The sequence below is a fragment of the Pseudomonas germanica genome (assembly GCF_019614655.1).
GTDB classification, from domain to species: Bacteria; Pseudomonadota; Gammaproteobacteria; order Pseudomonadales; family Pseudomonadaceae; genus Aquipseudomonas; species Aquipseudomonas neuropathica.
The window spans coordinates 6,546,015-6,659,477 of sequence record NZ_CP071586.1 but is presented as its reverse complement, the minus strand read 5'-3'; the positions used below and the strand labels follow the sequence as shown (position 1 = coordinate 6,659,477).

Here is a 113,463-nt window from a genome sequence, read left to right as displayed (position 1 = left end):
CGAAAATCGCTTCGAGAATCGCCAGACCCGCCGGGAAGATTGTCCGGCGATCAGGCTTGATGCCTTCGAAATCGATCTTGTCGACGTCACCGAGCTTGAACAGGCGGCGCTTGAGCCACGCCAGGCCTTCGGCATTCACTTCGCCAGTGCCGTGACCGCCGGCCTTCAGCGCCAGGCCGATGGCACGGATGGTGCCCGAGGAGCCGATGGCTTCATCCCAGGTCAGGCGATGCAGGGCGTGTTCGATGCTCATGATCTCCAGCCGCGCCGCGGTATACGCCTGGGCGTAGCGGGCCGGGGTGATCTTGCCGTCCTTGAAGTAGCGTTGAGTGAAGCTGACACAGCCCATTTGCAGGCTTTCGCGCAACAATGGCTCAAAGCGCTGGCCAATGATGAATTCGGTACTGCCGCCGCCGATATCGGCGACCAAACGTTTGCCCGGGGTGTCGGCGAGGGTGTGCGACACGCCCAGATAAATCAGGCGCGCTTCTTCACGGCCGGAAATGACTTCCACCGGATGACCTAGGATTTCTTCGGCGCGGTGGATGAATTCGAGGCGGTTGCGCGCTTCACGTAGGGCGTTGGTGCCGACGATGCGCACGGCGCCCAGCGGCATACCGTTGATCAGTTGGGCAAAACGCTTGAGGCAATCGAGGCCGCGTTGCATCGATTCTTCGTTGAGATGGCGCTCATCGTCGATGCCGGCGGCAAGTTGAACCTTCTCGCCGAGGCGTTCGAGAATGCGGATTTCACCGTTCTGGGCCTTGGCCACGACCATGTGAAAGCTGTTCGAGCCCAGGTCGATTGCGGCGATCAGGGACAGATTCTTGGCTTGGGATTGCGGCATGGTCAGGGGGTCTCGGTCGATAACCCCGTCATCGTGCCACGATCAAACGCTGGCGCCAACGCGCATGGTTCAAACCGCCGGAGCGCGCACCCCGAACCTGATCGTTCCCACGCTCTGCGTGGGAATGCCTCACCGGACGCTCTGCGTCCGCTTTTGGGACGCGGAGCGTCCCTGGCTGTATTCCCACGTGGAGCGTGGGAACGATCAGGATGAGGCAGATTCAGGCTGTCGCTTCCACCGTGCCAATAAAGTTCGCCAGCTCTGCCGTCTGCGGATGGGCAAACAACACCTTCGGATCCCCCACCTCATGGACTTTGCCATGATGCATGAACACGAGTTTGTCGCCGACCTCGCGGGCAAAGCGCATTTCATGGGTGACCATGATCAGCGTCATACCTTCCTTGGCCAGTTGTCGCACCACGCTGAGCACTTCATTGACCAGTTCCGGGTCGAGCGCCGAGGTGATTTCATCGCAAAGCAACACTTTTGGCGACATCGCCAGCGCCCGGGCAATCGCTACCCGCTGTTGCTGGCCCCCAGACAACCGATCCGGGAAGGCATCGAACTTTTCCCCGAGCCCCACGCGCTCCAGCATCTCCCTGGCCAGCTCCGCAGCGTTGGCTTTCGGCACTTTCTGTACCACCTGCGGCGCGAGCATGACGTTTTCGCCCACGGTCAGGTGCGGGAACAGGTTGAACTGCTGAAACACCATGCCGACTTTCTGCCGCAGGCTGCGCAGATCGGCGCGGGCGGCGTCGAGGTATTCGCCGTCGACTTCGATCACGCCGTCATTGATCGATTCCAGACCATTGAGGGTGCGCAGCAGGGTGGATTTGCCCGATCCGCTGCGGCCGATGATTGCCACGACCTGGCCTTCCTCGACGCTGAGGTCGATGCCTTTAAGCACATGGTGATCGCCGTAGTATTTATGCAGGGCGGAAATTCTAAGCAGAGGCATGCAGTCTCCTTTCCAGGTAGCGCGCACTGAGGGACAAGGGGTAGCAGAGCAGGAAGTAGCCGAGGGCGACGAGGCCGTAGACCATGAACGGTTCAAACGTGGCATTGGCGAGCATGCCGCCGGTCTTGGTCAGTTCGGTGAAGCCGATGATCGAGGTCACGGCGGTGCCCTTGACCACCTGCACCGAGAAACCCACGGTCGGCGCCACAGCGATGCGCAGTGCTTGCGGCAGGATCACGTAGCGCAGTTGTTCCAGCGGATTCAGCGCCAGACTCGCCGAGGCTTCCCACTGGCCATGGGCGATCGACTCGACGCAGCCGCGCCAGATCTCCGCCAGATAAGCGCTGGTAAACAAGGTCAGGGCAATCGCTGCGGCCATCCACGGCGAGATTTCGATCCCGGCCAGCGCCACGCCGAAGAACACCAGAAACAACTGCATCAACAGCGGCGTGCCCTGAAACAGCTCGATCCAGGTGCGGGCGATGCTGCTCGGCACAGAGTTTTTCGAGATACGCATGACCAGGATCAGCAGCCCGACGATCCCGCCACCAATGAACGCCACCAGCGACAGCGCCAGTGTCCATTGCAGGCCGGTGAGCAGGTTGCGCAGGATGTCCCAAAAGGTGAAATCGCTCATGCGCGGCTCCCGCTTCGACTGATATAGCGTCGGCCAATCCAGTTCAGCAACTGGCGAATCAGCAGCGCCATGCACAGGTAGATCAGCGTGGTCAGCGCATAGGTTTCAAAGGCGCGGAAGTTGCGCGACTGAATGAAGTTGGCGGCAAAACTCAGCTCTTCGGTGGCGATTTGCGAACACACCGCCGAGCCGAGCATGACGATGATGATCTGGCTGCTCAGGGCCGGCCAGACCTTGCCCAGTGCCGGCAGCAGCACCACGTGGCGGAACGCCTCGAAACGCGTCATCGCCAATGCCGCTGCGGCTTCCAGCTGTCCGCGCGGGATTGCCTGAATGCCGGCGCGAATAATTTCCGTCGAATAAGCACCGAGGTTGATCACCATCGCCAGCACCGCCGCTTGCCACTCGGAAATCTGCACGCCCAGCGACGGCAGGCCGAAGAAGATAAAGAACAACTGCACCAGAAACGGCGTGTTGCGGATCAACTCGACGTAGACGCCGAAGATTGCCGAGAACGGGCGGATGTTCCACGCCCGCACCAAAGCCCCGACAACTCCGACACCGACCCCGAGCAGCGCACCGATGGCCGTCAGCTCAAGGGTGAACAGCGCCCCGCGCAGCAACAGGTCGGTGTTTTCCACCACCGGCATGAAATCGAACTGATAAGCCATGAAGGTCTCCCGCGCAGTCGATCAGAGATCGGCCGGCAGCGGCTCTTTCAGCCAGGTCTGCGAGTTCTTTTCCAGTGCGCCGTCAGCCTTGGCGGTGGTCAGGATGTCGTTGACCTTGGCCAGCAGCGCCGCTTCGTTCTTGTTCACGCCAACGTAGACCGGCGAATCCTTGAGCTTCACTTTCAGCGCAGGGACGCGTTTCGGGTTCTTTTCGCTGATCGCGACCATCACCACGTTGCCGCTGGCGATCAGATCAACCTGGCCGGCGAGGTAGGCGGCGATGGTCGAGTTGTTATCTTCGAAGCGCTTGATGGTCACGCCTTCGGGGGCGACTTTGCTCAGTTCGATGTCTTCGATGGCGCCACGGGTGACGCTGATGGTTTTGCCCTTGAGGTCGTCGAGGCTGGCGATGGCCGCATCTGGCGGGCCGAACACGGCGAGGTAGAACGGCGCATAAGCACGGGAGAAGTCGATGACTTTTTCGCGCTCAGGGTTTTTGCCGAGGCTGGAGATCACCAGATCGACCTTGCCGGTGGTCAGGAACGGGATGCGGTTGGTGCTATTCACCGGGGTTAGTTCGAGTTTGACCTTGAGCTGGTCCGCCAGCAGTTTTGCCGTGTCGATATCGAGGCCGCGCGGTTTCATGTCCGGGCCGACCGAGCCGAATGGCGGGAAGTCCTGGGGCACGGCGACTTTCAGCGTGCCGCGTTTGACCACGTCGTCGAGACCGTCGGCGTGCGCGGGGGCCTGGCTGAGCAACAGGCTGGAAAACAGAGCGGCGAGGAGGGCGCTGTAACGCTTGGTCATGGACAATCTCCGGATCGGCGGGAAGTGATTTCTGCGATCGGACAGAGCATGGGCCGTGCCAATACACCGGTTTCGACGCGGCAGACCGCGGTTTCAGCGGCTTTGTTCGGTCTTACTGGTCTGAACAGTCAGGTTGTTTTTCGCACTGCCATGGCGCACCGGTGTGGTTCGCCGAACCCTGCTGGGGCACGACTTGCCGGACTCGGCGAATAGCTTTACAACTAGCCGCACATTGGCCTGGCGCGTCTGAAAAACCATGAACTCGATTTCCCGTGCGGTACCCGAAGTGGCGCTGCAAGCGATCCGCAAACTGATCACTGAGCAGGGTTTCGGTGCGGGCGATGCGTTGCCGTCGCAACGGGACCTGGCGCTGCAACTGGGCGTCAGCCGGGCGTCGTTGCGTGAGGCGTTATCCTCGCTGAGTGCGCTGGGTGTGGTCAGTATTCAGCCGGGCAAAGGCGTGTTCGTGCAGTCGCCCGTAGAGTTGCCGCGTGGCGCGCAGGCACCGGGCTGGCCATTTGCGGCGCAAGCGTCACCGCTGGATATCTTTCAGTTGCGCTATGCGCTGGAAGGCTTCGCCGCAGGGCTGGCGGCGGTCACGTTAAGCACGTTCGATCTGGATGCGCTCGAAGACAACGTTGCGGCCATGCGTGACCAATTGAGGGCTGGTGACTTTGAGGCAGCAGCAAAACTGGACTTCGAATTCCACCGCCGAATCCTCTTGGCCAGCGGCAATCAGGCGATGTTGAGCATCCTCACTGCCAGCGCCGAGATCTTTCTCGAGAGCCAGAAACTACCGTTCATCCGCACCGAGCGCGCCATGGAAACCTGGCAGGAACACCGCAAGATCCTCCGGGCCCTTACACGCCGCGCCTCCGGTGCTGCACAAAAAGCCATGCAGGAACACGTGCGCAACGCCGCCCTGCGTACCGGAATTGCTTTCATTGCCCCCGCCACGACGTGACTTGAGCTATACCCAAACTCATCGAGTGCCATAGCAAGACTCAATCAACTGCGGCTTCCTGAACAGGGGAAGGGCGGCTATGATGGGCCACGTTTTTTTGCTTACAACCTGGAGAATTCCATGAGCAGCGATCTTATCAAACACGTTAGCGACGCTAGCTTCGAAGCCGACGTACTCAAGGCCGAAGGCGCTGTCCTGGTCGATTACTGGGCTGAATGGTGCGGTCCTTGCAAAATGATCGCTCCGGTTCTGGACGAGATTGCCGAGACTTACAAAGGCAAGCTGACCGTTGCCAAACTGAACATCGACGAAAACCAGGAAACCCCGGCCAAGCACGGCGTGCGTGGTATCCCGACCCTGATGCTGTTCAAGAACGGCAACGTTGAAGCGACCAAAGTCGGCGCCCTGTCGAAGTCGCAACTGGCGGCTTTCCTCGACGCCAACATCTAAGCGTCGCTGTAAAGTGCCTGAAAAAAAGCCCCGCAAATTAGCGGGGCTTTTTGCGTATTCAGGGCTAGACGCTCCGAAACTCAGGTGGTACATTCGGCCCCGCACTGGTTTCTCCATTGCCCCCTGCTAGCCGTCGCCGACGCACTCCTTTTCGAATTAGTTCGCGATCCTGTCGCCTTCTCCGCGGCGCGGCCTCATTAAGCCAAAAGCTTAATTTCCCCCCCTCCATAAATGATTACGTCATTCCTATATGAATCTGACTGAACTCAAGCAAAAGCCGATTACCGAACTGCTCGAATTGGCCGAACAGATGGGCATAGAAAATATGGCCCGTTCGCGCAAGCAGGACGTGATTTTCTCCCTGCTGAAAAAGCACGCGAAAAGCGGCGAGGAAATCTCCGGTGATGGCGTGCTGGAGATTCTCCAGGACGGCTTCGGCTTCCTGCGCTCCGCTGACGCTTCCTACCTGGCCGGCCCGGACGATATCTACGTCTCGCCAAGCCAGATCCGCCGTTTCAACTTGCGCACCGGTGACACCATCGTTGGCAAGATCCGCCCTCCGAAGGAAGGCGAGCGGTATTTCGCCCTGCTCAAGGTCGACACGATCAACTTCGATCGTCCCGAGAACGCGAAAAACAAGATTCTCTTCGAGAACCTGACTCCGCTGTTCCCGACCGTGCGCATGAAGATGGAAGCCGGTAACGGCTCCACCGAAGACTTGACCGGTCGTGTCATCGACCTGTGCGCCCCGATCGGCAAAGGCCAGCGTGGTCTGATCGTTGCACCGCCGAAAGCCGGTAAAACGATCATGCTGCAGAACATCGCCGCGAACATCGCCCGTAACAACCCTGAAGTTCACCTGATCGTGCTGCTGATCGACGAACGTCCGGAAGAAGTAACCGAAATGCAGCGCACCGTGCGCGGCGAAGTGGTTGCCTCGACCTTCGACGAGCCGCCGACCCGTCACGTACAGGTAGCCGAAATGGTGATCGAGAAGGCCAAGCGCCTGGTCGAGCACAAGAAAGACGTGGTGATCCTGCTCGACTCCATCACCCGTCTGGCCCGTGCCTACAACACCGTGATCCCGAGCTCCGGCAAGGTATTGACCGGTGGTGTCGATGCCCACGCCCTCGAGAAGCCAAAGCGTTTCTTCGGTGCCGCGCGTAACATCGAAGAAGGCGGCTCGCTGACCATTATCGCCACCGCGCTGGTTGAAACCGGCTCGAAGATGGACGAAGTGATCTACGAAGAGTTCAAGGGTACCGGCAACATGGAACTGCCTCTGGATCGTAAGATCGCCGAGAAGCGTGTGTTCCCGGCCATCAACATCAACCGCTCCGGCACCCGCCGCGAAGAGTTGCTGACCGCCGACGACGAACTGCAGCGTATGTGGATCCTGCGCAAGCTGCTGCACCCGATGGACGAAGTGGCTGCCATCGAGTTCCTGGTCGACAAGCTGAAGACGACCAAGACCAACGACGAGTTCTTCTTGTCGATGAAGCGTAAGTAATACACACGCTGTAAAAAAGAACGCTCCCGAAAGGGGGCGTTTTTTTTGCGTACGCGCCGCATAACTTTCGTAACGCGCTACTGTCCTTGTCTGGAGCGGTTTGTACCTACAAGGATAAGAAAGGTTATGCACACGTTTGGCAATCGCCGTGATATCGACGGATTACGGGCGCTGGCGGTTATTCCCGTCGTCCTGTTTCATTTCGGATTCAACACATTCAGCGGCGGCTTTGTCGGCGTTGATGTGTTCTTCGTCATTTCCGGTTTTCTGATCACTTCAATCCTGTTTCGTGAAATCAGCGCGCAGCGCTTCAGCTTCCTCGACTTCTGGGGGCGTCGCGCCCGACGCATCCTGCCGGCGTTGACTGTGGTTGTGGTGGTGACGCTGGCATTAGGCTGGCTGTTGCTGACGGCCAAGGACCTTGCCGAACTGGGGCGAACGATTCGTTACCAGTCGCTGTTCATTTCCAACATCCTGTTCATGCGTGAAGACGGCTACTTTGCGCCGGCGTCGGAACTCAAGCCGTTGCTGCATACCTGGTCGCTGGCGGTAGAAGAGCAGTACTACATCTTCTTCCCGTTGATGATGGTGTTGCTGATGCGCTACCTCCGTCATTGGCGCTGGATGCTGTTCGCCGTGCTGCTGGTGTCGTTCGGCCTGAACATCATCTACATCGAACGCCGGCCGGAGTTTGCCTTTTTCTCGTTGCCGACCCGCGCGTGGGAGCTGCTCTGCGGGGCCATGCTGGCGGTAATACCCGTGCCTAAGCATGTTGCGCGGCCATGGCTGCGGCAGTCCGTTGGCCTTGTCGGGCTTGCGGCGGTGCTGGTGGCGGTGTTTACCTTCGACAAAACCACAGTGTTCCCGGGTTGGGCGGCGCTGTTGCCGGTATTGGGCACGACGGCGCTGATCTGGTCGGGTGCACAGGGCCCAACGTGGGCGGGCCGGTTGTTGAGTATCCGGGTTCTGGTGTGGATCGGCTTGCTCTCCTATTCGCTGTATCTGTGGCATTGGCCGGTTTACGTGTATGCCAATGCGATCTCCATCGACGGTATCCAGCCGCTGGAAGCGCTCGGTTGGATGGCCCTGGCATTGGCGCTGGCCTGGCTGAGCCTGCGCTATATCGAACTACCCTTCCGTGAAAAGCGTGTATTCGCCAGCCGTAACTCAGTGTTGATAGGAGGTTTGGTGTCGATCGCCGTGCTGGCGATTACCGGTTCGGCCATTCGTTCGGCAGACGGTGTTCCGCAGCGTTTGACCGGCAAGGCGCTGGAATATGCGCAATCGCGCGAGTGGAACGCCGGGCAGTCGAACTGCATGCACTTGAGCACGGACAAGGCACTGACCAAATCCTGCCTTGTGGGTGGTGATCAACATATAACGGCGACGAAAATGTTCTGGGGCGACAGTCACGCCGCCGCGTTGTTGCCAGCCATCGAAGGCAATGCCGGGCGCAACGTGCAGCCGGTGTGGCTGTACAGCTTGACCGGGTGCCCGCCGATCATCGATGACCACTTACGCCCTCAGTGCAAAGACTTCAACCAGCGCAACATGGACCGCGTCACGAGTCTGGGGATCAAGGACGTGGTGTTGGCGGCGAACTGGAGCCTGTACGTTTATGGTCGTGAAGACGGCGATGGCGATCTACAGTTCCTGCTTGATCGCAAGGACAACCCGCGCCAGGCAGAGCAGCGCATGGCTGCCGCCCTCAAGGCGCAAGTGGCCGAGTTGCGTGAAGCGGGTGTGCAAGTCTGGCTGTTCAAGGAAGTGCCACTGCAACACAAGAGCTTCATCGACCGTCTGACCAGTCTGGCGCGCATCGGCCGTTCGGCAGAAGGGCTCGGTCGCCCGCTCAACGAGCATCTGGCTCGCCAGCAGTTTTTCACTTCGTTGTTCGGCTCGATGAGCGCCGCTGATTCCGGCATTCATGTCATCGATCCGACGCCGCTGATGTGCAAGGACGGCTTGTGCGCCATCGATGTCGATGGCCACTCGCAATACAAGGATGCCGATCATCTTTCGGACGTTGGCAGCGCCAGACTGAGCCCGTTGTTTGCGCCATTGATGCTGGGTACCAGCGACAATTGATTGATGCCAGGCTCTGACGGGCTGCTGTTTGCCCGTCAGAGCAGGTAGGATGTACGCCTATTTTGAGGGTGCCATCGTCAATGAAATTCAAGGATCTTCGGGATTTCGTGCAGCAGCTTGAGCAGCGCGGAGAGTTGAAACGCATCCAGATTCCCGTCTCGCCGGTGCTGGAAATGACCGAGGTGTGCGATCGCACGCTGCGGGCCAAGGGCCCGGCGTTGCTGTTCGAGAAACCCACCGGCTACGACATCCCGGTGCTCGGCAACCTGTTCGGCACGCCTGAACGGGTGGCGATGGGCATGGGCGCCGAATCGGTCAGCGAGCTGCGCGAAATCGGCAAGCTGCTAGCGTTCCTCAAGGAGCCGGAGCCACCGAAGGGCTTGAAAGACGCATGGTCGAAACTGCCGATCTTCCGCAAGATCATCTCGATGGCGCCGAAAGTCGTCAAAGACGCGGTGTGCCAGGAAGTGGTCATCGAAGGCGACGACGTCGATCTGGCCATGCTGCCGGTGCAGACCTGCTGGCCCGGCGACGTCGGCCCGCTGATCACCTGGGGTCTGACCGTCACCAAAGGCCCGAACAAGGATCGCCAGAACCTCGGTATCTACCGTCAGCAAGTGATTGGCCGCAACAAGGTGATCATGCGCTGGCTCAGCCACCGTGGCGGCGCTCTCGACTTCCGCGAGTGGTGCGAGAAGCATCCGGGCCAGCCGTTCCCGGTGTCCGTCGCCCTGGGTGCGGATCCGGCGACCATTCTCGGCGCCGTGACGCCAGTGCCGGACAGCCTGTCCGAATACGCTTTCGCCGGGCTCTTGCGCGGTAACCGCACCGAACTGGTCAAGTGCCGTGGTAACGACCTGCAAGTGCCGGCCACCGCCGAAATCATCCTCGAAGGCGTAATCCACCCGGGCGAGATGGCTGACGAAGGTCCTTACGGCGATCACACCGGTTACTACAACGAAGTCGACAGCTTCCCGGTGTTCACCGTCGAGCGCATCACCCACCGGATCAAACCGATCTACCACAGCACCTACACCGGTCGTCCGCCAGATGAGCCGGCGATCCTCGGCGTTGCGTTGAACGAAGTGTTCGTGCCGATCCTGCAGAAGCAGTTCCCGGAGATCACCGACTTCTACCTGCCGCCGGAAGGCTGTTCGTACCGCATGGCTGTGGTGACGATGAAGAAGTCGTATCCGGGGCACGCCAAGCGCGTGATGCTCGGTGTCTGGTCGTTTTTGCGACAGTTTATGTACACCAAGTTCGTTATCGTCACTGACGACGATATCAACGCCCGTGACTGGAACGACGTGATCTGGGCCATCACTACGCGCATGGACCCCAAGCGCGACACTGTGATGATCGATAACACGCCGATCGACTACCTCGACTTCGCCTCGCCGATCTCAGGGTTAGGTTCGAAAATGGGCCTCGATGCCACCCACAAGTGGCCGGGCGAAACCACTCGCGAGTGGGGTCGTGTGATCGTCAAGGACGACGCCGTCACCCAACGGATCGATGCCATCTGGAATCAGTTAGGAATAGATTGATGCGTGTAACCCTGCAGCCCTCCGGAGCAGTGCTTGAGATACAGCCCGGTGAGCGGATTCTCGACGGCGCGCGGCGTCTGGGCTACGAATGCCCGCAAAGCTGCCGCAACGGTAATTGTCATGTGTGTGCGGCGTTGCTGGTTGAAGGCCGCGTCGCGCAGGATGGCAAAGTGCACGACCACGGCGAGTTCTACACTTGCATAGCCGAGCCGCTGGAAGACTGCATCCTGCTGTGGGATGGCGTGCTCGCGCTGGGAGAACTGCCGGTGCGCAGCCTGTCATGTCAGGTCATCGAATGCCGCGACGTGGGTGGCGACACCTGGCGTGTGCGGCTGCGCGCTCCGGCGGGCAAGCCACCGCGTTATCACGCCGGGCAGTATTTGATGATCGAGCGCGAGAACGGTGAGAAGTCAGCGTTCTCCATGGCCTCGGCACCGCACGGCGGGCGTGATCTTGAAATCCACGTGCTGGCGCGCGAAGCCAGTGCACTGAGCCTGATCGAACAGCTGCAACGCAACGCGATGGTGCGGGTCGAGTTGCCGTTCGGCGATACGCATCTGGCCGAGCTGCCCGACGGGCCGCTGGTGTTGGTTGCCGCCGGCACCGGCATGGGCCAGATTCACGCCCTGATCGAACACTGCCGCGCTAAAGGCTTCAAACACCCGGTGCATCTGTACTGGGGCGTGCGCCGTCCGGAAGATTTCTATGAGATCGAACATTGGGACGAGTGGCTGAAATTACCCAATCTGTTCCTGCATAAAGTCGTCAGCGATCAATGCGGTTGGGAAGGGCGCTGCGGCATGCTGCACGAGGCAGTCTGTGAAGATTTCCCGGATCTGAAACCGCTGCACGTCTACGCCAGCGGCTCGCCGGCCATGGTCTACGGCACTCTGGACGCACTGGTTGAAGCGGGCATGGACGCCCATCAAATGCGCGCCGACGTGTTCGCTTACGCCCCCCGCTCCTGATTCGTTATAACTCGCTATATAGCCGATCGGTATTTATGTAATCGCATAAATACCGCTAGGTTATATATCAATCAGGCAATCAATTAAGAACTGTGCCATGGCACTCAAATTGCCTTAAAACATATGTGCCTTATTGTTACAGCGGTGCGTTCTATTAAGTAATTCTTCACCCGCGGGGAGCTGAACGCTATTCGCCATGAGCGCCATTGAAAACGCTTTTCTGAATTTGAATTACCCTCCGCGGCTCGATCTTGGGCCGCAGCTGACGCACGAACAACTTCTCGCTTCCATGCAATCAACCATGGCGCGCCACAAGGGCGGGCCGGTGTGGCTGTTCGCGTATGGCTCACTGATCTGGCGGCCTGAATGCTCGGCGGTGGAGCGGGTGCGCGGACGCGTGCATGGTTACCATCGCGGTTTGTACCTGTGGTCGCACGAGCATCGCGGCACGCCGGAAATGCCCGGTCTGGTGTTTGGTCTGGATCGCGGCGGTTCGTGCAGTGGCTTCGCCTATCGCTTGCCGGAAGATAATCTCGACGCGGCGCTGTACGCCTTGTGGAAACGCGAGATGCCAGTGCCTTCCTACCGGCCACACTGGCTCAACTGCCGGCTCGAAGATGGCAGTCAGGTTCAGGCGTTGGGATTCGTTTTGGAGCGACACCTGCCCAGCTATGCCGGCAACTTGCCGGATCACGTGCTGAGCCAGGTGTTCGCAAGCGCTTGCGGGCGTTACGGCACCACTCGCGATTATGTCGAGCAGACCGCCCACGCCCTGCGCAGCCACGCCATGCCAGACCGTAATCTGGAGGCGCGGCTCAAGCGCTGTAAATCACAAAGCGATCAAGCGACTGCTTCACGGCTCTGACTGGCGACTTGCTTGTGCCATAGCGTCGGGGCCAGGAAGGCCATCGCCAGCAGGCAAGCGCCCACCAGCAGGACGAAACCGCCGTCCCAGCCAAAATGGTCAACGGTGTAGCCCATCGCCGCACTGGCCGCGACCGAACCACCCAGATAGCCGAACAGGCCGGTGAAACCCGCAGCCGTGCCGGCGGCTTTCTTCGGCGCCAGTTCCAGCGCCTGCAGACCGATCAACATCACCGGGCCGTAGATCAGGAAGCCGATCGAAAACAGCGCGATCATGTCGACGGTCGGGTTACCGGCCGGGTTCAGCCAGTAAACCAGGGTCGCCACGGTCACCAGCGCCATGAACACCATACCGGTCAGGCCACGGTTGCCACGGAAGATCTTGTCCGACATCCAGCCGCACAGCAGCGTGCCCGGAATGCCCGCCCACTCGTAGAAGAAGTAAGCCCACGAAGTTTTATCGACGGTGAAACCCTTGGCTTCTTTCAGGTAGGTCGGCGCCCAGTCCAGTACGCCGTAGCGCAGCAGGTAAACGAAGACGTTAGCCATGGCGATGTACCAGAGCATTTTGTTGCGCAGCACGTATTTGACGAAGATTTCCTTGGCACTGAATTCGTCTTCGTGGCTGGCGTCGTACCCTTCCGGGTAATCGTTCTTGTACTTCTCGATGGGCGGCAGGCCGACCGATTGCGGGGTGTCGCGCATGGTGATGAAGGCAAATACCGCCACGCCCAGCGCCACTGCTGCCGGTACGTAAAACGCCGCGTGCCAGTCGTTGAACAAGCCCATGCCGAGCAGGAACAGCGGGCCGATCAGGCCGCCGCCAACGTTATGCGCCACGTTCCACACGGATACCACGCCACCGCGTTCCTTCTGCGACCACCAGTGCACCATGGTCCGGCCACTTGGCGGCCAGCCCATGCCCTGGGCCCAGCCGTTGATGAACAGCAGGATGAACATCATGGTCACGCTGGACGTTGCCCAAGGCGCGAAACCGAAAATGAACATCACCCCAGCCGAGACCAGCAGGCCGAACGGCAGGAAGTAGCGCGGGTTGGAACGGTCGGACACCAGGCCCATGAGGAATTTCGACAGGCCGTAGGCGATGGCAATCGCCGACATCGCCAGGCCCAGATCGCCACGGCTGTAGCCTTCGTCGATCAGGTACGGCATGGCCAGCGAGAAGTTTTTGCGCAGCAGGTAGTAACCCGCGTAGCCAAAGAAGATACCGGCGAAGATCTGCCAGCGCAGGCGTCGGTACGTGCTGTCTATTTTTTCTTCAGGCAATGGAGCCTGATGTGCGGCAGGACGAAAGAAAGCAAACATTCAAGAGCTCCAGATTTCTTGTTTTGACTGCGGATGCGAATGTTACAGTTTCGTTACCGAAAATAGCACCGGTTCGCATCGAGCAAATAGCGGAAAATGTTGGAAGTCGCGCGTTCCTTTACGAACCTGTCGCTCAGCTGTAAGAACAGGGCGTTTTTGTCGCGCCTGGAATGTTGTGTCTTAGACTCGCGATCTATGGATCGACTGATTTCGCGAGATAAACGATGACCCCGAAAGTTCGCAGGCTATTGCCCAGACTGTTGATGGTCGCAGTGGTGACTGTTTCAGTGTTGGCACTGAGCTTCGCCCAAGGTTCTGCGGCGCCAGGCCTGCGCAATGTCACCGTGTTGATCGTTCGTCATGCGGAAAAGCCTGATGTAGGCCGTGAACTGAATGCCCGGGGCGAACAACGCGCTGCGGCTTATGCCGACTATTTCACGCCGTTGAAACTGGATGGCCAGGCGCTCACCCCTCAGCGTCTGATCGCTACCGCCGACAGCCCGGAAAGTATGCGGCCACGGCAGACACTGATCCCGCTGTCCCAGCGCCTGCAACTGCCCATCGAACAGCCCTGCGCCAATAACCAGGTCGACGAGCTGGTCACTCGGCTGCGCAAGCACAATCAGGCAAAAACCGTGCTGATTGCCTGGCACCATGGGCACATCAATAAGCTGATTGCCGCTTTCGGCGGCGATGGCCCGGCGCTTATCGGCCAGCCGAAATGGCCAGTGGATGTGTATGACTGGCTGATTGTTCTGCGCTTCGATGACAAGGGGCAGTTGGTCCAATCTCGTAGTCGGAAGGTTCAGGAACAGTTGATGCCCGGTGACGTTGCAGGCGCAAACGGCAGCTAAACATCCGTCGGAAAAATTACCTGCGACTATTCGCGCAGCGGATTTTCCCGGTTTCCCGAGGGGATCAGGGAAACGTCCTGCATGCAGCGGCGAAGGTGCGCCATTCAGTTAAAAGTCACTGCTCAGTAACCTTTGTGTTGTTGCCGGAGGGGGCAACTCACTAGGGAGGGGCAGGATCATGCGCTGGATTTTTGCTGGGCTTTTGTTGGTAATCGGCGGTTCTGCGCTGGCCTCAGAAGTGTTTTTGATACCGGAAAACAATCCCCAGCCGATTTACCCGCTGGAGCTGCAAAGGGCGGGTGTAACGGGCGAGGTGAAGGTTAGTTTCATTGCCAGTGCGGATGGTTCAGTCAGCGAAATCAGCATTCGAGAGAGCACTCATCCTGACTTGGCCGATGCGGTTCGAGACGCTATAGCGCAGTGGCGTTTCAAGCCTTGGACGGTTGAAGGGAATAAACCTGAACAGCAGGAAATCATCGCGCCAATGATTTTCAGGCTCGATCTGGATCTGCCCATTCACGTCAATCAGCAACTGAAAGCCTTGCGATGCCGTACGGTTAACGAGAACCTCGCCAACATTGCAGAGTACTCATGGATCGATTCGGCGGTATTTGCTCAAACCCGCGCCTATCTCTCGAACGTCTTCCATAAAACTCAGCTACCGGACGCACAACGTCTGGCGATGATTGCCAAGATGAATCGGCAGGTTGAAAAGATCGTCAGGGCTTGTCGGCAGAGTCCGACGCGTAAATTCATAAGCCTGTTACCAGCGGAGATTCGTGAGTTGCTTTGATAACACAGGCCAGAACGACCGAACCGGGCATTCTGGCCTGCATCGAAAGATTACTCAGCGCACTTGCACTACAACCTTGCCCACGGCCTTGCGCTGGCCAAGATCATTGATCGCCTGCGCCGCATTGCTCAGCGGATACACCTGCGATACCAGCGGTTTCAACTTGCCCTCGGCAAACCAGCCGAACAACTGCTGGAAGTTCGCCGCGTTGTCCTGCGGCTGGCGCTGGGCGAAGGAACCCCAGAATACGCCGAGTACCGCCGCGCCTTTGAGCAGGGCGAGGTTTACCGGCAGTTCCGGAATGCGCCCGCTGGCGAAGCCCACCACCAGCAGGCGACCATTCCAGGCGATGGCGCGGATGGCTTGGTCGAACAGATCACCGCCGACCGGGTCGTAAATCACGTCGGCGCCCTGGCCGTCGGTGAGGCGTTTGATTTCGTCCTTGAGGCTGGTTTCGCTGTAGTTGATCAGCTCATCGGCGCCGGCAGCCTTGGCCACGGCGAGCTTCTCCGCGCTGCTGGCGGCAGCAATGACGCGGGCGCCCATGGCTTTGCCGATTTCCACCGCCGCCAGGCCGACGCCGCCGGATGCACCGAGTACCAGCAGGGTTTCCCCCGCTTGCAGGTTGGCGCGTTGCTTGAGGGCGTGCATCGAGGTGCCGTAAGTCATGCTGAACGCGGCGGCGGTGTTGAAGTCCATCGACGGCGGAATCGGCAGCACGTTGTAGCCCGGCACCGCGACCTGTTCAGCGAAGCTGCCCCAACCGGTCAGGGCCATGACCCGGTCGCCGACCTTGAGGTGGCTGATCTTTTCCCCGACCTCCGTGACCACGCCAGCCGCTTCACCACCCGGCGAGAACGGGAAGGGTGGCTTGAACTGGTACTTGCCCTCGATGATCAGCGTGTCCGGGAAGTTGACCCCGGCGGCGTGCACCTCCAGGAGGATTTCGTTCTTCTTCGCGACAGGGCTGGCGACGTCTTCCAGCACCAGCGATTCGGCAGGGCCGAAGGCTTTGCACAGCACGGCTTTCATCAGGGCTATTCCTTTGGGAGTGATGGCCGATAAGTGTAGGTGTGTCAGTCAACGGGTCAACGAGCATGCCCGGCCCTGATAGTCAGCCATAAGCTTGTGCTTGCGTGGCGGGTCGTTATGCTAGGCCGCAAACCGGATAAGGAGCGAATTGTGAAAGCGTGGATCATGTTGTTGCTGGCCCTGTCTCTGCCTGTGGCAGCGCTGGCCGAAGAAGCTAAAGAAGGCGAGGCGCCGAAGGTCAACTACATCACCCTGAGCCCGCCGTTCGTGGGCAACTACGGGTTGGACGGCACGCCGAAGCTTAAGGTTTACAAGGCCGATGTGGCATTGCGCGTGACCGGTGAGGAGGCGACCAAACTGGTCAAGGCCAACGAGCCGCTGATCCGTAATCAGCTGGTGGCACTGTTCACCCAGCAGACCACCGAGGCGATGGGCAGCATCGAGGGTAAAGAGAAGCTGCGTCAGGAAGCGTTGAAGCAGACCCAGCAAGTGATGAATGACGAGACCGGCAAGCCGGTGGTTGAGGATCTGTTGTTCAATAACCTGATCATTCAGTAAGTGCGTTGGCTGCTGTTCAGGACGCCAGGCTTTTGCGAAAGCGCGCCAGCGCGATGACGAAGAACAGCAGGCCGATGGCCGTCAGCGCCAGCAAGTCCGGCCAGACCACGCTCAGCCCGGCGTCGCGAAACAGAATCGCGGCGCTGAGGCTGACAAAATGTGTGGACGGCGAGCCCTGCATGACCCACTGCAGCCATTGCGGCATGCTGTCCAATGGCGTGCTGCCACCCGACAGCAGCAACATCGGGATGATCACCGGAATCGCCAGCAAGCCGAACTGCGGTGTCGAGCGTGCGAGTGTCGCCAGAAAGATCCCCAACGCGGTACTGGCAAACAGATAAACCGCAGTCACCAGCAAAAACAGGCTCATCGAGCCGGACAGCGGCACGCCGAGTGCGCCTTTGACCACCACCTCCAGCGACAGCCAGGTGCACAGCACCACCACCAGCAGGTTGCTCCAGATTTTCGCCAGCATGATTTCCAGCGCCGTCAGCGGCAGCACCAGCAAATGGTCAAGCGTGCCGTGCTCGCGTTCGCGCAGCAGCGCCGTGCCCGTGAGGATGATTGCCAGAATGGTGATGTTGTTGACGATCTGAATCACCGCCAGAAACCAGCCACCCTCCAGGTTGGTGTTGAACAGCGCGCGGGTGGTCAGTTGAATCGGCGTTTTGCTCGCGGCATCGCCCTGGTCGCCATAGGCCTGCAGCTCGCGCTGGAAAATCCGGCTGATGTAGCCAGCGCCCATGAACGCCTGGCTCATCGCGGTGGCATCGACGTTGACCTGAATGGCCGGTTGCCGCGCCGCCAGTAGATCGGTTTGAAACCCCGCCGGAATGTTGATCACGAAAGTGTACTGGCCGCTGTCCATGACCTGGTCCAGTTGCGGGTAGGGGAGCAGCACTGGCGTCTGGAATTCCGGCGGTTGCAGGGCCTGGGCCAACTGGCGCGAGAGGGCGCTGTGGTCTTCGTCGACGATCGCCACGCTGGCGTTGTGCACGCCGATCACCGAGCCGGCGGCAGGCATGTAGATCGCCACGGTGAAGGCGTAGAACAGGAACAGCAGCAACACGCTGTCGTGGCGCAGGCTGGTCAGCTCCTTGAGCCCCAGGCGCAGGATGTGCGCGAACTTGTGCATCAGGCCTCCTGCTTTTTCAGCATGATCAGGCTCAGCCCGGTGAACCCGACAAAGAACCCGAACAGCGCCAGGCACTGCGGCCACAGCTGCCGCAGGTCCAGCGCTTTGGTGAACGTCCCCACGGCAATGTCGAGAAAGTGTCCTGCCGGAAACAGCATGCCCATCACCGCAGCCGCTCCTTCCAGTGAAGAACGCGGCACGATAAGTCCGGAGAACTGGATGGTCGGCAGGCTGGTAATGATCATGGTGCCGAGGATCGCGGCGATTTGCGTGCGGGTGAACGCCGAGATCAGCAGGCCCATGCTAGTGGTCGCTAGCACATACAGCAGGCCGCCAAACGCCAGCGTCAGCAGGCTGCCCTTGAACGGCACGCCAAACAGCCAGCGGTTCATCGCCACCAGCAGCGCGAGATTGACCAGACTGACCAGCAGGTATGGCGCCTGTTTGCCCAGCAGAAACTCCAGGCGGGTCAGGGGCGTGGCGTAGAAGTTGGTGATCGAGCCGAGTTCTTTTTCGCGCACGATGCCGAGTGCGGTGAGCATAGCCGGAATGAACGCCAGAATCAGCGCCATGACCCCGGGGCCAATAGCGTTGACGCTGACCACATCCTGGTTGTAGCGAAAGCGCGTTTCCAGGCTGGCACCCGCCTGGTGGTTGATGGCGGGGCTGCTCTGTTCGGCCAACTGTTGCAGGTTGGCCAGGTGCACTGCTTCGACATAATTGCGGCTGGTCTCGGCGCGAAACGGCATGCCGCCGTCCAGCCACGCCGCCACCGCAGGCTGGCGTCCGGCGTACAGGTCGCGGCCAAATCCGGGCGGGATTTCCAGCGCCAGTTTGATTTCCGAGCGTTGCAGGCGGCGGTGCAGCTCTTGAGCGTCGTGGATGGCTGGCCGTTCATCGAAGTAGCGCGAGCCGCGAAAGGCTTCCAGATAGGTTCGGCTCTGCGGGGTTTGATCCTGATCGTAAACGGCGAACGCGAGGTTCTCTACGTCGAGGGAAATTCCATAGCCGAAAATCACCATCATGAAAATCGCCCCCGCCAGCGCAAAAGCCATGCGCACTTTGTCGCGCAGCAGCTCCTTGCCTTCGCGACTGGCCACGGCCAGCAGGCGACCGAGGCTGAAACCGCGTTGCTGGTCTGGCGGCGCGGCGGCTGGCGCTGATGGCGCTGTCGGCGCTGTCGGCGATTCACTCGCGGGAGGCGATGGGGCAGTGCCTTGGGCCTGTTCCAGACACGTCACGAAAGCGGCTTCCAGCGTCTCTCCGGCAAACTGACGCTGCAGCGCTGCCGGGGTGTCGCAAGCGAGGACTTTGCCGGCGTGCATCAGCGAAATGCGGTCGCAGCGCTGGGCTTCGTTCATGAAGTGGGTGGAGAGAAAAATCGTCACGCCTTGCTCGCGGGACAGTTCGATCAGCAGTCGCCAGAAGTCATCACGGGCTGCCGGGTCGACGCCGGAGGTCGGCTCATCGAGGATCAGCACTTCCGGACGATGCAACACCGCGACCGCCAGCGACAGGCGTTGACGCAGCCCGAGAGGCAGGGCACCGGACGGCTGATCGGCGACGCTGAGCAGGTTGAAGCGCTGAATCAATGCGTCGATGCGTTGCGCGCTTTCGGACTTGGGCAAGTCGAACAGACGGGCGTGCAGCTCAAGGTTCTGCCGCACGCTGAGTTCGCCATACAGCGAAAAGCTCTGGGACATGAAGCCGACCCGCTTGCGCGTGGCCAGATCCTTGGCGTTCACCGGATTGCCCAGCAGTGTCGCGCTGCCTTCGCTGGCCGGCATCAGCCCGGTCAGGACTTTCATGGTCGTGGTCTTGCCGCAGCCGTTGGAGCCGAGAAAACCGAAAATCTCGCCGCGACCGATGGCGAAGCTGACGTGATCCACCGCAGTGAAGTCGCCGAAGCGCAGCGTCAGGTCGTGGGCTTCGATGGCAATGTCGGTGGTACCGCCAGTACGCGGCGGAATGACCAACGGCTGAGCGTCGTGATGACTGTCGCCCTGGAAGTGTGTGAAGGCTTCATCGAGTTTGCCGCTGGGGGTGACGGCCGCTAGCTCGCGACTAAGACCGATGGCAATCAACTGGCCGTTGTCGAGCATCAGGCAATGCTCGAACTGTTCAGCTTCTTCCATATACGCAGTGGCGACCAGCAGGGTCAATTGCGGGCGCTCGCGCCGTACATCGTCGATCAGCTCCCAGAAGCGTCGGCGTGAGAGCGGGTCGACGCCGGTGGTCGGCTCATCGAGAATCAACAGATCCGGCTCATGGATCAGCGCGCAGCACAGGCCCAGCTTCTGTTTCATGCCGCCGGACAACTTGCCTGCAGGGCGCTCGGCGAACTTCAGCAGGTCGGTGGCGAGCAGCAGATTGTGCATGCGTTGCTCGCTGTCGGCTTTCGACAGGCCGAACAGCGTGGCAAAGAACTGGATGTTTTCGCGGATCGACAACTCGGGATACAGGTTGCCGCCCAAGCCCTGGGGCATGAAGGCGATGCGCGCATACAGCGTGTCGCGGTGGCGGCGCTGCTGGATCGGCCCGCCGAGGACGTCCAGTTGCCCTTGCTGCAAGGCCTTCACGCCGGCGATCAGCCCGAGCAGGCTGGACTTGCCCGCGCCATCGGGGCCGATCAGCCCGCAACGGGTGCCGGCTGGCAGGCTGAAGGTGATAGCGCTCAGTGCTTGCTGTTTGCCGTAGCGGTGCGCGATAGCGTTCGCCTGAACCGCGAGGCTGTTCATTGCAGATTGGCCGGCCAGGCAATCGGCGCGGTGCGCACATAACCGGCGCCGGGCATGCCGGGCTTGGCTTGCGGCACGGCGCTGGGTTGGGTCAGGCGCAGCTTGACGCGGAACACCAGTTTTTGCCGCTCGTCACGGGTCTCGACCTCTTTGGGGGTGAACTGCGATTTGCCGGCGACGAAACTGATCTTCGCCGGCAAGGGTTTGTCGGGCAGGGCATCGAGCAGCACCCGGGCTTCATCGCCTACGGCCAGACGCCCGGCCACCGAGGCAGACAGGTAGAGGTTCATGTACTGATCGTTGGGATCAATCAACAGCAGGACGCGGCCACCGGCCCCCAGCACTTCGCCGGGTTCGGCCATGCGCAACTGGATCACCCCATCAATCGGCGCGCGCAGGCTGCTGTCGTCGATTTCGCTGGTCAGTTGAGCGACCTGTGCCTGCGCCGCGCCGATCGCTGCAGCGACCGCCGACACTTGGGCGCGGGCCGCCGTCACGGCAGCATTGCCGGTGCCGATACGCGACTGCAATTGATCGATAACCTGGGCGCTGACGAAACCGTGCTTGAACAGCGACTGAGAGCGCCCGAGTTCCTGCTGGGCCAGCAGCAATTCACTCTGGCGCAATTGCACATTGGCCTCGGCGGCGTTGAGGTTTTCCCGGGCGCGCAAGACTTCGGCTTCGGCTTGAGTGCGCTGGGCTTCGAGGGTGCGGGTATCCATGCGCGCGAGCAGTTGGCCCTTGTTGACCTTGTCGCCTTCATCGACCAGCACCTCGGCCAGGCGTCCAGGTGTCTTGCTGGCGATCTGCACTTCGGTGGCTTCCAGCCGCCCGTTGCCCATCGACAGCCCTTCGACCAGACGGCTGCTGATCGACATCCAGTAACCGAGCCCGCCGGCGGCGGCGAGTAACACCAGAAGCGACCCGGCGTATAAAAGTGAAGAGCGGCTGTGCGTCGACATGGGGGCATCCTGCGGCTGTGGCGTGCAGTCTGACTGTTCAAGCGTTGCAGTCGCTTGATGTCAGTCAACCGAGCGCCAAGCCTAGCCCCTTTTTCGGCTAACAACCGTGACCGGGCAGTTCTCAGCGCAAGCCGAGCACGGCGGCCCACTGTTCGGCCGTCACGGGCATGACCGACAGGCGACTGCCTTTTTGCACCAGTGGCATGTCGGCCAGCGCGGTTTGCTGCTTGAGGTAATCCAGCTTCAATACCCGGGCGAACGTCTCTACGTGGGCAACATCAATCGCGCTCCAGGCGTTTTTCTCGGGTGTAGCTTTCGCATCGAAGTAATGACTCTGCGGCTCCAGTGCGGTGGGATCCGGGTACGCCGCTTCGATAATCTTGCCAATCCCTGCAATCCCCGGCTCCGGGCAGCTGGAATGGTAGAAAAAGAACTCGTCACCCACGGCCATCGAGCGCAGGAAGTTACGCGCCTGATAGTTGCGAACTCCGTCCCAGCGCGCTGTGCCGAGCTTTTCCAGACCTTTGATAGAGAGTTCGTCGGGCTCGGACTTCATCAGCCAATAGGCCATGGTTTTTGCTCCTGAAACGGTCATTGGGCAGGTTGTCGGGCAATTTTATGACAAACCGACAGTCGGTTGACGTCAGCGTTTGCGCGCAGGTTCACGTTGTCGCAAAATGCCGGCCTTTAAAGCTTGACGCTGCTGCACGGCCTACGAACGGAAACCGCTGCTGTCATCGTGATGATGTGCCTTGAGGGGGGCAATCGATGAAACGCAAACCGGATCTACTATGGACTTTGGTAATTTTGTTTGGCTTGGGCGTCGTAACCACCGGTTATGCGCAGAGCTTGTGGTCGAACAAGGCCGACGCGCCGATTGAAGTCGCGCAACAGGTGCAACAGTCGACAGCCTTCAAACGCTGAAACGGCTTTCTCGACGCCGCTGATCTGCGCGGCGTCCTATCCCGCGAAATACCACGCCTTGTCGCTGACCGTGCCTTGTAACGGTACATCCCAGCTTGCCTGCGCCAAGCGTTCGACTTTCTGACATTCATGGGCCAGGCCCAGTAGCGTAGGCTTGCGCCAGCTTTTTCGCCGAGCCAGATACGCCAGGCTGCGATCATAGAAACCGCCGCCCATCCCCAGTCGCCCGCCGACATCGTCAAACCCTACCAACGGCAATAACACCAGATCCAGTGCCCAGACCTTGCGTTGCTGTGCCAGATTGGCTCGCGGCTCGAGAATGCGGAAGCGATTGGGTTTAAGTTTCTCGCCGGGACGAATGCGTTGGAAAACCATCTTGGTGCGTGGCCAGGCGCTGAGCACCGGCAGATAAGTCGATTTACCCCGACGTTGGGCTTCGCGCAGCAGAAGGCGCGGATCGATTTCACCATCGGTGGGCAAATACAAAGAGATATGTCTGGCCCGGCGAAAGTGCGGGTCTTGCGCCAGTTGCCGGTACAGGCCCTTGGCGGCCTGGCGTTGTTCGCTCTTGGTCAGCGCACGACGCGCCTTGCGCAGCAGGCGGCGGAGTTGCGGGCGGGGCAGCAGCGCGGGTTCGGTCATGGTTCGGCTTCGGCAGGTTGGACGAAAACGTACGCATAAAAAATCCGATGGCGGTTTTCACCGACATCGGATTCGAATCAGGCTCCCCGGATGAACCGCTGTCAACTTAGCCCTTGAACCCGAAAGTTCAAGGTGGAAGATGCAGTAGACTTTAAGGCTTTCCGTCTAGCGGACATGCACACCAGCCCAACGTGCAACTTCCAGGGTAGTGCGAATCGGCTCAGGGACATCGTCAACTGGCAAGCACCCCAGGGAGTGCCGCGAGTATACCGCAAGCGGCCAGTTGAATCAGCCCTTGCTGGTGTTCTGATCGTCGGCGAGCACCAGATCGACACGATCGAGCAAGTCACGCACCTGTTCACGGGTCGAACCGCTGGCCTGGATGTCCGGACGCTCTTCTTTGTGCAAGAGGTCATGGGTGATGTTCAGCGCGGCCATCACGGCGATACGGTCGGCACCGATGACTTTGCCGCTGCTGCGGATCTCACGCATCTTGCCATCCAGATAGCGCGCGGCACTGACCAGATTGCTGCGTTCTTCCTGCGGGCAGATGATCGAATATTCTTTATCGAGGATCTGCACGGTGACGCTATTGCTTGAACTCATGAGTCTTGCTCCAGGGCCTTGAGGCGCGAAATCATCGATTCGACCTTACGCCGGGCGATTTCGTTTTTTTCAATGAGGTGAGCGCGTTCCTCGCGCCAGGTCTTTTCCTGAGCTAGTAAGAGTGCATTTTGACTCTTTAGTTGCTCGACTCGGCCAATCAACAGTTCGAGTCTGGCCATCAGCGCTTGCAGGTCGGTGTCTTCCATTGTGTCCACGTGTTCGTCTGATGGGGGGTAGCTGGCGGACAGCCTTTAATAGTCTTGGCGAGTCTGTCGATGTAGGATACAAGGCCTTCATTCTAGACATAGCGCCGTCTGGCGCCTAGCTGCCCATGACCAATGCGAATTCCCCGTACCAAGCCTTTGCCACCCTGCTGACTTCCAGCGGCCACAACGTTTCGCCTGCCGAACTGCACGGCGTGCTGCTCGGGCGCAGTTGCGCCGGTGCCGGCTTCGATAACGAAGGCTGGTTGATCGACGCCGCCGAACTGCTCGAAGGCGATATCCAGGACAACGTCCGTAACGCCCTCATCGGCCTGCAAGAGATGGTCAAAGGCGAGCTGACCGGCGACGACGTCACTGTCGTTCTGCTGCTGCCGACCGATGACGCACCGCTGGCTGACCGCGCCGCTGCACTGGGCCAATGGTGCCAGGGCTTCCTCAGCGGTTTCGGCCTGAACTGCCGCGACAGCAGCATGCTCAGCACTGAAGCCACCGAAGTGCTGCAGGATCTGGCCGCCATTTCCCAAGTGCAGGATGCTCTCGAAGAATCCGAAGACGGCGAAACCGACTACATGGAAGTCATGGAGTACCTGCGCGTTGCGCCGTTGCTGCTGTTCTCGGAAACCAAGAAAGCCGACGTGCCGCCAGCCGCCAAGCCGTCGCTGCATTAATCGCGTGCCAGGGAAAGCCATCTGCCCATGACCCATATCCCGAAAGCGGAATACAGCCGTCGCCGCAAGGCCCTGATGGCGCAGATGGAACCCAACAGCATCGCGATCCTGCCCGCCGCCGCGGTCGCCATTCGCAACCGCGACGTCGAGCATGTCTACCGTCAGGACAGCGACTTCCAGTACCTCAGCGGATTTCCCGAGCCGCAAGCCGTCATCGTTTTGATGCCCGGCCGTGAACATGGCGAATACGTGCTGTTCTGCCGTGAGCGCAACGCCGAACGCGAATTGTGGGACGGTTTGCGCGCCGGGCAAGAGGGCGCGATCCGCGACTTCGGTGCCGACGACGCTTTCCCTATTACCGACATCGACGACATCCTCCCCGGCCTGATCGAAGGCCGCGACCGGGTGTATTCGGCGATGGGCAGCAACCCTGAATTCGACCGTCACCTGATGGACTGGATCAACGTGATCCGCTCCAAGGCGCACCTCGGCGCCCAGCCGCCGAACGAATTCGTTGCCCTGGATCATCTGCTGCACGACATGCGTCTGTATAAATCGGCGGCAGAAGTGAAGGTGATGCGCGAAGCCGCACGGATCTCGGCGCAAGCCCACATCCGCGCGATGCAGGCCAGTCGGGCCGGGCTCTACGAGTACAGCCTCGAAGCCGAACTCGACTACGAATTCCGCAAGGGCGGGGCGAAAATGCCGGCTTATGGTTCGATCGTCGCCGCCGGGCGCAATAGCTGCATCCTGCATTACCAGCAGAATGACGCGCTGCTCAAGGACGGCGACCTGGTATTGATTGATGCCGGTTGCGAGATTGACTGCTACGCCAGCGACATCACCCGCACCTGGCCGGTCAACGGCAAGTTTTCGCCCGAGCAGAAAGCGATCTATGAGTTGGTGCTGGCCTCGCAGGAAGCCGCGTTCGCCGAAATCGCCCCGAACAAGCACTGGAATCAAGCGCACGAAGCCACGGTTCGAGTGATTACCACGGGGCTGGTGAAACTGGGATTGCTGCATGGCGAGGTCGACGAGTTGATCGCCAGCGAAGCCTATAAAGCTTTTTACATGCACCGCGCCGGCCACTGGCTGGGTATGGATGTGCATGACGTTGGTGAGTACAAGGTCGGCGGCGAATGGCGAGTGCTCGAGGTCGGCATGGCGCTGACCGTAGAGCCGGGCATCTACATCGCCCCGGACAATCAGAACGTCGCGAAGAAATGGCGCGGCATTGGTGTACGTATCGAGGACGACGTGGTGGTGACCAGAACCGGTTGTGAAATCCTCACCAGCGGCGTGCCGAAAACCGTCGCTGAAATCGAAGCGCTGATGGCGCAAGCAAGGACCCACGCGGCATGAGTCGAGTCAATCTGGCAATCATCGGTGGCGGTCTGGTCGGCGCCAGTCTGGCGTTGGCCTTGCAGGCCGGGGCCAAGGCGCGTGGCTGGAAGATTGTCCTGATCGAGCCGTTCGCTCCCGGCGACAGTTGGCAGCCGAGCTACGACGCACGTTCGTCGGCGCTGTCCTTCGGCTCGCGGCAGATTTATCAACGGCTGGGCGTGTGGCAGGAAATCTCCCGTCGCGCCGAGCCGATCAAGCAGATTCACGTCTCTGATCGTGGCCGTTTCTCTACCGCGCGCTTGTCGGCGATGGAAGAGGGTGTGCCAGCGCTCGGTTATGTGGTGGAAAACGCCTGGCTCGGGCAGTGCCTGTGGCAGCACATCGATAAAGACGTGATCAGCTGGCGCTGCCCGGCGGAAGTCACGCGTATGGAACCGCTGCCCGATGGCTATCGCCTGACCCTCAATGATGAAACCACCCTTGAATGCGACCTCGCGGTGCTCGCCGATGGCGGTCGCTCCGGTCTGCGCGAGCAGTTGGGCATCAACGTGCGCAAGCGTCCGTACAACCAGAGCGCGCTGATCGCCAACATCACCCCGAGCGAAGCGCACAACGGCATGGCCTTCGAGCGTTTCACCGACGAAGGGCCGATGGCCTTGCTGCCGCTGCCGGAAAACCGCTGTGCTCTGGTCTGGACCCGTTTGGGCATGGACGCGCAGCGCCTGGCCGATTTGAGCGAGCGCGATTTCCTCAGCGAATTGCAGGGCGTGTTCGGATATCGCCTCGGCACGTTGAAACAGGTTGGCGCGCGGCATCTTTATCCGCTGACGCTGGTCGAGGCCGAAGAACAGGTGCGCTCGCATCTGGCTGTGCTCGGCAACGCGGCGCACAGCCTGCACCCGATTGCCGGTCAGGGTTTCAACTTGTCACTGCGTGATGCCGATGCCTTGGCCGCCGCATTGTTGTCCAGTGAAAAGCCGCTGGGCGACTTCGCCACATTGCAGGCTTATCGCGAGCGTCAACGTCTCGATCAGGATCTCACCGTCGGTTTTTCCGATCAGGTCACACGCCTGTTCGGCAGCACGCAGCCATTGGTTTCGTTGGGCCGTAACATCGGCCTGCTCGGCCTTGATCTGTTGCCGCCGGCCAAGCGCTGGTTTGCCCGTCAGGCCATGGGTTTGGGAACACGTCCGGATGCTTAAGTGGTTGACCGCTAAATTCGGCAAGGCGCGGTTGATGCGTTGGGTGATGACGTTCTACCCGCCGTATCTTGGCGCCGGTGTACGGGTTCGGCATATCAGCGATGATTTCCGCGACGTTCAGGTGTCGATGGGGCTGGGCTGGTACAACCGCAACTACGTCGGCACTCAGTTTGGCGGCAGTCTGTATTCGATGGTCGACCCGTTCTTCATGCTGATGCTCATGGAAAACCTCGGCTCGAAGTACATTGTCTGGGACAAGGCTGCCGACATCGATTTCATTGCACCGGGCAAAGGCCCGGTATTCGCCCGCTTCAATATCGACGAGACCTTGCTCGCCGAGATTCGCCGGCAAACCGCCAACGGCGAGAAATACCTGCCGCAGTTGCAGGTCGACATTCATGACGGCGCCGGCAATCTGGTGGCGCGGGTCGGTAAAACCCTTTACGTGCGGCTCAAGCCGCAAGCGAGACAGGCTTAAAGCATGGAAATGCGCGCAGATCTGCTGATTGTCGGAGCCGGAATGGTCGGCAGCGCCCTGGCGTTGGCGTTGCAGGACAGCGGGCTGGAAGTCCTGCTGCTCGATGGCAGCCCGCTGAGCGTCAAGCCGTTCGATGCCGACGCGGCATTTGAACCGCGTGTGAGCGCGCTGTCGGCAGCCAGCCAACGCATCCTCGAACGCCTCGGCGTGTGGGACGGCATCGCCAAGCGCCGCAGCAGCCCGTACACCGACATGCACGTCTGGGACGGCAGCGGCACCGGGCAGATCCATTTCTCGGCGAGCAGTGTGCACGCCGAGGTGCTGGGTCATATCGTCGAAAACCGTGTGGTGCAGGACGCCTTGCTCGACCGTTTGCACGATTGCGATCTGGGCATGCTCGCTAATGCGCGGCTGGAACAGATGCGCCGCTCGGGCGATGACTGGTTGCTGACGCTGGCTGACGGTCGTCAGTTGCGCGCGCCATTGGTGATTGCCGCTGACGGTGCCAACTCGGCCGTTCGCCGCCTCACCGGGATGGCCACGCGCGAGTGGGATTACATGCACCACGCCATCGTCACCAGCGTGCGCAGCAGCAAGTCGCACCAGATGACCGCGTGGCAGCGCTTTACCGATCACGGGCCATTGGCGTTTCTGCCGCTGGAGCGTGACGGGCAGCAGGATTGGTGTTCGATCGTCTGGTCGACCACGCCGAGCGAAGCCGAGCGCTTGATGGCGCTGGATGAAGCGGCGTTCTGCCGAGAGCTGGAGCGTGCCTTTGAAGGCCGCCTCGGCGCAGTCATCAGTGCCGATCCGCGACTGTGCGTGCCGCTGCGTCAGCGTCATGCCAAACGTTACGTGGCTGAAGGCCTGGCGTTGATCGGCGATGCGGCGCACACCATTCACCCGTTGGCGGGGCAGGGTGTGAACCTTGGCTTCCTCGATGCGGCGGTGTTGGCCGAAGTGCTATTGCAGGCGGCCGAGCGTGGCGAGCGTTTGGCGGATGCGAAGGTGCTGAGCCGTTACGAGCGTCGGCGCATGCCGCACAATCTGGCGCTGATGGCGGCGATGGAAGGCTTTGAGCGGTTGTTCCAGGCGGATCCGTTGCCGGTCAGGTGGTTGCGTAATGCCGGGTTGAAGCTGGTGGAGCAGATGCCGGAAGCGAAGGCGCTGTTTGTGCGTGAAGCCCTTGGGTTGACCGGGGATCTTCCGGCCCTCGCTAAACCCTGATCTCTTCGTTGATGCTGATTGCCTCATCGCGAGCAGGCTCACTCCTACAGGGGAACGCATTCCAACTGTAGGAGTGAGCCTGCTCGCAATGGCGCCCGGCCAGGCACCACAATTTTCAAACTGTGCAACATCTGGTAACTCCTTCAAAAAGAGTTCGATTGAGGTGGTAAATGTGAGTCCTTATCATTTGGCCCACATTTCCCGACCGAGAGACCACTCCCATGTTGGCACCCAAGCGTCTTCTGACCGCACTGGCCCTGACCCTGATCGGCAGCACAACGGCCCAGGCCGCTGATGAGGTGGTGGTTTACTCGTCGCGCATCGATGAGCTGATCAAACCGGTCTTCGATGCCTACACCGCCAAGACCGGGGTGAAGATCAAGTTCATCACCGACAAGGAAGCGCCGCTGATGCAGCGCATCAAGGCCGAAGGTGAGAACGCCACCGCCGACCTGCTGCTCACCGTTGACGCCGGCAACCTCTGGCAAGCCGAGCAGATGGGCATCCTCCAGCCGTTCACTTCGAAAGTCATCGATACCAACATTCCGCTGCAATATCGCTCGTCTACTCACGCCTGGACTGGCCTGAGCCTGCGCGCGCGGACCATCGCCTACTCCACTGAACGCGTGAAGCCGGGCGAGCTGACCACCTACGAAGCACTGGCCGACAAGAACTGGGAAGGGCGCCTGTGCCTGCGTACGGCGAAGAAGGTCTACAACCAGTCGCTGACCGCGACCATGATCGAAGTCCATGGCGCCGAGAAGACCGAAAAGATCCTCAAGGGCTGGGTCAACAACCTCTCCACCGACGTGTTCTCCGATGATGTCGCGGTGCTCGAAGCGATCAACGCCGGGCAATGCGATGTCGGCATCGTCAACACTTACTACTACGGCCGCCTGCACAAGCAGAAGCCGGAACTGCCGGTGAAGCTGTTCTGGCCGAATCAGGCCGATCGTGGCGTGCACGTGAACCTGTCGGGCATTGGCTTGACCAAGCATGCGCCGCACCCGGAAGCGGCCAAGGCTTTGGTTGAGTGGATGACCACACCTGAGGCGCAGAAGATCTTTGCTGACGTGAACCAGGAGTTCCCGGCCAACCCGGCGGTGGCGCCTTCGGAAGAAGTGGCGGCGTGGGGCAAGTTTGTCGCTGACACCTTGCCGGTGGAAGTGGCGGGCAAGCGTCAGGCTGAAGCGATCCGGATGATGGATCGGGCGGGTTGGAATTGAGGCTTTTTCGATAGACTTGTGATCGTTCCCACGCTCTGCGTGGGAATGCATCCATCGACGCTCTGCGTCGTGCCGCCGACAGCGTGACGCAGAGCGTCACAGGATGTGTGCCCACGCAGAGCGTGGGCACAATCATTTGAACGAGACTGTTTCCTTGGCCCACCCTGCCCAACGCCGCTGGTATCCCATCGTTTTCGCCATCGCCGCGCTGGTGCTGTTGCCCCTGAGCGTTCTGCTGCTCTCCTGGCAGACCATCGATCAACAGATCTGGTCGCACCTGTGGCAAACCCAGATGCCGCGCCTGCTGGGCAATACCCTGACGCTGGTCGTTGGCGTCGGTGTCGGTGTGACGCTGCTGGGTGTCAGCCTCGCCTGGCTCACCAGCCTCTGCGAATTTCCCGGCCGGCGCTGGCTCGACTGGGCGCTGATGCTGCCGTTCGCCATCCCCGCGTACGTACTGGCCTTCGTTTTCGTAGGCCTGCTCGACTTCGCCGGTCCCGTACAGAGCCTGCTGCGCGAATGGTTCGGCAGCGGCCTGCGGCTGCCGCGCGTGCGCTCCACCGGCGGGGTGATCATCGTGCTGGTGCTGGTCTTCTATCCCTACGTTTACTTGTTGGCGCGCACCGCGTTTCTCGCGCAGGGCAAAGGCCTGATGGAAGCCGCGCGAGTACTCGGTCAGTCGCCGTGGCTAGCTTTCTGGCGAGTGGCGTTGCCAATGGCGCGTCCTGCGATTGGCGCCGGCGTGGCACTGGCGCTGATGGAAACCCTGGCGGATTTCGGCGCAGTGTCGGTGTTCAACTTCGACACCTTCACCACCGCCATCTACAAGACATGGTACGGCTTCTTCAGCCTGTCGAGTGCGGCGCAGCTGGCCAGTCTGTTGCTGCTGGTGGTGATGCTGGTGCTCTACGGCGAACGTCGCGCGCGTGGCGCCAATCGGGCGGGCAACGAGCGGCCACGGGTGAAAGCCCTGTATCACTTGCGCGGGCTCAAGGCGTTCGCGGCGATGAGCTGGTGCGCACTGGTGTTCGCCTGCGCCTTCGTCATTCCGCTGCTGCAACTGATCGTCTGGTTCTGGCAGCGCGGCCGTTTCGATCTGGACGAGCGCTACGCGGGGCTGATCCTGCACACCTTGTATTTGGGCGGCATGGCGGCGCTGATTACCGTCAGTGTTGCGCTGTTGTTGGCGTTTGCCCGGCGGCTGGCGCCGACGCAGGCGATCAACTCTGGTGTTGGTCTGGCCAACCTGGGCTACGCCTTGCCGGGTTCGGTGTTGGCCGTGTCGATCATGCTGGCGTTCAGTTATTTGGATCGCGAGCTGGTGATTCCACTCTCCGGTTGGCTCGGCGGCGCGGGCAAACCGCTGCTGCTTGGCAGTCTGGCGGCGTTGCTGATGGCCTATCTGGTGCGTTTTATTGCGGTGGCGTACGGGCCGCTGGAAAGCAGTCTGGCGCGTATACGGCCCTCTTTGCCCGAAGCAGCACGTAGCCTGGGTGTCAGTGGGCCGCGACTGTTTTTCAAAGTGTATCTGCCGCTGTTGCTGCCCGGCGCGCTGAGCGCGGCGCTGCTGGTGTTCGTCGATGTGCTCAAGGAAATGCCCGCGACCCTGCTGATGCGCCCGTTTGGCTGGGACACGCTGGCGGTGCGGATCTTTGAAATGACCAGTGAAGGTGAATGGGCGAGGGCGTCTTTGCCAGCGCTGACCCTGGTTCTGGTCGGTCTATTGCCGGTCATCGGACTGATCCGCCGCTCGGCGCACCGAAACACTTAGTCGTCAGTCCTGAATCATGCGGCTACAATGCGCGGCATTCGGTGCGGTTCGTCTGACAGACCCGTTCGCTGAAATCGGCTGAAAGCCTTCTATTTCGCGGCTTTCACCCCGTACAGCGGCTGTCCGCACCTTCGCCACGCCCGGAAGGAGAAACCCATGGGACAGCGTACGCCTCTGTATGACCTGCATCTCGCCCTCGGCGCGAAGATGGTCGATTTTGGCGGTTGGGACATGCCACTGCATTACGGCTCGCAGGTCGAGGAGCACCACGAAGTGCGCCGCGATTGCGGGGTGTTCGATGTTTCCCACATGACCGTGATCGATGTCACCGGCACCCAGGCCAAGGCCTGGCTGCAGCATTTGCTGGCCAATGATGTCGACCGCCTGCACCGCCCCGGCCGTGCGTTGTACAGCACCATGCTCAACGAGCGTGGCGGCATCGTCGACGACATGATCGTCTACCGCCTCGACGACGCTTATCGACTGGTGTTCAACGCTTCGACCCGCGATCAGGATCTGGCCTGGATGAGCGCGCAGCGCGGCGATTACGACGTGCAGCTGCACGAGCGCTCCGAGCTGGCGATGCTCGCCATCCAAGGCCCACAGGCCCGGCACAAGATTGCCGAACTGGTGACCCAGTCGCGCGCCACGCTGATCCAGCACCTCAAACCCTTCGAAGGCTATACCGACGGTGACTGGTTCATCGCGCGTACCGGTTATACCGGTGAAGATGGCCTGGAAATCTGCCTGCCGGCCAATCAGGCGCCGGGGTTCTTCAACGATCTGGTCGGTGCCGGCATTTCCCCGATCGGCCTCGGTGCCCGCGATACCCTGCGGGTTGAAGCCGGTATGAACCTCTACGGTCAGGACATTCACCAAGACGTTTCGCCATTGGCCTCGAACATGGCCTGGAGCATTGCCTGGGAACCGGCCACCCGCCAGTTCATCGGCCGTGCTGCGCTGGAGGCGGAAAAAGCTGCCGGCATTGCGCACAAACTGGTTGGTCTGGTCCTGGAAGAACGTGGTGTTTTGCGCGCTCATCAAGTGGTTCGCATCGCCGATGTTGGCGAAGGGGAGATCACCAGTGGTAGTTTCTCTCCTACGCTGAGCAAATCGATTGCCCTGGCGCGTGTTCCGATGGCCACCGCCGACCGCGCCGAAGTGGAAATCCGTGGCAAGTGGTACCCGGTACGGGTGGTCAAACCGACCTTCGTACGCCATGGCAAAACTTTGATCTAACCTTTTTCCGGCGGGCATGACCGCTGACCCAATTCCAGAGGACACCGAAGATGAGCAATATTCCCGCTGAACTGCGTTTTGCCGAAAGTCATGAATGGGCACGTCTGGAAGCCGACGGCACCGTCACCGTGGGCATCAGCGATCACGCGCAGGAAGCGCTGGGCGATGTGGTGTTCGTTGAGCTGACCGAAGTAGGCAAGGTGTTCGCCGCTGAAGATCAGGCTGGCGTCGTTGAATCGGTGAAAGCTGCTTCCGACATCTACTCGCCGATCAGCGGTGAAGTCATCGCGATCAACGAAGAGCTGGGCGGTTCGCCAGAGCTGCTGAACTCCGATCCGTACGGCGCATGGATCTTCAAGCTCAAGCCAAGCGATAAGGCTGAGCTGGACAAGCTTCTGGATGCTGCCGCTTACAAGGCTGCTATCGGCGAGTAAGTTCTAAGCAATACCCAAAGCCCCGACTTGTCGGGGCTTTTTTATGCACGATACAAATCCCCTGTAGGAGTGAGCCTGCTCGCGATAGCGTTCTTTCAGACTCATTAATGCGATTGACACACCGCAATCGCGAGCAGGCTCACTCCTACAGGGGGACGGGGTGCACTGAAAATGGGTTGCCACATCGGCTGCTATGCTGGTTTGACCGTGTTGCATTGACGCCGAGCGCCAGCCAAGAGAGAGCCCGTCATGTCCCAGTTGCCGTCCCTGAGCCAGTTACGCGATCCCGATGCCTTCCTGCGCCGTCACCTCGGCCCCGATGCAGCCGAGCAACAGGCGATGCTCGACAGCCTTGGCCTCGGTAGTCGAATTGAACTGATCGAGCAAACGGTGCCGCCAGGCATTCGCTTCAATCGCGCGCTCGAGCTGCCACCCGCGCTGGATGAACAAGCCGCGCTGGCCAAGCTGCGCAGTTACGCCGAGCAGAATCAGGTCTGGACCAGCCTGATCGGTATGGGCTACCACGGCACCCTGACGCCAACCGTCATCCTGCGCAATGTGCTGGAAAATCCCGGCTGGTACACCGCGTACACGCCGTATCAACCGGAGATCGCTCAAGGCCGGCTCGAAGCGCTGTTGAATTTCCAGCAACTGACCATCGACCTCACCGGCCTCGAGTTGGCCAACGCTTCGCTGCTCGATGAAGCGACGGCGGCTGCCGAAGCCATGGCACTCGCCAAGCGTGTGGCGAAGTCGAAGAGCAATCTGTTTTTCGTCGATGAGAACTGCCACCCGCAAACCATTTCCGTGGTGCAGACCCGTGCCGAAGGCTTCGGTTTCGAGCTGATCATCGACGCTGTGGATAACTTGAAACAACATCAGGTGTTCGGCGCATTGCTGCAGTATCCCGACACCCACGGCGAGATTCACGATCTGCGGCCATTGATCGACCACCTGCATGCGCAACAGGCGCTGGCTTGTGTCGCGACGGATTTATTGAGTCTGCTGTTGCTGACGCCGCCGGGCGAGTTGGGTGCCGATGTAGTGTTCGGTTCCTCCCAGCGATTCGGCGTGCCGATGGGATACGGCGGGCCGCACGCAGCATTCTTTGCTAGCCGCGAGGAATACAAACGGGCGATTCCCGGGCGGATCATCGGCGTGTCGAAGGACGCTCGGGGTAACGTCGCATTGCGCATGGCGCTGCAAACCCGCGAACAACATATTCGTCGTGAGAAGGCCAATTCGAACATCTGTACCGCACAAGTCCTGCTGGCCAACATTGCCAGTTTCTACGCGGTCTATCACGGCCCGGAAGGTTTGAAGCGCATCGCCCAGCGCACGCATCGACTGACCTGCATTTTGGCGGCTGGGCTTGAGCGCAAGGGCATCAGTCGGGTCAACGCACAATTCTTCGACACGCTGACGCTGGACGTCGGCGGTGCGCAAACGGCGATCATCGAGAGTGCCCAGGCTGCGCAGATAAATCTGCGGATTCTCGGGCGCGGTCGGGTCGGGTTGAGTCTCGATGAGACCTGCGATGAACGCACCGTGGCGAATTTGTTCGATGTGCTGCTCGGTGCCGATCATGGGTTGAACGTCGAGGAACTCGACGCCGAAACCCTTTATTCCGGTATCCCCGACAATCTCCAGCGCAACACCCCTTACCTGCGTCACCCGGTGTTCAACGCCCATCACAGCGAAACCGAGATGCTGCGTTATCTCAAGCAACTGGAAAACAAGGATCTGGCGCTCAATCAGTCGATGATCCCGCTGGGCTCGTGCACCATGAAACTCAACGCCACCAGCGAAATGATCCCGATTACCTGGCCGCAATTCGCCGACCTGCATCCGTTCGTGCCGCGTGAGCAGGCGGTCGGTTATACGCTGATGATCGAGGAGCTGGAGCGCTGGCTGTGCGCAATCACCGGGTTCGATGCGATCTGCATGCAGCCCAACTCCGGCGCTCAGGGCGAGTACGCCGGGTTGCTAGCGATCCGCAAATACCACGAAAGCCGTCAGCAGGGGGCGCGGGAGATCTGCCTGATTCCGTCCTCGGCCCATGGCACCAACCCGGCCTCGGCGCAAATGGCCGGGATGCGCGTAGTGATCGTCGAGTGCGACGAGGCGGGCAACGTCGATCTGGAGGATCTGAAAGCGAAAGCCGCCGAGGCTGGGGATAAGTTGTCGTGCCTGATGGCGACCTATCCGTCGACCCACGGTGTGTACGAGGAGGGCATCAGCGAGATCTGCGAGGTTATCCACAAGTACGGCGGTCAGGTCTACATGGACGGCGCCAACCTCAATGCGCAGGTCGGGCTGGCGCGGCCGGCGGACATCGGCGCCGACGTGTCGCACATGAATTTGCACAAGACCTTCTGCATCCCTCACGGCGGTGGTGGGCCGGGCATGGGGCCGATCGGCATTCGCGCGCATCTGGCACCGTTTGTCGCCAATCACCCGGTGGTGCCAATTGAAGGGCCGCTGGCGCAGAACGGCGCGGTCAGCGCGGCGCCCTGGGGCAGCGCGAGCATTCTGCCGATCAGCTGGATGTACATCGCCATGATGGGCCCGCAATTGGCGGATGCCAGCGAGGTGGCGATTCTGGCGGCGAACTATCTGGCGCAGCATTTATCCGGTGCATTCCCGGTGTTGTACACCGGGCGCAACGGGCGGGTCGCTCACGAATGCATTCTCGACCTGCGGCCCTTAAAGGCGCTGACCGGGATCAGCGAAGAAGACGTCGCCAAGCGCCTGATGGATTACGGCTTCCATGCGCCGACCATGTCCTTCCCGGTGCCGGGCACGTTGATGGTCGAGCCGACCGAGAGCGAATCGAAGGCTGAACTGGATCGTTTTATCGGTGCGATGCTGAGCATTCGTGCAGAAATCACTGAAGTGCAAAACGGCAACTGGCCGGCCGAGGACAACCCGTTGAAACGGGCGCCGCATACCCTGGCGGATGTCACCGGGGTTTGGGAGAGACCCTACAGCATCGAGCAGGGCATCACCCCGGATGCGCACACCAAGGCGCACAAGTATTGGCCGGCGGTGAATCGGGTGGATAACGTTTACGGCGATCGCAACCTGTTCTGCGCCTGCGTACCGGTGGATGATTACCGCTGAACTCTCTGGTGGCACATCGTCCCCTGTAGGAGTGAGCCTGCTCGCGATAGCGGTGTATCAGGCAAATTCTCCGGTGACTGATTCACCGCTATCGCGAGCAGGCTCACTCCTACAAGGGATTGTGGTAAGCCTGAAATCCGGGCAAAAAAATGCCGCTCTGTTGAGCGGCATTTTTGCTTCGGCGAACGGCTTACTCGGAAGCCACGGCGTTCTTCGCCAGGATCGCATTCGCCAATTCCATATCGGTCGCCTGCAGGCCCGGATTGTCGGCGCGGACTTTCTGCATCGCCGCTTCCAGATACGGCCCACGAATGCCGCCGTCACTGGCAACGAAACTGCCGGCATCGTCCTGTGCGGCGATGATCAGCTTGTGATCCTTGAAGGTCAGGTAGGTCGAACCGGTAGTGGCACCGGACGAGATGACGTTACGCCAAAAGCTGTCCGCCATGGCCGAACCAACGGGAAGGGACAGCAAGGCCAGAGTGGCGACAGCAAGTTTGAGACGCATGATGAGATGACTCCAGGGGGTTAACTAGGGCCTTGGATCGCCATTCCCTGATCCGGTTCCGTGGCGGCTTATTTCTGCTCGCTCTGCGGCGTCACCCGCAGCACTTCTTCCACCGTCGTCAGCCCTGCTGCGACTTTCTGTGCCCCGGACAGACGCAAACTGCGCATGCCTTCCTTGAACGCCTGCCGACGAATCGCCGTGAGGTCGGCGTCCGGGGTGATGAACGCCTTGAGGCTGTCGCTCAGTTGCATGATCTCGTAGACCCCGGCGCGGCCGTGATAACCGGTGTCGCGGCATTCCACGCAACCAATGGCACGTTGTGCATTGCCCGGCAGCGGCGCCTGCCACGGGCGGGTCAGGGTTTGCCAGTCTTCCTCTGCCAGCGTCAGCGGTGCCTTGCAATGCGGGCACAAGGTCCGCACCAGGCGCTGGGCCATGACACCTAGCACGGTGGCCTTGATCAGGTAATGCGGCACGCCGAGTTCGAGCAAACGACTGATCGCGCTGGGGGCGTCGTTGGTGTGCAGGGTCGATAACACCAGGTGCCCGGTGAGCGCCGCCTGAATCGCCATTTCAGCGGTTTCAAGGTCACGGATCTCGCCGATCATGATGATGTCCGGGTCTTGCCGCATCAGCGCACGCACCCCGGCGGCGAAGCTCAGGTCGATGTTGTGCTGCACCTGCATTTGGTTGAACGCCGGCTCGACCATTTCGATCGGGTCTTCGATGGTGCAGAGGTTCACTTCCGGCGTCGCCAGTTTTTTCAGCGTGGTGTACAGCGTGGTGGTCTTGCCCGAACCGGTCGGCCCGGTGACCAGAATGATGCCGTTGGGCTGGCGGGTCATGTCTTGCCAGCGGCGCAAATCGTCGGCACTGAAACCCAGCTGGTCGAAATCCTTGAGCAGCACTTCCGGGTCGAAAATCCGCATGACCATTTTTTCGCCGAACGCGGTGGGCAGCGTCGAAAGGCGCAGCTCCACTTCACCGCCGTCCGGGGTCTTGGTCTTGACCCGGCCGTCCTGGGGTTTGCGCTTCTCGGCGACGTTCATCCGCCCGAGGCTTTTCAGGCGACTGACAATTGCCATGGTCACCTGCGGCGGGAATTGATAGACGTTGTGCAGCACGCCGTCGATGCGAAAGCGCACCGTGCCTTGTTCACGCCGAGGCTCGATGTGGATATCGCTGGCGCGCTGCTGGAAGGCGTACTGGAACAGCCAGTCGACGATGTTGACGATGTGCGCATCGTTGGCATCCGGCTCCTGATCGCTGGCGCCGAGGTTGAGCAGTTGTTCGAAGTTGCCGAGGTTACCGCTCTGCTGATCGGCATTGCTGGCGCCGCTGACCGATTTGGCCAAGCGGAAGAACTCGACGCTGAAGCGCTGGATATCCGCCGGGTTGGCCACCACCCGTTTGATCGGCAGCTTCAATACGTGGGTGAGATCGGCCTCCCAGCCGGTGACATAAGGCTGGGCACTGGCCACGGTCACCGAATCGCGGTCGACCGCCACGGCGAGAATCTTGTGCCGTTGTGCGAAGGCGTAGGACATCAACGGTGTGATCGCGGCGACGTTGATCTTCAACGGGTCAATACGCAAGTACGGCTGGCCGGCCTGTTGCGCCAGCCACAGGGTCAGGCTTTCCAGGTCGAGGTGTTTGCCTGGCCGGCTGAGGTCGTCGAGTTGCTGGCTGGCGATGAACTCCAGCGGATGCATCTGAGCATGAGCCGCGAGACGGCGGCGGGCATTCAGCGCCTGCTCCGCCGAGTCCTGGCAAATAAACCCTTGGGCGACCAGTTCACGCAGCACTTCGTTGAGTTCCAGCCAGCGGTCCTGAGTGGCAAGTTGAACGGACATGCGGGCTTCCTTTTGAGCGACAGTGCGCAAAAGGATAGTCGCGGCCCCGCAGACCGTTGGGCCACTACCCGACGAAGCCGTTGCCGAACTTGTCAGCCGGCCGCTTGCGTCCGCGCATCCCAAGCGCTGTCGGCGTTTTGCAGATTGACCGAGCAGACGCTGATCAGGTTACGAAGTTTTTCCGCGATCACTTGCGCGCGATGCCAACTGAGACCGCCCATGACCAGGTCGATCGACAGCAGATCATCCATGCGCTGCACATTGACCTGCTCCGGTGTGAGGAATTGCAGGGCGAACAGGTTGAGCACCCGCACCAGCAAGTCGGGCTCGGCTTCGGCGAGGATCTGATACTGCGCCAGGCAATGGGCGTTGTTGACGTTCCAGACATCGGCGCGGGTTGGCACGGTGGTGACGGCTTCGAGGTGCGGCATGGCGAGTCTCCAAAATCTCTGGAGGAATTTTTACATTCGACGCCGGGTATTTCTTGGCTATGATCGTCGTTATTGACGATTGATCGAAAGGATCAATTCGCGGAATTACGTAATCGAGGTTTTTCTATGCACAGTGAGCTGGACAGCTACGACCGCAAGATTCTCGCCTTGCTGCAAGAGGACGCTTCACTGTCGAGCGCGCAGATCGCCGAGCAGGTCGGCCTGTCGCAATCACCGTGCTGGCGACGGATTCAGCGGATGAAGGAGGAGGGCATCATTCGTGGCCAGGTGACCTTGCTCGATCGCAAGAAGATTGGCCTGAACACGCAGATCTTCGCCGAGATCAAACTCAACGCGCACGGGCGTTCGAACTTCACTGAGTTCACCGAAGCGATTCGTGGCTTTCCGGAAGTGCTGGAATGTTATGTGCTGATGGGGGCGGTGGATTTTTTGCTGCGGATTGTTGCGGCGGACATCGAGGCGTATGAGCGATTCTTTTTCGAGAAGCTGTCGCTGGTGCCGGGGATTCAGGAAGTGAATTCGATTGTGGCGTTGTCGGAGATCAAGTCCACCACCAGTTTGCCTGTCTGACCCTGATCGTTCCCACGCGGAGCGTGGGAACGATCATCAACGGGGGCAGCCCCCCGCCACAGGGTCATCACATACGCAGGAGCATTTTCCATGCGCGATTCTGGTAAACCGCAATCGCCTGTTGCTTGCGCGCGTCGAGCAGTTCGTCAGTGATCGTCGGCTCGTTGGCCAGTTGCGCCAACTTGTTCAGCTCGCCGTACAGACGATCCATTTCCGGGATTTCCAGCACGTTGCGCGCGTGGTGCAGCCAGACCTGAATGCGCTCGATACGCGGCAGTTGTTCAGCCAGATCTTCCGGCTGCTGCTGATAGCGCTGCAATTGCAGGGCCGTAGCTTCTTCGCCCAACAGGCGCGGCAACCAGCTATGCAACTGCGCACCGCCCTGACGATTGCCGCGAACGTTGCGGTCGGCGGTCCAGGTACGGGCCAGCAACCAGCGTGACGTGCTCAGCGAGAACAGACCCCAGCGCGGATCTTCCAGTTCTTCGAGGAACTGCTCCGGCGCAGCCTTGCGTACGTCTTCATCTTCGATGCCGGCCTGTACCAGCGGACGCCAGTCTTCCAGCAATGCATCAAGCGCGACGCGCAAATCGTGAGTCGACTGACGCGGCGCGGCCTGGCCGAGGCTGCTGAGCAGGGCGCGCATTTCCGCGAGGTTCTCGACCCAGTCGAGCAACAGGCGCCAGTGGCCGTTGAAACGGTACTGTTCGGCCAGACGCTGGCTGCTGCCGAGCAAATGCCAGCTCAGCGCGGCGAAGGCGTCGTCGAGTTGGGTTTCCGGGGTCAGCTCCGGCGCCGGCAGGCTCAACGAGTAGCTGTTGGCGTCGTATAGACGGTAGCCGCGCTCAGCCTTGCTGATGTCACACGGCATCAACGCCAGGGTTTCAGCCAGTTCGGCGGCCAGTTCCAGCAGCGCGGCAGGCTCGCCTTCGCGCAGCTCCAGTTCCAGCTCGCAGATTTCTTCTTTCTGCTTGCCTACCACAACGTGACCGAGATCCAGCGCGGCTTCGATGACCACTTTGGTCTTGCCACGGCCCCAGGCGATTTCGGCGCGCTCGCGGACGAAGTCGGTGGTGAAGATCGGCTTCAGGGTTTTCTTGTCCAGCTCGGCCAGCGACTCGGGCCAGCATTCGCCGTCGAGTTTTTTCACGTCGAGCTTGGCTTTCGGCAACTTCCAGTCGTATTCATTGCGTTCGGACAGACCAGCAACGCTTTGGCCACGGGTCTTGAGGGTTTGAATGACTTCGTCACCGTCCTTGCGCAGGCGCAGGGCGACTTTGGCCTGGGCCAGATCGCGCTCAGGGGTGTCGAAGTACTGGTTCATCAACTCACGGCGTTCCCAGCCACTTTTGTTGCGTTTTTTCAGTAACGGGTGCTCGCGCAGCGCAGCGAGGGTTTCGCGGCTGACGCGGAGTTTGATTTCGGTTTCTTTCTGCATGGCCGGAAAATCCAGGATCGGGAGCGCAGCCGGGGAATATGTGGCTGCCAAGGCCGTGCAGTGTACAGGACTGATTCGTCCTACGCCCTGCGACGGTTTATTCCTGACGCCGGATGGTTCTATGATGGACTTCAAATCGGGAGTTGGAGTCAGCGATGCCTTTGCCGTCCATGCAAGACCAGTTCGCTGCGCTGATCGCCGCGCCATCGGTCAGCTGTACCCAACCGAACCTCGACCAATCCAACCGCGCGGTGATCGATTTGCTCGCCGGCTGGCTGGGCGACCTGAGTTTCAATTGCGATATCCAGCAGGTCAGCCCAGGCAAATTCAATCTGCTCGCCAGTTTCGGCAGCGGCCCCGGCGGGCTGGTGCTGGCCGGACACAGCGACACGGTGCCGTACGACGATGCGCTGTGGCAGACCAATCCGCTGAAGCTGACTGAAGTCGATGGCCGTTGGGTCGGCTTGGGCAGTTGCGATATGAAGGGCTTCTTCGCGTTGATCATCGAAGCGGTGCAACCGCTGCTTGAGCAACCGTTCAAACAACCGCTGTTGATCCTCGCCACTTGCGATGAAGAAAGCTCGATGTCCGGTGCCCGCGCATTGGCCGAGGCCGGGCGTCCAATCGGCCGCGCAGCGGTGATCGGCGAGCCGACCGGGCTCAAACCGATCCGCATGCACAAAGGCATCATGATGGAGCGCATCGACATTCTCGGGCAGAGCGGCCATTCGTCGGATCCGCGCCTGGGCCACAGCGCCCTCGAAGCGATGCACGATGCGATCGGCGAACTGCGCGGCCTGCGCCTGCTGTGGCAGCGCGAATTCAACAATCCGCAGTTCAGCGTGCCGCAACCGACGATGAACTTCGGCTGCATCCATGGCGGCGATAATCCCAACCGTATCTGCGGCCAGTGTTCGCTGGAATTCGATCTGCGGCCATTGCCGGGCATGGACCCGAAAGTCTTGCGTGCGGAGATTCTGCGCAAACTCAACCCGGTCGCCGAACGCCACCAGGTGAAGATCGACTACAAACCTTTGTTCCCGGAAGTGCCGTCGTTCGAGCAGGATGAAGACGCTGAACTGGTGCGCATCGCCGAAAAGCTCACCGGCCACAGCGCTGAAGCGGTAGCGTTTGGCACCGAAGCGCCTTATCTTCAGCGCCTTGGTTGCGAAACCATCGTGCTTGGCCCCGGTGACATTGCCTGTGCGCATCAGCCCGGCGAGTACCTTGAAATGTCACGTTTGCAGCCTACCGTGCATCTATTACGGCAACTGATTGAACATTACTGCCTGACTGCTGACGAACGATGATCCACCTCTGTGGGAGCGAGCCTGCTCGCGAAAGCGCCATTTCAGTCACCTCGATGTCGACGGATACAGCGCTTTCGCGAGCAGGCTCGCTCCCACAGGAGGTATGTGTTTTATCCGATCAAACGCTGTAAATTGCCAGCATCCCAACCCGTATTCATGAGGAGAGCACGCGTGTCGCCAAGCCTGTTCCGACGATAACCATCAGCCCGCTGTGCGTTTTCCGTTTCGCCCCTTTTTCGGCTGCTATTTATTACAGGCCCAGGTTCATGCCCGAATACGTCAATTGGCTTCGTCACGCGTCTCCTTACATCAATGCCCACCGCGACTGCACCTTCGTCGTCATGCTGCCTGGCGACGGCGTGGAGCATCCGAATTTCGGCAACATCGTCCACGACATCGTCCTGCTGCACAGCCTCGGCGTGCGCCTGGTGCTGGTGCACGGTTCGCGCCCGCAGATTGAAACCCGCCTCGCCGCCCGTGGCCTGACCCCGCATTACCACCACGGCATGCGCATCACCGATGCCGCAACCCTGGAATGTGTGATCGATGCAGTCGGCCAATTGCGCATTGCCATCGAAGCGCGCCTGTCGATGGACATGGCTTCGTCGCCGATGCAGGGCTCGCGTCTGCGCGTGGCCAGCGGCAACCTCGTTACCGCGCGGCCGATCGGTGTGCTGGAAGGCGTCGACTATCACCACACCGGCGAAGTGCGCCGGGTCGACCGCAAGGGCATCAATCGCCTGCTCGACGAGCGTTCGATCGTGTTGCTGTCGCCTTTGGGCTACTCGCCGACCGGTGAAATCTTCAACCTCGCCTGCGAAGACGTCGCCACCCGCGCCGCTATCGACCTGGGCGCTGACAAGCTGCTGCTGTTCGGTGCTGATCTCGGTCTGATCGACGAGAACGGCAAACTGGTGCGTGAGTTGCGTCCACAGCAAGTGCCGGCGCATTTACAGCGTCTGGGCAGCAGCAACTATCAGGCAGAGCTTCTGGATGCCGCTGCCGAGGCTTGCCGTGGCGGCGTGGCGCGCAGCCATATCGTCAGTTACGCCGAAGACGGCGCGCTGCTGACCGAGCTGTTCACCCGTGACGGTGGCGGTACGCTGGTCGCGCAAGAGCAATTCGAACTGGTGCGTGAGGCGGCGATTGAAGACGTCGGCGGTTTGCTCGACTTGATCAGCCCGCTGGAAGAGCAGGGGATTCTGGTGCGTCGTTCGCGCGAAGTGCTGGAGCGTGAGATCGAGCAGTTCAGCGTGGTCGAGCGTGAAGGCATGATCATCGCCTGCGCGGCGCTGTATCAGATTGCCGATTCCGATGCCGGTGAGCTGGCGTGCCTGGCGGTGAACCCGGAGTACCGCCATGGCGGTCGCGGTGATGAACTGCTGGAGCGCATTGAAACCCGTGCGCGGGCGCAAGGTTTGAAGACGCTGTTCGTCCTCACCACACGCACCGCGCACTGGTTCCGTGAGCGTGGGTTCGAGCCAAGCAGCGTTGAACGCCTACCAGCGGCGCGGGCTTCGTTGTACAACTTCCAGCGCAATTCGAAAATCTTCGAAAAAACCCTTTAACCGAGTTGCTCCATTCGCGAGCAGGCTCGCTCCCACTCCTGTGGGAGCGACGGTGCGACGATTCGACCTGCTCGCGAAGCTTTTATTGCGCCACAAACTTCGCGCTGACATACGGCGAATAATCCGGCAGCACCGTTTCAACCTTGCCCTGCTCCTTCAAAAACTTCGCCGTCTCGCCAATCGCTTTCGCCGTGCCGCCATCCAGCAGCGCCGTGGTTTGCTGCGCCTTGGCGTCCGGGAACGCCGACCCTGCGAGCAATTCCGGCACATCAGCGGCATTGGCACCGGTCAGTTTGGCGATTTTCTGTACCGGCACCGAGTCAGCCGTCCAGCTGTCTTTATGCGCCGCGTAATCGGCAAATGAATCCAGCGTAACCTTGGCGAACTTCGCGACAACGTCAGGATGCTTCTCGGCGAAGTCCTTGCGCGCGACCCAGACCTCGAAGGTCGGCGCGCCCCATTGGCCCACTTGCGCCGCATCGGTCAGGGTCTTGCCGGTCTTGCGAATTTCCCCAAGCGCCGGCGACCAGACAAACGCACCATCGATATCCCCACGTTTCCACGCGGCAGCGATTTCTGCAGGTTGCAGGTTCACCACTTTGACTTTCGAGGCGTCCAGGCCCCAGTGCTTGAGGGCGCCGAGCAAGCTGTAGTGTGAGGTGGAAACGAAAGGTGTGGCGATGGTTTTGCCGACCAGATCCTGCGGTGTGTTAATGCCGCTGCCATTGCGCACCACCAAGGCTTCGGCGGCATTGATCTGTGCCGAAACGATGAACGCCACAATCGGCAGATTGCGCGAAGCGGCAGCGGCCAACGGGCTGGAGCCAAGGTTGCCGATCTGCACATCACCGGAAGCAATGGCTGTCACAACTTCCGGGCCACTGTTGAAGCGGCGCCAGTCGATTTTCTCGCCGATGGTCTTCTCGTAGACGCCGTCGGCTTGGGGGACTTTGCTCGGGTCGATACCAGTTTGATAACCCACGGTGAGGTTGGCGGCATGGGCCGAAAAAGAAATCAGCGCTGACACACAAACTGTAACAAATTGACTAGATAGTGCGCGTTTGGCCATCATGGCGTCGCCTTTTCGATAGGGTTTGACGAATTGCGGTTGCGCCAAAGCTAATCGATATAAAAAAAGGCCAACAAATACCATTTAGGAATGAGCTTAGTCGCCGATACGCTGTTTCCCGGCGGAGGTGGCACGATACTGGCCATATTCCGAAATGGTATGAAAAAGAATGAATAAATTCTTTTTGGGTTTATCAGGAAATCTTTACTCTGCACGGACCAAATCACTGCGATTAGACCTTGGTCGTAGACACACAAGGTTACGATTGACTTGTCAGTCACGGTCTGGCGCTAATCGCGCATCTTAGGACCCAGGGCATCAGACCCAGGGCCAGGAACACAAGAATTAGAAACGAGAGGAGCTTTACATGAACAAGTCCACCTTGGCCCTGGCTGTGGCCGTAGGGGTTATGGCGCAGCAGGCAGGCGCCGCCGGTTTCATCGAAGACAGCAAAGCTACTTTGGGGCTGCGTAACTTCTACATCAACACTGATAACCGTGATGGCGATACCAAGGCTGCCGGCGCTCAGAACAAGCAAGAAGAATGGGGCCAAGGCTTCGATCTGCGCTTCATCTCCGGCTACACCCAAGGCACCGTAGGCTTCGGTATCGACGCTATCGGTCTGTTGGGCGTGCGTCTGGATTCGGGTGGCGGCACCAACGGCGCCTCGAAGACTTCCTACGGCGGCACTGTTTTCCCAAGCGAGTCCAACGGTAAAGCGGTTAATGACTTCTCCAGCCTGGGGCTGACGGCCAAAGCCAAGATCTCCCAGACTGAACTGAAGCTCGGCACTCTGCAGCCAAAACTGCCGGTTATCGTGACCAACGACGGTCGTCTGTTGCCGCAAACCTTCCAGGGTGGCCAGATCACTTCCAACGAGATCAAGGATCTGACGCTGGTTGCTGGTCAAATCGAGCACGCCAAGGGCCGTAACTCCAGCAACAACGAAGAGTTGTCGATTGCTGGCTCCAACGCTCACACCGCCGCCGGTCGTGACAGCAACAAGTTCATCTATGGTGGTGGTGACTACAAAATCACCAAAGACCTGACTGCCCAGTACTACTACGGCAACTTGCAGGATTACTACAAGCAGCACTTCCTCGGTCTGGTGCACAACTGGGCAATCGGCCCGGGTGTGTTGAAGTCTGACTTCCGTTACTTCAACAGCCGTGACGATGGCGCCAACGGTAACGACCCTGCCTATTACACCACCGGTGACTACGGCACTGGCATCACCAAAGGTAAAGTCGACAACAACCTGTACAGCGGCTTGTTCCTGTACACCGTTGAAGGTCACACCTTCGGTGGCGGTTATCAGGTCAGCAACGGCAACAGCGACTTCCCTTGGCTGAACCAGGGTGACGGCTCGTCGGCTTACATCACTACCGACATGCAGATTGCCAAATTCGCCCGCGCTGGCGAGCGTACCTGGCAAGCTCGCTACTCGTACGACTTCGCCAAAGTTGGCGTACCTGGCCTGACCGCTGGTGTGGTTTACCTGCGTGGCGATAACATCGACACCACCGGTAAAGTCGGCGACCGCCAAGTCAGCACCAACGCGACCGGCCGTTCCGAGTGGGAACGCGACCTGACCATCGGTTACGTCGTACCAGAAGGCCCGCTGAAAAACGTTGGCGTGATGTGGAAAAACGCCATGTGGCGCAACGACATCCCAGGTCAGCGCGACCAGGATGAAAACCGCCTGATCGTCAGCTACTCGATCCCGCTGCTGTAATAGCGCGCCTCGATTCGCTGATGTAAAAAAGCCCCGTCCGGCATCGCGCCGGACGGGGCTTTTGCGTTTTCGAGTCAGGCCCACCCCCGTAAGCCATCCCCGATTTCCCTCTTTACAGCAACTCAAGGCCTTCTCGAACCTTGCGACCGATATTCGTCGGGATGCCTGCCAGCGTCCAGTGAACAGATGTTTAATATTCACTTATGATCTAGATATCTCATTATTTATTCTTTTTCATGATGGCAAATCACGGGCTACAGTTGAGGTCTCGAACAACTCATCAGGAGCAGCACCATGAGCCTCAGACTCGGCGACATCGCCCCCGATTTCGAACAGGATTCCAGCGCCGGCAAGATTCGTTTCCACGAATGGCTGGGCGATAGCTGGGGCGTGCTGTTCTCCCACCCGGCGGACTTTACTCCGGTGTGCACCACTGAGCTGGGCTTCACCGCCAAGCTCAAGGATGAGTTCAGCAAGCGCGGCGTCAAAGCCATCGCGCTGTCGGTCGACCCGGTGGATTCGCACCACAAGTGGATCGAAGACATCAACGAAACCCAGAACACCATCGTCAACTTCCCGATCCTCGCCGATGCCGATCGCAAGGTTTCGGATCTGTATGACCTGATCCATCCGAACGCAAACGACACGCTGACCGTGCGTTCGCTGTTCGTGATCGATCCGAACAAGAAGATTCGTCTGACCATCACGTATCCGGCGAGCACCGGGCGTAATTTCCACGAGATTCTGCGGGTGATCGATTCGCTGCAGCTCACCGACAACTACAAGGTGGCTACGCCGGCCAACTGGCAGGACGGTGAAGAGGTGGTGATCGTGCCGTCGCTCAAGGATGAGGACGAGATCAAGCAGCGCTTTCCGAAGGGTTATCGCGCGGTGAAACCGTACCTGCGCCTGACGCCGCAGCCGAATAAGTGATCTCACCGGGCAGATCGTTCCCACGCTCCGCGTGGGAATGCCGCCCGTGACGCTCTGCGTCACAGTGGACGCGGAGCGTCCATGGATTCATTCCCACGCAGAGCGTGGGAACGATCAGTGGTTGCTACTAAGCAGGGGATTTCAGGCCGTTTCGACGGCCTTTTTTTTCGCCCGAAACAAAGCGAATCGCATATCTCCAAAATGCATAACCAAATGAATAAATATGATTTATGGATATATAAATCAGCTGGTAAGGTCACTCCATCGAAGCGAGATTGCAACCCGCGAATCGCCTGAAACGCTTAAGGAATTGTCTCAATGCTGGTCGTCTCACTCGGTGGCAGTCCCAGCCTGCGCTCCCGTTCCGGGGTGCTGCTGGAACGCTCGCAACGCTGGTTGCAGGCGCAAGGGGTGGAAGTGGTGAGTTATCAGGTGCGGGACTTCCCGGCCGAAGATTTGCTTCACGCCCGCTTCGACAGCCCGAAGGTGCTCGACCTGCTGCAACAGATCGAAAACGCCGACGGCCTGTTGATCGCCACGCCGGTGTACAAGGCTTCGTTTTCCGGCGCGTTGAAGACGTTGCTGGATCTGCTCCCGGAGCGTGCCCTGAACCACAAGATTGTTTTGCCAATGGCCACCGGCGGCAGCATCGCCCACATGCTGGTGGTCGATTACGCGCTCAAGCCTGTGTTGTCCGCGCTGAAAGCCCAGGAAATGCTCCAAGGGATTTTCGCCGAGGACAGCCAGATCGCTTACGGCGAAGGCAGTGCCGCAGCACAACTGGCACCGGCGCTGGAGCAGCGACTGCATGAAGCGCTGGATCAGTTTGTCGGCGCCATGGCCCGCCGGCCGAAACCGCTGGAACCGGGCCTGTTGAACGAACGTTTGTTGAGTGCTCGCTGGAGCATTTAAGCCACACCCGCATTTGATGTAACTCACCTTACTTCGCCGCTAACGGTCAAGCAGGTGCAGCCAAAACCCAACAGCAAAAAGGAGAGCGCTATGCGCACTGTATTTTTGCGTCGTGGTCTGGTCGCTCTGTTTGCTGCGGCTGTCACCTTCGGCGCCATCACTCAAGCTCAAGCCGAGACCCTTCGCATCGGTTATCAGAAATACGGCACGCTGGTGCTGCTCAAAGCCAAGGGCACTTTGGAAAAACGTCTGGCCGCTCAAGGCGTCGACGTGCAATGGACTGAGTTCCCCGGTGGCCCGCAATTGCTTGAAGGCCTGAACGTCGGCTCGATCGACTTCGGTGTCACCGGCGAAACCCCGCCCGTCTTCGCTCAGGCGGCCGGCGCCGATCTGCTTTACGTTGCCTACGAACCGCCAGCGCCGAACAGCGAAGCGATCCTTGTGCCGAAAGACTCGCCGATCAAATCGGTAGCTGATCTCAAGGGCAAGAAAGTCGCCCTGAACAAAGGTTCCAACGTGCACTACCTGCTGGTGCGCGCACTGGAAGACGCCGGCCTCAAGTACACCGATATTCAAACCGTATTCCTGCCGCCAGCCGATGCCCGCGCCGCGTTCGAACGTGGCAGCGTCGACGCCTGGGTCATCTGGGATCCGTATCAGGCTGCGGCCGAGAAACAACTGCAAGCGCACACCCTGCGTGACGGCAAAGGCATCGTCGACAACCACCAGTTCTACCTCGCGACCAAGCCTTACGCACAGAAAAATCCCGAGGTGATCAAGACCCTCGTGGAAGAAGTGCGCGCCGTTGGCGAGTGGTCCAAAGCCAACCCTGAAGACGTGACCCAACAGGTTGCGCCACTGCTCGGTCTGCCGGCGGACATCACCCTGACCTCGGTCAAGCGCCAGGGCTACGGCGCGCTGTTCCTGACCCCGGAAGTGGTCGCCGCGCAGCAGAAAATCGCGGACACGTTCTTCCAGCTCAAGCTGATTCCCAAGCCACTGAGCATCAAGGATGTGATCTGGACACCACCGGCCGCTGTGGCTAAAGCGCAGTAATTCGAATTCCTAAGGAGACCACTCCATGAGCCTCAATATCTTCTGGTTCCTGCCTACCCACGGCGACGGCCATTACCTTGGCACCGCCGAAGGCGCTCGCGCCGTCGACCACGGTTATCTGCAACAGGTCGCGCAAGCGGCGGATCGTCTGGGCTTTGGCGGTGTGCTGATCCCCACCGGCCGCTCTTGCGAAGACTCGTGGCTGGTGGCAGCGTCGCTGATCCCGGTGACCCAGCGTCTGAAGTTCCTCGTGGCTCTGCGCCCCGGGATCATTTCCCCGACGGTGGCGGCGCGACAGGCAGCCACGCTGGATCGTCTGTCCGGCGGGCGTGCGCTGTTCAATCTGGTCACTGGTGGTGACCCGGAAGAATTGGCCGGCGACGGTCTGTTCCTCGGCCACGAAGAACGCTATCAGGCTTCGGTGGAATTCACCCGCATCTGGCGTCGTGTGCTGGAAGGCGAAACCGTGGATTACGACGGTCAGCACATCAGCGTGAAAGGCGCGAAGTTGCTCTATCCGCCGATCCAGCAACCGCGTCCGCCGCTGTACTTTGGTGGCTCCTCGGAAGCGGCGCAGGATCTCGCTGCCGAACAGGTTGAAATGGTTCTGACGTGGGGCGAGCCGCCCGCAGCAGTGGCAGAGAAAATCGAACAGGTACGTGCCAAAGCCGCCAAGCTCGGACGCACCGTGCGCTTCGGCATTCGTCTGCATGTGATCGTTCGCGAAACCAATGCTGAAGCCTGGCAAGCGGCGGATCGGCTGATCTCGCATCTGGACGACGACACCATTGCTCGTGCCCAGGCTTCCCTGGCGCGATTTGATTCGGTCGGCCAGCAACGCATGGCCGCATTGCACGGCGGCAGTCGCGACAACCTCGAAGTCAGCCCTAACCTGTGGGCCGGCGTCGGTCTGGTGCGCGGCGGTGCCGGTACCGCGTTGGTTGGCGATGGCCCGACCGTGGCCGCACGCGTGAAGGAATACGCCGATCTGGGTATCGATACCTTCATCTTCTCCGGTTATCCACACCTCGAAGAGTCGTATCGCGTCGCCGAACTGCTGTTCCCGCACCTCGACATCGAGCGTCCGGAACTACCGAAAAGCGCCGGTTATGTCAGCCCGTTCGGCGAGATGGTCGCCAACGACATTCTTCCCAAAGCCGCGTCGCAGAGCTGAGGCGCGCCATGAAGAAAATCATCCACAGCCTCGCGCCCTGGGCGTTGCCGGTGTTGTTGCTGGCGGTGTGGCAGTTGTCGGTGTCGGCGGGTTGGTTGTCGACACGGATCCTGCCGGCACCGGTGGCGGTGATCGAAGCCGGCGTGAGTCTGGTGCGCAGCGGTGAAATCTGGACGCACTTGGCCATCAGCGGCTGGCGCGCGGCCCTCGGTTTCACCATCGGCGGCAGCATCGGTCTTGCCTTGGGTTTCATCACCGGTCTGTCGAAGTGGGGCGAACGCCTGCTCGACAGTTCGGTGCAGATGATCCGCAACGTGCCGCACCTGGCACTGATTCCGCTGGTGATCCTCTGGTTCGGCATCGACGAGTCGGCGAAGATTTTTCTGGTGGCGCTGGGCACGTTGTTCCCGATTTACCTGAATACCTATCACGGCATCCGCAACGTCGATCCGGCGCTGGTGGAGATGGCGCACAGTTATGGCCTGAGCGGTTTCAGCCTGTTCTGGCAGGTGATTCTGCCGGGTGCGCTGCCTTCGATTCTGGTCGGCGTGCGCTTCGCCCTGGGCTTTATGTGGCTGACGCTGATCGTCGCCGAAACCATTTCGGCCAGCTCGGGCATCGGCTATCTGGCGATGAACGCTCGCGAGTTCCTGCAGACCGACGTGGTGGTGCTGGCGATCCTGCTTTACGCGGTGCTCGGCAAACTCGCTGACCTTGCGGCCCGAGGACTTGAGCGTGTGTGGTTGCGCTGGCACCCGGCGTATCAGGTTGCCAAAGGAGGTGCGGCATGACCGCTCAACAACCTCCACGCCTGCTGCGCGGGATTCCGCTGGCGGTGCGCAACCTGCAGAAAACCTTCGACGCGCGGAAGGTGTTGCGTGACATCGATCTGCATATTCCGGCTGGGCAGTTTGTCGCCGTGGTCGGGCGCAGTGGCTGTGGCAAAAGTACCTTGCTGCGTTTGCTCGCTGGGCTTGATCAGCCGACTGGCGGCGACTTGCTGGCCGGTTCTGCGCCGCTCAGCGATGCGCGGGAAGACACCCGATTGATGTTCCAGGAAGCACGTCTGCTGCCGTGGAAAAAGATCATCGACAACGTTGGTCTCGGTCTTAAAGGCAACTGGCGCCCGCAAGCGTTAGAGGCGCTGGAAGCGGTGGGTCTGGCGGATCGTGCCAATGAGTGGCCGGCAGCGTTATCTGGCGGACAGAAGCAGCGCGTTGCACTGGCGCGGGCGCTGATCCATCAACCGCGTCTGCTGCTGCTCGACGAACCGCTCGGCGCACTGGACGCACTGACCCGCATTGAAATGCAGCAACTGATCGAGCGTCTCTGGCAGCAACACGGCTTCACCGTGCTGCTGGTGACCCACGACGTCAGTGAAGCGGTGGCGATTGCCGACCGGGTGATTCTGATCGAGGACGGCGAAGTGGGCCTCGATCTGCATGTCGAACTGCCGCGGCCGCGAGTGCGTGGTTCGCACCGACTGGCGGCGCTGGAAACCGAAGTGCTTAACCGTGTTCTCTCCCTGCCCGGCGAACCGCCGGCGCCGGAACCTGTTTCACCACTGCCTACGCAACTGCGTTGGGCTCAATAACTCAAGCAAACGACAGGAATCATTGCCATGACTATCAAAGCCATCAACGTCCGTAACCAGTTCAAAGGCTCGATCAAGGAAATCGTCCTCGGTGACGTGCTGTCGGAAATCGACGTGCAGACCGCTTCCGGCATCGTCACTTCGGTGATTACCACCCGCTCGGTCAAAGAGCTGGAGCTGGTGGTCGGTAGCGAAGTGATCGCCTTTGTGAAATCCACCGAGGTGTCGATCGCCAAGCTGTAAGTCGGTGAGTAAAAAACAACCCCGGAGAGCGTGAGCCCTTCGGGGTTTTTTGTGCCTGGCGATCGTTCCCACGCAGAGCGTGGGAACGATCATGGCTCAGCGCTTGGGAAGATACGGTGGCAGATACAGGCCGATATAAGCATCAAACACGCGCATCCCTTCCTCGGCCATGCGCGGCGTGATCTGCCCGTGCTGCTGCACCGAACGCGCATAAACCCGGTCACCCAACTCCATCGCTAAAGCAAACACATCGACATCTTCCGGCAGCCTCGGCAATTCGAAGTGATGATCGAACAGCTTGTGCATCAGGTCGCCCAGTTCGATGTCGTGCTGACGGTCAGCCTGGGTGACTTCGGTCAGGCCGTGCTGCGCGAGGATCAACTGCCGTGCGGCGGCGTCTTCGTCGTAGATCTCCAGCATCCGCTGCTCGACCAACCGCGACAGATCACGCCAGTCACGCAAAGCTTCGTGATCGATCGGCGCTTGCAGGCAGGCGCGAAACGCGGCGTGGACATCTGCCGTCAGCGCTTCGAGCAATGCCGGGACGCTGGCGAAGAAGTGGTACACGGAGGAGGGCGGAATCTGCGCGCGCTCGGCGACGCTGTAGATCGACAGACTCGCCACACCCTCGGCGGCCAGCAGCGTGCGCGCGGCGTCGAGTATCGAATCGATGCGCGCCTGACTGCGGGCACGGGGTTTGCGGACGGGGGCGGGTCGCGTCATGGAAGTCTCCTGCGGGGCAGCGGGCATTGTACGAGCCGGCTTGTGTGTTGTCTTGTCGACCGCTTTCGTCGGAACGCCGCCCGGAGCAAGCTCGCTCCCACAGGGGAGCTTTGTATACACAGCATTCATGTTCACTGGAGATCAACTGTGGGAGCGAGCCTGCTCGCGAACCGCCGCAGGCGGCCATAAAAAAACGCCGTTGACTGAATCAGCCAACGGCGTTTTTCCTGAAGCTACAACCGCTTAAACGGTATGCAGATACCAGTTGTACTCAAGGTCAGAGATGGAGTGTTCGAACTCCTCCAGCTCGCTTTCCTTGCAGGCGACGAAGATATCGATGTATTTCGGATCGATGTACTTGGCCATCACCTCGCTGTCGTCCAGCTCACGCAGGGCATCGCGCAAGTTGTTCGGCAGGCTTTGTTCGTTCTGCTCGTAGCTGTTGCCTTCGACAGGCGCGCCCGGTTCGATCTTGTTGGTCAGACCGTGATGCACACCGGCCAATACAGAAGCCATTAACAGGTACGGGTTGGCGTCGGCACCGGCGACGCGGTGCTCGATACGTACGGCATCGGACGAGCCGGTCGGTACGCGAATCGCCACGGTGCGGTTGTCCAGACCCCAGCACGGCGAGTTCGGCACGTAGAACTGTGCGCCGAAACGACGGTACGAGTTGACGTTCGGGCAGAGGAAAGCCATCTGCGCGGGCAGGGTCTCGAGCACACCGCCGATCGCGTGACGCAGCGCGGCGTTCTGCTCGGGATCCTCGCTGGCAAAAATGTTTTTGCCTTCTTTATCCAGAATCGAGATGTGTACGTGCAGACCATTACCTGCCTGGCCCGGGTACGGCTTGGCCATGAAGGTGGTGTCCATTTCATGGTCGTAGGCGATGTTCTTGATCAGGCGCTTGAGCAGTACCGCGTAGTCGCAGGCCTTGATCGGGTCGGCTACGTGGTGCAGGTTCACTTCGAACTGCGCCGGGGCACTTTCCTTGACGATGGCGTCGGCCGGAATGCCTTGCTCTTTGGCGCCTTCCAGAATGTCCTGGAGGCAGTCGACGTATTCGTCGAGGTCGTCGATCAGGTAGACCTGGGTCGAGTGCGGGCGTTTGCCGGAGATCGGCGAGCGTGGCGGCTGAGGACGGCCGTTCACGTTTTCCTGGTCGATCAGGTAGAACTCGAGTTCAAATGCGGCGCAAATGGTCAGGCCCAGTTCGTCAAACTTTGCAACAACTTGACGGAGCACTTCGCGCGGATCGGCGAAGAACGGGTCGCCTTCGAGTTCGTGCATGGTCATCAACAGTTGCGCGGTCGGGCGCTTCTGCCATGGCTCGTTGCACAGGGTATCGGGGATTGGATAGCAGATGCGATCGGCGTCGCCGATGTCCAGGCCCAGGCCGGTGCTCTCCACCGTCGAACCGTTGATATCCAGAGCAAATAGAGAGGCCGGCAGGTTGATGCCTTTCTCGTAAACCTTGTGGAGGCTGGTGCGTTCAATGCGCTTGCCGCGCACCACACCATTCATATCCGCAATCAGAAGGTCAACGTACAGAACCTCAGGATGTTCCTTAAGGAACGCGTTCGCTTCGTTAAGCTGAACGGCACGCGGGGGTACCGACATGATGCAACACCTTTGTTGTTAAAAATATCAATCATTGATCTTTTCTGGTTTCAGTCAACCCGAACGGCCTGCCGAAGTCAAGCGAGGCCTTTTTTGCCCTAAAAAAGCGCTGCAAGGGCATTTATGGGGCACTTTTGGGCGGTTTTTAGTCCTTGTGACGCTTGGCACCCGCGGGCTTGAGCAGGCCGTGTTGTATTTTTTACGGGGGTGTTGTGTAAAAAAATGAACAAGGCTAAGCTCCGATCAAACCCATAACAGCAATAATACCGGGGTGCTTCATGTCTCGCCTGCCGTTAATCGGCATCACCGACTGCTCGCAACAGTCCGGTCTGCATGCTCATCACATCAGTGGCGACCAATCCGTCGGTAGCGCAGCCAGCATGGTTCGCCCGTTAGCGACGATGTTCCCGTCCATGGCCGTTCAAGTGCCAGCGTCCGATATTCTGGACGTATGGGAAAGCATCCTGTTTATGGCGTCTCCTTTCAATATAGATCGCTTTCACTTCCAAAGCCTGTGCGGCTTCCCCAGCCGTGCTCGTGATTCTGCACGCCTTGAGTGTGCACAGGAAATGCAACGCCAGCGTAAAGGGCAGGTAAGCTCCTCTTTCATTGTCTATGCGCGGTGCCAGGCGTAAGCCGGCACTGCGCGAGCAAGCCCCCCTTTAACGCGACGCTCAAAGCGTCAAACTTTGCCTGACATCCTGTCAGGAGACTCAGCCCAGAGGCATTTATGAGTAACAACCTCGACCAGCTCACCGATTGGTTGAAAGACCACAAGATCACAGAAGTCGAATGCATGATCGCCGACTTGACCGGTATCACCCGGGGCAAGATCTCGCCGACCAACAAGTTCATCGCCGAAAAAGGCATGCGCCTGCCCGAGAGCGTGCTGTTGCAGACAGTGACCGGCGACTACGTCGAAGACGACATCTATTACGAACTGCTCGACCCGGCCGACATCGACATGATCTGCCGTCCCGACCAGAACGCCGTGTACCTGGTGCCGTGGGCCATCGAGCCAACTGCTCAAGTGATCCACGACACCTACGACAAGCAAGGCAACCCGATCGAGCTGTCGCCGCGCAACGTCCTCAAGAAAGTTCTGAAGCTCTATGCCGACAAGGGCTGGCAGCCGATCGTCGCGCCGGAAATGGAGTTCTACCTGACCAAGCGCAGCGACGACCCTGATTATCCGTTGCAGCCGCCGATTGGCCGTTCGGGCCGTCCGGAAATCGGTCGTCAGTCGTTCTCCATTGAAGCGGCGAACGAATTCGATCCGCTGTTCGAAGACGTCTACGACTGGTGCGAACTGCAGGAGCTGGACCTCGACACGCTGATCCACGAAGACGGCACGGCGCAGATGGAAATCAACTTCCGTCACGGTGACGCACTGTCGCTGGCCGACCAGATCCTGGTGTTCAAGCGCACCATGCGCGAAGCCGCGCTCAAGCACGACGTGGCCGCAACCTTTATGGCCAAGCCGATGACCGGCGAGCCGGGCAGTGCGATGCACTTGCACCAGAGCATCATTGACATCGAGACCGGCAAAAACGTCTTCTCTAATGAAGACGGGACCATGAGCCAGTTGTTCCTGCACCACATCGGTGGTTTGCAGAAATTGATCCCGGAATTGCTGCCGCTGTTCGCGCCGAACGTCAACTCGTTCCGCCGCTTTCTGCCGGATACCTCGGCACCGGTGAACGTGGAGTGGGGCGAAGAGAACCGCACCGTTGGCCTGCGCGTACCGGATGCCGGCCCGCAGAACCGCCGTGTGGAAAACCGCTTGCCGGGCGCGGACGCCAACCCGTACCTGGCGATTGCCGCGAGCCTGCTCTGCGGCTACATCGGCATGGTCGAAGGCCTCAACCCGAGCGCGCCGGTGGTGGGCCGTGGTTATGAGCGCCGCAACCTGCGCCTGCCACTGACCATCGAAGACGCGCTGGAACGTATGGAAAACAGCGCGACCATCGAGAAGTACCTGGGCAAAACCTTCATCACTGGCTACGTCGCGGTAAAACGGGCCGAGCATGAAAACTTCAAGCGCGTGATCAGTTCCTGGGAGCGTGAGTACCTGCTCTTCGCCGTCTGATACGCCAGGCGCGGCTGGCAGCCGCCGCGCCTTCACCGATAACAAGGAGAATTGGCATGACCAGCAACAACCCGCAAACCCGCGAGTGGCAAGCACTCAGCAATGATCACCACCTGGCCCCGTTCAGCGACTTCAAGCAGCTGAAAGAGAAAGGCCCGCGGATCATCACCAACGCCAAGGGCGTTTACCTGTGGGACAGCGAAGGCAACAAGATTCTCGACGGCATGGCCGGTCTGTGGTGCGTGGCTATCGGTTATGGTCGCGATGAGCTGGCCGACGCGGCCGCCAAACAGATGCGCGAACTGCCGTACTACAACCTGTTCTTCCAGACCGCGCACCCGCCAGCGCTGGAACTGGCCAAGGCAATCGCCGACGTGGCGCCGGAAGGCATGAACCATGTGTTCTTCACCGGTTCCGGCTCCGAAGGCAACGACACCATGCTGCGCATGGTCCGCCACTACTGGGCGATCAAAGGCCAGCCAAACAAGAAAGTCATCATCAGCCGCAAGAACGGTTATCACGGTTCGACCGTGGCCGGCGCGAGTCTCGGTGGCATGACTTATATGCACGAACAAGGCGACTTGCCGATCCCGGGCATCGTCCATATCGCGCAGCCTTACTGGTTCGCTGAAGGGGGCGACATGTCCCCGGAAGAGTTCGGTATCTGGGCGGCCAACCAGCTGGAAGAGAAGATTCTCGAAGTCGGCGTCGACAACGTCGGTGCCTTTATTGCCGAGCCGATCCAGGGCGCCGGCGGCGTGATCATTCCGCCAGACAGCTACTGGCCGCGCATCAAGGAAATCCTCGCCAAGTACGACATCCTGTTCGTGGCAGACGAAGTGATTTGTGGTTTCGGCCGTACCGGTGAGTGGTTCGGTAGCGATTTCTACGACCTTGCGCCCGACATGATGACCATCGCCAAAGGCCTGACCTCCGGTTATATCCCGATGGGCGGCCTGATTGTCCGTGACTCCGTTGTTGCGGTGCTCAACGAAGGTGGCGATTTCAACCACGGCTTCACCTACTCCGGTCACCCGGTGGCAGCAGCAGTGGGCCTGGAAAACATCCGCATCCTGCGCGACGAAAAAATTATCGAGAACGCGCACAACGAAACGGCACCGTATTTGCAGAAACGTCTGCGGGAACTGAACGATCACCCGTTGGTGGGTGAAGTTCGCGGAGTCGGTCTGTTGGGCGCGATCGAGCTGGTGCAGGACAAGGCCACGCGCAAGCGTTATGAAGGCAAGGGCGTCGGCATGATCTGCCGCCAGTTCTGCTTCGACAACGGCCTGATCATGCGCGCTGTGGGCGACACCATGATCATCGCGCCGCCGCTGGTGATCAGCAAAGCCGAGATCGATGAGCTGGTTACAAAGGCACGCAAGTGTCTGGACCTGACCCTCAGTGCGTTGCAGGGCTAAGTGCTAGGCTTTGAGCGGGGGAGCCGTGGCGCTCGCGCTCAAAGCTGTCAGAAAGGCTGGTCTTTTCTTGAAAGACCGCCTCGGATCTTGCCAGACTAGCCGCGGTTCCAGTTGTCCGGGTTCGGCCGCTGAACAAAGTGGTTCAAAAAAGAAAAATTTGGAGCATTAACGCATGAAGGCATTAGGCAAAAAGCTCGCTGGCAAGACTCTGCTCGCCATGTCCCTGATGGGAGTCATGGCGGCTGCGGCTCAGGCGGACGACAAGGTGTTGCACGTCTACAACTGGTCCGACTACATCGCCCCGGACACTGTGGCCAACTTCGAAAAAGCCACCGGGATCAAAGTCGTCTATGACGTCTTCGACAGCAACGAAACCCTGGAAGCCAAGCTGCTGGCCGGCAAGTCCGGTTACGACATTGTGGTGCCTTCCAATAACTTCCTCGCCAAGCAGATCAAGGCCGGTGTTTACCAGGAGCTGGACAAGTCCAAGCTGCCAAACTGGAAGAACCTCGACGAAGACCTGCTCAAGGCTGTTGGCGATGCCAGCGACCAAGGCAACAAGCACGCGTTCCCGTACATGTGGGGCTCGATCGGCATCGGCTACAACCCGGCCAAGGTCAAGGCAGCGCTGGGCATCGACAAAATCGATTCCTGGGACGTGGTGTTCAAGCCTGAAAACATCGAGAAGCTCAAAAGCTGCGGCGTAAGCTTCCTCGACGCACCGACCGAAATGATTCCGGCGGCGTTGCACTATCTGGGCAAGCCGACCAACAGCAAGGACAAGGCTGACCTGAAAGCCGCCGAAGACCTGTTCCTGAAGATTCGTCCTTCGGTTGCCTACTTCCATTCCTCCAAGTACATCTCCGACCTGGCCAACGGCAACATCTGCGTCGCCGTCGGTTACTCGGGTGACCTGGAACAATCCAAGACCCGCGCCCAGGAAGCCGGAGACAAGGTCAAGCTGGCCTACACCATTCCAAAAGAAGGTGCTGGCACGTTCTACGACATGGTCGCCATTCCCAAGGATGCCGAAAACGTCGAAGCCGCCTACAAGTTCATGAACTACCTGCTTGAGCCGCAAGTGATGGCCGGCATCACCAACGCCGTGCGTTTCCCGAACGGCAACAAAGCTGCCACGCCACTGGTGGACAAGGACATCACCAGCGATCCGAGCATCTACCCGTCGGCTGAAGTGAAGAAACAGCTCTACGCGATCAGCGATCTGGACGCAGCGACCCTGCGCCTGATCACTCGCAGCTGGACCAAGATCAAATCCGGTAAATAAGCCGGTTTGACGCAACAACCGCTGGCCGTCGTCCCCGCGAGGGCGGCCAGCGGATTAATTAAATGACAGGAAGTTTTGCAGGAACGGTTTTTCGAGGGTAAGTTGCGCGCCGGTTTTGTTGCCGGGCAGCCATGGCTGTCATGCAGCGCGGGGCAACTTGGGCCCAACTAATTTAGAGGACCTCCACTTGCCTATTTTTTCTTCTTTGCGCAAAGCCCTGCTGGCCACTGCCGGCCTGACGATCGCTGTCGGAGCCCAGGCCGCCGGTACGGTGCATATTTATAACTGGTCCGATTACATCGGCGAGACCACGCTGGCCGATTTCCAGAAAGAAACCGGGATCAAACCGGTCTACGACGTCTTCGATTCCAACGAAACCCTGGAAGGCAAGCTACTGGCCGGGCGTACCGGTTACGACGTGGTCGTGCCGTCGAACCACTTCCTCGGCAAGCAGATCAAGGCGGGGGCGTTCCAGAAGCTTGACCGTGCGCAACTGCCGAACTACGCCAATCTCGACCCGGCGCTGCTCAAGCGTCTGGAGCAGAACGATCCGGGCAACCTGTACGCCGTGCCGTACCTGTGGGGCACCAACGGCATTGGTTACAACGTCGATAAAGTGAAGGCTGTACTGGGTGTCGACAAGATCGATTCGTGGGGCGTTTTGTTCGAGCCTGAGAACATCAAGAAGCTGCAAAGCTGCGGCGTGGCATTCCTCGATTCGGCGGATGAAATGATGCCGACCGTGCTCAACTATCTGGGCCTGAATGCCAACAGCACCAATCCGAAGGACTACGAAAAAGCCACCGACAAATTGCTCGCGGTGCGTCCTTACGTGACCTACTTCCACTCGTCGAAATACATCGGTGATCTGGCCAACGGCGACATCTGTGTGGCCATCGGTTTCTCCGGCGATATCTTCCAGGCGAAGAACCGCGCAGCCGAAGCCAAGAAGGGCGTGAACATCGCCTACACGGTGCCGAAAGAGGGTGGCGCATTGTGGTTCGACATGCTGGCAATCCCCAAGGATTCGTCGAACGTGAAGCAGGCCCATGCCTTCATCAACTATCTGCTGAAACCTGAGGTGATCGCTCAGGTCAGTGATTACGTCGGTTACGCCAACCCCAACCCGGGTTCGGACAAGTTGATGGAGCAATCCATCCGCACCGATGCGTCGGTGTATCCACCGCAGGCCGTTATCGACAAGGCCTACGTATCGACCGAGTTGCCACCGAACATTCAGCGTCTGATGACCCGCAGCTGGACCAAGGTCAAGTCGGGGATGTAAGGCACACACTATCCTGGGTTCGCCTTGCGGGGCGAACTGCATTGTTTTTTTCTGGGAGTTTCGTAAATGGCAGTTGCCTCCGGCGCCTATAAGAAAGCCCTCGAGGGCGACCAGACACCGAAACAGGTGTTGGTCAAAATCGACCGGGTCACGAAGAAGTTCGACGAGACGATTGCCGTGGACGATGTGTCCCTGGAAATCAAGAAGGGCGAGATCTTCGCCTTGCTCGGCGGTTCGGGATCGGGCAAATCCACTCTGCTGCGGATGCTGGCAGGGTTCGAACGGCCCACGGAGGGGCGGATTTTCCTCGACGGCGTCGACATCACCGACATGCCGCCGTACGAACGTCCGATCAACATGATGTTCCAGTCGTACGCCTTGTTCCCGCACATGACCGTGGCGCAGAACATCGCCTTCGGCCTGCAGCAGGACAAGATTCACAAGACCGAGGTCGACGACCGTGTAGCCGAGATGCTCAAGCTGGTGCAGATGAGCCAGTACGCCAAGCGCAAGCCGCATCAATTGTCGGGCGGTCAGCGTCAGCGTGTGGCGCTGGCACGTTCGCTGGCCAAGCGACCGAAGTTGCTGCTGCTCGATGAGCCGATGGGCGCACTGGACAAGAAACTGCGTTCGCAGATGCAGCTGGAACTGGTGGAAATCATCGAGCGCGTCGGCGTGACTTGCGTGATGGTGACCCACGACCAGGAAGAGGCCATGACCATGGCCGAGCGCATCGCGATCATGCACCTGGGCTGGATCGCCCAGATCGGCAGCCCGATCGACATCTACGAAACCCCGACCAGCCGTCTGGTCTGCGAATTCATCGGTAACGTCAACATCTTCGAAGGTGAAGTGATCGACGACGCCGAAGGCCACGCGACCATCACCTGTAAGGATCTCGATCGGCAGATCTACGTTGGCCATGGCATCAGCACCTCGGTGCAAGACAAGTCCGTGACCTACGCGATCCGTCCGGAGAAGCTGCTGGTCACCGCCGACCAGCCGACCTGCGAGTACAACTGGTCCAGCGGCAAGGTGCACGACATCGCCTACCTCGGCGGGCACTCGGTGTTCTACGTCGAATTGCCGAGCGGCAAACTGGTGCAGTCGTTCGTCGCCAACGCCGAACGTCGCGGCGCGCGTCCGACCTGGGGCGATCAGGTCTACGTGTGGTGGGAAGACGACAGCGGCGTGGTACTCCGCTCATGAACATGCGCAAATTCAAACGCCGCATCAACCGAATAATCCCCAATGGCCGGCAACTGGTCATCGGGGTTCCGTTCATCTGGCTTTTTCTGTTCTTCATGCTGCCGTTCTTCATCGTCCTGAAGATCAGTTTCGCCGAAGCCGACGTGGCCATTCCGCCGTACACCGAGATTTACACCTACGCCGAGCAGAAGCTGCAACTGCTGCTGAACCTGGGCAACTACGCGATGCTGGCGGGCGACGAGTTGTACATCGCCGCTTACCTCGGCTCGTTGAAGATGGCGTTCATCAGCACCGTCCTCTGTCTGCTGATCGGCTACCCGATGGCCTACGCCATCGCCACCGCCCGTAAAGAGCTGCAAACGGTGTTGGTATTGCTGATCATGATGCCGACCTGGACCGCAATCCTGATCCGCGTTTACGCGTGGATGGGCATCCTCAGCAACAACGGTCTGCTCAACGGTTTCCTGATGAGCATGGGCTTGATCGACGAGCCGCTGCAGATCCTCAACACCAACCTCGCGGTGTACATCGGCGTCGTTTATTCGTACCTGCCGTTCATGATCCTGCCGCTGTACGCCAATCTGGTGAAGCACGACAACAGTCTGCTCGAAGCGGCTTCGGACCTCGGCTCGAGTACTTTCAACAGCTTCTGGAAGATCACTATTCCGCTGTCCAAGAACGGCATCATTGCCGGCTGCATGCTGGTGTTTATCCCCGTGGTCGGTGAGTTCGTGATCCCGGAACTGCTTGGCGGTCCGGAAACCCTGATGATCGGCAAGGTGCTGTGGCAAGAGTTCTTCAACAACCGTGACTGGCCGGTGGCGTCCGCGCTGGCGGTGGTGATGCTGGCGATCCTGATTGTGCCGATCATCCTGTTCAACCGCAGTCAGGCCAAGGAAATGGAGGGTAAAGAATGAAGCGCTTCCGTTTCTCCAGCCTGATGCTGGTTCTGGGTTTGTTGTTTATCTACCTGCCGATGCTGATCCTGGTGATCTACTCGTTCAACGCCTCGAAATTGGTGACGGTGTGGGGCGGCTGGTCGATCAAGTGGTACGTCGGCCTGCTCGACAACACGCAACTGATGGGCTCGGTGCTGCGCTCGCTGGAAATCGCCTGCTACACCGCGGTCGCCGCGGTGGCGCTGGGTACGCTGGCAGCGTTCGTGCTGACCCGTATCACCCGCTTCAAGGGCCGCACGCTGTTCGGCGGTCTGGTCACAGCGCCGTTGGTGATGCCGGAAGTGATCACCGGTCTGTCGCTGTTGCTGCTGTTCGTGGCCATGGCGCAGATGATCGGCTGGCCGCAGGAACGTGGCATCGTCACCATCTGGATCGCTCACACCACGTTCTGTGCGGCGTATGTGGCGGTGGTGGTGTCGGCGCGTCTGCGTGAGCTGGACCTGTCGATCGAAGAAGCGGCCATGGACCTCGGTGCACGACCGTGGAAGGTGTTCTTCCTGATCACCATCCCGATGATCGCGCCATCGCTGGCGGCGGGCGGCATGATGTCGTTCGCGCTGTCGCTGGATGACCTGGTACTGGCGAGCTTCGTCTCGGGTCCTGGTTCGACGACCTTGCCGATGGAAGTGTTCTCGGCAGTGCGTCTGGGTGTGAAGCCTGAGATCAACGCCGTGGCGAGCCTGATTTTGCTCGCGGTATCGATCGTGACCTTCATGGTCTGGTTCTTCAGCCGCCGTGCCGAAGAAGCGCGCAAGAAAGCCATCCAGCAAGCCATCGAAGAAAGCGCAGCCGATTCGTGGAAGCAGCCGGACGTGCGTCGCGCCCCGGCGCCGGAAGCGGCGTAAGCAATATCGGGTTGGCCTCCACCTAGAGGCCAACCCAAATTCAAATGTAGGAGTGAGCGTGCTCGCGATAGCGGTGTATCGGCCAGGAAGTTTTCAGCTGACACACCGCTATCGCGAGCAGGCTCACTCCTACAATGGGATTTATGCCGTCCAGGGAGATTGGCGGATGACTTCAACAAAGTTCATCGGCTTGAACCCCGGCTGCTGATCCTTCAGGACATCAGTCTTCACATTGCCAAACGTCGTCTGCGGACGATGCCGCAAGCCATCGGCAAACGCGCAGATAATGCACTCCTTGAAACCGTCCCCACGCGGGTGCGCATGCACCACCGCTTCGCGCTGCACAGTGCTGAACGCTGCGTAATCCATCCCCAGTACATCCATTTCCACACCAGCGGTGACCAGCGCTACGGTCGGGCGCAGATGCTTCGGCACGCCCGGCGTGGTGTGCAGGGCAATCGACAGCCACACCTGTTCGATGTCGTCATCGCTCAACCCGTACGGTTTGAGAAACGCCGCGGCGGCGTTGGCGCCGTCCACCTCAAAACGCTCGTCATCACTGCGATGACCTTCGACCAGACCGAGGTCATGGAACATCGCGCCGACGTACAACAACTCCGGGTTGTAGGCCAGTTGCTGGCGCTCGCCGCTCAACGCACCGAACAGAAAGACCCGGCGGGAGTGGTGGTAGAGCAGGTCGGATTCGATGTCGCGGATGTATTCGGTGGTGGCCCGGGCGAGGGCGCTGTCAGGGATTTTGATGCCGGCGATGGTTGTGGTCATGGCAAGTTTCCTCATTGGAACGCCGTCGTGGCGCTGATGGGGGAAGTCTGTTCCTGACGCTGAAAGCGGACAATCGACGCATGGCTGCGATCCTTGCCAATCCACCTGCAAATCGTGCCAAGCTAAAAGATCGCAGCCTTGAAAGGGAATCCACAGTCATGACTAAATCCGTCGCCATCGTCGTGTTTCCCGGCGTGCAGTCGCTGGACGTCAGCGGCCCGATGGATGTGTTCGCCGAGGCCAATCGCTTCCTGGCGCCCGAGAATCACTATCGGCTCGAAGTAATCGGCGTCGAGCAAGGGCCGATGGCCTGTTCCAACGGTTTGACCCTGAATGCCCATCGGCATTTCAGTGAAGCACTCGACGCCTACGATCTGCTGCTGGTCGCCGGTGGGCCGCAATTACCCTTCATGGATTTCGGCGCGACGTTCGACGGTTGGCTGCGTGAGGCCTGTGCACGGGCGCAGCGCTTCGGTTCGATCTGCAACGGCGCGTTCATGCTGGCCCGGGCCGGTTTGCTGGACGGGCGCACCGTCACCACGCACTGGAACGACGCCGTCGCGTTGGCGCAGTTGTGTCCGACGACGCAGGTCGAAGCGGATCGCTTGTATGTCGAGGACGGCACGCTCTACACCTCGGCCGGGGTCACGGCGGGGATTGATCTGTCGCTGTACCTGCTGGCGCGGGATCATGGCGCTGAAGTGGCGCTGAGCGTGGCCAAGCGTCTGGTGGTGTTCACCCAGCGTTCCGGTGGGCAATCGCAGTTCAGCCCGTTCCTCACACCGCACGCGGAGCCGACCTCGGCGGTGGCGCTGGTGCAGTTGTATGTGCTGGCCAATCTCACGGGCGATCTGACGATTGCCGATCTGGCCAATGCGGCGAACATGAGTGCGCGCAATTTCTCGCGGGTGTTTGCCCGGGAAGCCAAGGTCACCCCGGCGGAGTTTGTCGAACGGGCGCGAGTGGATGCGGCGCGGGTGATGCTGGAAAGCACGGCGGCACCGTTGAAGACTGTGGCGTATCAGTGCGGGTTTCGCGATGCGCAGCACATGCGCAGTGTGTTCAATCGCCGGCTGGGGGTTACGCCGCAGCAGTTTCGGCTGAATTTTGCGGTGATGGTTTGACCCTCACCCTCACCCCAGCCCTCCCGAAACGTCGGACCGCCCATAGGGAGAGGGGGCCGACCGCAGTGTCTGGCGTGATACATCGACCTGAAAGACCTTAGCGATTATGGATTCGGTAAAGCAGTGTCAGGTCGCTGTAAGCCTTGAGCATCCCCCAATCAGTCCCCTCTACCTCTGGGCGGTCCGACGTTTCGGGAGGGCTAGGGTGAGGGGCTTTTAAGGTGCCCGCATCGGCAACAGCTTCAACGTACTGCGCGTATTCGCCGTCACCTCTTCGGCATTGAAATGCGCCTGCACATAAATCCCGTCGACATACGCCTCAGCCTGATCGTCATAGTGGCTGTCGAACGGCACACCGCTCTGCCCGACCGGGTTGATCGTCAGGCCGTGTGCAGGATCGGCAAAATCCACCAAGCGCCGCGTCGACGGCCCATAAGTCACCGGCCAAGGCGCAGGCCCGATCTTCGCCGACAGGTTGTTCGGCACTTCATGACTGCCCGGCGCCGCAAACGGCCCGACATTGAAAATCCGCTCCAACGGCTTCTGCTGTCCCAACGGATGGCCGTGAGTCAGCGTGTGCGCAGTGCCCCATTTCCACTCGGCAGAGTTATCGCCGAGGGTCAGCTTCAGGTGCTGCATGCTCGCCTGCCACGCCGCGCGCACGACATCGGCGCGGGTCTCCTTGTTCGGCGTGTTGCGGTTATCCCACCACGGTGAATCGGCGTTCGCCGCCAGCTTCGGCAGCGCCGCATCGATCACTCGCGTCGCCAGCAGCGTGTCGAAAAAATCATTGCCCAACTCATCACGCATCGCCGCATCGGCCAGGTCGTAGAGGAACTGGTTGAACACCGTCGCACTGACCGAATCCAGCGGATAGTCGCCCGGCCACTGCGCCAGTTGCTCGACCAGTTTCAACTGCGCCGGATCGCTGACGACTTCACGCAATACTGGCAGCAACGGAGCGAGCAAGCGCGGGCCATAACCGGTCGCCGTGCCCAATTGCAGTTTCTGATTGGCCTCGTTGGTCCACTTCACGCTCTTGTCGCTGAGCTGGCGATTGAGTTGCTGCCCGCGATCGGCAAGGTTGTAGTAACCGGGAATCTCCATGCCGGTCGGCGACAGCGGCTGGAAGTTGGCCGAGACGATGTAGCCGCGTGCCGGGTTCTCTTCCTGCGGGTTGGCGCTGAACGGGTAGAAACCGTCCTTGTCGGCCTGATTGCTGCTGCCGTCGAGAATGAATTCCGGCCGCACCCCGGCCGGACGCTTGGGCAGCAGTGCCGAGGCCCACCAGGCGATATCGCCCTTGGCGTTGGCGTAAACCAGGTTCAGCCCCGGTGCCTGCACTTTCGCGGCTGCGGTGCGGGCCTTGGCCAGGGTGTCGGCGCGGTTGAGCTGGTAGAAGCCTTCGAGGATCGGGTTCGGCGTTTCGAGGAAGGCCCACCACATGGCGATCGGCGTTTTGCCGGCAGCGGTGCCGAGGGCATCATTGACGATCGGGCCGTGGGGCGATTGGCGCAGGGTGAGGGTGACCGGCGGCTGGCCCTTTACATTGATCTGCTGTTGGGTGACGACCATGTCGGTCCACTGGCCGCGATACCAGACCTGATTCGGGTTATCCGGATTGACCTTCTCGGCGATCAGGTCCAGATCGTCGTTCTGGAACATGGTCAGGCTCCAGCCGAAATCCAGGTTGTGTCCCAGAAACGCGAACGGCACCAGCGCCTGATGATGGCCGTACAGCTCGAAGCCCGGCGCCGACAAATGCGCCTCGTACCACACCGACGGCACCGAAAAGCGAATGTGCGGATCACCCGCCAGCAGTGGCTTGCCACTCTGGCTGCGGCTGCCGGCGATGACCCAGGCGTTGCTGCCTTCGAACTGCGGCAGGCCTTGGTCGATCAGCGCCTGTTCGCTGAGGCGGGCGAGGGCGTTGAGGTCTTTCCAGTCGCCGGCGGCGAGGACCGGCGCAGGTTTGGCGTGACCGTTGGCCAGCACACCGTTGGGTTGCCAGTCGAGATCGAAGACCTTGAGGTAATCAGCGCCGAGTTGATCGCGCACATAGGTCAGCAACGGCTCGGTGCGAAACGCCGCCGCAAAGCTGTAGGCCATATAGCCGGCGACGCTGATGCTGTCTTCTGCCGTGAACGGTCGTTTGGGGATGCCCAGCACGTCAAACTCGATCGGTGCGGCGTGGGTGTCCTGATATTGGTTAATGCCATCCAGATAGGCTTGCAGGCCCTTCCACGCCGGTGACTGTTTATCGAGACTGGCGACGTAACTGGCCGCGCGTTCGCGGATGCGCAGGCTGCGGAAGAGTTTGTCGGTGTCGAGCAGTTTCGGCCCGAGCACTTCGGCCAGTTCGCCACGGGCGAGGCGGCGCATGGCTTCCATCTGGAACAGGCGATCCTGGGCATGCACATAGCCGAGGGCGCGGTAGAGGTCGGTTTCGTTCTCGGCGCGCAGGTGTGGCACGCCCCGCTCGTCATAGCGCACGATCACCGAACCTTGCAGGTTGCGCAGTTCAATCTGGCCCTGGCGTGTGGGTTGTTTGCTGTAGACATACCAGCCGACGCCGGCAAGCAGAACAACGATGAGCAAGCCAAGTACGGTGAACACGCGCTTCATGGTGACTCCTTGTGCATGCGGGAATGCCGCCCGTCGGGCTGCAAACAATTAGCACAGACCTTCTGTGCCGTGCAGCGCTGTCCTTGAAAAGTCCGGAATGCCTTACGGCGTTTCCACCGGCCACGGGCAATAACAACCGACCGCCAGGGTGTGCGTGGCATTGACCGGGCGATCCTCCGTCAGGGCATTCAAAATCGGTTCGATAAAGCTGTTGCTGGAATTGCAGGTCAGGCCTTCACTGTACGGGCCGAAGTACGCCAGTTTGCCGCTGCGATCCCAGATCGCCACGGCCGGGCTGGCCGGAACCTGTTCGGAGCCGGGCAATATCGTGATGGTTTTCAGACTGCTGAGGGTCGCGGGCAACTGACCGTGACTGCCGGTTTTCTGCACGGCGAAGAACTCCACGCCTTTAGCGCCAAACCGCTCGACCATCTCGGTCAGGTGCTGTTGATTGCCGACGTTGCACGGGCAGGCCGGGTCCCAGAAATGTACCAGGCGAATCTTGCCGGGACCGGCGAGGTTGTCCGGCAGGCGCAGCGGATCACCGGAAAACACCGCCGTGTGTTCGCTGAACGCACGCAGATAACGCCCCTGAAACCAGTCATACGCCGCCCACAGCACCCCGGCGCAAATCAGCGCGAGCAGGCTGGCAAACAGTGCGGTGCGGTAGGGCGAACGCATGGTTTTCGTTCCAGAAGAGGTGGGCTAGCTTGCCATGCTTGCTCCGACAGATGAATATCGCAGGCCGATAAAGTCTGTTTACCGCTTTGGAATTCCCGCATGCCTGCCACTTTCGACCCCGATCAAATCCGCGCCAGCCTCAAGCCTTTGGCCGAGTGGCAGCCGTTGTCGGACGAGGGCAAGGCCTACCAGCGCTTCTACCAGACCGACTTTCCCCATCGTGATGTCTGGCGTGGCATGGGCCGTTTCGAGGTCGATGGCTATGAAGTGGTCAGCCATTGCTGGTGGCCGGAGAAGGTCAAGGCGACGCTGTTTCTGCTGCACGGTTACTACGATCACGTCGGGCTGTACCGGCATGTAATCGAGTGGGCGCTGGACCAGGATTTCGCCGTGATCGCCTGCGACTTGCCGGGTCATGGCTTGTCGAGCGGGCCGCGCGCGAGCATTCGCGATTTCTCTGAGTACCAGGATGTCCTGCAAGCGTTGTTCGCCGAGGCGCAGTCGATCGCGTTGCCGCAGCCGTGGCATTTGTTTGGGCAGAGCACCGGCGGGGCAATTGTCGTCGATCACTTGCTCAACCATGGCGAAAACAGCCCGGCGCAAGGCCAGGTGATTTTGATGGCGCCACTGGTGCGGCCTCGGGCGTGGGGTTGGTCGCAGCTGAGTTATTACCTGCTCAGGCCGTTTGTCAGAGGCGTCACGCGACGCTTCAGCGAAAATTCCAATGACCCGGATTTCCTGCCGTTTCTCCAGGCCGATCCGTTGCAGCCACGGCGCTTGCCGACCAAATGGGTGGGCGCGCTGTCACGCTGGATCATCCGCGTCGAGCACGCGAAAAAAAGTCCGCGACGGCCGCTGATCATTCAGGGGCAGGCGGATATGACGGTGGACTGGCAACACAATTTGCAGGTGATGAAGTGGAAGTTTGATCGACCGCAGATTCTGCTATTGGCCGAGGCGCGGCATCATCTGGCGAATGAAACGGCGGAGATGCGTGAGGAGTATTTCGAGTTCTTGAGCAAGCGGATCAGAGGCCGGAATCTCTAGCGTCTGTGAGGGCCCCATCGCTGGCAAGCCAGCTCCCACAGGGTTACGAGTCGATCAACAATGTTGTGAACACCTGAGCAACCTGTGGGAGCTGGCTTGCCAGCGATGGCGGTCTATCTGGCGAAGAAGATCACTGCCCGACCGCAAGCCCTGCACGAATAGCCGCCAGCGCCGCCTGGTAATACGCCTTGCCCTCAGTCGACTCGGCAAACGTCGCAAACTCTTCCAGTTCTTCATCCGATAAGTCGCGATAGACGTAGAGCAACGTGTTGTTGATGTCCGCGCCAATCTGATCCATCAAGCGCTGGCGCTGACCATTGAGCATGCCTTGCGCCTGACCACCACCGAGCAGCCCCGGGATCATCGAACTCAAGCTGTCCGCCGCCACACCAGCAATCGCCAGGCTGACTTCGGCGCCGGCTTCTCGCGCCGGCAAGGCTTGCGCGAGGTGACCGATGATCAGCAGGCGGCTGTCGCTGGCCTGCATCTTTGGCAGACCCTTGGCATTTTTCGCCAATTGATCGCGGCGGGTCGCGAGCAGTTCGGCAGCGACGATTTTCTTGCCCAGTGGTGATTGGAAGAAGGTCAGGGCCGGTTTAGGGTCGGCGAGTTTCTGCCGTAACTGCGCTTCGGCACGTTGATCCACGGCCTGCGGAGCAAAGCGCTGGTTGCTGTTGTTGACCAAGGCCTGGAACACCGCGGGCGGCAGGCTGTTCTGATAGCGCTGCTGTGCGGCCGTCAGGGCATCGTTGAAATGCGCACGTTGATCTGGCCAGCCGGCGACCTTGTACAACTGATCGTGGCCGTCCGCCCAGGCGGGCAAAACGCAGAACATCAACAGTGAAAAAAGCAAACGGCGCATAGGGACTCCTGTCAGCAGCGGACTATTCTCCGTGCGGTGCCGGTACTTGTCGAGAATTCGTAGCAAGCCGCCGCGTGGCTCTGTCGGATTTCTTGCCGCCGACATACTATGCGCGCCATGCAAATATCCTCTGAACACCCACTGCTGTTACGCATTGTCGATGACCTGGCCGAACACGGCTGGTCGCAGCAGAACATATTCCTGCCCGCCGGTTTGACCCGCGAGCTGGCGGCCGAGTGCCGCAAACGTGAGGCCGAGGGTGAACTGGCGCCGGCGGCGGTGGGGCGTGGGCCGTTTTCGGAGATCCGCGAGGGGATTCGTGGTGACCACATCCAGTGGATCGATCCGGGGCAGGCCGATGCCAGCGACCGTTATCTGAACCTGATGGAGAGCCTGCGCGAGGCGCTCAACCGAGGCCTGTTTCTTGGTCTTGAGGACTTTGAGTGCCACTTTGCCTTGTATCCGCCTGGCGCTTTTTATCGCAGGCATGTCGACCGTTTTCGCGACGATGACAAGCGCATGGTCTCGGTGGTGGTCTACCTCAATGACGCGTGGCTGCCGGAGGATGGCGGTCAGTTGCGCATGTACCTGAATGATGAGCGCGTGCACGACGTGCAGCCTACTGGCGGGTGTCTGGTGGTGTTTCTCTCTGGTGAGGTACCTCATGAAGTGCTGCCAGCGCACCGCGAGCGCTTGTCGCTGACCGGCTGGTTCCGCCGCCGTGGCAACGAGCCGTTCTGAGATGGAAAAGATTCTGGTCAGCCGCTGCCTGTTGGGCCATCGCGTGCGTTACGACGGTGGCGCGAGCGGGCCGTTTGATGTGCTTGAACAGTGGATTGTCGAGGGGCGGGTGGTGCCGTTGTGTCCGGAGGTCGCGGGAGGATTGCCGACGCCACGAGCGGCGGCGGAGATCCCGGGCGGGCAGGGTGGTGAAGTGCTTGACGGTGTCGCGGCGGTGATCACTACCGAAGGCGAGGATGTCAGTGCGCAGTTTCTCGATGGTGCGCGGCAGGCGCTGGAACTGGTGCAGAAATATGGCATCCGCGTGGCGGTGCTTAAGGCCAACAGTCCTTCTTGCGGGAATCTGCTGACTTACGACGGGACGTTCAGTGGCGTGAAGGTGAGTGGCGAAGGGGTGACGGCCGCGTTACTCAAGCGCCATGGTGTGCAAGTCTTCAACGAACTTGAACTGCCGCAGGCCGCGCTGGCTCTGGCTTTGGCTGCTTTGGACTGATCCGCAATCGTTGCCCTCACCCCAGCCCTCTCCCGGAGGGAGAGGGGGCCGACCGTGGTGTCTGGCGCTATTCATCGACCTGAAACACCTTGTTGACTATGGATTCAACACAGTCTTGACTGATCGATTATGGATTCGACAAAGCCATGACCAATCGATTTCGGATTCGGTATAGCCATCCCAGGTCGGCGTATCTCTAAAAAAACCCCCAATCAGTCCCCTCTCCCTATGGGCGGTCCGACGTTTCGGGAGGGCTAGGGTGAGGGGCTTTTAAGGCTTCAACCACTTCTCGGTCAACGCCGCCAAACGCCCATCCGCCCTGATCCGCTGCATCGCGCTCGCAAGACTGGCTTGAAACGCCGGATTACCTTTCTGAAACGGAATCGCCAATTCGACCGGCTCCGCCGCTTTCGGCTTCTCTTCAGTCAACGCCTGCACCAGCACCATCGGCCGTGGTGTCTCGTCTTTCTTCGCCAGCAACTGCCCATCGACCTTGCCGTAAGGCTCGCTGAAGTCGAAACGATCCCTGAGTTCGGATGTCAGTGCTATGTGGTTGAGCGCAACGTCGTACTTGCCGCTTTCAACGCCCTGGAGCAGGTCGGCCTCATCCGTGACGATGAAGTCGGCGCGCACATCCAGTTCGTTGGCCAGTAGTTGCCCAAGCTCGACCTCGAACCCCGTGAGTGTGTCGCCTTCCTTGAAATTGAATGGCGGTGTATTAGCCTCAAGGGCAATGCGCAGCTCGCCACGGTCGTTGACGTCATCAATCAGTTCGGCATGAGCCAAAGGGCTCAAAAGGGGTAGCAGGCAGATCAGGCCAGGCAGAAAACGCATGGTCACTCCTTTGAAATCATTATCGCGACGCTCTGATTCAGGCTCGCTTTGCTATGGTTGTCGAGTGCCTTCGACAACGAATGGTCATGAAGTTGTCATGGCCGTGCGGATTTTACGGAAAAACTGGAGAAGAAAATGAAAAGCTTTATGTCACGTGCAGCGTTGGCGGGTGTGCTGATGGGCGTTTCGGTGCTGGCCAGTGCGGCGACACCGGCCCCCAAAGGCGCCGAAGTGTTCATCGTTTCTCCCAAAGACGGGGCCACGGTTTCGCAGACCTTCACCGTCAAATTCGGTACCAAGGGCATCGCACTGGCGCCGGCCGGTGACGTCACCAAGAACACCGGTCACCATCACCTGCTGATCGATGCCAAGGAAATTGTTCCTGCCGGTTCGGTCGTCCCTACCGATGCCAACCATATGCACTTCGGCAAGGCGCAGACCCAGGCTGACATCAAGCTCGCCCCGGGCAAACACACCTTGCAGTTGGAACTTGGCGACAGCGGCCACATGGCATTCGATCCGCCAATCGTCTCGAAGAAAATCACCGTCAACGTCGAATAACGTTTCGGCGTGCATGAAAAAGGGAGCCCGAAGGCTCCCTTTTTTTGTCGCTCAACGCTTGATCAGAACAACACGCGGCTACGGATAGTGCCGTTGATGTGCTGCAGCTTCTCTTGCGCCAGATCCGAGTACTCGGCGTCGACGTCGATCACCACGTAGCCAACCTTCTCGTTGGTCTGCAGGAACTGACCGGAAATGTTGATGCCGTTTTCGGCGAAGACCTTGTTGATCTCGCTCATCACACCCGGGATGTTCTCGTGGATGTGCAGCAGGCGGTGCTTGCCAGGGTGAGCCGGCAGGGCCACTTCCGGGAAGTTCACCGACGAAACGGAGGTACCGTTGTCGCTGTACTTGACCAGTTTCTCTGCCACTTCCAGACCAATGTTGGCTTGCGCTTCGGCGGTCGAACCACCGATGTGCGGGGTCAGGATCACGTTGTCGAGGCCACGCAGCGGGCTTTCGAACTCTTCGTCGTTGGAGCGTGGCTCCACCGGGAACACGTCGATGGCCGCGCCGATCAGGTGCTTGTCCTTGATCGCGTCCGCCAGGGCGTCCAGTTCGACCACGGTGCCGCGCGCCGCGTTGATCAGGATGCCGCCCTTCTTGATGGCGCGGATTTCCTTCTCGCCGATCATCCACTGGGTCGCAGCGGTTTCCGGAACGTGCAGGGTGACGATGTCGGACATGCCCAGCAGCTCGGTCAGGCTACCGATCTGAGTCGCGTTGCCCAGCGGCAGCTTGGTCACGGTGTCGTAGAAATACACCTGCATGCCCAGACCTTCAGCCAGAACCGACAGCTGCGTACCGATCGAGCCGTAGCCGACGATGCCGAGTTTCTTGCCACGGATCTCGAAGGAGTTGGCTGCGGACTTGATCCAGCCGCCACGGTGGCAGGAAGCGTTTTTCTCAGGGATGCCGCGCAGCAGCAGGATCGCTTCGGCCAGCACCAGCTCGGCAACGGAGCGGGTGTTGGAGTATGGCGCGTTGAACACGGCGATACCGCGCTCGCGGGCAGCACTCAGGTCAACCTGGTTGGTGCCGATGCAGAAACAGCCGACCGCTACCAGCTTCTTCGCGTGATCGAAGATCTCTTCGGTCAGTTGGGTGCGCGAACGAATGCCGATGAAGTGAGCGTCAGCGATCTTTTCCTTGAGCTGGGCTTCCGGCAAGGAACCTGTCAGGTATTCGATGCTGGTGTAGCCCGCCGCCTTGAGGACGTCGACAGCCGATTGGTGGACGCCTTCGAGAAGAAGGAACTTGATCTTGCTCTTATCGAGAGAAGTCTTGCTCATCTGCGTAAACCTGTATCCCGGAGAAAAATGGCAGGGAGGGGAGCAGCCTGGAGCTGACCCAAACGGCAGGAAAGCCGTTACCGCAGAACTGGCCTTGGGCACTGGCCTGCGGGGTCGGTATGCTAGCATAGCCTCCCCGCTAAACACTCATTCCTGCGACGTGAAGCGTTCTCAGGATGACCATGAATTGTTCGAGAGTTCTGTCGATGACCAATCCTGCCCTGATTGATGAACTGAAGACCCTGGTCGAGCCTGGCAAGGTCCTGACCGACGCCGACTCCCTGAATGCGTACGGCAAGGATTGGACCAAGCACTTCGCCCCGGCGCCAAGCGCCATCGTGTTTCCCAAGACCATCGAGCAAGTGCAGGCCGTGGTGCGTTGGGCCAACACCCACAAGATTGCGCTGGTGCCGTCGGGCGGGCGCACCGGGCTTTCCGCCGCTGCGGTGGCGGCCAACGGCGAAGTGGTCGTCTCCTTCGACTACATGAATCAGATTCTCGACGTGAACCTCACCGATCGCACTGCCGTGTGTCAGCCGGGCGTGGTCACCGAGCATTTGCAGAACGTTGCCGAAGAAAAAGGCTTGTACTACCCGGTCGACTTCGCCTCGGCAGGTTCCAGTCAGATTGGCGGCAATATCGGCACCAATGCCGGCGGAATCAAGGTGATTCGCTACGGCATGACACGCAACTGGGTGGCCGGCATGAAAGTCGTCACCGGCAAGGGCGATGTGCTGGAACTGAACAAAGACCTGATCAAGAACGCCACCGGTTACGACCTGCGTCAGCTGTTCATCGGCGCTGAAGGCACCCTCGGTTTCGTCGTCGAAGCGACCATGCGTCTGGATCGTGCGCCGAAAAACCTCACCGCGATGGTCCTCGGCACCGCCGATTTCGACTCGATCATGCCGGTGCTACACGCTTTCCAGGGCAAGCTCGACCTGACCGCGTTCGAATTCTTCTCCGACAAGGCCCTGGCCAAAGTCATGGGCCGTGGCGACGTGCCGGCGCCGTTCGAGACCGACTGCCCGTTCTATGCATTGCTGGAATTCGAAGCTACCACCGAAGAAGTGGCCAACAGCGCACTGGAAACCTTCGAACACTGCGTCGAACAGGGCTGGGTGCTGGACGGTGTGATGAGCCAGAGTGAAACCCAGCTGCAGAATCTGTGGAAGCTGCGCGAGTACATCTCCGAAACCATCTCGCACTGGACGCCGTACAAGAACGACATCTCGGTCACCGTGTCGAAAGTGCCAGCGTTCCTGAAGGAAATCGACGCGATCGTCGGCGAACACTATCCGGACTTCGAAATCGTCTGGTTCGGCCACATCGGCGACGGCAACCTGCACTTGAACATTCTCAAGCCGGATAACCTGAGCAAGGACGAGTTCTTCGCCAAATGCGCGACCGTCAACAAGTGGGTGTTCGAAACCGTCGAGAAGTACAACGGTTCGATCTCCGCCGAGCACGGCGTGGGCATGACAAAGCGCGATTACTTGACCTACAGCCGCTCTCCGGTCGAGATCGAGTACATGAAAGCGGTGAAAGCGGTGTTCGACCCGAACGGCATCATGAACCCGGGCAAGATCTTCGCGGTTTGATTGGCAATCCCTTGAATCAATGAAGGCAGGAGTCGGTAAATGAGCTATCAGCACCAGTACGTCGACGGTACGCGCATTCACTTCCCGATCGGGAAAGTCGTGTGCATTGGCCGCAATTACGCCGAACACGCCAAGGAACTGGACAATCCGGTGCCTACCGAGCCGTTGCTGTTCATCAAGCCGGGCAGTTGTGTGGTGCCGCTGGAAGGCGGTTTCAGCATTCCGACCGAACGCGGTTCGGTGCACTACGAAGCGGAAATCGCCGTGTTGATCGGCAAACCGTTGTCGACCAAACCGAGCCGTGAAGAAGTGCTCGATGCCATTTCCGGTTTCGCCCCGGCGCTCGATCTGACCCTGCGCGACAAACAGGCCGAGCTGAAAGCCAAGGGTTTGCCGTGGGAAATCGCCAAATCGTTCGACGGTGCGGCGGTGATCGCCCCGTTCGTGGTCGGCAGCACCTTTGCTGACCTGACCGACATCGGCATTCGCCTGACCATCAACGGCGAAGTGCGTCAGGACGGCAACAGCAGCGCGATGCTCAACCCGATCGTGCCGATGATCCAGCACATGGCCGGCTGCTTCTCGCTGCAGGCCGGTGACGTGATCCTCACCGGCACGCCAGTGGGCGTCGGCCCGCTGAACGTTGGCGATGACATCGTCCTCGAACTGGTCGGCGCGAGCAGCTTCAACAGCAGCGTGCGCTGATTTAACGCGGTCCCCTTGTAGGAGTGAGCCTGCTCGCGATAGCGGTCTGTCAGTCAGCGATTGTTTCGACTGACCTGACGCCATCGCGAGCAGGCTCACTCCTACAGGGTTTTGTGATCTCTCCCACAATGGCGCAGGGCAATCCCGCCATTTGCCGTTTTTTTCACATCCTGTACGGATAATTCCTCTCATTCTGGCGTCTGAGCCGGCCTCTTTGTGCTATTACCCATAGCCTGAATTTTCGGAACGCGTCCCTCGATGTCATCTCAAACTCAGCTCAAACCCACCCGCCGTTCACGTTTTGCCTTGCGTTGGTATGTCTGGCTGTTGCTGGTGATTGCCGCCGCTTATGCCGTGGCGTTTGCCATGCATTGGGATGATCGCGGTGTGCTCTGGCTGCAAGAGCGTTTCGAAAGCCAGGCCGGGCAGAAGGAAAGTATCTGGCTGCCGGACTATCGGGTGGTCATCGATGCCAAACCGCTAAAAGGGATGGAGAAGGACGAGGCTTCGGATCTGGCGTACAACCCGCAGACCAAAACGCTGTTTTCGGTGATGGGTAAAAACCCGTTTCTCGCCGAACTGACCTTGCAAGGTGATGTGCTGCGCAAGATGCCGCTGGTGGGCTGGAGCAATCCGGAAGGCCTGACGATGATGGAAAACGGCCTGATGGCCATCGTCGATGAGCGTCAGCACATGCTGTCGATCGTCAAGGTCGACGCCGATACCCGCGAATTGAACATCGCAGATTTCCCGAAATACGATCTAGGTCCGTCGAAAGACCAGAACAAAGCCTTCGAAGCCATCACTTGGGACGCTCGCAATCAGCAGCTGTTGCTGGGCGAGGAGCGGCCACCAGCGCTGTTCACCTGGAAAAGCGATGGCAGCCAGACCCTCAAGGGCGACAAGCAAAAACTCGTCAGTGATGAACTGGATATTCGCAACCTCTCGGCTTTGGCGATTGACCCGCGCACTCAACACACACTCGTGCTGTCCGCCGACTCGCATCTGCTGCTGGAGCTGGACGAGAAGGGCGAGCAGGTCAGCTTCATGACCCTGCTTGGCGGCTTCAACGGTCTGAAAAACACCATCCCGCGCGCCGAAGGCGTGACCATGGACGAGGCGGGCACGTTGTATATGGTCAGCGAGCCAAACCTGTTCTATCGCTTCGAGAAACAGAAATAGCAGCCTTTACAGATTCCAATGTAGGAGCTGCCGAAGGCTGCGATCTCTTGATCTTATGAACAGCAAGATCAAAAGATCGCAGCCTGCGGCAGCTCCTACACGGGTTGGCTTGTGGTTTGAGGCAAGTGGCCATTAAGCTTCAGTTCAGACGGGCGTGATATTTCATCCGCCTGTTTTGATCCCGAGCTCATCCGAATGCGTCGACTTGCCCGTCCCAAACCCCTGATTATCATCCTGTCGGTGATTGCCCTGATCGCATTGCTCGCGATCGGCCAATACATGCGGCTGTTCGAGCGCGCCTGGTTCAACTTGCACACTCTGTGGCAACCGCAGAGTAGCGAGTCGATTGGGCTGGATCAGTATCGCGTCGAGATTGAGGCGCGGGTGATTGACGGGCTGGACGACGATGTTTCGGCGCTGACCTTCGATCCAGTGCGCAAAAGCCTGTTCACTGTGACCAACAAGAATTCCGAGCTGGTCGAACTGTCGCTTGAAGGCAAGATCCTGCGGCGCATTGCCCTGATTGGTTTTGGCGATCCCGAAGCCGTCGAGTACATCAGCGCCGACACCTACGTGATCACTGATGAGCGTCAGCAGCGGCTGATCAAGATTCACTTGGAGGCAGGCACCACATTCCTCGACGCGGCGGACGCCGAGCAGATGACCCTCGGTGTGCATATGGCCAGCAACAAAGGTTTTGAAGGCCTGGCGTATGACTCGGTGGGCAAGCGCCTGTTTGTCGCGAAAGAGCGCAATCCGATGCTGATCTACGAAGTGCACGGCTTTCCGCACTTCAATCCGGAGAAGTCCTACGCGGTGCATGTGATCAACGATCCCAAGCGTGACGCCGGGATGTTTGTGCGCGATCTGTCGAGTTTGCAGTACGACGAGCGCAGCGGGCATTTGCTGGCACTGTCGGATGAGTCGCGGCTGATTCTGGAGCTCGATGTCGGCGGGCGCCCGTTGAGTACGATGTCCATCAGTGGCGGCCGGCAGGGTTTGAAGAAAACCGTGCCGCAGGCCGAAGGCATTGCGATGGATGATGACGGGACGTTGTATCTGGTGAGCGAGCCGAACCTGTTTTACGTCTTCAAAAAGCCAACCCCGAACTAACCAACACCACAAAACACTGTGGGAGCGAGCCTGCTCGCGAAGGCGTCGTGTCAGCCAATGAAAATGTTGGCTGAACTGGCGCTTTCGCGAGCAGGCTCGCTCCCACAGGTTTATTCGTCTGCCCATTAATTGCGGGCAGTCTGGGATTACTCAGCCTTCAGGGTTTTCACGCCTTCGCTAGTACCCAGCAGCAACAGGTCCGCCGGACGCGCCGCGAACAAGCCGTTGGTGACCACACCGACAATCGCATTGATCTGCGCTTCCAGCTCCACCGGGTTGGTGATCTGCAGGTTGAACACATCCAGAATGATGTTGCCGTTATCGGTCAAAACGCCTTCGCGGTACACCGGGTCGCCGCCCAGTTTCACCAATTGGCGCGCGACGTGGCTGCGGGCCATCGGGATCACTTCGACCGGCAGCGGGAACTCGCCCAGCACCGGCACCAGTTTGCTGGCGTCGGCGATGCAGATGAAGGTCTTGGCCACGGCTGCAACGATCTTCTCGCGGGTCAGCGCTGCGCCGCCGCCCTTGATCAGGTTCAGGTGCGCGTCGCTTTCATCGGCGCCGTCGACGTAGAACTCCAGGTCGCTGACGGTGTTCAGCTCATACACCGGAATCCCGTGACCCTTGAGGCGCGCGGCAGTGGCTTCGGAACTGGCCACCGCGCCATCGAAGGCGCCCTTGTGCTGGGCCAGGGCGTCGATGAAGCAGTTGGCGGTGGAGCCGGTGCCGACTCCGACGATGCTCTTGTCGTCGAGTTTCGGAAGGATGAAGTCGACGGCGGCCTGAGCCACTGCCTGTTTGAGTTGATCCTGGGTCATGCGGGCTCCGGAAGCGGGCAAGGTGAGAACGGAAAGGCCGGCATTATAGCCGCAAGCGAGGCTAAAACCTCTGGATTCGTGTGGTCGTCCGGCTGAAAGCCGGGTTAGACTCGTTGGTCCCGCCCAATCGCCAGTGATGCTTTCCGATGCTCGAACAGTACGTCAAAAAGATCCTCACCTCGCGCGTTTATGACGTTGCCGTAGAAACCCCGTTGCAGAACGCTCGCCAGCTCTCCGAGCGGCTGGGCAATGACATCTGGCTCAAGCGCGAAGATTTGCAGCCAGTGTTCTCGTTCAAGATTCGCGGCGCCTACAACAAACTCACCCAGCTGACTGACGAAGAGCGTGCCCGTGGCGTGGTCACTGCGTCGGCGGGCAACCATGCGCAAGGTCTGGCCCTGGCGGCGAAAGTGCTGGGCGTCAAAGCCACCATCGTCATGCCCAAGACCACCCCCGAGATCAAAGTCGAAGGCGTGCGCTCGCGTGGCGGCAAAGTAGTGCTGCACGGTGACTCGTTCCCGGAAGCTCTGGCGTACTCGCTGAAACTGGTCGATGAAAAAGGCTACGTCTACATCCACCCGTACGATGATCCGCACACCATTGCCGGGCAGGGCACCGTGGCGATGGAAATTCTGCGCCAGCACCCGCAGCCACTGGACGCGATTTTCGTTCCGGTCGGCGGCGGCGGCCTGATCGCCGGCATCGCTGCCTACGTGAAATACCTGCGCCCGGACATCAAAGTCATCGGTGTCGAGCCGGACGACTCCAACTGCCTGCAAGCGGCGATGGCCGCCGGTGAGCGTGTGGTGCTGCCGACCGTGGGCATCTTCGCCGACGGCGTGGCGGTGGCGCAGATCGGCCAGCACACCTTCGACATCTGCAAAGACTACGTCGATGAAGTGATCACCGTCAGCACTGACGAGATCTGTGCGGCTATCAAGGATATCTACGACGATACCCGCTCGATCACCGAACCTGCCGGCGCATTGGGCGTGGCCGGGATCAAGAAATACGTCGAGTTGCGTGGCGTCAGCGGCCAGACCTTCGTGGCCATCGACTCCGGCGCCAACGTCAACTTCGATCGCTTGCGCCACGTCGCCGAACGCGCCGAGCTGGGTGAAGGCCGCGAAGCGATAATCGCCGTGACCATCCCCGAGAAGGCCGGCAGCTTCAAGGCGTTCTGCGAAGCGATCGGCAAGCGCCAGATCACCGAATTCAACTACCGCTACAACACCGGCAGCGAAGCGCACATTTTCGTTGGCGTGCAGACCCATCCGGAAAACGACCCGCGCAGTGCATTGCTGGCGAGCCTGACCGAACAGGGTTTCCCGGTACTCGACCTGACCGACAACGAACTGGCCAAGCTGCACATCCGCCACATGGTCGGCGGCCACGCGGCGCACGTGATTGATGAAGTGGTGTTCCGCTTCGAGTTCCCGGAGCGTCCGGGCGCGCTGTTCAATTTCCTCAATAAGCTCGGTGGGCGCTGGAACATCTCGATGTTCCACTACCGCAACCACGGCGCTGCCGATGGTCGCGTGGTCGCCGGTCTGCAAGTACCGCACGACGAGCGTCATCTGGTGCCGGCGGCGCTTGAGGAAATCGGTTACCCGTACTGGGATGAAAGCGAAAACCCGGCCTATCAGCTGTTTCTTGGCTGAGCGGCTACGCTGATGGGCATGGCCCAAGGAAGAGAAATACATGGAAACCCTGACCACCCTGAAAGTCCTTCACGTCGCGGCGACCGTGGTCATACTCGCGAGCGGGCTGGGGCTTGCCGCCCTGACCTGGCGTAATCGCAGCGAAGGGCCGGCCAGCACGATGCAGCGTCCCTGGCTGTTTATCTGGTGTTTGATGCTGATCGGTATGTTCAGCATGCCTTTCACCGGCTGGTGGTTGGTACATCTGATCGGCTGGCCACTGGGGCAGTTCTGGATTCTGGGGTCCAGCGTGATCTATGCCGTGGCCACGTTGAGTGCAGTGTGGCTGTTGGTGCGGCTTAATCGGCTGTGGACTAGCGGGGTTGGTAACTGGAAATTCACGTTGGCGCTGGCGATTGTCAGCGGCGTCGGGTTTCTCGCCATTGCGGGGTTGATGGGGGCTAAGCCTGTTTAAGGCTTGAGACCGCGTAGACCCAATCGCGAGCAGGCTCACTCCTACATGGGGATGCGTTCCCCTGTAGGAGTGAGCCTGCTCGCGATAGCGATTTCAGTCGCGCAGAGTAATGACCGGCCAGCCACGCTTTTCCGCCTCGGCGCGCAGATTCGGATCCGGATCGACAGCCACCGGATTCGCCACCTGCTCCAGCAACGGCAAATCATTCATCGAATCGCTATAGAAATAGCTGCCTTCCAGCGAATACCCGGTCTCTTCCAGCCAACGATTCAGCCGCGTCACCTTGCCCTCGCGAAAGCACGGAATGTCGGTGCTGCGCCCGCTATAACGGCCATCAACCATTTCACACTCGGTTGCGATCAGGGTTTCAACGCCCAGGCGCACAGCAATCGGCGCGGTGACGAAGCGGTTGGTCGCGGTGATGATCACCAGTTTGTCGCCGGCGTCCCGGTGTTTTTTCAGCAGTTCCAGCGCCTTCGGCAATACGATCGGCTCAATGCAGTCGCGCATGTAATCGTTGTGCCATTGCTCAAGCACGGCCATTTCGGTGCGGCCGAGGATCTCCAGGCAGAAGTTCAGGTACGCGGCGTTATCCAGTTTGCCGGCCAGATAATCCTGATAAAACTCGTCGTTGCGAGCCTTGTACGCAATCGGGTCGAGGAAGCCGCGTTCACACAGATAGTCGCCCCAGGCGTGATCGCTGTCGCCGCCCAGAAGGGTGTTGTCCAAATCGAATAGAGCCAGGCGCATTGCAGTTACCCGCTGAAAAGTCAGTAAAAAGGCGACAAGAATACGGTCTTTTCACAAGAGTGCACATAAGGTAGGAAGCCTCGTTGCCGCCTTATCAACCTTTGTGGAACAATGCGGCGACATGCGTTTGCGAGGTTGTTGCCGTGATCGACCCCGATGGTTTCCGCCCCAATGTCGGGATCATTCTGACGAATGACGCCGGCCAGGTGCTATGGGCTCGCCGTATCAATCAAGATGCCTGGCAGTTTCCGCAAGGGGGAATCAACCCTGAAGAGACGCCGGAAGACGCCTTGTACCGCGAGCTGAACGAAGAAGTTGGCCTGGAACGTGAAGATGTTGAAATACTGGCCTGTACCCGGGGCTGGTTGCGCTATCGTTTGCCGCAACGTCTGGTGCGTACGCACAGCCAACCGCTGTGCATCGGCCAGAAACAGAAATGGTTTCTCCTGCGCCTGATCTCCAACGAGCAGCGGGTGCGGATGGATTTGACCGGTAAACCGGAGTTCGATGGCTGGCGCTGGGTCAGCTATTGGTATCCGTTGGGCCAGGTGGTGACATTCAAGCGCGAGGTGTATCGCCGCGCCCTCAAAGAGCTTGCCCCGCGCCTTTTAGCGCGCGACTGACGACGGAGTTCGACCCCGAGCCATGCTCAATACGCTGCGCAAGATCGTCCAGGAAGTTAACTCCGCCAAGGATCTCAAGGCGGCGTTGGGGATTATTGTGTTGCGCGTCAAAGAGGCCATGGGCAGCCAGGTCTGCTCGGTCTACCTGCTTGATCCCGAGACCAACCGCTTCGTCCTGATGGCCACCGAGGGCTTGAACAAGCGCTCGATCGGCAAGGTCAGCATGGCACCCAACGAAGGTCTGGTCGGTCTGGTCGGCACGCGTGAAGAACCCCTGAACCTCGAAAACGCTGCGGATCACCCGCGCTACCGTTACTTCGCCGAAACCGGTGAAGAACGTTACGCCTCGTTCCTCGGTGCACCGATCATTCACCACCGCCGCGTCGTCGGCGTGTTGGTTATCCAACAAAAAGAACGCCGCCAGTTCGACGAAGGTGAAGAAGCCTTCCTCGTGACCATGAGCGCACAGCTTGCAGGCGTTATCGCCCACGCCGAAGCCACCGGTTCGATCCGTGGTCTGGGCCGTCAGGGCAAAGGCATTCAGGAAGCCAAGTTCGTCGGCGTGCCGGGTTCGCCGGGGGCCGCCGTCGGTACTGCGGTGGTCATGCTGCCGCCGGCCGATCTCGACGTGGTGCCGGACAAGACCATCACCGACATCAATGCCGAACTGGCGCTGTTCAAGACCGCCATCGAAGGCGTGCGCGCCGACATGCGCGCGTTGTCCGCCAAACTCGCGACCCAACTGCGTCCGGAAGAGCGCGCACTGTTCGACGTCTACCTGATGATGCTCGACGATGCCTCGCTGGGCAGCGAAATCACCACCGTGATCAAGACTGGCCAGTGGGCGCAGGGCGCGCTGCGTCAGGTGGTCACTGAGCACGTCAACCGTTTCGAACTGATGGACGACGCCTACCTGCGTGAGCGTGCGTCGGACGTCAAAGACCTCGGTCGCCGCCTGCTCGCCTACTTGCAGGAAGAGCGCCAGCAGAACCTGGTCTATCCGGAAAAAACCATTCTGGTCAGCGAAGAGCTGACGCCGGCGATGCTCGGCGAGGTGCCGGAAGGCACGCTGGTCGGTCTGGTTTCGGTACTCGGCTCGGGTAACTCGCACGTCGCGATTCTCGCCCGGGCCATGGGCATTCCGACGGTGATGGGTCTGGTCGACCTGCCGTACGCCAAGGTCGACGGCATCGAAATGATCGTCGATGGCACACGCGGCGAGGTCTACACCAACCCGAGCGAAGTGCTGCGCAAGCAGTTCGCCGAAGTCGTCGAAGAAGAGAAACAACTGGCGCTGGGCCTCGACACCCTGCGCGACCTGCCGTGCGTGACCCTCGATGGCCACCGCATGCCGCTGTGGGTCAACACCGGCCTGCTGGCCGATGTGGCGCGGGCGCAGAAGCGTGGCGCCGAAGGTGTCGGCCTGTACCGCACCGAAGTGCCGTTCATGATCAACCAGCGCTTCCCGAGCGAGAAGGAACAACTGGCGATCTACCGCGAGCAACTCGCCGCGTTCCACCCGCAACCGGTGACCATGCGCAGCCTCGACATCGGCGGTGACAAGTCGCTGTCGTACTTCCCGATCAAGGAAGACAACCCGTTCCTCGGCTGGCGCGGCATTCGTGTGACTCTCGACCACCCTGAAATCTTCCTGGTGCAGACCCGCGCGATGCTCAAGGCCAGCGAAGGCCTGAACAACCTGCGGATTCTGCTGCCGATGATCTCCGGCACCCACGAACTCGAAGAAGCCCTGCACCTGATCCACCGGGCCTGGGGTGAAGTGCGCGACGAAGGCACCGACGTGCCGATGCCGCCGATCGGCGTGATGATCGAGATCCCGGCAGCGGTGTACCAGACCAAGGAGCTGGCGCGGATGGTCGACTTCCTGTCCGTCGGTTCCAACGACTTGACCCAGTATTTGCTGGCGGTCGACCGTAACAACCCGCGTGTGGCCGATCTCTACGACTACCTGCATCCGGCGGTGCTGCAAGCCCTGCAAACCGTGGTACGCGATGCCCATGCCGAAGGTAAACCGGTGAGTATCTGCGGCGAAATGGCCGGTGATCCGGCGGCGGCAGTGCTGTTGATGGCGATGGGTTTTGACAGTTTGTCGATGAACGCCACCAACTTGCCGAAGGTGAAGTGGATGCTGCGTCAGGTCAATCTGAGCAAGGCTCAGGAATTGCTGGCGGAGCTGATGACCATCGACAATCCGCAAGTTATCCACAGCTCGCTGCAATTGGCGCTGAAGAACCTTGGGTTGTCGAAGATGCATCCGCCGGCGGTGGTCAAGGCCCTCTGAAGATCAAAAGCCCCTCACCCTAACCCTCTCCCGGGGGGAGAGGGGACTGATTGGGGGATGCTGCAGAACTCCGCCGACCTGAAAGTGCTTTGCTGGATCCATAATCGATTCAAACCGACTTGAGGTGTTGTGCTGAATCCATAATCGAACCGCACCGGGCTGGAAGTGCTGTGTTGAATCCATAATCGATTCACACCGACTTGAAAGTGCGTGTTGAATCCATAATCAACTCGGTCTTTCAGGTCGATGCATGGCTCAAGACACCTCGGTCGGCCCCCTCTCCCTTTGGGAGAGGGCTGGGGTGAGGGTTGGCTTTTAAGCTGTTATTTCCACTTCACCCAAATGCCCGCCATACGGCCCAAAACTCCGCTCCACCATCCGCCGCGCCCCATCCGCCTGCACAATCAACGCCGTACTCGCCCGCGTCCCGTAACTCTGGCTGGCGATAAACACGCTCGATAACAATGACTCCGTCGCCAGACCCACCCCAGTATCCGGCAACTCGGCAAACGGCGCGGTCTGCGCATCGCCCAGCAGCTCCATCAAGCGCTCAGGCTGCGGATCATCCAGCACTGCACTCAACGCAGCCTTGGCCTTGAGCAACTTCGGCCACGGCGTATCCAGCCCGGCATTCGACAGTCCGTAAACACCTGGCTCCAGCATTACTGGTTCCGACATCCGCGCATTGAAGTGCCACAGCTCATGGCTGTTGCCGAGCAGCAGATTAAACCCGGCATATTCCGGCGCACGTCCGACCACATCGCTCAAATAATCATCAATCGACGCATCGTCGGTGAGAAATCGCGCCACCAACTCACCCCGTGACTTGCGCGCTGGCGGTTGATGCGGATCGCGGATATTGGTCAGCGCGGCAAAGCGTCCGTTGGCGCCAATCCCCAGCCAACTCCCGCCGGCCTCAAGATCACGTCCGGCATGCACATGCGGCGCTTCTGGCCATGGCGCCAGTGGCAGGCTTGGCCGGGCGTAGAACTCGTCACGGTTGGCCGCGACGATCAGCGGCTGGGCATGGCCCGGGCGCCAGGCGAAAACAATCAGGCACATAAGGTGGTCCTTGTGTGTGTTTTGCTCACTCTACGCATCCGGCGTCCGTGCATCCATCGCCAGTGGAGCCAAAGGGTGTGCATCCGTTACCATGCCGCTCCGGTTTTGCGGATGCGGTCTGGGGAGACGGTCATGGAATTTCTGCTCTATCTGGCGCTGGGCGCCTGTGCGGGCGTGCTGGCCGGGCTGTTCGGGGTTGGCGGCGGGATCATCATCGTGCCGGTGCTGGTGTTCAGTTTCACCTTGCAGGGCTTTGATCAGTCGATCCTCACCCATCTGGCGGTCGGGACGTCGCTGGCGACGATCATCTTCACCTCGGTCAACGCCGTGCGTGAGCATCACCGTCGAGGCGCAGTGCGCTGGCCGATCTTCATGTGGATGGCCGTCGGCATTCTGCTCGGTGCAGGTTTCGGCGCGCTGACTGCGGAAGCGATTTCCGGGCCGCACCTGCAAAAGATCATCGGCGTGTTTGCCTTGATCATCTCGGTGCAACTGGCGCTGGACATTAAACCCAAGGCCAGCCGAACGGTGCCGGGTAAACTCGGTCTGACCGTGGCCGGCAGTGTGATCGGTTGGGCCTCGGCGATTTTTGGCGTGGGCGGCGGTTCGCTGACCGTGCCGTTCCTGACCTGGCGCAGCGTGCCGATGCAGCAAGCCGTGGCAACCTCATCGGCCTGCGGTCTGCCGATCGCCCTTGTCAGTGCATTAAGTTTCATGATTCTGGGGTGGCACGATCCGTTGTTGCCACCGCATAGTCTCGGTTTTGTTTATTTACCGGCGCTGCTGGGCATCGCCCTGACCAGCATGGTCTTCGCCCGCATCGGCGCGCGTTTGGCGCACAGATTGTCGCCGCGCTTGCTGAAACGGCTGTTCGCCGCTTTGCTGTTCAGCGTGGGTCTGAGCTTCCTGCTTTAACCGCGTCGCAATCCTGGCTTAATCCTGAGGTGGCAGCGTCGCCCGGGAATTTTGGTTTCAACTCTAACGAGGAGTCGCAATGCTGCCTTACCCGCAGATCGACCCGGTGGCCCTGGCCATCGGTCCGCTGAAAATCCACTGGTACGGTCTGATGTACCTGATCGGCATCGGCGGTGCGTGGCTGCTGGCGTCGCGCCGGCTCAACCGTTTCGACCCGACCTGGACCAAGGAGAAACTCTCCGACATGGTCTTCTGGATGTCGATGGGCGTGATCGTCGGCGGACGTCTGGGTTACGTGCTGTTCTACGATCTGAGTGCCTACCTGGCCAACCCGACGCTGATTTTCGAAGTGTGGAAGGGCGGCATGTCGTTCCACGGCGGGTTCATTGGCGTAATGCTCGCAGCCTTGTGGTTCGGCAAGCGTAACGGCAAGTCGTTCTTCCAGTTGATGGACTTCGTCGCACCAATGGTGCCGATCGGCCTGGGTGCTGGGCGCATCGGTAACTTCATCAACGCCGAGTTGTGGGGTAAAGCCACCGACGTGCCGTGGGCGATGGTCTTCCCGCCGTTCAGCGATCCGGCGCAACTGCCGCGTCACCCGTCGCAGCTGTATCAGTTCGCGCTGGAAGGCGTGGCGCTGTTCCTGATCCTGTGGATTTTCTCGCGCAAACCGCGTCCGACCATGGCCGTTTCCGGCATGTTCGCGCTGTTCTACGGCATCTTCCGTTTCATCGTCGAGTTCGTCCGCGTGCCGGATGCGCAACTGGGCTACTTGGCCTGGAACTGGCTGACCATGGGCCAGGTGCTCTGCGTGCCGATGATCGTTGGCGGGCTGTTCCTGATCTGGCTGGCCTATCGTCGCGCGCCGGCAGCACCGCTCGCACCGACGGCTTAAACTACGAACCCCGGCGCGCGACGCCGGGGCTCAAAGGACACAGGTAACTCATGAAGCAATATCTCGAACTGGTCTCGCACGTCATTCAGAACGGCACCAAACAGGCCAACCGCACCGGTATCAACACCATCAGCTTCCCGGGTGCGATGCTGCGTTTCGATCTGCAGGAAGGTTTTCCGGCGATCACCACGCGCAAAATGGCCTTCAAATCGGCCATCGGCGAGATGTGCGGATTTTTGCGTGGCGTGAACAACGCCGCTGAATTCCGGGCGCTGGGCTGCAAGGTCTGGGACCAGAACGCCAACGAAAACGCGCAGTGGCTGGCCAACCCGTTCCGCCAGGGCGACGACGACCTCGGCGAAATCTACGGCGTGCAATGGCGCAAGTGGCCGGCGTACAAGCAGATCCCGCTGAGCAACACCGCCGCCATCGAACAAACGCTGAGCAACGGCTACAAGCAGATTGCTCAGGGCGAAGAAGACGGCCAGGCCTACGTGGTGCTGTACAAAGCCATCGACCAGGTGCGCCAGTGCGTCGATACGATCATCAACGATCCGGGTAACCGCCGTATTCTGTTCCACGGCTGGAACGTCGCGCAGCTGGATGAAATGGCCCTGCCGCCGTGCCACCTGCTGTACCAGTTCCATCCGAATGTCGAGACCAAGGAAATTTCCCTGACCCTCTACATCCGCTCCAACGATCTGGGTCTGGGCACGCCGTTCAACCTCACCGAAGGCGCTGCGTTGCTGAGCCTGATCGGTCGCCTGACCGGCTACACGCCGCGCTGGTTCACCTATTTCATCGGTGATGCGCACGTCTACGAGAATCACCTGGACATGCTCAACGAACAGCTCAAGCGCGAGCCGTTCGCCATGCCTAAGCTGAAGATCTCGGATCGTGTGCCGGAGTTTGCCAAGACTGGCGTGTATCAGCCGGAATGGCTGGAGATGGTCGAGCCGAGCGATTTCTCGCTGGAAGGCTATGAGCATCACGCGCCGATGACCGCGCCAATGGCGGTCTAGTCAGCAGGATCGTTCCCACGCTCTGCGTGGGAATGAATCCCGTGACGCTCCGCGTCACTTAGGACGCGGAGCGTCCATGGCGGCATTCCCACGCGGAGCATGGGAACGAGCGCCAACGTCAGTGGCCGTGGCTGCGGCCTACGTGGGAGTGTTCAACTTCCGTCGCGACAACCCCGCCACTCACTTCCAGCCGCTGCAAAATCCCGCACTGATCCGCCCCCGGCCCTTCGCCACAGCGTTGGCGCAGGTCGAGCAACTGTGTCTGCAACGCCAACAACCCATCAATCCGCGCCTTCACATGCTGGATATGCTCGTCGATCAGCGCATTGACGCTTTCGCACTGGTCTTGCGGACTGTCGCGCAAGGCGAGCAGGCTGCGGATTTCTTCGAGGGTCATGTCGAGGGTGCGGCAGTTGCGGATGAAGGTCAGGCGTTCGGCGTGGGCCTGGGTGTAGACGCGGTAGTTGCCGTCGCTGCGAGCCGGTTCCGGCAGCAGGTTTTCGCGCTCGTAGTAGCGGATGGTTTCCACGGCGCAGTCGGTGAGTTTGGCCAGTTCTCCGATCTTCATGACGGCAATCTCCAAAAGGGTGCTTGACCCTATAGTGGCTACAGGGTCTTTACTTGGCAACAGGCACCTTCATGGACGCGACCAATGAGCGATTCCCAGCACACCCACAAGCCCGGCGACGGTCACGATCACAGTCATAAATTGCAGCCTGTGCATAAGCATTCACAGGGCGGCGATTCTTGCTGCGGGTCGAAAGTTGCAGCCCCGGCACCGGTTCATGCGCACGAAGATTCCTGCTGCTCGTCGACAGCTGCCGCGCCTGCGTTGGTGCAACTGAGCGAGAAAACCAGCGCCGATGCGCGACTGAGCAGTTTCCGCATCGAGGCGATGGACTGCCCGACCGAGCAGACGCTGATTCAGAACAAGCTCGGCAAACTCGCCGGTGTGCAGCAACTGGAATTCAACCTGATCAACCGTGTGCTCGGCGTGACTCACAATCTGCCGGGCACCGAGCCCATCACCGAGGCGATCAAATCCCTCGGCATGCACGCCGAGCCGTTGGAGGCGGGCGTCGAAGCGCCAGCCCCGGCGCCAGTGAAAAAACACTGGTGGCCGCTGGCGTTGTCCGGTGTCGGCGCGCTTGCCGCCGAAGTCATCCACTTCACCAACGCCGCACCAACCTGGGTGGTGGCGATCATCGCGCTGGTGTCGATCCTCAGCGGTGGCCTGACCACCTATAAAAAGGGCTGGATCGCCCTGAAAAACCGCAACCTCAACATCAACGCACTGATGAGCATCGCCGTGACCGGTGCGATCCTCATCGGCCAGTGGCCGGAAGCGGCGATGGTGATGTTCCTGTTCACCGTCGCCGAGTTGATCGAAGCGCGCTCGCTGGACCGTGCGCGCAACGCGATCAGTGGTCTGATGCAGATGACGCCGGAGCAAGCCACGGTGTTGCAGGCTGACGGCACTTGGCTTGAGCAGGATGTGAAAAGCGTCGAACTCGGCGCCCGCGTGCGAGTGAAACCCGGCGAGCGCATCGCGCTGGACGGCGAAGTTGTCAGCGGCAGTTCGACCATCGACCAGGCACCGATCACCGGGGAAAGCCTGCCGGTGGAGAAGACCGTCGGCGACAAAGTTTTCGCCGGCACCATCAACCAGGCCGGTTCGCTGGAATACGCGGTGACCGCAGCGGCGAACAACTCGACCCTGGCGCGCATCATTCACGCCGTGGAACAGGCCCAAGGTGCGCGCGCCCCGACCCAGCGCTTCGTCGATCAGTTCTCGAAAATCTACACGCCGGTGGTGTTCGTGTTTGCCTTGGCCGTGGCGATCATTCCGCCGCTGTTCATGGGCGCTGTGTGGTTTGACTGGATCTACCGTGCGCTGGTGTTGCTGGTGGTCGCGTGCCCATGTGCACTGGTGATTTCGACCCCGGTGACCATCGTCAGCGGCCTCGCGGCAGCGGCGCGCAAAGGCATTCTGGTCAAGGGCGGCGTGTACCTGGAGGGCGGTTTCAAGCTCGACTATCTGGCGCTGGATAAAACCGGGACGATTACCCACGGCAAACCGGTGCAGACCGATTACCTGTCCCTCGATCCAACTGCCGATGCCACGGCGCCGGCCATCGCCGCGGCGTTGGCCGGTCGCTCCGATCACCCGGTGTCGCTGGCCATCGCCAATGCCGCTGTGGATAAAAACTTCGCAGCGCTGATTGTGGATAACTTCGAAGCGTTGGGCGGGCGTGGCGTCAAAGGCGAGATCAACGGCCAGACCTACCACTTGGGCAACCATCGCTTGGTCGAAGAGTTGGGCCTGTGCTCGCCGGCACTGGAAGAAAAACTCTTCGCGCTGGAGAAACAGGGCAAATCCGTGGTGCTGCTGCTCGACAATTCCGGCCCGCTGGCACTGTTCGCGGTGGCGGATACCGTCAAGGAAACCAGTCGCGAAGCAATCCGTCAGCTCCACGAACTCGGGGTGAAAACCCTGATGCTCACCGGCGACAACGTTCACACCGCCCAGGCGATTGCCGCGCAGGTCGGCATCGACGAGGCCCGTGGCGACTTGCTGCCGACCGACAAACTGCAAGCCATCGAAGACCTTTATGCACAAGGCCGGCGAGTTGGCATGGTCGGCGACGGCATCAATGACGCGCCGGCACTGGCCCGCGCCGAGATTGGTTTCGCCATGGCCGCTGCTGGTACCGACACTGCTATCGAAACCGCCGATGTCGCCCTGATGGACGACGATCTGCGCAAAATTCCGGCATTCATCAGCCTGTCGCGCAATACCGCGAGCATCCTGAAACAGAACATCGCGCTGGCTCTGGTGATCAAGGCTATCTTTCTTGCGGTAACCTTCGCCGGGCTCGCCACCATGTGGATGGCGGTGTTTGCCGACATGGGCGTGAGCCTGTTGGTGGTGTTCAATGGTTTGCGCCTGCTGCGCAAATAGATGAGGAAAGGTTGTGCTGAGTGCCGAGCTGAAAGCGTTTTACATGGTCGCCCGCTTGGGCAGCATTACGCTGGCGGCGAAAAAACTCGGCCTCAGCCAACCGACCGTGACCACGCAGATCCGCAATCTGGAAAGTCAGTATTCGGTGGAGCTGTTCTACCGTGGCGGCCGGCGCCTGAGTGTCAGTGATGAAGGCGCGCGGTTGCTGCCGATGGTCACAACACTGTTGCAGCAGGAGGCCGACATCGAGTTCTTCCTGCGCAACAGCGGTCAGGTGCAGGGCACTTTGCGCATCGCGGCGACGGCGCCGTATTACATCCTCGATCTGGTGAAGACCTTTCGCGAGCGCTTGCCGCAAGTGGAAGTGTCGGTGGAAATCGGCAACTCGCAGCAAGTGCTGGAAGCGCTGGAGGATTACCGCGTGGACATCGCCGCGTCGTCGCAATTGCTCGATGACGCGCGGTTGATTCGTCGGGTGTTGGGCACTGATCCGCTGGTGCTGGCGGTGCATCGCAATCATCCGCTGGCGGCGCAGGAGCATGTGGCGTTGAGTGCGCTGGCCGGGCATACGTTGTTGATGCGTGAATCCGGTTCAACCACACGGCGGCTGACGGAAGAGTTGCTCGCGAGTGCCGGGGTGAGCTTCGGGCCGTTGCTGGAGATTGGTAGTCGTGAGTCTATCCGTGAGGCGGTGTTGCGCAATATCGGCATCAGTATCATTGCCCGCCAGGAAGTGCCGCATGACCCGCAGTTGCGCGTGCTGACGATCGAAAATGCGCCGCAAATTCCCGAATATCTCTATTGCCTGAAAGAGCGCAAGGGCGCGCGGTTGCCGGCGGCGTTTCTTGGGTTGGCGCAGGAAATGTCCCCTGCGTAATGATCGTTCCCACGCTCAGCGTGGGAATGCAGCCCGGGACGCTCTGCGTCCCAAGAGCCGAACGCGGAGCGTCCGATGAGGCACTCCCACGCAGAGCGTGGGAACGATCGGTAGTGAACCAAAATCCCCGAATACCACTATCACCAGTTTTTGCCTCACTGCCACATGACGGACGCATTACAACTCTAGGATTGGCCTCATCTGCTTGATGAGGTCTGTCCATGAATCCTGCCATCGCAACTGCCCTGACCAACCCCGGTGCGCCGATGAAAGTGCGCGGCGTACAGAAACGCTTCGGCGCTTTCACCGCGCTGGATAATGTGTCCCTCGACGTCGCCGCCGGTGAGTTGGTGTGCCTGCTCGGCCCGTCGGGCTGCGGCAAGACCACGTTGCTGCGTTGCATCGCCGGTCTGGAAAAGCAGGACAGCGGCGAGTTGTACCTCGGCGATCGCGATGTCTCGCACCTCGCCCCGCAAGCCCGCGACTACGGGATTCTGTTCCAGTCCTACGCACTGTTCCCCAATCTGACCGTCGAGGCGAATATTGCCTACGGCCTTGCTGGCAGCGGGCGCGACGAAGTGCGCCAGCGCGTCGGCCAGATGCTCGAACTGGTCGGCCTCACCGGCAGCGAGAAAAAGTACCCCGGCCAATTGTCCGGCGGCCAGCAGCAACGCGTCGCGCTGGCCCGCGCTCTGGCGCCGGCACCGTCGCTGCTGTTGCTCGACGAACCGATGTCCGCCCTCGACGCCCGCGTCCGCGAGCATCTGTGCACCGAGCTGCGCCAACTGCAACGCAACCTCGGCATCACCACGCTGATGGTCACGCACAATCAGGACGAAGCCATGCTGATGGCCGACCGCATCGCCGTGATGAACAACGGCCGCGTCGAGCAGTACGCCACGCCGCAGGAAATCTACAACCGCCCGGCCACGCCGTTCGTGGCCGAGTTTGTCGGCCAGGGTAACTGGCTGCCGTTCCAGCGCAGCAGCGCCAGCCACGCCAGGGTTGGCGGGATGGATGTGCGTCTGGCGGATGGCAGTGTGAGCGGCGCCTCGGGCCGACTGTTCTGCCGCCCGGAAGCGATCAACGTCAATCCGCTGGTGCATGAGGAAAACCTGTTCCCGGCCAAAGTCCGCGAGATCACCTTCCTCGGCAACCGCTGCCGCATGAGCTTCGAACTCGATCAGTTGCCCGGCCACGCCTTGCTCGCCGAACTCGCCCCGGAAGCCATGCCGCGCCTCGGCGCCCAGCAAATCATGGTCGCCTTGCCGCCGCGCAGCCTGCAGGTGTTTGCCTGATGAACAGCAATCTCGCGCTGCCGCTACCGCACAAGCAGGTGCGCCAGACTTCGAAAGCCGAGATCGGCGACCGCATTTTTGTCGTCGGCGGCAAAGTTGTCTTGCTGCTGTTGCTCGGCGTCGCGGTGTTGCTGCCGTTGCTGGCGATCTTCTGGCGCGGCTTCAGCAGTGAAGCCGGGCAGGGCGGTGGCTGGCTCGCGGCGAAGGAGTTGGTGAGCAGCGAGAATTTCCACTGGCTGCTCGGCAACAGCCTGAAAGTTTCCCTCAGCGTCGCGGCCATCGTCGTACCGCTGGCCTACCTGTTTGCCTACGCGCTGCAACGCACGCTGATTCCGGCGAAAGGCATCTGGCGCGGGATTTCCCTGCTGCCGCTGATGGCGCCGTCGATGCTGCCGGGGATTGCGCTGGTCTATCTGTTCGGCAACCAAGGCATGTTGCGCGGGCTGCTCTCGGACAACATCTATGGATTCTGGGGGATTGTGCTGGGTGAGGTGATTTACACCTTCCCGCATGCGCTGATGATTCTGCTCTCGGCATTGTCGCTGGCCGATGCGCGCTTGTTCGATGCGGCGTCGAGCATGGGCGCCAGTCCCGCCAAGGCTTTCCGCAGCATCACCTGGCCGGCCACTCGCCAAGCGGTGTTTGCCGCGTTCTGTCTGGTGTTCACCCTGACCATCACCGATTTCGGCGTGCCGGTGGTGGTCGGTGGCGACTATCAAGTGCTGGCGCTGGAGGCCTACAAAGCCGTGGTCGGCCAACAGCAATTCGGTCGCGGCGCCTTGATCGGCATGGTGCTGTTGCTGCCGGCGCTGTTCAGCTTCGGCGTCGATGCCTGGCTGCGTCGTCGTCATGGTGATTCCATGAGCGGTCGCGCTCAGGTGTTCAAACCGGCGCCGTCGAAGTTGCGTGATGGCTGCTATCTGGCGATTGTTTTGCTGATCAGCGCCGCGTTGATTCTGGTGTTCGGCATGGCGGTGTTTTCCTCGCTGGTGAAGTTCTGGCCGTACAACCTGTCGCTGTCACTCAACCATTACCAGTTCAACGAAACCGCTGGCGGTGGCTGGCTGGCCTACAGCAACAGTTTGAAGATGGCTTTGGGCACGGCGTTGATCGGCAGCGTGCTGATTTTCACCGGCGCTTACCTGATGGAGAAAACCCGCACTCAGCGAGGCCTCAATCTGACCTTGCGCATGCTCAGTTTTGTGCCGATGGCGGTGCCAGGGCTGGTGCTCGGTCTGGGTTACGTCTTCTTCTTCAACCTCACGGGTAACCCTCTGCATGTGCTCTACGGGACGATGACGCTGCTGATCGTCTGCACGATTGCGCACTACCTGACCACCGCACAAATGACCGCGACCACCGCGCTGCGCCAACTCGACGCCGAGTTCGAGGCGGCAGCGCTGTCGCTGAAGGCGCCGCTGTATCGCCACTACCTGCGCGTCACCCTGCCGATCTGCCTGCCGGCGCTGCTGGACATTGTGCGCTACCTGTTCGTCTCGGCGATGACCACCGTGTCGGCGGCGATCTTCCTTTACAGCCCCGACACCATCCTCGCGGCGGTCGCGGTGCTGAACATGGATGACGCCGGCAACGTTGGCGGTGCGGCGGCGATGTCGACCCTGATTCTGTTCACCTCGGCGGGCGTGTCCTTGCTGCTGGCGTGGGCTTCGCGCGGCTTGCTGCGCCGTTCTCAAGCCTGGCGGCAAACCGCGCCCGGTCACTGATTCAACTCACTTACAGGAAAACGATCATGTTCAAGCCTATGGCCCTGGCCGCTGCTGTGCTCGCTACTTTTAGCCTGAATGCCTTCGCGGCAAAAACCGAGTTGACGGTGTACACCGCCCTCGAGGCCGAGCAACTGAAGTCCTACAAAGAAGCCTTCGAAAAGGCCAACCCGGACGTCGAGATCAAATGGGTGCGTGATTCCACCGGGATCATCACCGCCAAACTGCTCGCCGAAAAGGCCCGTCCGCAGGCTGACGCGGTTTGGGGCCTGGCGGCTTCCAGTCTGGCGATCCTCGATCAGCAAGGCATGCTGCAGAGCTACGCGCCAAAGGACCTCGGCAAGATCGGCGCGAACTACCGCGACGCCGCTAACCCGCCAGCCTGGGTCGGCATGGACGTCTGGGCCGCGACCATTTGCTTCAACACCGTCGAGGCCGAGAAGCAGGGCCTGAGCAAGCCCGTGAGCTGGCAGGATCTGACCAAGCCTGAGTACAAGGGCAAGATCGTCATGCCCAACCCGGCGTCGTCCGGCACCGGTTTCCTCGACGTCAGCGCCTGGCTGCAAACCTTCGGCGAGAAGCAGGGCTGGGCCTATATGGACGGTCTGCACCAGAACATCGGCCAGTACGTTCACTCCGGTTCCAAGCCTTGCAAACTGGCAGCGGCGGGGGAATTCCCGATTGGTATTTCCTTTGAATACCCGGCGGTACAGCTCAAGCGTCAGGGCGCGCCGCTGGACATCATCCTGCCGAAGGAAGGCCTGGGCTGGGAGATCGAAGCGACTGCGGTGATCAAAGGCACGCCGCATGAAGAGGCCGCGAAGAAACTGGCTGACTTCTCGGCGAGTGCTGAGGCGATGGATCTGTACAAGGAGAACTTCGCTGTTCTTGCGCAGCCGGGGATCGCCAAGCCGCAGACTGAATTGCCGGCGGATTATGAGCAGCGTCTGATCAAGAACGACTTTGCCTGGGCGTCGAAGAATCGCGACGAGATCCTCACTGAATGGCGCAAGCGCTATGACGGCAAGTCCGAGAAAGTCGCCGCCAAGTAACCGTTGCCGATCGTTCCCACGCTCCGCGTGGGAATGAATCCCGTGACGCTCCGCGTCACTATGGACGCAGAGCGTCCTTGGCTGCATTCCCACGCAGAGCGTGGGAACGATCATTGAGGTAGCTTCATGACACAACAACAAGACTTGCTGATCGTCGGCGCCGGCATTCTGGGCCTGTCCCACGCCTACGCCGCCGCCAAACGCGGTCTCAAGGTCGCCGTCTTCGAACGCACCGCCACGCCGCTGGGCGCCTCGGTGCGCAACTTCGGCCAAGCCTTGGTCACCGGCCAACCGCCGGGCCCAATGCTCGAGCTGGCCAAAGCCAGTCGCGAAATATGGGGTGGCTGGGCGCAGCTCGCCGGTTTGCAAATCAAGCGCAACGGTTCCTATCTGTTCGCCCGCACTGAAGCCGAAGAACATCTGCTCGAAGCCTTCTGCAACGATCGCGCCGTGGAACACGGTTACAACATTCAGTTGCTGCGCGGCGCTGCCTTGCGCGATCTGTATCACGGTCAGTTCAGCCACCACCGTGCCGCTTTGCACGGCATGGACGATCAACAGCTGTATTCGCGCGAAGCGATTCCGGCACTGATCGATTATCTGCGCCGCGACCTTGGTGTGGAGTTTCATTTCTCCACGCTGGTGCGCGACGTCGAACCGGGGCGTCTGCACAGCACCGTCGGCAGCTTCACGGCGAAGCAGATTATCGTCTGCTCCGGCCACGATTATCAGACTTTGCTGGCCGAGCCGATTGCCGCACTCGACCCGCAAATCTGCCGCCTGCAAATGCTCCGCGCCAAACCGCAGACCGAACTGAATCTGCAACACGCCTTGCTCACCGGCCTCAGCTGCGTGCATTACGGCGCCTTCGCCGATCTGCCGGAAGCGGCGGCGGTGCAGGCGCAAATCCTCCATGAGCAACCGCACCTGCACGACAACGGTATTCACCTGCTGATCAGCCCGACGCCGTACGGCGAGCTGATCATCGGCGACTCGCACCATTACGGCAGCGATCCTTCCCCGTTCAACGCCGAGCAAGTGGACAACTGGATGCTCGAACTGGCCGAGCAGACGCTGGGCTGCAAGGTGCAAGTGGTCGAGCGCTGGCAGGGCGTCTATGGTTCCCGGGGGCCGGGGCCGTTCTCGTTCCTGCGCCCGGCACCCGGGTTGAGTGTGGCGCTGATGCACACCGGCGTCGGCATGAGCGTCGGCCCGGCGTTGGCGGAGCGCAATATCGCGCAGTTGCTGGAGGAAGATTGATGACAGGTCACGAGCAAGTCGTCGCCCGGGTGTTCGGCTTGTATGAACGCTATGGCACTAGCGATTACATCGGCGAGCCGGTGTCGCAGATCGAGCACATGTCCCAGGCCGCTGAGTTGGCGATGGCCGAAGGCTTCGATGACGAAGTGGTGCTGGCGGCGTTCTTCCATGACATCGGCCACCTGTGTGCCGAGGGCGCGGAGAACATGGGCGGCTTTGGCGTGGTCAGTCATGAACGGCTGGGTGCGGACTATTTGCGTGAGGCCGGGTTCAGCGAGCGCATGGCGCGGCTGGTGGAATATCACGTGCAGGCCAAGCGGTATCTGACGTTGCGTGAGCCGGGGTATTTTGATCGGCTGAGTGAGGCGAGTCGGCGGACGCTGGCGTATCAGGGCGGGGTGATGACGGAGGCTGAGGCTGATGAGTTTGCGCGGGATCCGTTGTGTGCGGTCAGTCTGCGGATGCGCCAGTGGGATGAGCTGGCCAAGGAGATGGCGGTGCCGGTGATGGATCTTGGGGTTTTGAAGCGTAAGGCTGCGAGATTGTTGTCTACTGTGTGATTGTCGCGCTCACCCCAGCCCTCTCCCGGAGGGAGAGGGAGCCGATTTTCATGCCTTTCAAACCTGAGTTCGACTGGATATCTCAGGTCGACGTATGACGGAAGAACAACACGGTCAGCTCCCTCTCCCTCTGGGAGAGGGCTGGGGTGAGGGTCGGCGTCTACAGCTCAAGCACCTTCCCCACCAACGCCTCAATCTGCTCCTGCCTTTCCGCTTGATTCAATTTCGCCTGCGGATTGAGCGACGACCACTGCGGATGCGCCCGCGCCTTGCTCAATGCCTCCGGCAACTTGCCCTCGCGCCAGGTCTTGTCCTGCGGTGTTGCCACCTGAATGCTGTCCATCGCCGCATGCCCACGCTGATCCAGCGCCAACACCAACTGCCGCTGACGCAACGCCAGCAGCCGCAACACCCCGTCATCCACCGTCAGCTCACGCTGCCCTTTGATCTTGCCCAGCAAGCGACTGCCATAACTACGCGCCGTCTGCAGCGCACCACCGGCAATCGCCCCAGCCAACGCCGCAGCGCCGAGGGTAATCCCGCCAACCAGCAAATCCACGCCAGCCCCCGCCGCCGCACCGGCAGCAATGCCGCCACCCACGCGCACGCCGAGTTGCTTTAAGGTCTCAGGGTTGAACAAATCATCGCCCCAACGTCCATCCATCAGCGGCAAATCACTCGCCGCCGCATCTTGCGGGCGGAACGCATACAGCTTGAGCAGCGCCTCAACACACTTCTGCTCACGCTGGCGCACAGCTTTGCGCAGTTCACTGATCGCCTGCTGTTCCTGCTCGGCTTCACTGACCACACTGCGCCGACACGCGGCGCAGTCGATCAACAATTCAGCAATCAATCGCGCCGCACTTTGCTGACGGGCGAGGCGCTGAGCCTGCTGATCGGCAATCAACCGCTCCAATTGTGGCCGAGCATTCTCCAGCAACAACGCGAGACTTTCGTACAGCCGTCGCTCGCCATCCTCCGGCGGCGCCACACTGTCGAAACGCACAAGCGCATGCAGTCCGAGCCGCGCCAAAGCCTCACGCCAATCCGGCTCGCGATGGTTGGCGCTGCTGACAAAATTCAGTACCGGCAGCAGCGGTTTGCCGCAACTGGCGAGTACTTCCAGCTCATCGCGATACTTGGCCAACACCGGTTCGCGGGCGTCGATCACATACAAACCGGCGTCGGAAGCGAGCAGTTGCCGTAGCACTTTCGCCTCCTGCTCGAAACGCTGGCGCGCTTCGCTGCCGTCGAGAAACCGCGCCAGCCGCGCCGGGCCATCGAGGCGTTCGCCGGGCCGCTCCAGTCGTTCGAGAAAATCCAGCAGAGCGATCGCATCTTCCAGGCCAGGCGTGTCGTAGAGGTCGAGTAACGGCTCGCCGTCCACCGACAACCGCGCACCTTCGACATGCCGCGTGGTGCTCGGGCGATGGGAGACTTCGCCGAAGCCGACATCGCGTGTCAGCGTGCGTAGCAGCGAGGTTTTGCCGACGTTGGTGTGGCCGACCACCGCGAGTTTCAGCGGCGCTTTCCAGGCATCAGTCATGGCCATTCTCCAGCCAGTTCAACGGCGCGCAATCGGCAAACGGCAGTTCCAGCTGTTGCAGCGCGGTGTGCCAGTCGCCGAGGCGCTCGGCATCCAGTGCTTCGCCCGGTGGCGCTTGCAGCAGCCACACGCGAGTCTCGCCCGCGCTGCGCGCTAGTTCAGCGATCAAGGCGAGGCTGCCGCGATCCGGCGAGCGCCGTGGGTCGCAGGCAATCGCCAGACGTGCCGGTGGAAAACGGCTGAGTTGTTCGAGGAGTTTGTGGCGTGATTCGCGGCTGTCGAGGATGCCGGCGTTGCTGACATTCTTTGGCAGCGCGGGCGGCCATGGGCGTTGTTCGTCAAGTTCGATGGCCACCAGCAATGCGCCTTCACTGGCGAATTCGCCGACGGCGCTTTCGACGCGGTGCAATTGTGCCGGCTCCGGGTCGTTGACGCCGAGGCGTTCGCTGGTTGGCATCAGACGTTCGCGCAGTTGCGCGTAGCCGGGCAGGTTCAAGTCCAGACGCAAGCGATCCCGACCACGCTTCCAGCGCCAACGGCAGAACAGCATCAGCAGCAGACGGGGTAGCACGCCATAGATCAGCACCGCGCCGACCAGCCATATCGCCCACATCTGGCGAACCAGGACGCGGTTGTAATCGGTGTCCAGCGTCACGCGAATCATGTCCACGCTCGGCGCACTCCAGCCCAGCGCATGGGGAATGACCGTCAACGCATCAGTCAGTGCCGCGAAGAAGTCTGCGCCCAGCAGCGTGCTTTCCCAGATGAAGTCATATTGCCGAGTGGCCATCATCAATATCAGCATGCTTAGCGCGCTGAACATGATCAGCAGCCACAGGCCATTGACCAGCGTGCCAATCGCCCAGCGATTGAGTTTGTGGCGTTGCAGCAAGACCAGTAATGCGGGGGGTAACTGCGCGGCCTTGGCGTCCCGGGCAAATTTTTCGCTGAGCCACAGCCACAGGCGGCCGAGCGCTGCTCCGTGTTCGCCAGCGAAAAGCAGACCCAGCGCCCAGCTCAGCAGGAGGATCAGATTGACCCCGAGCAAGGTGCCCAGCGCCCAGAAAATATTGACCGCTCGTGTGCCGTCGCCGAGCGCAGAAAATGCCATGCCTGCGCCAGTGACGCAGGCCAGTAGCGCCATTAGCACCAGCGCCAGACGCGCGCCTTGCAGCCAGTGTTTGAGGGCTGCCGTCAGCCCGTCACGCTCGGCCAGCCATAAAGCCCGGCGTTGAATGCGGCTCGGCAGATCGCCGCCGGCCGAGCGCGCCAGTCGGTTGGCTTCCAGATCTTCCAAGGGGCCTGCGTGTTCTTCGCGCAGGCGCACGGTCTCGGTCAGCCAGAGGTTTTGCAGTGGAGTCAGTTCAGTCACGCGGCGTCCCGTCGCTTAAATGAGCGCTGAGCATAACCGCTGTGGCGCTTATCGGGGTAAGCGCGGCTCTGGTATCCTCGCCGGCATGACTAAATCACTCCCCCTCAGCCTGATCGCAGCCCTTGGTGAAAACCGCGTGATCGGCGTCGACAACAGCATGCCCTGGCACCTGCCGGGGGACTTCAAATACTTCAAGGCCACCACCTTGGGCAAGCCGATCATCATGGGTCGCAAGACCTGGGATTCGCTCGGCAGGCCACTGCCGGGGCGCTTGAACATCGTGGTCAGCCGTCAGGCCAATCTGGTGCTCGAAGGTGCGGAAGTTTATCCGTCGCTGGAAGCGGCCGTGGTTCGCGCTGAAGAATGGGCGAAGGAGCAGGGCGTCGATGAGCTGATGCTGATCGGTGGTGCGCAGTTGTATGCGCAAGGGCTGGCGCAGGCGGATCGTCTGTATCTGACTCGCGTGGCGTTGAGCCCGGAGGGTGATGCGTGGTTTCCGGAGTTTGATTTGAACCAGTGGAAACTGGTGTCGAACGTTGAAAACCCGGCGGTTGAAGATAAACCCGCATACAACTTCGAAGTCTGGGAAAAGGCTTAAAAGCATCGCTGGCAAGCCAGCTCCCACAGGTCTTGAGGTGTTCACAAAATCTGTGTTCACCACAAAACGTTGTGGGAGCTGGCTTGCCAGCGATAGCGGTCCTTCAGGCGCTAATCAGGCCTGAGCTAGCTCCGCATGCTCATCAGCATCCAGCAGTTCTTTATCGGTCTGCTGCATCACCTGACTGGTAATCGCCCCAGCGGTAATCGAACCACTCACGTTCAGCGCCGTGCGCCCCATATCAATCAGTGGCTCAACCGAAATCAGCAACGCCACCAGCGAAACCGGCAAGCCCATCGCCGGCAGCACGATCAGCGCCGCGAACGTCGCGCCGCCACCCACACCGGCCACACCCGCCGAACTCAACGTTACAATCGCCACCAGCGTCGCGATCCACAGCGGATCCAGCGGGTTGATGCCAACGGTCGGCGCAACCATCACCGCCAACATCGCCGGGTACAAGCCCGCGCAACCGTTCTGGCCGATGGTCGCACCGAACGATGCGGCAAAACTCGCCACCGATTGCGGAATCCCCAGACGCCGGGTCTGCGCTTCAATGCTCAGCGGAATGCTCGCCGCGCTGGAGCGGCTGGTGAACGCGAACGTCAGCACCGGCCAGATCTTGCGGAAGAAACGCAGCGGGTTGATCCCGGCCGCCGATACCAGCAAACCGTGCACGACAAACATCAGGCCCAGACCGAGGTACGAGACTACGACGAAACTGCCGAGTTTGATGATGTCTTGCAGGTTGGAACCGGCGACCACTTTGGTCATCAGCGCCAGCACGCCGTACGGGGTCAGTTTCATCACCAGACGCACCAGACGCATCACCCAGGCTTGCAGGGTGTCGATGGCATTGATCACTTTCTGACCTTTCTCGACGTCATCCTTGAGCAGTTGCAGCGCTGCGACCCCGAGGAACGCGGCGAAAATCACCACGCTGATGATCGAGGTCGGCTTGGCCCGCGCCAGGTCGGCAAACGGGTTTTGCGGGATGAACGACAGCAGCAGTTGCGGCACATTCAGGTCGGCGACCTTGCCGGCGTAGTCGGTCTGAATGGTTTGCAGACGGGCCATTTCCTGGGTGCCAGCGACCAGACCTTCGGCAGTCAGGCCGAACAGGTTGGTCAGGCCGATGCCGATCAGCGCCGCAATCGCGGTGGTGAACAGCAGGGTGCCGATGGTCAGGAAGCTGATCTTGCCCAGCGACGAGGCGTTGTGCAGACGCGCCACGGCGCTGAGGATCGAGGCGAACACCAGCGGGATGACGATCATTTGCAGCAACTGCACGTAGCCGTTGCCGACCAGATCGAACCAGCCGATCGAGGCTTTCAGCACCGGGTTACCGGCACCGTAAACGGTGTGCAGAGCTACGCCGAACGCCACGCCGAGCACCAGTGCGAGCAGGACTTTTTTCGCCAGACTCCACGTGGTGTGGCGGGTTTGCGCCAGACCGAAGAGCAGGGCGAGGAACACCAGCAGGTTGAGAATCAACGGTAGATTCATGAGATCTCCAGGAAAGACTGTGCCAACAGCCTTCCGGGGCTGCTGCGAACCGGCAAGCCTAACAGCTTGATTTGCAATGATTTAATACCGAAATCTTAGGGCGTCCGTCGTTTTTGGAATAAGCCCGTGTCGCTCTCGGCAATGCATCTGGCGCAAACAGGGACGCGGGCGGTCGCTGACAGACGAGTACTGTCACACATATTTGTTAGCGTCGATTTCTTTGAATCAGGGAGAAGAGGCTTATGAAGTTCGCACCGAAATTTCTGGCTGTCGCACTGGCTGTGGGCATGGGTCTGGCCACTCAGGCGTTCGCCACCGACCTGAAACACTGGCCGGCCGATCAGGCCAAAGCGCTGGATGCGATGATCGCCGCCAATGCCAACAAAGGTAACTACGCGGTGTTCGACATGGACAACACCAGTTACCGCTACGATCTCGAAGAGTCGTTGCTGCCGTTCATGGAAAACAAGGGCCTGATCACCCGCGACAAACTCGACCCTTCCCTGAAACTGATGCCGTTCAAGGACACCGCCGACCACAAGGAAAGCCTGTTCAGTTACTACTACCGCCTCTGCGAAGTCGACGACATGGTCTGCTACCCGTGGGTGGCGCAGGTGTTCTCCGGTTTCACCCTCAAGGAACTCAAAGGCTACGTCGATGAGCTGATGGCTTCGGGCAAGCCGGTGCCAGCGACTTATTACGAAGGCGATGTGGTCAAGAAACTCGACGTCAATCCGCCGAAGATCTTCACCGGCCAGCAAGAGCTGTACAACAAGCTGATGGAGAACGGCATTGAGGTCTACGTGATGACCGCCGCCTCTGAAGAGCTGGTGCGCATGGTCGCGGCGGATCCGAAGTATGGCTACAACGTCAAACCGCAAAACGTCATCGGCGTGACCACCCTGCTGAAGAACCGCGAGACCAACGAACTGACCACTGCACGCAAGCAGATCACCGCCGGCAAATATGACGAGAAGGCCAACCTTGGCCTCGAACTGACCCCGTATCTGTGGACCCCGGCAACGTGGATGGCCGGCAAGCACGCGGCGATCCTCACTTACATCGACGAGTGGAAAAAACCGGTATTGGTCGGTGGCGATACGCCGACCAGCGACGGTTACATGCTGTTTCACGATGTCGATGTGGCCAAGGGCGGGATTCACTTGTGGGTCAACCGCAAGGACAAGTACATGACGCAAATCAACGGCATGATGGCCAAGCATGCGGCGGCGCAGGCGAAAGAAGGGTTGCCGGTGACGGCGGACAAGAACTGGGTGATCGTTAAGCCAGAAGAGATTCAGTAAGCCACACCGATCCAATGTGGGAGCGAGCCTGCTCGCGAAAGCGTAGTGTCAGTTGATCGTTCCCATGCTCTGCGTGGGAATGCAGCCCGTGACGCTCCGCGTCACTGGACGCTCCGCGTCCCTTGAGACATTCCCACGCAGAGCGTGGGAACGATCAAAAAATGCCCCGCACTTGGCGGGGCATTTTTATTGCTGCGATTTGACGCTTACAGCCCGTCGAGCATCGCTTTGTTACGCACAGCACCTTTGTCGGCGCTGGTCGCCAGCAGGGCGTAGGCCTTGAGGGCGGTGGTCACTTTGCGTGGACGGATCTCGACCGGTTTCCAGCCTTTCTTGTCCTGCTCGGCGCGGCGTGCAGCCAGTTCTTCGTCGCTGACCAACAGGTTGATCGAGCGGTTCGGAATGTCGATCAGCACCTTGTCGCCGTCCTGTACCAGGCCGATCGCGCCGCCGGCTGCTGCTTCTGGCGAAGCGTGGCCGATGGACAGACCCGACGTGCCGCCGGAGAAACGACCGTCGGTGAGCAGTGCGCAGGCTTTGCCCAGGCCTTTGGATTTCAGGTAAGACGTCGGGTAGAGCATTTCCTGCATGCCCGGGCCGCCTTTCGGGCCTTCGTAGCGAATGATGACGATGTCGCCAGCCTTCACTTCGTCAGCGAGGATGCCGCGTACGGCGCTGTCCTGGCTTTCAAAGATCTTCGCGTTGCCTTCGAAGACGTGGATCGACTCGTCAACACCGGCGGTTTTCACCACGCAGCCATCGAGCGCGATGTTGCCGTATAGCACGGCCAAGCCACCTTCTTGCGAATAGGCGTGCTCGAAGCTGCGGATGCAGCCGTTCTCACGGTCGTCATCGAGGGTTTCCCAACGGGTCGACTGGCTGAACGCCGTCTGTGTCGGAATACCGGCAGGGCCGGCCTTGAAGAAGTGGTGCACGGCTTCATCGTCGGTCTGGGTGATGTCCCACTTGGCGATGGCTTCTTCCATGCTGCGGCTGTGCACAGTCGGCAGGTCGGTGTGCAGCAGACCACCACGGGCCAGCGAACCGAGGATGCTGAAGATACCGCCAGCGCGGTGCACGTCTTCCATGTGGTACTTCTGGATGTTCGGCGCCACTTTGCACAGTTGCGGAACGCTGCGCGAGAGACGGTCGATGTCGCGCAGGTCGAAATCGATCTCGGCTTCCTGAGCGGCAGCGAGCAAGTGCAGGATGGTATTGGTCGAACCGCCCATGGCGATGTCGAGCATCATCGCGTTCTCGAACGCCTTGAAGTTGGCGATGTTGCGCGGCAATACCGACTCATCGTTCTCGCCGTAGTAGCGTTTGCACAGCTCGACGATGGTGCGGCCGGCCTGCAGGAACAGTTGTTCGCGGTCGCTGTGGGTGGCGAGGGTCGAACCGTTGCCGGGCAATGCCAGACCCAGTGCTTCGGTCAGGCAGTTCATCGAGTTGGCGGTGAACATGCCGGAGCACGAACCGCAGGTCGGACAGGCGCTGCGCTCGTACTCAGCGACTTTCTCGTCAGAAGCGCTGGCGTCGGCGGCGATCACCATGGCATCGACAAGGTCGAGGCCGTGGGAAGCGAGTTTGGTCTTGCCGGCTTCCATCGGGCCGCCGGAAACGAAGATCACCGGAATGTTCAGGCGCAAGGCAGCCATCAGCATGCCCGGGGTGATCTTGTCGCAGTTGGAGATGCAGACGATGGCGTCGGCGCAGTGGGCGTTGACCATGTACTCGACGGAGTCGGCGATGATTTCGCGACTCGGCAGCGAATACAGCATGCCGTCGTGGCCCATGGCGATGCCGTCATCCACGGCGATGGTGTTGAATTCCTTGGCCACGCCACCGGCGCGTTCGATTTCACGGGCGACCAGTTGACCGAGGTCCTTCAGGTGCACGTGGCCCGGTACGAACTGGGTAAATGAGTTGGCAATGGCGATGATCGGCTTTTTGAAGTCGTCATCTTTCATCCCCGTGGCGCGCCACAGTGCGCGGGCACCGGCCATGTTGCGGCCGTGGGTGGATGTTTTCGAGCGGTAATCTGGCATGGAGCACTCCGGGCGGCTAATCAGGTATCAAAGGGGAGTGAGCTTCTATTGACGTCTGGAACACTCAGAAATGGCCGTGTGTCCGTGAAGTTGCCGATGACGTTGCGGGATCGCCGCTGGTCTCAGCCTGAGCTCATAAACCCGCCGGGGGATGAATGGCGATGAATCAGCCGATTCTACACCGCTGGCGTCTGGAGGGAATGGCGCAAAGCGTTGTTCCAGTGCAGACGGCGTGTATGGGATGACGACTGGCGGGTTTAATCACCGCCGGTCTGCGCCATGACGTTGCCTTCAAGGTTTTTCGCGCGACGGCTGAGCCGGTTGTTGAGCACCAGCGCGATCGCGCTCAGCAGGACAAAGCTGTAGCCCAGCGTCAATTGCAGATTGGCCGGACTGAGGCTGATCAATGCGCTGATCAGGCCGCCACAAATAAAGATGATCGTACTGCCCGCCGAGGCCGATGTGCCGGCGTTTTCAGGAAACAGGCCCATGGCCCGAGAGGTAGCGGCGGGGCGGGCAATGGTGGTGCCAGCGGTGCAGATCAGCATCGGGATCAACACCGTGGCCGGCGCCAACACATGATTGGCTGCCAGGTACAGCATTGCCAGTCCCGACAGCAGTATCAGGCTCAGCCCGGTGAAGATTTGCTGAACCGGCGTGATGCGTCGATTGAGTACCGCGGCGATGATCCCGCCGACAACATACGCCGCACCGTAAACCAGCAGGATCAGCGAAAAGTCGTAAGGCGCGAGTTGCAGTTGGTCCATGAAAATCAGCGGCGAAATCACGATGAACGAGAAGTGGCAGGCGAAGGCAAACGCCGAAATCAGCCAGTAGCCGACAAACTCGAAGTCGCCCAACACGCGTCGGTATGATTGAAAGAAGCCGGTCGGCGAACCACCTGAGGCCGGACGGCTGCTCGGTAAAAACAGCCAGGCCTTGATCAGCACCATGGCGGACAGTGCGCAAAAGACCCAGAAGCTGCCGCGCCAACCAAGTGTCGCCTGGAGAAAAGTCCCGGCCAGCGGCGATACCGAAATGAATATCCCGGTCGCCGTGACCATCAGGATCCGTAACCGGTCGCGCTCTTCACCTTCGAACAGATCCTGCACCAGTGCCTGCGACAGCACGAAACATCCACAGCCCAAGGCCTGCATCACCCGAAATACCAGGAATAGCGTGTAATCGGAGGTCATCACGCAACCGAACGCACCCAGCATCGATACGCTCATGCCGGCGAGTAACAGGCCCTTGCGCCCGATCACGTCCGAGAGGGGGCCGATCAAGAGCTGGGCAAACGCGATCCCCACGGCGAACAGGCTGATGGACAGTGCGATGTCTGCCGGTGAACGGAGAAAGTGCGTCGCCATTGCCGGGAAAGAGGGCAGCAGCACGTCCAGTGGAAACACACCCAGCAGCACCATGGCCAGCAACAGGCTGACAGCGGCGCGGCGCTGCCTTGTGGTTGCCACGGATTGTCCTTTATCCATCGATCAGTCCTGCCTTGGCGAAAAGTTTCTGGTTATGGGGAAGTGCGAAAAAACCGGCCTTGCGTAGTGCGTCCAGCGTTGCGATGGCGCCTGATCGTGCACGGGCCCGGTTGGCTTGCACCGTTGCCATGCCGCCGACGATTTGTTTCACGTCACTGTCGGCGATGCCTGCCCCTCGCAGGCTCTGTTGCAGCCAACGTTCGTCGGCCTCGAAAAAAATCCCGATGATCTCCAGCAGTGTCCGGCTCACAAACGCACGCTGGCGGCTGTTCATCGACAGCCAGAAATAATGGAACACCTCGCTGAAGTAGCGGCTGTGGCGGGCTTCGTCAGTCAGGTGGTCGCGCAGCATGTCGTTGACGCTGGACACCAGGCTGTCGCGGCAGACGTCCAGCAGCTCGCGGGCAATGATGGTTTCCGAGACGAAGCCGAGCAGAAACCATGCCAGTGGCCGATTGTTTTCCGGGGTGCGGGCGATCAGTGCGTTGAGGCGGCTGATACGCTTCGGAATCGTCGGACGTCCGGTGAACCCGTAGAACGCGGCGATCTGTTCGGCGAGACGATTGGAGAACAGCGCGTGATAACCCTCGTCGGTGTAGAGCTGCAGCGCGGCGTGCTTCATCGGCAGAGGCACGTAAAGGGGCAGTTCCCGGTGCACGATGACTTCCACTGCACGATTGACGATGCGGTGTTCAAGCAAGGTGGTGTAATCGAGAAAATGCACCAGATGGTTGGCTGCCAGTCGATGCTGTACGTCGCACCCCGCCGCTTGGATGGCCGGATGTGCCAGATAAGGCAGAAATGCCGGCGGGAACCAGTGGCGGGTTTGCAGTTGCAGCGGCACATCGTCGGGCAATTGATAGTCATGGGTACTGCTGCGCACCGAGGCCCGGCTTTCCCAGTCTCCCAAGGTGAATTTGAGCGCCCAGGACACCGGCGCTTGATCAGGGTCGGCCATCGACAGGGTCATGCCTGTCCCTCGCGCAACAGCTCGCGCATTTCGTGGCACATCACTTGCCCGTCGCTTTGTCCACAGCCAACAAAGAACAGCGGTTGTTCAGCGCTGCCCTCGAGATTGAGCAGTGCTTCGACCTGCTGGTCGGCAAATGCGCCGGTCAGCCAGGTGTTGAGACCCAGTGCCGTGGCGACCAGTTGAAAGGTTTGCGACAAGTGGCCCGCTTCAACGAAGGCCATGCGATAGGCCCGCGAGTGTTCGTACTTCCACCAGAGCCGGTCAAAACGGGCGGTGATGAACAATCCCAGCGGCAGGTTGTTGATGAAGTGCTGACCGCCGAGCAATTGGCCCAGCGCTGGTTGAGGCAGCGGATTGATCCGGCTCAGGGTGTGGTCGGCCGGATGATAGGCATAGATGCCCGGTTCCAGGCCATCGACGTTCTGCACCAGGAGGAAGCCTTCGCAAGCGTTCAGGCCCCCCGCGGAAGGACTGCTTCGCCGTGCGCTTAGTCCTTGGGCGATGCTGTCGTCGCGATCATTGTCTCGTTCATGGAGATAACCGAGGGAAAGGTAAAGCAGGGTGCCGACGTCCTTCAGCGTTATCGCTGCACCTGTATAGGAACGGCAGGTTTTGCGCTGGAGCAGAACATTTCCCAAACTGTCGTTGTTCAAAGCGCACGGCGCAGGCAGGGCGATACGCTGTTCGGGTGCTGGCGTCGGGCGGTCTGTAGCAGGCTGTGGGGTGGCCAGTACTTCGTTGCAGTGCGCCAGATATTGCCTGGACCACTCGTGAATATTCTGTGGGGTATGTTCGCAGGGAATATTTTGTGTGCCGATGTGATAAATCTTCGACAGCTCATCCCAGCCCCATGGCGGATTGTCTATTTTTGAAACGGTAAGAATGTCTGCGCTCAATAGTTGTGTGTCTATTATGTTGTGCGCGTCGAACAGTTGAGGGTTGTTGATTAGTTGCGCAAGGCGAGTTGCATAGTTCAGGTCAAGCTCGTGTTGTGTATGGTTTTTGTAATTCCATACAACTTGTCCGGTCGGGCGCGGCAATATAAACAAGTAAGGATTGATGTGCATATTAATCGTTTCACTCTGGAAGAAGTCAAAAGGACGCTGGGTTGCCGGCACTCCCCAGCGTCCTGACTTACTTAGCGGGCTTTAGGGGCAACCAGAAAAGCCAGGTTTGCGATTTTTTTACTTTCCAGAGAAATACTTTTCATGATGTGAACTCCTTGTTCATTGATAGTTGAAGTCACCTCGTGGTGACAACTTCATAATAGTTTGTAATGGATGATTGGCAAGGGGATATTAGGTAGGAAATTTCCAGTAATTTTGTCGGAGCAATCTTTAGCTGGAAATAAACTTGTAGGGTAAGTTTCAGTAATTAAAAGGCGTAAGGAAATGTCCTGCATGTCTGCGGGAATATAATTGTAGGAAGTCCAGGGAGATAGCGAAGGGAAGGGCGATGCCAGAAACCAAAACGGGGAGCCTGCTGGCTCCCCGTTATCCGCAAAAAATCAGCTGTTGGGCAGCAGGCGGCAGGTGATGCTCTTGATGTAGCGCGTTTCGGCGATGGCAGGGTGCACCGGGTGATCCGGACCCTGGCCGCCCCGCTCGAGCAACTGGATGTTGCGATCCAGGTGACGGGCGCTGGTCAGCAGGATGTTCTGCAGGTCATCTTCCGGCAGGTGCATCGAGCACGACGCGCTGACCAGGATGCCGTCCTTGTTGAGCAGGCGCATGGCTTGCTCGTTCAGGCGACGGTAGGCGCCTTCGCCGTTTTTCATGTCTTTCTTGCGTTTGATGAACGCTGGCGGGTCGGCCACGATCACGTCGAAGCGCTCTTCGCTGGCTTTCAGCTCTTTCAAGGCTTCGAAGACGTCGCCTTCGATGCAGGTCATCTTGTCGGCGAAACCGTTCAGCGCGGCATTGCGCTCAACGCCGTCGAGGGCGAAAGCCGAGGCGTCGACGCAGAACACTTCGCTGGCGCCGAACGCAGCAGCCTGCACGCCCCAGCCACCGATGTAGCTATAGAGGTCGAGGACGCGTTTGCCTTTGGCGTAAGGGGCCAGGCGTGCACGGTTCA

General features: G+C 60.2%; 104 protein-coding genes and 1 other RNA gene (2 of these 105 running past the window's edge). 65 read left to right on the top strand and 40 right to left on the bottom strand.

Features of this window, described 5'->3' with window-relative positions:
• The 5 genes from ppx to J0G10_RS29625 all read right to left on the bottom strand — a co-directional run.
• Positions 1 to 847: the 5' portion of an exopolyphosphatase gene (gene ppx / locus J0G10_RS29645; protein ID WP_093429742.1), read on the bottom strand. It extends 656 nt beyond the left edge of the window; 847 of the gene's 1,503 nt are visible here — the first part of the coding sequence; it begins with the start codon at positions 845 to 847; the stop codon falls past the left edge of the window.
• Between the two features lie 220 nt (positions 848 to 1,067).
• The gene (locus tag J0G10_RS29640) at positions 1,068 to 1,805 is read right to left on the bottom strand and encodes an amino acid ABC transporter ATP-binding protein (protein WP_220557154.1); all 738 of its coding nucleotides are present in this window, start codon (positions 1,803 to 1,805) and stop codon (positions 1,068 to 1,070) included.
• The gene (locus J0G10_RS29635) at positions 1,792 to 2,442 is read right to left on the bottom strand and encodes an amino acid ABC transporter permease (RefSeq protein WP_095049376.1); all 651 of its coding nucleotides are present in this window, start codon (positions 2,440 to 2,442) and stop codon (positions 1,792 to 1,794) included. Before J0G10_RS29635 ends, J0G10_RS29640 begins: the two co-directional genes overlap by 14 nt.
• A complete protein-coding gene (locus J0G10_RS29630; RefSeq protein ID WP_095125810.1) occupies positions 2,439 to 3,113 on the bottom strand; it encodes an amino acid ABC transporter permease in 675 nt (224 codons plus the stop codon). Before J0G10_RS29630 ends, J0G10_RS29635 begins: the two co-directional genes overlap by 4 nt.
• 21 nt (positions 3,114 to 3,134) lie before the next feature.
• Positions 3,135 to 3,920 (bottom strand): transporter substrate-binding domain-containing protein, encoded by a 786-nt coding sequence (locus J0G10_RS29625; RefSeq protein WP_095049377.1) that lies wholly within the window; start codon positions 3,918 to 3,920, stop codon positions 3,135 to 3,137.
• A gap of 256 nt (positions 3,921 to 4,176) precedes the next feature.
• Between J0G10_RS29625 and J0G10_RS29620 the strand changes: the two genes are divergently transcribed.
• The 7 genes from J0G10_RS29620 to J0G10_RS29590 all read left to right on the top strand — a co-directional run bounded on the left by J0G10_RS29620 (position 4,177) and on the right by J0G10_RS29590 (position 12,312).
• Entirely contained in the window at positions 4,177 to 4,884 is a 708-nt protein-coding gene (locus tag J0G10_RS29620) for a FadR/GntR family transcriptional regulator (protein ID WP_095049378.1), read from the top strand.
• A 120-nt stretch (positions 4,885 to 5,004) separates the two neighbouring features.
• Positions 5,005 to 5,334, top strand: coding sequence for a thioredoxin TrxA (gene trxA / locus J0G10_RS29615; protein WP_003206727.1), 330 nt, complete (start codon positions 5,005 to 5,007; stop codon positions 5,332 to 5,334).
• 250 nt (positions 5,335 to 5,584) lie between these two features.
• On the top strand, positions 5,585 to 6,844 hold the full coding sequence (rho, locus tag J0G10_RS29610) for a transcription termination factor Rho (protein WP_003229334.1): 1,260 nt from the start codon (positions 5,585 to 5,587) through the stop codon (positions 6,842 to 6,844).
• Positions 6,845 to 6,970: 126 nt separating this feature from the next.
• Positions 6,971 to 8,932 (top strand): acyltransferase family protein, encoded by a 1,962-nt coding sequence (locus tag J0G10_RS29605; RefSeq protein WP_220557153.1) that lies wholly within the window; start codon positions 6,971 to 6,973, stop codon positions 8,930 to 8,932.
• Between the two features lie 80 nt (positions 8,933 to 9,012).
• On the top strand, positions 9,013 to 10,479 hold the full coding sequence (gene ubiD / locus J0G10_RS29600) for a 4-hydroxy-3-polyprenylbenzoate decarboxylase (protein WP_095049380.1): 1,467 nt from the start codon (positions 9,013 to 9,015) through the stop codon (positions 10,477 to 10,479).
• Complete coding sequence (locus J0G10_RS29595; protein ID WP_095049381.1) at positions 10,479 to 11,447, top strand: CDP-6-deoxy-delta-3,4-glucoseen reductase; 969 nt, start codon at positions 10,479 to 10,481, stop codon at positions 11,445 to 11,447. Before ubiD ends, J0G10_RS29595 begins: the two co-directional genes overlap by 1 nt.
• A gap of 196 nt (positions 11,448 to 11,643) precedes the next feature.
• Entirely contained in the window at positions 11,644 to 12,312 is a 669-nt protein-coding gene (locus J0G10_RS29590) for a gamma-glutamylcyclotransferase (RefSeq protein WP_095049382.1), read from the top strand.
• On the opposite strand, the gene glpT is transcribed toward J0G10_RS29590, so the two are convergent.
• Entirely contained in the window at positions 12,288 to 13,637 is a 1,350-nt protein-coding gene (gene glpT / locus J0G10_RS29585; RefSeq protein WP_016985912.1) for a glycerol-3-phosphate transporter, read from the bottom strand. The two genes, J0G10_RS29590 and glpT, sit on opposite strands and share 25 nt — an antisense overlap.
• Positions 13,638 to 13,861: 224 nt before the next feature.
• Here glpT and J0G10_RS29580 point away from each other — a divergent pair, with 224 nt between their 5' ends.
• Positions 13,862 to 14,491, top strand: a complete 630-nt coding sequence (locus tag J0G10_RS29580; RefSeq protein ID WP_095125812.1) for a flagellar basal body-associated protein FliL — start codon at positions 13,862 to 13,864, stop codon at positions 14,489 to 14,491.
• A 178-nt stretch (positions 14,492 to 14,669) separates the two neighbouring features.
• The gene (locus J0G10_RS29575) at positions 14,670 to 15,284 is read left to right on the top strand and encodes an energy transducer TonB (RefSeq protein WP_220557152.1); all 615 of its coding nucleotides are present in this window, start codon (positions 14,670 to 14,672) and stop codon (positions 15,282 to 15,284) included.
• Positions 15,285 to 15,338: 54 nt separating this feature from the next.
• Here the strand turns inward: J0G10_RS29575 and J0G10_RS29570 are convergent, their stop codons facing one another.
• A complete protein-coding gene (locus J0G10_RS29570; protein ID WP_095049385.1) occupies positions 15,339 to 16,316 on the bottom strand; it encodes an NADPH:quinone oxidoreductase family protein in 978 nt (325 codons plus the stop codon).
• A 150-nt stretch (positions 16,317 to 16,466) separates the two neighbouring features.
• On the opposite strand from J0G10_RS29570, the gene J0G10_RS29565 reads away from it, so the two are divergent.
• Entirely contained in the window at positions 16,467 to 16,874 is a 408-nt protein-coding gene (locus J0G10_RS29565) for a flagellar basal body-associated protein FliL (protein ID WP_027610485.1), read from the top strand.
• Between the two features lie 16 nt (positions 16,875 to 16,890).
• Here the strand turns inward: J0G10_RS29565 and J0G10_RS29560 are convergent, their stop codons facing one another.
• The 4 genes from J0G10_RS29560 to J0G10_RS29545 all read right to left on the bottom strand — a co-directional run bounded on the left by J0G10_RS29560 (position 16,891) and on the right by J0G10_RS29545 (position 22,280).
• On the bottom strand, positions 16,891 to 18,009 hold the full coding sequence (locus J0G10_RS29560) for an ABC transporter permease (RefSeq protein WP_095049386.1): 1,119 nt from the start codon (positions 18,007 to 18,009) through the stop codon (positions 16,891 to 16,893).
• Positions 18,009 to 20,747, bottom strand: coding sequence for a ribosome-associated ATPase/putative transporter RbbA (gene rbbA, locus J0G10_RS29555; protein WP_220557151.1), 2,739 nt, complete (start codon positions 20,745 to 20,747; stop codon positions 18,009 to 18,011). Before rbbA ends, J0G10_RS29560 begins: the two co-directional genes overlap by 1 nt.
• Positions 20,744 to 21,709, bottom strand: a complete 966-nt coding sequence (locus J0G10_RS29550) for an HlyD family secretion protein (protein ID WP_095049388.1) — start codon at positions 21,707 to 21,709, stop codon at positions 20,744 to 20,746. Before J0G10_RS29550 ends, rbbA begins: the two co-directional genes overlap by 4 nt.
• 121 nt (positions 21,710 to 21,830) lie before the next feature.
• Entirely contained in the window at positions 21,831 to 22,280 is a 450-nt protein-coding gene (locus J0G10_RS29545) for an EVE domain-containing protein (protein ID WP_095049389.1), read from the bottom strand.
• 197 nt (positions 22,281 to 22,477) lie between these two features.
• On the opposite strand from J0G10_RS29545, the gene J0G10_RS29540 reads away from it, so the two are divergent.
• Positions 22,478 to 22,633, top strand: a complete 156-nt coding sequence (locus J0G10_RS29540) for a hypothetical protein (RefSeq protein ID WP_016985917.1) — start codon at positions 22,478 to 22,480, stop codon at positions 22,631 to 22,633.
• 36 nt (positions 22,634 to 22,669) lie between these two features.
• Here J0G10_RS29540 and J0G10_RS29535 read toward each other — a convergent pair whose 3' ends face one another.
• The 4 genes from J0G10_RS29535 to J0G10_RS29520 all read right to left on the bottom strand — a co-directional run bounded on the left by J0G10_RS29535 (position 22,670) and on the right by J0G10_RS29520 (position 24,087).
• Positions 22,670 to 23,275 (bottom strand): 5-formyltetrahydrofolate cyclo-ligase, encoded by a 606-nt coding sequence (locus J0G10_RS29535; protein ID WP_093429753.1) that lies wholly within the window; start codon positions 23,273 to 23,275, stop codon positions 22,670 to 22,672.
• A 79-nt stretch (positions 23,276 to 23,354) separates the two neighbouring features.
• Positions 23,355 to 23,533: non-coding RNA, 6S RNA (gene ssrS / locus J0G10_RS29530), on the bottom strand.
• 30 nt (positions 23,534 to 23,563) lie between these two features.
• The gene (locus J0G10_RS29525) at positions 23,564 to 23,881 is read right to left on the bottom strand and encodes a cell division protein ZapA (protein ID WP_093429754.1); all 318 of its coding nucleotides are present in this window, start codon (positions 23,879 to 23,881) and stop codon (positions 23,564 to 23,566) included.
• Positions 23,878 to 24,087 (bottom strand): TIGR02449 family protein, encoded by a 210-nt coding sequence (locus tag J0G10_RS29520; RefSeq protein WP_007911197.1) that lies wholly within the window; start codon positions 24,085 to 24,087, stop codon positions 23,878 to 23,880. The genes J0G10_RS29525 and J0G10_RS29520 overlap by 4 nt, the downstream gene beginning before the upstream one ends.
• Positions 24,088 to 24,212: 125 nt before the next feature.
• Here J0G10_RS29520 and J0G10_RS29515 point away from each other — a divergent pair, with 125 nt between their 5' ends.
• The 10 genes from J0G10_RS29515 (at position 24,213) to gcvP (ending at position 36,817) form a co-directional block, all read left to right on the top strand.
• The gene (locus J0G10_RS29515; RefSeq protein ID WP_095049390.1) at positions 24,213 to 24,773 is read left to right on the top strand and encodes a YecA/YgfB family protein; all 561 of its coding nucleotides are present in this window, start codon (positions 24,213 to 24,215) and stop codon (positions 24,771 to 24,773) included.
• A 27-nt stretch (positions 24,774 to 24,800) separates the two neighbouring features.
• Positions 24,801 to 26,135, top strand: a complete 1,335-nt coding sequence (gene pepP, locus J0G10_RS29510) for a Xaa-Pro aminopeptidase (protein ID WP_095049391.1) — start codon at positions 24,801 to 24,803, stop codon at positions 26,133 to 26,135.
• Positions 26,132 to 27,319, top strand: coding sequence for a 2-octaprenyl-6-methoxyphenyl hydroxylase (gene ubiH, locus J0G10_RS29505; protein ID WP_095049392.1), 1,188 nt, complete (start codon positions 26,132 to 26,134; stop codon positions 27,317 to 27,319). Before pepP ends, ubiH begins: the two co-directional genes overlap by 4 nt.
• A complete protein-coding gene (locus J0G10_RS29500; RefSeq protein ID WP_095049393.1) occupies positions 27,312 to 27,797 on the top strand; it encodes a DUF4442 domain-containing protein in 486 nt (161 codons plus the stop codon). Before ubiH ends, J0G10_RS29500 begins: the two co-directional genes overlap by 8 nt.
• 9 nt (positions 27,798 to 27,806) lie before the next feature.
• Positions 27,807 to 29,024, top strand: coding sequence for a 2-octaprenyl-3-methyl-6-methoxy-1,4-benzoquinol hydroxylase (locus J0G10_RS29495; RefSeq protein ID WP_177409260.1), 1,218 nt, complete (start codon positions 27,807 to 27,809; stop codon positions 29,022 to 29,024).
• Between the two features lie 221 nt (positions 29,025 to 29,245).
• The gene (locus tag J0G10_RS29490; RefSeq protein ID WP_095125816.1) at positions 29,246 to 30,250 is read left to right on the top strand and encodes an extracellular solute-binding protein; all 1,005 of its coding nucleotides are present in this window, start codon (positions 29,246 to 29,248) and stop codon (positions 30,248 to 30,250) included.
• Between the two features lie 154 nt (positions 30,251 to 30,404).
• Positions 30,405 to 32,021, top strand: coding sequence for an ABC transporter permease (locus J0G10_RS29485; protein WP_220557150.1), 1,617 nt, complete (start codon positions 30,405 to 30,407; stop codon positions 32,019 to 32,021).
• Between the two features lie 156 nt (positions 32,022 to 32,177).
• Entirely contained in the window at positions 32,178 to 33,260 is a 1,083-nt protein-coding gene (gene gcvT, locus J0G10_RS29480; protein ID WP_095049397.1) for a glycine cleavage system aminomethyltransferase GcvT, read from the top strand.
• A gap of 50 nt (positions 33,261 to 33,310) precedes the next feature.
• Positions 33,311 to 33,694: a glycine cleavage system protein GcvH gene (gene gcvH, locus J0G10_RS29475; RefSeq protein ID WP_122596654.1), complete on the top strand. Its 384-nt coding sequence runs from the start codon at positions 33,311 to 33,313 to the stop codon at positions 33,692 to 33,694.
• Between the two features lie 249 nt (positions 33,695 to 33,943).
• A complete protein-coding gene (gene gcvP / locus J0G10_RS29470) occupies positions 33,944 to 36,817 on the top strand; it encodes an aminomethyl-transferring glycine dehydrogenase (protein WP_220557149.1) in 2,874 nt (957 codons plus the stop codon).
• A gap of 190 nt (positions 36,818 to 37,007) precedes the next feature.
• Here the strand turns inward: gcvP and J0G10_RS29465 are convergent, their stop codons facing one another.
• From J0G10_RS29465 to J0G10_RS29455, 3 genes are all read right to left on the bottom strand, one after another.
• Positions 37,008 to 37,328: a DUF2388 domain-containing protein gene (locus J0G10_RS29465; protein WP_171057234.1), complete on the bottom strand. Its 321-nt coding sequence runs from the start codon at positions 37,326 to 37,328 to the stop codon at positions 37,008 to 37,010.
• Positions 37,329 to 37,393: 65 nt separating this feature from the next.
• A complete protein-coding gene (locus J0G10_RS29460) occupies positions 37,394 to 39,178 on the bottom strand; it encodes a GspE/PulE family protein (RefSeq protein ID WP_095125819.1) in 1,785 nt (594 codons plus the stop codon).
• A 92-nt stretch (positions 39,179 to 39,270) separates the two neighbouring features.
• Positions 39,271 to 39,609: a hypothetical protein gene (locus tag J0G10_RS29455; RefSeq protein ID WP_095049401.1), complete on the bottom strand. Its 339-nt coding sequence runs from the start codon at positions 39,607 to 39,609 to the stop codon at positions 39,271 to 39,273.
• 126 nt (positions 39,610 to 39,735) lie between these two features.
• On the opposite strand from J0G10_RS29455, the gene J0G10_RS29450 reads away from it, so the two are divergent.
• Positions 39,736 to 40,200, top strand: a complete 465-nt coding sequence (locus J0G10_RS29450) for an Lrp/AsnC family transcriptional regulator (protein WP_016983809.1) — start codon at positions 39,736 to 39,738, stop codon at positions 40,198 to 40,200.
• A gap of 67 nt (positions 40,201 to 40,267) precedes the next feature.
• On the opposite strand, the gene J0G10_RS29445 is transcribed toward J0G10_RS29450, so the two are convergent.
• On the bottom strand, positions 40,268 to 41,638 hold the full coding sequence (locus J0G10_RS29445; RefSeq protein WP_220557148.1) for a CYTH domain-containing protein: 1,371 nt from the start codon (positions 41,636 to 41,638) through the stop codon (positions 40,268 to 40,270).
• A 155-nt stretch (positions 41,639 to 41,793) separates the two neighbouring features.
• Between J0G10_RS29445 and argE the strand changes: the two genes are divergently transcribed.
• Together argE and argA are read left to right on the top strand one after the other, a co-directional pair.
• Positions 41,794 to 42,948, top strand: coding sequence for an acetylornithine deacetylase (argE, locus tag J0G10_RS29440; RefSeq protein WP_220557147.1), 1,155 nt, complete (start codon positions 41,794 to 41,796; stop codon positions 42,946 to 42,948).
• 266 nt (positions 42,949 to 43,214) lie between these two features.
• The gene (gene argA, locus J0G10_RS29435; protein ID WP_064116338.1) at positions 43,215 to 44,516 is read left to right on the top strand and encodes an amino-acid N-acetyltransferase; all 1,302 of its coding nucleotides are present in this window, start codon (positions 43,215 to 43,217) and stop codon (positions 44,514 to 44,516) included.
• A gap of 82 nt (positions 44,517 to 44,598) precedes the next feature.
• On the opposite strand, the gene tauA is transcribed toward argA, so the two are convergent.
• A complete protein-coding gene (gene tauA / locus J0G10_RS29430) occupies positions 44,599 to 45,588 on the bottom strand; it encodes a taurine ABC transporter substrate-binding protein (protein WP_405122684.1) in 990 nt (329 codons plus the stop codon).
• 364 nt (positions 45,589 to 45,952) lie between these two features.
• Between tauA and J0G10_RS29425 the strand changes: the two genes are divergently transcribed.
• The 8 genes from J0G10_RS29425 to J0G10_RS29390 all read left to right on the top strand — a co-directional run bounded on the left by J0G10_RS29425 (position 45,953) and on the right by J0G10_RS29390 (position 53,232).
• Positions 45,953 to 47,320, top strand: coding sequence for an OprD family porin (locus J0G10_RS29425; RefSeq protein ID WP_220557146.1), 1,368 nt, complete (start codon positions 45,953 to 45,955; stop codon positions 47,318 to 47,320).
• 294 nt (positions 47,321 to 47,614) lie between these two features.
• On the top strand, positions 47,615 to 48,253 hold the full coding sequence (locus J0G10_RS29420; RefSeq protein ID WP_016772650.1) for a peroxiredoxin: 639 nt from the start codon (positions 47,615 to 47,617) through the stop codon (positions 48,251 to 48,253).
• 318 nt (positions 48,254 to 48,571) lie between these two features.
• Positions 48,572 to 49,165, top strand: coding sequence for an NADPH-dependent FMN reductase (gene ssuE, locus J0G10_RS29415; protein ID WP_007913832.1), 594 nt, complete (start codon positions 48,572 to 48,574; stop codon positions 49,163 to 49,165).
• Positions 49,166 to 49,255: 90 nt separating this feature from the next.
• On the top strand, positions 49,256 to 50,221 hold the full coding sequence (locus J0G10_RS29410; protein ID WP_038358995.1) for a sulfonate ABC transporter substrate-binding protein: 966 nt from the start codon (positions 49,256 to 49,258) through the stop codon (positions 50,219 to 50,221).
• 25 nt (positions 50,222 to 50,246) lie between these two features.
• Positions 50,247 to 51,395 (top strand): FMNH2-dependent alkanesulfonate monooxygenase, encoded by a 1,149-nt coding sequence (gene ssuD, locus J0G10_RS29405; RefSeq protein ID WP_122604480.1) that lies wholly within the window; start codon positions 50,247 to 50,249, stop codon positions 51,393 to 51,395.
• Between the two features lie 8 nt (positions 51,396 to 51,403).
• The gene (gene ssuC, locus J0G10_RS29400) at positions 51,404 to 52,186 is read left to right on the top strand and encodes an aliphatic sulfonate ABC transporter permease SsuC (protein ID WP_095049408.1); all 783 of its coding nucleotides are present in this window, start codon (positions 51,404 to 51,406) and stop codon (positions 52,184 to 52,186) included.
• Positions 52,183 to 52,989 carry an aliphatic sulfonates ABC transporter ATP-binding protein gene (gene ssuB / locus J0G10_RS29395; protein WP_220557145.1) on the top strand — a complete coding sequence of 269 codons (807 nt, stop codon included), beginning with the start codon at positions 52,183 to 52,185 and terminating at the stop codon, positions 52,987 to 52,989. The genes ssuC and ssuB overlap by 4 nt, the downstream gene beginning before the upstream one ends.
• A 27-nt stretch (positions 52,990 to 53,016) precedes the next feature.
• Positions 53,017 to 53,232, top strand: coding sequence for a TOBE domain-containing protein (locus J0G10_RS29390; RefSeq protein ID WP_003229256.1), 216 nt, complete (start codon positions 53,017 to 53,019; stop codon positions 53,230 to 53,232).
• A 96-nt stretch (positions 53,233 to 53,328) separates the two neighbouring features.
• Here the strand turns inward: J0G10_RS29390 and J0G10_RS29385 are convergent, their stop codons facing one another.
• Together J0G10_RS29385 and J0G10_RS29380 are read right to left on the bottom strand one after the other, a co-directional pair.
• Positions 53,329 to 53,955: a TetR/AcrR family transcriptional regulator gene (locus J0G10_RS29385; protein ID WP_034151970.1), complete on the bottom strand. Its 627-nt coding sequence runs from the start codon at positions 53,953 to 53,955 to the stop codon at positions 53,329 to 53,331.
• Between the two features lie 243 nt (positions 53,956 to 54,198).
• On the bottom strand, positions 54,199 to 55,575 hold the full coding sequence (locus J0G10_RS29380) for a glutamine synthetase family protein (RefSeq protein WP_007913842.1): 1,377 nt from the start codon (positions 55,573 to 55,575) through the stop codon (positions 54,199 to 54,201).
• A 278-nt stretch (positions 55,576 to 55,853) separates the two neighbouring features.
• Between J0G10_RS29380 and J0G10_RS29375 the strand changes: the two genes are divergently transcribed.
• The 8 genes from J0G10_RS29375 to J0G10_RS29340 all read left to right on the top strand — a co-directional run bounded on the left by J0G10_RS29375 (position 55,854) and on the right by J0G10_RS29340 (position 64,668).
• The gene (locus tag J0G10_RS29375) at positions 55,854 to 56,210 is read left to right on the top strand and encodes a glutamine amidotransferase (protein ID WP_095049410.1); all 357 of its coding nucleotides are present in this window, start codon (positions 55,854 to 55,856) and stop codon (positions 56,208 to 56,210) included.
• Between the two features lie 95 nt (positions 56,211 to 56,305).
• The gene (locus J0G10_RS29370; RefSeq protein ID WP_034151968.1) at positions 56,306 to 57,664 is read left to right on the top strand and encodes a glutamine synthetase family protein; all 1,359 of its coding nucleotides are present in this window, start codon (positions 56,306 to 56,308) and stop codon (positions 57,662 to 57,664) included.
• Positions 57,665 to 57,720: 56 nt separating this feature from the next.
• Positions 57,721 to 59,085, top strand: a complete 1,365-nt coding sequence (locus J0G10_RS29365) for an aspartate aminotransferase family protein (protein WP_095049411.1) — start codon at positions 57,721 to 57,723, stop codon at positions 59,083 to 59,085.
• A 172-nt stretch (positions 59,086 to 59,257) separates the two neighbouring features.
• The gene (locus tag J0G10_RS29360; RefSeq protein ID WP_007913851.1) at positions 59,258 to 60,370 is read left to right on the top strand and encodes a polyamine ABC transporter substrate-binding protein; all 1,113 of its coding nucleotides are present in this window, start codon (positions 59,258 to 59,260) and stop codon (positions 60,368 to 60,370) included.
• Positions 60,371 to 60,557: 187 nt separating this feature from the next.
• Entirely contained in the window at positions 60,558 to 61,655 is a 1,098-nt protein-coding gene (locus J0G10_RS29355) for a polyamine ABC transporter substrate-binding protein (RefSeq protein WP_095125825.1), read from the top strand.
• Between the two features lie 66 nt (positions 61,656 to 61,721).
• Positions 61,722 to 62,864: an ABC transporter ATP-binding protein gene (locus tag J0G10_RS29350; protein ID WP_095049413.1), complete on the top strand. Its 1,143-nt coding sequence runs from the start codon at positions 61,722 to 61,724 to the stop codon at positions 62,862 to 62,864.
• 35 nt (positions 62,865 to 62,899) lie between these two features.
• Positions 62,900 to 63,781 (top strand): ABC transporter permease subunit, encoded by an 882-nt coding sequence (locus J0G10_RS29345; RefSeq protein WP_176471306.1) that lies wholly within the window; start codon positions 62,900 to 62,902, stop codon positions 63,779 to 63,781.
• A complete protein-coding gene (locus J0G10_RS29340) occupies positions 63,778 to 64,668 on the top strand; it encodes an ABC transporter permease subunit (protein ID WP_093429780.1) in 891 nt (296 codons plus the stop codon). Before J0G10_RS29345 ends, J0G10_RS29340 begins: the two co-directional genes overlap by 4 nt.
• Before the next feature lie 141 nt (positions 64,669 to 64,809).
• Here the strand turns inward: J0G10_RS29340 and J0G10_RS29335 are convergent, their stop codons facing one another.
• A complete protein-coding gene (locus J0G10_RS29335) occupies positions 64,810 to 65,451 on the bottom strand; it encodes an HD domain-containing protein (RefSeq protein ID WP_095049415.1) in 642 nt (213 codons plus the stop codon).
• Between the two features lie 158 nt (positions 65,452 to 65,609).
• On the opposite strand from J0G10_RS29335, the gene J0G10_RS29330 reads away from it, so the two are divergent.
• Positions 65,610 to 66,575 carry a GlxA family transcriptional regulator gene (locus J0G10_RS29330; protein WP_220557144.1) on the top strand — a complete coding sequence of 322 codons (966 nt, stop codon included), beginning with the start codon at positions 65,610 to 65,612 and terminating at the stop codon, positions 66,573 to 66,575.
• Between the two features lie 216 nt (positions 66,576 to 66,791).
• On the opposite strand, the gene J0G10_RS29325 is transcribed toward J0G10_RS29330, so the two are convergent.
• Together J0G10_RS29325 and J0G10_RS29320 are read right to left on the bottom strand one after the other, a co-directional pair.
• Positions 66,792 to 69,200 (bottom strand): penicillin acylase family protein, encoded by a 2,409-nt coding sequence (locus J0G10_RS29325; RefSeq protein WP_220557143.1) that lies wholly within the window; start codon positions 69,198 to 69,200, stop codon positions 66,792 to 66,794.
• A 102-nt stretch (positions 69,201 to 69,302) separates the two neighbouring features.
• Positions 69,303 to 69,881: a DUF6436 domain-containing protein gene (locus tag J0G10_RS29320; protein ID WP_095049418.1), complete on the bottom strand. Its 579-nt coding sequence runs from the start codon at positions 69,879 to 69,881 to the stop codon at positions 69,303 to 69,305.
• A 99-nt stretch (positions 69,882 to 69,980) separates the two neighbouring features.
• Here J0G10_RS29320 and bipL point away from each other — a divergent pair, with 99 nt between their 5' ends.
• Complete coding sequence (gene bipL / locus J0G10_RS29315) at positions 69,981 to 70,928, top strand: phospholipase BipL (protein WP_220557142.1); 948 nt, start codon at positions 69,981 to 69,983, stop codon at positions 70,926 to 70,928.
• A 130-nt stretch (positions 70,929 to 71,058) separates the two neighbouring features.
• Here bipL and J0G10_RS29310 read toward each other — a convergent pair whose 3' ends face one another.
• A complete protein-coding gene (locus J0G10_RS29310; RefSeq protein WP_093429786.1) occupies positions 71,059 to 71,790 on the bottom strand; it encodes a DUF2059 domain-containing protein in 732 nt (243 codons plus the stop codon).
• A 108-nt stretch (positions 71,791 to 71,898) separates the two neighbouring features.
• On the opposite strand from J0G10_RS29310, the gene J0G10_RS29305 reads away from it, so the two are divergent.
• Together J0G10_RS29305 and J0G10_RS29300 are read left to right on the top strand one after the other, a co-directional pair.
• A complete protein-coding gene (locus J0G10_RS29305; protein ID WP_095049421.1) occupies positions 71,899 to 72,531 on the top strand; it encodes a 2OG-Fe(II) oxygenase in 633 nt (210 codons plus the stop codon).
• 1 nt (position 72,532) lies between these two features.
• Positions 72,533 to 73,024, top strand: coding sequence for a 2-thiouracil desulfurase family protein (locus tag J0G10_RS29300; protein ID WP_220557141.1), 492 nt, complete (start codon positions 72,533 to 72,535; stop codon positions 73,022 to 73,024).
• 270 nt (positions 73,025 to 73,294) lie between these two features.
• On the opposite strand, the gene J0G10_RS29295 is transcribed toward J0G10_RS29300, so the two are convergent.
• Entirely contained in the window at positions 73,295 to 73,858 is a 564-nt protein-coding gene (locus J0G10_RS29295; protein WP_220557140.1) for a transporter substrate-binding domain-containing protein, read from the bottom strand.
• Between the two features lie 135 nt (positions 73,859 to 73,993).
• On the opposite strand from J0G10_RS29295, the gene J0G10_RS29290 reads away from it, so the two are divergent.
• Positions 73,994 to 74,419: a DUF4399 domain-containing protein gene (locus tag J0G10_RS29290; RefSeq protein WP_220557139.1), complete on the top strand. Its 426-nt coding sequence runs from the start codon at positions 73,994 to 73,996 to the stop codon at positions 74,417 to 74,419.
• A 62-nt stretch (positions 74,420 to 74,481) separates the two neighbouring features.
• On the opposite strand, the gene serA is transcribed toward J0G10_RS29290, so the two are convergent.
• A complete protein-coding gene (serA, locus tag J0G10_RS29285) occupies positions 74,482 to 75,711 on the bottom strand; it encodes a phosphoglycerate dehydrogenase (RefSeq protein WP_008085296.1) in 1,230 nt (409 codons plus the stop codon).
• A gap of 206 nt (positions 75,712 to 75,917) precedes the next feature.
• Between serA and J0G10_RS29280 the strand changes: the two genes are divergently transcribed.
• From J0G10_RS29280 to J0G10_RS29265, 4 genes are all read left to right on the top strand, one after another.
• On the top strand, positions 75,918 to 77,312 hold the full coding sequence (locus J0G10_RS29280) for an FAD-binding oxidoreductase (protein ID WP_026000500.1): 1,395 nt from the start codon (positions 75,918 to 75,920) through the stop codon (positions 77,310 to 77,312).
• Between the two features lie 39 nt (positions 77,313 to 77,351).
• Complete coding sequence (locus J0G10_RS29275; RefSeq protein WP_093429791.1) at positions 77,352 to 78,017, top strand: fumarylacetoacetate hydrolase family protein; 666 nt, start codon at positions 77,352 to 77,354, stop codon at positions 78,015 to 78,017.
• 258 nt (positions 78,018 to 78,275) lie between these two features.
• A complete protein-coding gene (locus tag J0G10_RS29270) occupies positions 78,276 to 79,199 on the top strand; it encodes an SdiA-regulated domain-containing protein (protein WP_095049425.1) in 924 nt (307 codons plus the stop codon).
• A 195-nt stretch (positions 79,200 to 79,394) separates the two neighbouring features.
• Positions 79,395 to 80,312 (top strand): SdiA-regulated domain-containing protein, encoded by a 918-nt coding sequence (locus J0G10_RS29265; protein WP_095125830.1) that lies wholly within the window; start codon positions 79,395 to 79,397, stop codon positions 80,310 to 80,312.
• Positions 80,313 to 80,458: 146 nt separating this feature from the next.
• Here the strand turns inward: J0G10_RS29265 and rpiA are convergent, their stop codons facing one another.
• A complete protein-coding gene (gene rpiA / locus J0G10_RS29260) occupies positions 80,459 to 81,133 on the bottom strand; it encodes a ribose-5-phosphate isomerase RpiA (protein ID WP_007913886.1) in 675 nt (224 codons plus the stop codon).
• Positions 81,134 to 81,279: 146 nt separating this feature from the next.
• Here rpiA and ilvA point away from each other — a divergent pair, with 146 nt between their 5' ends.
• Both ilvA and J0G10_RS29250 read left to right on the top strand, forming a co-directional pair.
• The gene (gene ilvA / locus J0G10_RS29255) at positions 81,280 to 82,794 is read left to right on the top strand and encodes a threonine ammonia-lyase, biosynthetic (protein ID WP_041072159.1); all 1,515 of its coding nucleotides are present in this window, start codon (positions 81,280 to 81,282) and stop codon (positions 82,792 to 82,794) included.
• A gap of 40 nt (positions 82,795 to 82,834) precedes the next feature.
• On the top strand, positions 82,835 to 83,248 hold the full coding sequence (locus J0G10_RS29250) for a DUF2269 family protein (RefSeq protein ID WP_220557138.1): 414 nt from the start codon (positions 82,835 to 82,837) through the stop codon (positions 83,246 to 83,248).
• Between the two features lie 93 nt (positions 83,249 to 83,341).
• Here J0G10_RS29250 and J0G10_RS29245 read toward each other — a convergent pair whose 3' ends face one another.
• Entirely contained in the window at positions 83,342 to 83,998 is a 657-nt protein-coding gene (locus tag J0G10_RS29245; protein ID WP_095049428.1) for a histidinol-phosphatase, read from the bottom strand.
• A gap of 143 nt (positions 83,999 to 84,141) precedes the next feature.
• Here J0G10_RS29245 and J0G10_RS29240 point away from each other — a divergent pair, with 143 nt between their 5' ends.
• Both J0G10_RS29240 and ptsP read left to right on the top strand, forming a co-directional pair.
• Positions 84,142 to 84,621, top strand: coding sequence for an RNA pyrophosphohydrolase (locus tag J0G10_RS29240; protein ID WP_003229203.1), 480 nt, complete (start codon positions 84,142 to 84,144; stop codon positions 84,619 to 84,621).
• Between the two features lie 22 nt (positions 84,622 to 84,643).
• Positions 84,644 to 86,923 carry a phosphoenolpyruvate--protein phosphotransferase gene (gene ptsP / locus J0G10_RS29235; protein ID WP_007913900.1) on the top strand — a complete coding sequence of 760 codons (2,280 nt, stop codon included), beginning with the start codon at positions 84,644 to 84,646 and terminating at the stop codon, positions 86,921 to 86,923.
• Positions 86,924 to 87,238: 315 nt separating this feature from the next.
• Here ptsP and J0G10_RS29230 read toward each other — a convergent pair whose 3' ends face one another.
• On the bottom strand, positions 87,239 to 87,985 hold the full coding sequence (locus J0G10_RS29230; protein WP_095049429.1) for an NRDE family protein: 747 nt from the start codon (positions 87,983 to 87,985) through the stop codon (positions 87,239 to 87,241).
• Positions 87,986 to 88,117: 132 nt separating this feature from the next.
• On the opposite strand from J0G10_RS29230, the gene J0G10_RS29225 reads away from it, so the two are divergent.
• The 3 genes from J0G10_RS29225 to J0G10_RS29215 all read left to right on the top strand — a co-directional run bounded on the left by J0G10_RS29225 (position 88,118) and on the right by J0G10_RS29215 (position 90,817).
• Positions 88,118 to 88,900, top strand: a complete 783-nt coding sequence (locus tag J0G10_RS29225) for a sulfite exporter TauE/SafE family protein (protein WP_016983201.1) — start codon at positions 88,118 to 88,120, stop codon at positions 88,898 to 88,900.
• A gap of 79 nt (positions 88,901 to 88,979) precedes the next feature.
• Positions 88,980 to 89,795, top strand: coding sequence for a prolipoprotein diacylglyceryl transferase (gene lgt, locus J0G10_RS29220; protein WP_007913003.1), 816 nt, complete (start codon positions 88,980 to 88,982; stop codon positions 89,793 to 89,795).
• Between the two features lie 50 nt (positions 89,796 to 89,845).
• Positions 89,846 to 90,817, top strand: a complete 972-nt coding sequence (locus J0G10_RS29215; protein WP_220557137.1) for a thymidylate synthase — start codon at positions 89,846 to 89,848, stop codon at positions 90,815 to 90,817.
• 118 nt (positions 90,818 to 90,935) lie between these two features.
• Here J0G10_RS29215 and cadR read toward each other — a convergent pair whose 3' ends face one another.
• Complete coding sequence (cadR, locus tag J0G10_RS29210; RefSeq protein WP_025112060.1) at positions 90,936 to 91,385, bottom strand: Cd(II)/Pb(II)-responsive transcriptional regulator; 450 nt, start codon at positions 91,383 to 91,385, stop codon at positions 90,936 to 90,938.
• Between the two features lie 84 nt (positions 91,386 to 91,469).
• Here cadR and J0G10_RS29205 point away from each other — a divergent pair, with 84 nt between their 5' ends.
• The 7 genes from J0G10_RS29205 (at position 91,470) to J0G10_RS29175 (ending at position 100,550) form a co-directional block, all read left to right on the top strand.
• Complete coding sequence (locus J0G10_RS29205) at positions 91,470 to 93,779, top strand: heavy metal translocating P-type ATPase (RefSeq protein WP_220557136.1); 2,310 nt, start codon at positions 91,470 to 91,472, stop codon at positions 93,777 to 93,779.
• A gap of 13 nt (positions 93,780 to 93,792) precedes the next feature.
• Complete coding sequence (locus tag J0G10_RS29200; protein ID WP_220557135.1) at positions 93,793 to 94,656, top strand: LysR family transcriptional regulator; 864 nt, start codon at positions 93,793 to 93,795, stop codon at positions 94,654 to 94,656.
• A 221-nt stretch (positions 94,657 to 94,877) separates the two neighbouring features.
• Positions 94,878 to 95,954 (top strand): putative 2-aminoethylphosphonate ABC transporter ATP-binding protein, encoded by a 1,077-nt coding sequence (locus tag J0G10_RS29195; RefSeq protein ID WP_095049431.1) that lies wholly within the window; start codon positions 94,878 to 94,880, stop codon positions 95,952 to 95,954.
• The gene (locus J0G10_RS29190) at positions 95,954 to 97,678 is read left to right on the top strand and encodes a putative 2-aminoethylphosphonate ABC transporter permease subunit (protein ID WP_220557134.1); all 1,725 of its coding nucleotides are present in this window, start codon (positions 95,954 to 95,956) and stop codon (positions 97,676 to 97,678) included. The genes J0G10_RS29195 and J0G10_RS29190 overlap by 1 nt, the downstream gene beginning before the upstream one ends.
• 26 nt (positions 97,679 to 97,704) lie before the next feature.
• Positions 97,705 to 98,730: a putative 2-aminoethylphosphonate ABC transporter substrate-binding protein gene (locus J0G10_RS29185; RefSeq protein ID WP_034153698.1), complete on the top strand. Its 1,026-nt coding sequence runs from the start codon at positions 97,705 to 97,707 to the stop codon at positions 98,728 to 98,730.
• Between the two features lie 126 nt (positions 98,731 to 98,856).
• Positions 98,857 to 99,990, top strand: coding sequence for a TIGR03364 family FAD-dependent oxidoreductase (locus J0G10_RS29180; protein ID WP_220557133.1), 1,134 nt, complete (start codon positions 98,857 to 98,859; stop codon positions 99,988 to 99,990).
• Entirely contained in the window at positions 99,990 to 100,550 is a 561-nt protein-coding gene (locus J0G10_RS29175; RefSeq protein WP_220557132.1) for a phosphonate degradation HD-domain oxygenase, read from the top strand. Before J0G10_RS29180 ends, J0G10_RS29175 begins: the two co-directional genes overlap by 1 nt.
• A 160-nt stretch (positions 100,551 to 100,710) precedes the next feature.
• Here the strand turns inward: J0G10_RS29175 and J0G10_RS29170 are convergent, their stop codons facing one another.
• A complete protein-coding gene (locus tag J0G10_RS29170; RefSeq protein WP_220557131.1) occupies positions 100,711 to 102,096 on the bottom strand; it encodes a GTPase/DUF3482 domain-containing protein in 1,386 nt (461 codons plus the stop codon).
• Entirely contained in the window at positions 102,089 to 103,468 is a 1,380-nt protein-coding gene (locus tag J0G10_RS29165; RefSeq protein ID WP_220557130.1) for a DUF2868 domain-containing protein, read from the bottom strand. The genes J0G10_RS29170 and J0G10_RS29165 overlap by 8 nt, the downstream gene beginning before the upstream one ends.
• A gap of 85 nt (positions 103,469 to 103,553) precedes the next feature.
• Between J0G10_RS29165 and J0G10_RS29160 the strand changes: the two genes are divergently transcribed.
• Positions 103,554 to 104,066 carry a dihydrofolate reductase gene (locus J0G10_RS29160; protein ID WP_095049502.1) on the top strand — a complete coding sequence of 171 codons (513 nt, stop codon included), beginning with the start codon at positions 103,554 to 103,556 and terminating at the stop codon, positions 104,064 to 104,066.
• Between the two features lie 114 nt (positions 104,067 to 104,180).
• On the opposite strand, the gene J0G10_RS29155 is transcribed toward J0G10_RS29160, so the two are convergent.
• A complete protein-coding gene (locus J0G10_RS29155; protein WP_095049438.1) occupies positions 104,181 to 105,572 on the bottom strand; it encodes an L-cystine transporter in 1,392 nt (463 codons plus the stop codon).
• A gap of 242 nt (positions 105,573 to 105,814) precedes the next feature.
• Between J0G10_RS29155 and J0G10_RS29150 the strand changes: the two genes are divergently transcribed.
• Positions 105,815 to 106,876, top strand: a complete 1,062-nt coding sequence (locus J0G10_RS29150) for an HAD family hydrolase (RefSeq protein ID WP_093429808.1) — start codon at positions 105,815 to 105,817, stop codon at positions 106,874 to 106,876.
• Between the two features lie 206 nt (positions 106,877 to 107,082).
• Here J0G10_RS29150 and ilvD read toward each other — a convergent pair whose 3' ends face one another.
• The 5 genes from ilvD to J0G10_RS29125 form a co-directional block, all read right to left on the bottom strand.
• On the bottom strand, positions 107,083 to 108,924 hold the full coding sequence (gene ilvD / locus J0G10_RS29145) for a dihydroxy-acid dehydratase (RefSeq protein WP_095049439.1): 1,842 nt from the start codon (positions 108,922 to 108,924) through the stop codon (positions 107,083 to 107,085).
• A gap of 257 nt (positions 108,925 to 109,181) precedes the next feature.
• Positions 109,182 to 110,414, bottom strand: a complete 1,233-nt coding sequence (locus tag J0G10_RS29140; protein ID WP_093429810.1) for a multidrug effflux MFS transporter — start codon at positions 110,412 to 110,414, stop codon at positions 109,182 to 109,184.
• Complete coding sequence (locus J0G10_RS29135; RefSeq protein ID WP_095049440.1) at positions 110,407 to 111,384, bottom strand: diiron oxygenase; 978 nt, start codon at positions 111,382 to 111,384, stop codon at positions 110,407 to 110,409. The genes J0G10_RS29140 and J0G10_RS29135 overlap by 8 nt, the downstream gene beginning before the upstream one ends.
• Positions 111,381 to 112,454, bottom strand: a complete 1,074-nt coding sequence (locus J0G10_RS29130) for a SagB family peptide dehydrogenase (RefSeq protein ID WP_095125835.1) — start codon at positions 112,452 to 112,454, stop codon at positions 111,381 to 111,383. Before J0G10_RS29130 ends, J0G10_RS29135 begins: the two co-directional genes overlap by 4 nt.
• 440 nt (positions 112,455 to 112,894) lie before the next feature.
• Positions 112,895 to 113,463, bottom strand: partial view of a class I SAM-dependent rRNA methyltransferase gene (locus J0G10_RS29125; RefSeq protein ID WP_093429813.1) — the 3' end only. Its footprint extends 628 nt past the window's final position; the window shows 569 of its 1,197 coding nt (coding positions 629-1,197); its start codon lies beyond the right edge, outside the window — the gene reads right to left on this strand; its stop codon occupies positions 112,895 to 112,897.

Bases quoted from the DNA above. Each gene is read 5' to 3' on its own strand.
- J0G10_RS29640 (WP_220557154.1), bottom strand. From the start codon at position 1,805: ATGCCTCTGCTTAGAATTTCCGCCCTGCATAAATACTACGGCGATCAC.
- J0G10_RS29635 (WP_095049376.1), bottom strand. From the start codon at position 2,442: ATGAGCGATTTCACCTTTTGGGACATCCTGCGCAACCTGCTCACCGGC.
- J0G10_RS29630 (WP_095125810.1), bottom strand. From the start codon at position 3,113: ATGGCTTATCAGTTCGATTTCATGCCGGTGGTGGAAAACACCGACCTG.
- J0G10_RS29625 (WP_095049377.1), bottom strand. From the start codon at position 3,920: ATGACCAAGCGTTACAGCGCCCTCCTCGCCGCTCTGTTTTCCAGCCTG.
- J0G10_RS29620 (WP_095049378.1), top strand. From the start codon at position 4,177: ATGAACTCGATTTCCCGTGCGGTACCCGAAGTGGCGCTGCAAGCGATC.
- trxA (WP_003206727.1), top strand. From the start codon at position 5,005: ATGAGCAGCGATCTTATCAAACACGTTAGCGACGCTAGCTTCGAAGCC.
- rho (WP_003229334.1), top strand. From the start codon at position 5,585: ATGAATCTGACTGAACTCAAGCAAAAGCCGATTACCGAACTGCTCGAA.
- J0G10_RS29605 (WP_220557153.1), top strand. From the start codon at position 6,971: ATGCACACGTTTGGCAATCGCCGTGATATCGACGGATTACGGGCGCTG.
- ubiD (WP_095049380.1), top strand. From the start codon at position 9,013: ATGAAATTCAAGGATCTTCGGGATTTCGTGCAGCAGCTTGAGCAGCGC.
- J0G10_RS29595 (WP_095049381.1), top strand. From the start codon at position 10,479: ATGCGTGTAACCCTGCAGCCCTCCGGAGCAGTGCTTGAGATACAGCCC.
- J0G10_RS29590 (WP_095049382.1), top strand. From the start codon at position 11,644: ATGAGCGCCATTGAAAACGCTTTTCTGAATTTGAATTACCCTCCGCGG.
- glpT (WP_016985912.1), bottom strand. From the start codon at position 13,637: ATGTTTGCTTTCTTTCGTCCTGCCGCACATCAGGCTCCATTGCCTGAA.
- J0G10_RS29580 (WP_095125812.1), top strand. From the start codon at position 13,862: ATGACCCCGAAAGTTCGCAGGCTATTGCCCAGACTGTTGATGGTCGCA.
- J0G10_RS29575 (WP_220557152.1), top strand. From the start codon at position 14,670: ATGCGCTGGATTTTTGCTGGGCTTTTGTTGGTAATCGGCGGTTCTGCG.
- J0G10_RS29570 (WP_095049385.1), bottom strand. From the start codon at position 16,316: ATGAAAGCCGTGCTGTGCAAAGCCTTCGGCCCTGCCGAATCGCTGGTG.
- J0G10_RS29560 (WP_095049386.1), bottom strand. From the start codon at position 18,009: ATGCACAAGTTCGCGCACATCCTGCGCCTGGGGCTCAAGGAGCTGACC.
- rbbA (WP_220557151.1), bottom strand. From the start codon at position 20,747: ATGAACAGCCTCGCGGTTCAGGCGAACGCTATCGCGCACCGCTACGGC.
- J0G10_RS29550 (WP_095049388.1), bottom strand. From the start codon at position 21,709: ATGTCGACGCACAGCCGCTCTTCACTTTTATACGCCGGGTCGCTTCTG.
- J0G10_RS29545 (WP_095049389.1), bottom strand. From the start codon at position 22,280: ATGGCCTATTGGCTGATGAAGTCCGAGCCCGACGAACTCTCTATCAAA.
- J0G10_RS29540 (WP_016985917.1), top strand. From the start codon at position 22,478: ATGAAACGCAAACCGGATCTACTATGGACTTTGGTAATTTTGTTTGGC.
- J0G10_RS29535 (WP_093429753.1), bottom strand. From the start codon at position 23,275: ATGACCGAACCCGCGCTGCTGCCCCGCCCGCAACTCCGCCGCCTGCTG.
- J0G10_RS29525 (WP_093429754.1), bottom strand. From the start codon at position 23,881: ATGAGTTCAAGCAATAGCGTCACCGTGCAGATCCTCGATAAAGAATAT.
- J0G10_RS29520 (WP_007911197.1), bottom strand. From the start codon at position 24,087: ATGGAAGACACCGACCTGCAAGCGCTGATGGCCAGACTCGAACTGTTG.
- J0G10_RS29515 (WP_095049390.1), top strand. From the start codon at position 24,213: ATGACCAATGCGAATTCCCCGTACCAAGCCTTTGCCACCCTGCTGACT.
- pepP (WP_095049391.1), top strand. From the start codon at position 24,801: ATGACCCATATCCCGAAAGCGGAATACAGCCGTCGCCGCAAGGCCCTG.
- ubiH (WP_095049392.1), top strand. From the start codon at position 26,132: ATGAGTCGAGTCAATCTGGCAATCATCGGTGGCGGTCTGGTCGGCGCC.
- J0G10_RS29500 (WP_095049393.1), top strand. From the start codon at position 27,312: ATGCTTAAGTGGTTGACCGCTAAATTCGGCAAGGCGCGGTTGATGCGT.
- J0G10_RS29495 (WP_177409260.1), top strand. From the start codon at position 27,807: ATGCGCGCAGATCTGCTGATTGTCGGAGCCGGAATGGTCGGCAGCGCC.
- J0G10_RS29490 (WP_095125816.1), top strand. From the start codon at position 29,246: ATGTTGGCACCCAAGCGTCTTCTGACCGCACTGGCCCTGACCCTGATC.
- gcvT (WP_095049397.1), top strand. From the start codon at position 32,178: ATGGGACAGCGTACGCCTCTGTATGACCTGCATCTCGCCCTCGGCGCG.
- gcvH (WP_122596654.1), top strand. From the start codon at position 33,311: ATGAGCAATATTCCCGCTGAACTGCGTTTTGCCGAAAGTCATGAATGG.
- gcvP (WP_220557149.1), top strand. From the start codon at position 33,944: ATGTCCCAGTTGCCGTCCCTGAGCCAGTTACGCGATCCCGATGCCTTC.
- J0G10_RS29460 (WP_095125819.1), bottom strand. From the start codon at position 39,178: ATGTCCGTTCAACTTGCCACTCAGGACCGCTGGCTGGAACTCAACGAA.
- J0G10_RS29455 (WP_095049401.1), bottom strand. From the start codon at position 39,609: ATGCCGCACCTCGAAGCCGTCACCACCGTGCCAACCCGCGCCGATGTC.
- J0G10_RS29450 (WP_016983809.1), top strand. From the start codon at position 39,736: ATGCACAGTGAGCTGGACAGCTACGACCGCAAGATTCTCGCCTTGCTG.
- J0G10_RS29445 (WP_220557148.1), bottom strand. From the start codon at position 41,638: ATGCAGAAAGAAACCGAAATCAAACTCCGCGTCAGCCGCGAAACCCTC.
- argE (WP_220557147.1), top strand. From the start codon at position 41,794: ATGCCTTTGCCGTCCATGCAAGACCAGTTCGCTGCGCTGATCGCCGCG.
- argA (WP_064116338.1), top strand. From the start codon at position 43,215: ATGCCCGAATACGTCAATTGGCTTCGTCACGCGTCTCCTTACATCAAT.
- tauA (WP_405122684.1), bottom strand. From the start codon at position 45,588: ATGATGGCCAAACGCGCACTATCTAGTCAATTTGTTACAGTTTGTGTG.
- J0G10_RS29425 (WP_220557146.1), top strand. From the start codon at position 45,953: ATGAACAAGTCCACCTTGGCCCTGGCTGTGGCCGTAGGGGTTATGGCG.
- J0G10_RS29420 (WP_016772650.1), top strand. From the start codon at position 47,615: ATGAGCCTCAGACTCGGCGACATCGCCCCCGATTTCGAACAGGATTCC.
- ssuE (WP_007913832.1), top strand. From the start codon at position 48,572: ATGCTGGTCGTCTCACTCGGTGGCAGTCCCAGCCTGCGCTCCCGTTCC.
- J0G10_RS29410 (WP_038358995.1), top strand. From the start codon at position 49,256: ATGCGCACTGTATTTTTGCGTCGTGGTCTGGTCGCTCTGTTTGCTGCG.
- ssuD (WP_122604480.1), top strand. From the start codon at position 50,247: ATGAGCCTCAATATCTTCTGGTTCCTGCCTACCCACGGCGACGGCCAT.
- ssuC (WP_095049408.1), top strand. From the start codon at position 51,404: ATGAAGAAAATCATCCACAGCCTCGCGCCCTGGGCGTTGCCGGTGTTG.
- ssuB (WP_220557145.1), top strand. From the start codon at position 52,183: ATGACCGCTCAACAACCTCCACGCCTGCTGCGCGGGATTCCGCTGGCG.
- J0G10_RS29390 (WP_003229256.1), top strand. From the start codon at position 53,017: ATGACTATCAAAGCCATCAACGTCCGTAACCAGTTCAAAGGCTCGATC.
- J0G10_RS29385 (WP_034151970.1), bottom strand. From the start codon at position 53,955: ATGACGCGACCCGCCCCCGTCCGCAAACCCCGTGCCCGCAGTCAGGCG.
- J0G10_RS29380 (WP_007913842.1), bottom strand. From the start codon at position 55,575: ATGTCGGTACCCCCGCGTGCCGTTCAGCTTAACGAAGCGAACGCGTTC.
- J0G10_RS29375 (WP_095049410.1), top strand. From the start codon at position 55,854: ATGTCTCGCCTGCCGTTAATCGGCATCACCGACTGCTCGCAACAGTCC.
- J0G10_RS29370 (WP_034151968.1), top strand. From the start codon at position 56,306: ATGAGTAACAACCTCGACCAGCTCACCGATTGGTTGAAAGACCACAAG.
- J0G10_RS29365 (WP_095049411.1), top strand. From the start codon at position 57,721: ATGACCAGCAACAACCCGCAAACCCGCGAGTGGCAAGCACTCAGCAAT.
- J0G10_RS29360 (WP_007913851.1), top strand. From the start codon at position 59,258: ATGAAGGCATTAGGCAAAAAGCTCGCTGGCAAGACTCTGCTCGCCATG.
- J0G10_RS29350 (WP_095049413.1), top strand. From the start codon at position 61,722: ATGGCAGTTGCCTCCGGCGCCTATAAGAAAGCCCTCGAGGGCGACCAG.
- J0G10_RS29340 (WP_093429780.1), top strand. From the start codon at position 63,778: ATGAAGCGCTTCCGTTTCTCCAGCCTGATGCTGGTTCTGGGTTTGTTG.
- J0G10_RS29335 (WP_095049415.1), bottom strand. From the start codon at position 65,451: ATGACCACAACCATCGCCGGCATCAAAATCCCTGACAGCGCCCTCGCC.
- J0G10_RS29330 (WP_220557144.1), top strand. From the start codon at position 65,610: ATGACTAAATCCGTCGCCATCGTCGTGTTTCCCGGCGTGCAGTCGCTG.
- J0G10_RS29325 (WP_220557143.1), bottom strand. From the start codon at position 69,200: ATGAAGCGCGTGTTCACCGTACTTGGCTTGCTCATCGTTGTTCTGCTT.
- J0G10_RS29320 (WP_095049418.1), bottom strand. From the start codon at position 69,881: ATGCGTTCGCCCTACCGCACCGCACTGTTTGCCAGCCTGCTCGCGCTG.
- bipL (WP_220557142.1), top strand. From the start codon at position 69,981: ATGCCTGCCACTTTCGACCCCGATCAAATCCGCGCCAGCCTCAAGCCT.
- J0G10_RS29310 (WP_093429786.1), bottom strand. From the start codon at position 71,790: ATGCGCCGTTTGCTTTTTTCACTGTTGATGTTCTGCGTTTTGCCCGCC.
- J0G10_RS29305 (WP_095049421.1), top strand. From the start codon at position 71,899: ATGCGCGCCATGCAAATATCCTCTGAACACCCACTGCTGTTACGCATT.
- J0G10_RS29300 (WP_220557141.1), top strand. From the start codon at position 72,533: ATGGAAAAGATTCTGGTCAGCCGCTGCCTGTTGGGCCATCGCGTGCGT.
- J0G10_RS29295 (WP_220557140.1), bottom strand. From the start codon at position 73,858: ATGCGTTTTCTGCCTGGCCTGATCTGCCTGCTACCCCTTTTGAGCCCT.
- J0G10_RS29290 (WP_220557139.1), top strand. From the start codon at position 73,994: ATGAAAAGCTTTATGTCACGTGCAGCGTTGGCGGGTGTGCTGATGGGC.
- serA (WP_008085296.1), bottom strand. From the start codon at position 75,711: ATGAGCAAGACTTCTCTCGATAAGAGCAAGATCAAGTTCCTTCTTCTC.
- J0G10_RS29280 (WP_026000500.1), top strand. From the start codon at position 75,918: ATGACCAATCCTGCCCTGATTGATGAACTGAAGACCCTGGTCGAGCCT.
- J0G10_RS29275 (WP_093429791.1), top strand. From the start codon at position 77,352: ATGAGCTATCAGCACCAGTACGTCGACGGTACGCGCATTCACTTCCCG.
- J0G10_RS29270 (WP_095049425.1), top strand. From the start codon at position 78,276: ATGTCATCTCAAACTCAGCTCAAACCCACCCGCCGTTCACGTTTTGCC.
- J0G10_RS29265 (WP_095125830.1), top strand. From the start codon at position 79,395: ATGCGTCGACTTGCCCGTCCCAAACCCCTGATTATCATCCTGTCGGTG.
- rpiA (WP_007913886.1), bottom strand. From the start codon at position 81,133: ATGACCCAGGATCAACTCAAACAGGCAGTGGCTCAGGCCGCCGTCGAC.
- ilvA (WP_041072159.1), top strand. From the start codon at position 81,280: ATGCTCGAACAGTACGTCAAAAAGATCCTCACCTCGCGCGTTTATGAC.
- J0G10_RS29250 (WP_220557138.1), top strand. From the start codon at position 82,835: ATGGAAACCCTGACCACCCTGAAAGTCCTTCACGTCGCGGCGACCGTG.
- J0G10_RS29245 (WP_095049428.1), bottom strand. From the start codon at position 83,998: ATGCGCCTGGCTCTATTCGATTTGGACAACACCCTTCTGGGCGGCGAC.
- ptsP (WP_007913900.1), top strand. From the start codon at position 84,644: ATGCTCAATACGCTGCGCAAGATCGTCCAGGAAGTTAACTCCGCCAAG.
- J0G10_RS29230 (WP_095049429.1), bottom strand. From the start codon at position 87,985: ATGTGCCTGATTGTTTTCGCCTGGCGCCCGGGCCATGCCCAGCCGCTG.
- J0G10_RS29225 (WP_016983201.1), top strand. From the start codon at position 88,118: ATGGAATTTCTGCTCTATCTGGCGCTGGGCGCCTGTGCGGGCGTGCTG.
- lgt (WP_007913003.1), top strand. From the start codon at position 88,980: ATGCTGCCTTACCCGCAGATCGACCCGGTGGCCCTGGCCATCGGTCCG.
- J0G10_RS29215 (WP_220557137.1), top strand. From the start codon at position 89,846: ATGAAGCAATATCTCGAACTGGTCTCGCACGTCATTCAGAACGGCACC.
- cadR (WP_025112060.1), bottom strand. From the start codon at position 91,385: ATGAAGATCGGAGAACTGGCCAAACTCACCGACTGCGCCGTGGAAACC.
- J0G10_RS29205 (WP_220557136.1), top strand. From the start codon at position 91,470: ATGAGCGATTCCCAGCACACCCACAAGCCCGGCGACGGTCACGATCAC.
- J0G10_RS29195 (WP_095049431.1), top strand. From the start codon at position 94,878: ATGAATCCTGCCATCGCAACTGCCCTGACCAACCCCGGTGCGCCGATG.
- J0G10_RS29190 (WP_220557134.1), top strand. From the start codon at position 95,954: ATGAACAGCAATCTCGCGCTGCCGCTACCGCACAAGCAGGTGCGCCAG.
- J0G10_RS29185 (WP_034153698.1), top strand. From the start codon at position 97,705: ATGTTCAAGCCTATGGCCCTGGCCGCTGCTGTGCTCGCTACTTTTAGC.
- J0G10_RS29180 (WP_220557133.1), top strand. From the start codon at position 98,857: ATGACACAACAACAAGACTTGCTGATCGTCGGCGCCGGCATTCTGGGC.
- J0G10_RS29175 (WP_220557132.1), top strand. From the start codon at position 99,990: ATGACAGGTCACGAGCAAGTCGTCGCCCGGGTGTTCGGCTTGTATGAA.
- J0G10_RS29170 (WP_220557131.1), bottom strand. From the start codon at position 102,096: ATGACTGATGCCTGGAAAGCGCCGCTGAAACTCGCGGTGGTCGGCCAC.
- J0G10_RS29160 (WP_095049502.1), top strand. From the start codon at position 103,554: ATGACTAAATCACTCCCCCTCAGCCTGATCGCAGCCCTTGGTGAAAAC.
- J0G10_RS29155 (WP_095049438.1), bottom strand. From the start codon at position 105,572: ATGAATCTACCGTTGATTCTCAACCTGCTGGTGTTCCTCGCCCTGCTC.
- J0G10_RS29150 (WP_093429808.1), top strand. From the start codon at position 105,815: ATGAAGTTCGCACCGAAATTTCTGGCTGTCGCACTGGCTGTGGGCATG.
- ilvD (WP_095049439.1), bottom strand. From the start codon at position 108,924: ATGCCAGATTACCGCTCGAAAACATCCACCCACGGCCGCAACATGGCC.
- J0G10_RS29140 (WP_093429810.1), bottom strand. From the start codon at position 110,414: ATGGATAAAGGACAATCCGTGGCAACCACAAGGCAGCGCCGCGCCGCT.
- J0G10_RS29135 (WP_095049440.1), bottom strand. From the start codon at position 111,384: ATGACCCTGTCGATGGCCGACCCTGATCAAGCGCCGGTGTCCTGGGCG.
- J0G10_RS29130 (WP_095125835.1), bottom strand. From the start codon at position 112,454: ATGCACATCAATCCTTACTTGTTTATATTGCCGCGCCCGACCGGACAA.